The sequence below is a fragment of the Chryseobacterium sp. UYP7 genome, from assembly GCF_056279225.1.
In genome coordinates, this window is record NZ_JBWBQW010000002.1 from 1 (window position 1) to 115,343 (window position 115,343).

111 protein-coding genes and 1 other RNA gene (1 of these 112 running past the window's edge) are annotated in these 115,343 nt (G+C 36.2%); 55 read left to right on the forward strand and 57 right to left on the reverse strand.

The features are described 5' to 3' along the window. Positions 1 to 289 precede the first annotated feature (289 nt). Positions 290 to 1,162, reverse strand: coding sequence for a transposase (locus ACZ9HT_RS04195; RefSeq protein ID WP_476039205.1), 873 nt, complete (start codon positions 1,160 to 1,162; stop codon positions 290 to 292). Next, complete coding sequence (locus ACZ9HT_RS04200) at positions 1,114 to 1,434, reverse strand: transposase (RefSeq protein ID WP_476039206.1); 321 nt, start codon at positions 1,432 to 1,434, stop codon at positions 1,114 to 1,116. The genes ACZ9HT_RS04195 and ACZ9HT_RS04200 overlap by 49 nt, the downstream gene beginning before the upstream one ends. Positions 1,435 to 1,536: 102 nt before the next feature. On the opposite strand from ACZ9HT_RS04200, the gene ACZ9HT_RS04205 reads away from it, so the two are divergent. From ACZ9HT_RS04205 to ACZ9HT_RS04245, 9 genes are all read left to right on the forward strand, one after another. Beyond that, positions 1,537 to 2,559: a hypothetical protein gene (locus tag ACZ9HT_RS04205; protein WP_476039207.1), complete on the forward strand. Its 1,023-nt coding sequence runs from the start codon at positions 1,537 to 1,539 to the stop codon at positions 2,557 to 2,559. Positions 2,560 to 2,736: 177 nt separating this feature from the next. Beyond that, complete coding sequence (locus ACZ9HT_RS04210) at positions 2,737 to 2,943, forward strand: hypothetical protein (protein ID WP_476039208.1); 207 nt, start codon at positions 2,737 to 2,739, stop codon at positions 2,941 to 2,943. Positions 2,944 to 4,369: 1,426 nt separating this feature from the next. After that, positions 4,370 to 5,332 (forward strand): 23S rRNA (adenine(1618)-N(6))-methyltransferase RlmF, encoded by a 963-nt coding sequence (gene rlmF / locus ACZ9HT_RS04215; RefSeq protein ID WP_476039209.1) that lies wholly within the window; start codon positions 4,370 to 4,372, stop codon positions 5,330 to 5,332. A 67-nt stretch (positions 5,333 to 5,399) separates the two neighbouring features. Beyond that, positions 5,400 to 5,726, forward strand: coding sequence for a DUF6660 family protein (locus tag ACZ9HT_RS04220; protein WP_476039210.1), 327 nt, complete (start codon positions 5,400 to 5,402; stop codon positions 5,724 to 5,726). A gap of 143 nt (positions 5,727 to 5,869) precedes the next feature. Then, positions 5,870 to 10,234, forward strand: coding sequence for a CusA/CzcA family heavy metal efflux RND transporter (locus ACZ9HT_RS04225; protein ID WP_476039211.1), 4,365 nt, complete (start codon positions 5,870 to 5,872; stop codon positions 10,232 to 10,234). A gap of 5 nt (positions 10,235 to 10,239) precedes the next feature. Beyond that, positions 10,240 to 11,508: an efflux RND transporter periplasmic adaptor subunit gene (locus ACZ9HT_RS04230; protein WP_476039212.1), complete on the forward strand. Its 1,269-nt coding sequence runs from the start codon at positions 10,240 to 10,242 to the stop codon at positions 11,506 to 11,508. 21 nt (positions 11,509 to 11,529) lie between these two features. Beyond that, positions 11,530 to 13,548: a heavy metal translocating P-type ATPase gene (locus ACZ9HT_RS04235; protein WP_476039213.1), complete on the forward strand. Its 2,019-nt coding sequence runs from the start codon at positions 11,530 to 11,532 to the stop codon at positions 13,546 to 13,548. Positions 13,549 to 13,788: 240 nt separating this feature from the next. Further along, a complete protein-coding gene (locus tag ACZ9HT_RS04240; RefSeq protein ID WP_476039214.1) occupies positions 13,789 to 14,235 on the forward strand; it encodes a VOC family protein in 447 nt (148 codons plus the stop codon). A gap of 19 nt (positions 14,236 to 14,254) precedes the next feature. Further along, positions 14,255 to 15,256 (forward strand): NADP-dependent oxidoreductase, encoded by a 1,002-nt coding sequence (locus ACZ9HT_RS04245; protein WP_476039215.1) that lies wholly within the window; start codon positions 14,255 to 14,257, stop codon positions 15,254 to 15,256. 78 nt (positions 15,257 to 15,334) lie between these two features. Here the strand turns inward: ACZ9HT_RS04245 and ACZ9HT_RS04250 are convergent, their stop codons facing one another. The 9 genes from ACZ9HT_RS04250 to pdhA all read right to left on the reverse strand — a co-directional run bounded on the left by ACZ9HT_RS04250 (position 15,335) and on the right by pdhA (position 25,191). Further along, entirely contained in the window at positions 15,335 to 18,079 is a 2,745-nt protein-coding gene (locus ACZ9HT_RS04250; protein ID WP_476039216.1) for a sodium-translocating pyrophosphatase, read from the reverse strand. Between the two features lie 144 nt (positions 18,080 to 18,223). Beyond that, positions 18,224 to 18,835 carry an inorganic pyrophosphatase gene (locus ACZ9HT_RS04255; protein ID WP_476039217.1) on the reverse strand — a complete coding sequence of 204 codons (612 nt, stop codon included), beginning with the start codon at positions 18,833 to 18,835 and terminating at the stop codon, positions 18,224 to 18,226. Between the two features lie 8 nt (positions 18,836 to 18,843). After that, on the reverse strand, positions 18,844 to 19,353 hold the full coding sequence (locus ACZ9HT_RS04260) for a DUF7935 family protein (protein ID WP_476039218.1): 510 nt from the start codon (positions 19,351 to 19,353) through the stop codon (positions 18,844 to 18,846). 34 nt (positions 19,354 to 19,387) lie between these two features. Continuing rightward, positions 19,388 to 20,263 carry a hypothetical protein gene (locus ACZ9HT_RS04265; RefSeq protein ID WP_476039219.1) on the reverse strand — a complete coding sequence of 292 codons (876 nt, stop codon included), beginning with the start codon at positions 20,261 to 20,263 and terminating at the stop codon, positions 19,388 to 19,390. Beyond that, complete coding sequence (gene radC, locus ACZ9HT_RS04270) at positions 20,260 to 20,937, reverse strand: RadC family protein (protein ID WP_476039220.1); 678 nt, start codon at positions 20,935 to 20,937, stop codon at positions 20,260 to 20,262. The genes ACZ9HT_RS04265 and radC overlap by 4 nt, the downstream gene beginning before the upstream one ends. 15 nt (positions 20,938 to 20,952) lie before the next feature. Further along, entirely contained in the window at positions 20,953 to 21,510 is a 558-nt protein-coding gene (locus ACZ9HT_RS04275) for a murein L,D-transpeptidase catalytic domain-containing protein (protein WP_476039221.1), read from the reverse strand. Positions 21,511 to 21,524: 14 nt separating this feature from the next. Next, positions 21,525 to 22,193: an ABC transporter ATP-binding protein gene (locus ACZ9HT_RS04280; protein WP_476039222.1), complete on the reverse strand. Its 669-nt coding sequence runs from the start codon at positions 22,191 to 22,193 to the stop codon at positions 21,525 to 21,527. Positions 22,194 to 22,436: 243 nt separating this feature from the next. Beyond that, positions 22,437 to 24,113, reverse strand: a complete 1,677-nt coding sequence (locus ACZ9HT_RS04285) for a 2-oxo acid dehydrogenase subunit E2 (RefSeq protein WP_476039223.1) — start codon at positions 24,111 to 24,113, stop codon at positions 22,437 to 22,439. A 73-nt stretch (positions 24,114 to 24,186) separates the two neighbouring features. Then, complete coding sequence (gene pdhA / locus ACZ9HT_RS04290) at positions 24,187 to 25,191, reverse strand: pyruvate dehydrogenase (acetyl-transferring) E1 component subunit alpha (RefSeq protein WP_476039224.1); 1,005 nt, start codon at positions 25,189 to 25,191, stop codon at positions 24,187 to 24,189. Positions 25,192 to 25,354: 163 nt separating this feature from the next. Here pdhA and ACZ9HT_RS04295 point away from each other — a divergent pair, with 163 nt between their 5' ends. Beyond that, positions 25,355 to 25,957 (forward strand): phosphatase PAP2 family protein, encoded by a 603-nt coding sequence (locus ACZ9HT_RS04295; RefSeq protein WP_476039225.1) that lies wholly within the window; start codon positions 25,355 to 25,357, stop codon positions 25,955 to 25,957. A gap of 3 nt (positions 25,958 to 25,960) precedes the next feature. Then, positions 25,961 to 26,467, forward strand: coding sequence for a BlaI/MecI/CopY family transcriptional regulator (locus ACZ9HT_RS04300; protein WP_476039226.1), 507 nt, complete (start codon positions 25,961 to 25,963; stop codon positions 26,465 to 26,467). 653 nt (positions 26,468 to 27,120) lie between these two features. On the opposite strand, the gene ACZ9HT_RS04305 is transcribed toward ACZ9HT_RS04300, so the two are convergent. Beyond that, a complete protein-coding gene (locus tag ACZ9HT_RS04305; protein ID WP_476039227.1) occupies positions 27,121 to 27,504 on the reverse strand; it encodes an RNA recognition motif domain-containing protein in 384 nt (127 codons plus the stop codon). Between the two features lie 137 nt (positions 27,505 to 27,641). Continuing rightward, on the reverse strand, positions 27,642 to 28,505 hold the full coding sequence (locus ACZ9HT_RS04310) for an aldo/keto reductase (RefSeq protein ID WP_476039228.1): 864 nt from the start codon (positions 28,503 to 28,505) through the stop codon (positions 27,642 to 27,644). Positions 28,506 to 28,611: 106 nt separating this feature from the next. Here ACZ9HT_RS04310 and ACZ9HT_RS04315 point away from each other — a divergent pair, with 106 nt between their 5' ends. The 4 genes from ACZ9HT_RS04315 (at position 28,612) to ACZ9HT_RS04330 (ending at position 32,433) form a co-directional block, all read left to right on the forward strand. Next, positions 28,612 to 30,075, forward strand: coding sequence for a T9SS type A sorting domain-containing protein (locus ACZ9HT_RS04315; RefSeq protein ID WP_476039229.1), 1,464 nt, complete (start codon positions 28,612 to 28,614; stop codon positions 30,073 to 30,075). Positions 30,076 to 30,336: 261 nt separating this feature from the next. After that, a complete protein-coding gene (locus ACZ9HT_RS04320) occupies positions 30,337 to 31,203 on the forward strand; it encodes a sigma-70 family RNA polymerase sigma factor (RefSeq protein ID WP_039344711.1) in 867 nt (288 codons plus the stop codon). A gap of 64 nt (positions 31,204 to 31,267) precedes the next feature. Continuing rightward, complete coding sequence (locus tag ACZ9HT_RS04325) at positions 31,268 to 31,747, forward strand: hypothetical protein (RefSeq protein WP_476039230.1); 480 nt, start codon at positions 31,268 to 31,270, stop codon at positions 31,745 to 31,747. Between the two features lie 92 nt (positions 31,748 to 31,839). Next, the gene (locus tag ACZ9HT_RS04330) at positions 31,840 to 32,433 is read left to right on the forward strand and encodes a hypothetical protein (protein WP_476039231.1); all 594 of its coding nucleotides are present in this window, start codon (positions 31,840 to 31,842) and stop codon (positions 32,431 to 32,433) included. A 27-nt stretch (positions 32,434 to 32,460) separates the two neighbouring features. On the opposite strand, the gene ACZ9HT_RS04335 is transcribed toward ACZ9HT_RS04330, so the two are convergent. From ACZ9HT_RS04335 to ACZ9HT_RS04345, 3 genes are all read right to left on the reverse strand, one after another. Then, positions 32,461 to 33,048: a Crp/Fnr family transcriptional regulator gene (locus ACZ9HT_RS04335; protein WP_476039232.1), complete on the reverse strand. Its 588-nt coding sequence runs from the start codon at positions 33,046 to 33,048 to the stop codon at positions 32,461 to 32,463. A 10-nt stretch (positions 33,049 to 33,058) separates the two neighbouring features. After that, complete coding sequence (gene ytxJ, locus ACZ9HT_RS04340; protein ID WP_476039234.1) at positions 33,059 to 33,433, reverse strand: bacillithiol system redox-active protein YtxJ; 375 nt, start codon at positions 33,431 to 33,433, stop codon at positions 33,059 to 33,061. A 119-nt stretch (positions 33,434 to 33,552) separates the two neighbouring features. Next, on the reverse strand, positions 33,553 to 34,089 hold the full coding sequence (locus ACZ9HT_RS04345; protein WP_476039235.1) for a YfiT family bacillithiol transferase: 537 nt from the start codon (positions 34,087 to 34,089) through the stop codon (positions 33,553 to 33,555). 120 nt (positions 34,090 to 34,209) lie between these two features. On the opposite strand from ACZ9HT_RS04345, the gene pncA reads away from it, so the two are divergent. Both pncA and ACZ9HT_RS04355 read left to right on the forward strand, forming a co-directional pair. Next, complete coding sequence (gene pncA / locus ACZ9HT_RS04350; RefSeq protein WP_476039236.1) at positions 34,210 to 34,815, forward strand: bifunctional nicotinamidase/pyrazinamidase; 606 nt, start codon at positions 34,210 to 34,212, stop codon at positions 34,813 to 34,815. Positions 34,816 to 34,928: 113 nt separating this feature from the next. After that, a complete protein-coding gene (locus tag ACZ9HT_RS04355; protein ID WP_476039237.1) occupies positions 34,929 to 36,473 on the forward strand; it encodes a S41 family peptidase in 1,545 nt (514 codons plus the stop codon). A gap of 69 nt (positions 36,474 to 36,542) precedes the next feature. Here ACZ9HT_RS04355 and ACZ9HT_RS04360 read toward each other — a convergent pair whose 3' ends face one another. After that, positions 36,543 to 36,920 carry a GreA/GreB family elongation factor gene (locus ACZ9HT_RS04360; RefSeq protein WP_476039238.1) on the reverse strand — a complete coding sequence of 126 codons (378 nt, stop codon included), beginning with the start codon at positions 36,918 to 36,920 and terminating at the stop codon, positions 36,543 to 36,545. Between the two features lie 428 nt (positions 36,921 to 37,348). Continuing rightward, on the reverse strand, positions 37,349 to 37,735 hold the full coding sequence (locus ACZ9HT_RS04365; protein WP_476039239.1) for a DoxX family protein: 387 nt from the start codon (positions 37,733 to 37,735) through the stop codon (positions 37,349 to 37,351). A gap of 263 nt (positions 37,736 to 37,998) precedes the next feature. Between ACZ9HT_RS04365 and tpx the strand changes: the two genes are divergently transcribed. Continuing rightward, a complete protein-coding gene (gene tpx / locus ACZ9HT_RS04370; RefSeq protein WP_476039864.1) occupies positions 37,999 to 38,484 on the forward strand; it encodes a thiol peroxidase in 486 nt (161 codons plus the stop codon). 75 nt (positions 38,485 to 38,559) lie between these two features. Here tpx and ACZ9HT_RS04375 read toward each other — a convergent pair whose 3' ends face one another. The 6 genes from ACZ9HT_RS04375 to ACZ9HT_RS04400 form a co-directional block, all read right to left on the reverse strand. Further along, positions 38,560 to 38,868, reverse strand: a complete 309-nt coding sequence (locus tag ACZ9HT_RS04375; protein ID WP_476039240.1) for a type II toxin-antitoxin system RelE/ParE family toxin — start codon at positions 38,866 to 38,868, stop codon at positions 38,560 to 38,562. Continuing rightward, on the reverse strand, positions 38,861 to 39,193 hold the full coding sequence (locus tag ACZ9HT_RS04380) for a hypothetical protein (RefSeq protein ID WP_476039241.1): 333 nt from the start codon (positions 39,191 to 39,193) through the stop codon (positions 38,861 to 38,863). Before ACZ9HT_RS04380 ends, ACZ9HT_RS04375 begins: the two co-directional genes overlap by 8 nt. 115 nt (positions 39,194 to 39,308) lie before the next feature. Continuing rightward, complete coding sequence (locus ACZ9HT_RS04385) at positions 39,309 to 39,992, reverse strand: peptidoglycan DD-metalloendopeptidase family protein (protein WP_476039242.1); 684 nt, start codon at positions 39,990 to 39,992, stop codon at positions 39,309 to 39,311. 148 nt (positions 39,993 to 40,140) lie between these two features. Continuing rightward, positions 40,141 to 42,117: a urocanate hydratase gene (locus ACZ9HT_RS04390; RefSeq protein WP_476039243.1), complete on the reverse strand. Its 1,977-nt coding sequence runs from the start codon at positions 42,115 to 42,117 to the stop codon at positions 40,141 to 40,143. Positions 42,118 to 42,274: 157 nt separating this feature from the next. Beyond that, a complete protein-coding gene (locus ACZ9HT_RS04395) occupies positions 42,275 to 42,571 on the reverse strand; it encodes a hypothetical protein (protein WP_476039244.1) in 297 nt (98 codons plus the stop codon). A gap of 84 nt (positions 42,572 to 42,655) precedes the next feature. After that, the gene (locus tag ACZ9HT_RS04400) at positions 42,656 to 43,630 is read right to left on the reverse strand and encodes a 2-hydroxyacid dehydrogenase (protein ID WP_476039245.1); all 975 of its coding nucleotides are present in this window, start codon (positions 43,628 to 43,630) and stop codon (positions 42,656 to 42,658) included. A gap of 307 nt (positions 43,631 to 43,937) precedes the next feature. On the opposite strand from ACZ9HT_RS04400, the gene ACZ9HT_RS04405 reads away from it, so the two are divergent. Next, complete coding sequence (locus ACZ9HT_RS04405) at positions 43,938 to 44,348, forward strand: acyl-CoA thioesterase (protein WP_476039246.1); 411 nt, start codon at positions 43,938 to 43,940, stop codon at positions 44,346 to 44,348. A gap of 48 nt (positions 44,349 to 44,396) precedes the next feature. On the opposite strand, the gene ACZ9HT_RS04410 is transcribed toward ACZ9HT_RS04405, so the two are convergent. Further along, a complete protein-coding gene (locus ACZ9HT_RS04410) occupies positions 44,397 to 44,648 on the reverse strand; it encodes a hypothetical protein (RefSeq protein ID WP_476039247.1) in 252 nt (83 codons plus the stop codon). A gap of 223 nt (positions 44,649 to 44,871) precedes the next feature. Here ACZ9HT_RS04410 and ACZ9HT_RS04415 point away from each other — a divergent pair, with 223 nt between their 5' ends. The 3 genes from ACZ9HT_RS04415 (at position 44,872) to ACZ9HT_RS04425 (ending at position 49,570) form a co-directional block, all read left to right on the forward strand. After that, positions 44,872 to 47,343, forward strand: coding sequence for an FtsK/SpoIIIE family DNA translocase (locus tag ACZ9HT_RS04415; RefSeq protein WP_476039248.1), 2,472 nt, complete (start codon positions 44,872 to 44,874; stop codon positions 47,341 to 47,343). A gap of 61 nt (positions 47,344 to 47,404) precedes the next feature. Further along, the gene (lolA1, locus tag ACZ9HT_RS04420) at positions 47,405 to 48,052 is read left to right on the forward strand and encodes an outer membrane lipoprotein periplasmic chaperone LolA1 (RefSeq protein ID WP_476039249.1); all 648 of its coding nucleotides are present in this window, start codon (positions 47,405 to 47,407) and stop codon (positions 48,050 to 48,052) included. A gap of 69 nt (positions 48,053 to 48,121) precedes the next feature. Continuing rightward, complete coding sequence (locus tag ACZ9HT_RS04425; RefSeq protein WP_476039250.1) at positions 48,122 to 49,570, forward strand: LptF/LptG family permease; 1,449 nt, start codon at positions 48,122 to 48,124, stop codon at positions 49,568 to 49,570. A 160-nt stretch (positions 49,571 to 49,730) separates the two neighbouring features. Here the strand turns inward: ACZ9HT_RS04425 and ACZ9HT_RS04430 are convergent, their stop codons facing one another. From ACZ9HT_RS04430 to ACZ9HT_RS04445, 4 genes are all read right to left on the reverse strand, one after another. Beyond that, positions 49,731 to 50,300: a glutathione peroxidase gene (locus ACZ9HT_RS04430; protein WP_476039251.1), complete on the reverse strand. Its 570-nt coding sequence runs from the start codon at positions 50,298 to 50,300 to the stop codon at positions 49,731 to 49,733. 394 nt (positions 50,301 to 50,694) lie between these two features. After that, complete coding sequence (locus tag ACZ9HT_RS04435) at positions 50,695 to 51,357, reverse strand: histidine kinase (RefSeq protein WP_476039252.1); 663 nt, start codon at positions 51,355 to 51,357, stop codon at positions 50,695 to 50,697. Positions 51,358 to 51,426: 69 nt separating this feature from the next. Next, positions 51,427 to 52,164, reverse strand: coding sequence for a 3-deoxy-manno-octulosonate cytidylyltransferase (gene kdsB, locus ACZ9HT_RS04440; RefSeq protein WP_476039253.1), 738 nt, complete (start codon positions 52,162 to 52,164; stop codon positions 51,427 to 51,429). 69 nt (positions 52,165 to 52,233) lie between these two features. Further along, positions 52,234 to 53,487: a pyridoxal phosphate-dependent aminotransferase gene (locus tag ACZ9HT_RS04445; protein ID WP_476039254.1), complete on the reverse strand. Its 1,254-nt coding sequence runs from the start codon at positions 53,485 to 53,487 to the stop codon at positions 52,234 to 52,236. 294 nt (positions 53,488 to 53,781) lie between these two features. On the opposite strand from ACZ9HT_RS04445, the gene ACZ9HT_RS04450 reads away from it, so the two are divergent. Beyond that, on the forward strand, positions 53,782 to 54,651 hold the full coding sequence (locus ACZ9HT_RS04450) for a hypothetical protein (protein WP_476039255.1): 870 nt from the start codon (positions 53,782 to 53,784) through the stop codon (positions 54,649 to 54,651). Between the two features lie 69 nt (positions 54,652 to 54,720). Here ACZ9HT_RS04450 and ACZ9HT_RS04455 read toward each other — a convergent pair whose 3' ends face one another. The 5 genes from ACZ9HT_RS04455 to ACZ9HT_RS04475 all read right to left on the reverse strand — a co-directional run bounded on the left by ACZ9HT_RS04455 (position 54,721) and on the right by ACZ9HT_RS04475 (position 59,522). Beyond that, entirely contained in the window at positions 54,721 to 55,221 is a 501-nt protein-coding gene (locus ACZ9HT_RS04455; protein ID WP_476039256.1) for a hypothetical protein, read from the reverse strand. 117 nt (positions 55,222 to 55,338) lie between these two features. After that, on the reverse strand, positions 55,339 to 57,051 hold the full coding sequence (locus ACZ9HT_RS04460) for a phospho-sugar mutase (protein ID WP_476039257.1): 1,713 nt from the start codon (positions 57,049 to 57,051) through the stop codon (positions 55,339 to 55,341). Between the two features lie 87 nt (positions 57,052 to 57,138). Beyond that, positions 57,139 to 57,843, reverse strand: a complete 705-nt coding sequence (locus tag ACZ9HT_RS04465; protein ID WP_476039258.1) for a GIN domain-containing protein — start codon at positions 57,841 to 57,843, stop codon at positions 57,139 to 57,141. Between the two features lie 60 nt (positions 57,844 to 57,903). Next, complete coding sequence (locus ACZ9HT_RS04470; RefSeq protein ID WP_476039259.1) at positions 57,904 to 58,854, reverse strand: glycosyltransferase family 2 protein; 951 nt, start codon at positions 58,852 to 58,854, stop codon at positions 57,904 to 57,906. An 89-nt stretch (positions 58,855 to 58,943) separates the two neighbouring features. Beyond that, positions 58,944 to 59,522, reverse strand: coding sequence for a DUF4199 domain-containing protein (locus ACZ9HT_RS04475; protein WP_476039260.1), 579 nt, complete (start codon positions 59,520 to 59,522; stop codon positions 58,944 to 58,946). Between the two features lie 152 nt (positions 59,523 to 59,674). Between ACZ9HT_RS04475 and ffs the strand changes: the two genes are divergently transcribed. Next, an RNA gene (gene ffs / locus ACZ9HT_RS04480) (signal recognition particle sRNA small type) lies at positions 59,675 to 59,772 on the forward strand. A 1,009-nt stretch (positions 59,773 to 60,781) separates the two neighbouring features. Here the strand turns inward: ffs and ACZ9HT_RS04485 are convergent. The 5 genes from ACZ9HT_RS04485 to ACZ9HT_RS04505 all read right to left on the reverse strand — a co-directional run bounded on the left by ACZ9HT_RS04485 (position 60,782) and on the right by ACZ9HT_RS04505 (position 65,473). Next, entirely contained in the window at positions 60,782 to 61,468 is a 687-nt protein-coding gene (locus tag ACZ9HT_RS04485; protein WP_476039261.1) for a metal-dependent hydrolase, read from the reverse strand. Between the two features lie 16 nt (positions 61,469 to 61,484). After that, positions 61,485 to 62,414, reverse strand: coding sequence for a 1,4-dihydroxy-2-naphthoate octaprenyltransferase (gene menA / locus ACZ9HT_RS04490; protein WP_476039262.1), 930 nt, complete (start codon positions 62,412 to 62,414; stop codon positions 61,485 to 61,487). Positions 62,415 to 62,503: 89 nt separating this feature from the next. Further along, a complete protein-coding gene (locus tag ACZ9HT_RS04495; RefSeq protein ID WP_476039263.1) occupies positions 62,504 to 63,340 on the reverse strand; it encodes a 1,4-dihydroxy-2-naphthoyl-CoA synthase in 837 nt (278 codons plus the stop codon). Positions 63,341 to 63,627: 287 nt separating this feature from the next. Beyond that, positions 63,628 to 63,864 (reverse strand): putative signal transducing protein, encoded by a 237-nt coding sequence (locus ACZ9HT_RS04500; RefSeq protein WP_476039264.1) that lies wholly within the window; start codon positions 63,862 to 63,864, stop codon positions 63,628 to 63,630. A gap of 196 nt (positions 63,865 to 64,060) precedes the next feature. Further along, positions 64,061 to 65,473 carry an APC family permease gene (locus ACZ9HT_RS04505; RefSeq protein ID WP_476039265.1) on the reverse strand — a complete coding sequence of 471 codons (1,413 nt, stop codon included), beginning with the start codon at positions 65,471 to 65,473 and terminating at the stop codon, positions 64,061 to 64,063. Between the two features lie 206 nt (positions 65,474 to 65,679). Between ACZ9HT_RS04505 and ACZ9HT_RS04510 the strand changes: the two genes are divergently transcribed. Next, positions 65,680 to 66,183 carry a DUF4920 domain-containing protein gene (locus tag ACZ9HT_RS04510; RefSeq protein WP_476039266.1) on the forward strand — a complete coding sequence of 168 codons (504 nt, stop codon included), beginning with the start codon at positions 65,680 to 65,682 and terminating at the stop codon, positions 66,181 to 66,183. A 52-nt stretch (positions 66,184 to 66,235) separates the two neighbouring features. On the opposite strand, the gene ACZ9HT_RS04515 is transcribed toward ACZ9HT_RS04510, so the two are convergent. After that, a complete protein-coding gene (locus tag ACZ9HT_RS04515) occupies positions 66,236 to 67,342 on the reverse strand; it encodes a M14 family zinc carboxypeptidase (protein ID WP_476039267.1) in 1,107 nt (368 codons plus the stop codon). Between the two features lie 347 nt (positions 67,343 to 67,689). On the opposite strand from ACZ9HT_RS04515, the gene ACZ9HT_RS04520 reads away from it, so the two are divergent. The 3 genes from ACZ9HT_RS04520 (at position 67,690) to ACZ9HT_RS04530 (ending at position 70,921) form a co-directional block, all read left to right on the forward strand. After that, entirely contained in the window at positions 67,690 to 68,781 is a 1,092-nt protein-coding gene (locus tag ACZ9HT_RS04520; RefSeq protein ID WP_476039268.1) for a TerC/Alx family metal homeostasis membrane protein, read from the forward strand. 134 nt (positions 68,782 to 68,915) lie between these two features. Beyond that, positions 68,916 to 69,428 (forward strand): helix-turn-helix domain-containing protein, encoded by a 513-nt coding sequence (locus ACZ9HT_RS04525; protein ID WP_476039269.1) that lies wholly within the window; start codon positions 68,916 to 68,918, stop codon positions 69,426 to 69,428. Positions 69,429 to 69,565: 137 nt separating this feature from the next. Then, positions 69,566 to 70,921 (forward strand): AAA family ATPase, encoded by a 1,356-nt coding sequence (locus tag ACZ9HT_RS04530; protein WP_476039270.1) that lies wholly within the window; start codon positions 69,566 to 69,568, stop codon positions 70,919 to 70,921. Positions 70,922 to 70,936: 15 nt separating this feature from the next. Here ACZ9HT_RS04530 and ACZ9HT_RS04535 read toward each other — a convergent pair whose 3' ends face one another. Continuing rightward, a complete protein-coding gene (locus tag ACZ9HT_RS04535) occupies positions 70,937 to 71,143 on the reverse strand; it encodes a DUF6496 domain-containing protein (protein ID WP_476039271.1) in 207 nt (68 codons plus the stop codon). A 152-nt stretch (positions 71,144 to 71,295) separates the two neighbouring features. Between ACZ9HT_RS04535 and ACZ9HT_RS04540 the strand changes: the two genes are divergently transcribed. The 9 genes from ACZ9HT_RS04540 to ACZ9HT_RS04580 all read left to right on the forward strand — a co-directional run bounded on the left by ACZ9HT_RS04540 (position 71,296) and on the right by ACZ9HT_RS04580 (position 85,504). Beyond that, positions 71,296 to 73,422 (forward strand): S9 family peptidase, encoded by a 2,127-nt coding sequence (locus ACZ9HT_RS04540; RefSeq protein WP_476039272.1) that lies wholly within the window; start codon positions 71,296 to 71,298, stop codon positions 73,420 to 73,422. Between the two features lie 168 nt (positions 73,423 to 73,590). Continuing rightward, positions 73,591 to 75,255, forward strand: coding sequence for a peptide MFS transporter (locus ACZ9HT_RS04545; RefSeq protein ID WP_476039273.1), 1,665 nt, complete (start codon positions 73,591 to 73,593; stop codon positions 75,253 to 75,255). 130 nt (positions 75,256 to 75,385) lie between these two features. Next, complete coding sequence (locus ACZ9HT_RS04550) at positions 75,386 to 77,362, forward strand: peptide MFS transporter (protein WP_476039274.1); 1,977 nt, start codon at positions 75,386 to 75,388, stop codon at positions 77,360 to 77,362. Positions 77,363 to 77,423: 61 nt separating this feature from the next. Further along, on the forward strand, positions 77,424 to 78,425 hold the full coding sequence (locus tag ACZ9HT_RS04555; protein ID WP_476039275.1) for a PDDEXK nuclease domain-containing protein: 1,002 nt from the start codon (positions 77,424 to 77,426) through the stop codon (positions 78,423 to 78,425). A 13-nt stretch (positions 78,426 to 78,438) separates the two neighbouring features. Continuing rightward, on the forward strand, positions 78,439 to 79,950 hold the full coding sequence (locus ACZ9HT_RS04560) for a peptide MFS transporter (RefSeq protein ID WP_476039865.1): 1,512 nt from the start codon (positions 78,439 to 78,441) through the stop codon (positions 79,948 to 79,950). A 36-nt stretch (positions 79,951 to 79,986) separates the two neighbouring features. Beyond that, positions 79,987 to 80,520, forward strand: coding sequence for a thioredoxin family protein (locus ACZ9HT_RS04565; protein WP_476039276.1), 534 nt, complete (start codon positions 79,987 to 79,989; stop codon positions 80,518 to 80,520). Between the two features lie 112 nt (positions 80,521 to 80,632). Next, positions 80,633 to 82,723: an ATP-dependent DNA helicase RecG gene (recG, locus tag ACZ9HT_RS04570; RefSeq protein WP_476039277.1), complete on the forward strand. Its 2,091-nt coding sequence runs from the start codon at positions 80,633 to 80,635 to the stop codon at positions 82,721 to 82,723. A gap of 100 nt (positions 82,724 to 82,823) precedes the next feature. Continuing rightward, positions 82,824 to 85,265: a DUF5686 family protein gene (locus ACZ9HT_RS04575; protein ID WP_476039278.1), complete on the forward strand. Its 2,442-nt coding sequence runs from the start codon at positions 82,824 to 82,826 to the stop codon at positions 85,263 to 85,265. A gap of 2 nt (positions 85,266 to 85,267) precedes the next feature. Continuing rightward, positions 85,268 to 85,504, forward strand: coding sequence for a hypothetical protein (locus ACZ9HT_RS04580; RefSeq protein ID WP_476039279.1), 237 nt, complete (start codon positions 85,268 to 85,270; stop codon positions 85,502 to 85,504). A gap of 159 nt (positions 85,505 to 85,663) precedes the next feature. Here the strand turns inward: ACZ9HT_RS04580 and folP are convergent, their stop codons facing one another. Then, positions 85,664 to 86,521, reverse strand: coding sequence for a dihydropteroate synthase (gene folP, locus ACZ9HT_RS04585; RefSeq protein WP_476039280.1), 858 nt, complete (start codon positions 86,519 to 86,521; stop codon positions 85,664 to 85,666). 81 nt (positions 86,522 to 86,602) lie between these two features. On the opposite strand from folP, the gene ACZ9HT_RS04590 reads away from it, so the two are divergent. Genes ACZ9HT_RS04590 through ACZ9HT_RS04610 form a run of 5 tightly spaced genes read left to right on the forward strand, consistent with a single transcriptional unit; the run spans position 86,603 to position 90,109 of the window. Next, complete coding sequence (locus tag ACZ9HT_RS04590; protein WP_476039281.1) at positions 86,603 to 87,163, forward strand: DUF1599 domain-containing protein; 561 nt, start codon at positions 86,603 to 86,605, stop codon at positions 87,161 to 87,163. Positions 87,164 to 87,177: 14 nt separating this feature from the next. Next, positions 87,178 to 88,266, forward strand: coding sequence for a BT_3928 family protein (locus ACZ9HT_RS04595; RefSeq protein WP_476039282.1), 1,089 nt, complete (start codon positions 87,178 to 87,180; stop codon positions 88,264 to 88,266). A 20-nt stretch (positions 88,267 to 88,286) separates the two neighbouring features. Further along, positions 88,287 to 88,637, forward strand: a complete 351-nt coding sequence (locus ACZ9HT_RS04600; RefSeq protein WP_476039283.1) for a TerB family tellurite resistance protein — start codon at positions 88,287 to 88,289, stop codon at positions 88,635 to 88,637. 38 nt (positions 88,638 to 88,675) lie between these two features. Then, positions 88,676 to 89,437 (forward strand): triose-phosphate isomerase, encoded by a 762-nt coding sequence (gene tpiA, locus ACZ9HT_RS04605; RefSeq protein ID WP_476039284.1) that lies wholly within the window; start codon positions 88,676 to 88,678, stop codon positions 89,435 to 89,437. Between the two features lie 9 nt (positions 89,438 to 89,446). Continuing rightward, a complete protein-coding gene (locus ACZ9HT_RS04610; RefSeq protein ID WP_476039285.1) occupies positions 89,447 to 90,109 on the forward strand; it encodes a hypothetical protein in 663 nt (220 codons plus the stop codon). A 79-nt stretch (positions 90,110 to 90,188) separates the two neighbouring features. Here ACZ9HT_RS04610 and clpP read toward each other — a convergent pair whose 3' ends face one another. Beyond that, the gene (gene clpP / locus ACZ9HT_RS04615; protein ID WP_476039286.1) at positions 90,189 to 90,881 is read right to left on the reverse strand and encodes an ATP-dependent Clp endopeptidase proteolytic subunit ClpP; all 693 of its coding nucleotides are present in this window, start codon (positions 90,879 to 90,881) and stop codon (positions 90,189 to 90,191) included. A gap of 96 nt (positions 90,882 to 90,977) precedes the next feature. Continuing rightward, a complete protein-coding gene (dnaG, locus tag ACZ9HT_RS04620; RefSeq protein WP_476039287.1) occupies positions 90,978 to 92,903 on the reverse strand; it encodes a DNA primase in 1,926 nt (641 codons plus the stop codon). Between the two features lie 23 nt (positions 92,904 to 92,926). On the opposite strand from dnaG, the gene ACZ9HT_RS04625 reads away from it, so the two are divergent. The 8 genes from ACZ9HT_RS04625 to ACZ9HT_RS04660 all read left to right on the forward strand — a co-directional run bounded on the left by ACZ9HT_RS04625 (position 92,927) and on the right by ACZ9HT_RS04660 (position 98,755). After that, positions 92,927 to 93,112, forward strand: coding sequence for a hypothetical protein (locus tag ACZ9HT_RS04625; protein ID WP_476039288.1), 186 nt, complete (start codon positions 92,927 to 92,929; stop codon positions 93,110 to 93,112). 174 nt (positions 93,113 to 93,286) lie between these two features. After that, the gene (locus ACZ9HT_RS04630; protein WP_476039289.1) at positions 93,287 to 94,291 is read left to right on the forward strand and encodes an isoaspartyl peptidase/L-asparaginase family protein; all 1,005 of its coding nucleotides are present in this window, start codon (positions 93,287 to 93,289) and stop codon (positions 94,289 to 94,291) included. Between the two features lies 1 nt (position 94,292). Beyond that, positions 94,293 to 94,700: a tRNA (adenosine(37)-N6)-threonylcarbamoyltransferase complex ATPase subunit type 1 TsaE gene (gene tsaE, locus ACZ9HT_RS04635; protein ID WP_476039290.1), complete on the forward strand. Its 408-nt coding sequence runs from the start codon at positions 94,293 to 94,295 to the stop codon at positions 94,698 to 94,700. A 101-nt stretch (positions 94,701 to 94,801) separates the two neighbouring features. Continuing rightward, entirely contained in the window at positions 94,802 to 95,995 is a 1,194-nt protein-coding gene (locus tag ACZ9HT_RS04640) for an alanine dehydrogenase (protein ID WP_476039291.1), read from the forward strand. Next, positions 95,996 to 96,367 (forward strand): hypothetical protein, encoded by a 372-nt coding sequence (locus ACZ9HT_RS04645; protein ID WP_476039292.1) that lies wholly within the window; start codon positions 95,996 to 95,998, stop codon positions 96,365 to 96,367. Positions 96,368 to 96,409: 42 nt separating this feature from the next. Next, complete coding sequence (locus ACZ9HT_RS04650) at positions 96,410 to 97,258, forward strand: prephenate dehydrogenase (RefSeq protein ID WP_476039293.1); 849 nt, start codon at positions 96,410 to 96,412, stop codon at positions 97,256 to 97,258. 135 nt (positions 97,259 to 97,393) lie between these two features. Next, positions 97,394 to 98,059, forward strand: a complete 666-nt coding sequence (locus ACZ9HT_RS04655; protein WP_476039294.1) for a hypothetical protein — start codon at positions 97,394 to 97,396, stop codon at positions 98,057 to 98,059. Positions 98,060 to 98,077: 18 nt separating this feature from the next. Beyond that, positions 98,078 to 98,755, forward strand: coding sequence for a phage tail sheath family protein (locus ACZ9HT_RS04660; protein WP_476039295.1), 678 nt, complete (start codon positions 98,078 to 98,080; stop codon positions 98,753 to 98,755). Between the two features lie 19 nt (positions 98,756 to 98,774). On the opposite strand, the gene ACZ9HT_RS04665 is transcribed toward ACZ9HT_RS04660, so the two are convergent. The 3 genes from ACZ9HT_RS04665 to ACZ9HT_RS04675 form a co-directional block, all read right to left on the reverse strand. Further along, positions 98,775 to 99,053, reverse strand: a complete 279-nt coding sequence (locus tag ACZ9HT_RS04665) for a hypothetical protein (protein WP_476039296.1) — start codon at positions 99,051 to 99,053, stop codon at positions 98,775 to 98,777. 113 nt (positions 99,054 to 99,166) lie between these two features. Next, positions 99,167 to 99,619 carry an ABA4-like family protein gene (locus ACZ9HT_RS04670; RefSeq protein WP_476039297.1) on the reverse strand — a complete coding sequence of 151 codons (453 nt, stop codon included), beginning with the start codon at positions 99,617 to 99,619 and terminating at the stop codon, positions 99,167 to 99,169. A gap of 194 nt (positions 99,620 to 99,813) precedes the next feature. Beyond that, positions 99,814 to 101,232: an L-serine ammonia-lyase gene (locus ACZ9HT_RS04675; RefSeq protein WP_476039298.1), complete on the reverse strand. Its 1,419-nt coding sequence runs from the start codon at positions 101,230 to 101,232 to the stop codon at positions 99,814 to 99,816. 128 nt (positions 101,233 to 101,360) lie between these two features. Between ACZ9HT_RS04675 and ACZ9HT_RS04680 the strand changes: the two genes are divergently transcribed. Both ACZ9HT_RS04680 and ACZ9HT_RS04685 read left to right on the forward strand, forming a co-directional pair. Further along, entirely contained in the window at positions 101,361 to 102,896 is a 1,536-nt protein-coding gene (locus ACZ9HT_RS04680) for a GMC oxidoreductase (RefSeq protein ID WP_476039299.1), read from the forward strand. A gap of 10 nt (positions 102,897 to 102,906) precedes the next feature. After that, positions 102,907 to 103,650 carry an MIP/aquaporin family protein gene (locus ACZ9HT_RS04685; protein WP_476039300.1) on the forward strand — a complete coding sequence of 248 codons (744 nt, stop codon included), beginning with the start codon at positions 102,907 to 102,909 and terminating at the stop codon, positions 103,648 to 103,650. Positions 103,651 to 103,668: 18 nt separating this feature from the next. Here the strand turns inward: ACZ9HT_RS04685 and ACZ9HT_RS04690 are convergent, their stop codons facing one another. The 5 genes from ACZ9HT_RS04690 to ACZ9HT_RS04710 form a co-directional block, all read right to left on the reverse strand. Further along, positions 103,669 to 104,313: an alpha/beta hydrolase gene (locus ACZ9HT_RS04690; RefSeq protein WP_476039301.1), complete on the reverse strand. Its 645-nt coding sequence runs from the start codon at positions 104,311 to 104,313 to the stop codon at positions 103,669 to 103,671. Between the two features lie 122 nt (positions 104,314 to 104,435). Beyond that, a complete protein-coding gene (locus tag ACZ9HT_RS04695) occupies positions 104,436 to 105,002 on the reverse strand; it encodes a YceI family protein (protein ID WP_476039302.1) in 567 nt (188 codons plus the stop codon). Positions 105,003 to 105,265: 263 nt separating this feature from the next. Beyond that, the gene (locus ACZ9HT_RS04700) at positions 105,266 to 106,312 is read right to left on the reverse strand and encodes a glucokinase (RefSeq protein WP_476039303.1); all 1,047 of its coding nucleotides are present in this window, start codon (positions 106,310 to 106,312) and stop codon (positions 105,266 to 105,268) included. A gap of 110 nt (positions 106,313 to 106,422) precedes the next feature. Then, a complete protein-coding gene (locus ACZ9HT_RS04705) occupies positions 106,423 to 107,001 on the reverse strand; it encodes a hypothetical protein (RefSeq protein ID WP_476039304.1) in 579 nt (192 codons plus the stop codon). Positions 107,002 to 107,250: 249 nt separating this feature from the next. Continuing rightward, positions 107,251 to 107,538: a rhodanese-like domain-containing protein gene (locus tag ACZ9HT_RS04710; protein WP_476039305.1), complete on the reverse strand. Its 288-nt coding sequence runs from the start codon at positions 107,536 to 107,538 to the stop codon at positions 107,251 to 107,253. A 122-nt stretch (positions 107,539 to 107,660) separates the two neighbouring features. Here ACZ9HT_RS04710 and queG point away from each other — a divergent pair, with 122 nt between their 5' ends. The 3 genes from queG (at position 107,661) to ACZ9HT_RS04725 (ending at position 110,501) form a co-directional block, all read left to right on the forward strand. After that, the gene (gene queG, locus ACZ9HT_RS04715) at positions 107,661 to 108,593 is read left to right on the forward strand and encodes a tRNA epoxyqueuosine(34) reductase QueG (RefSeq protein ID WP_476039306.1); all 933 of its coding nucleotides are present in this window, start codon (positions 107,661 to 107,663) and stop codon (positions 108,591 to 108,593) included. Positions 108,594 to 108,615: 22 nt separating this feature from the next. Then, the gene (locus tag ACZ9HT_RS04720) at positions 108,616 to 109,293 is read left to right on the forward strand and encodes a TIGR02117 family protein (protein WP_476039307.1); all 678 of its coding nucleotides are present in this window, start codon (positions 108,616 to 108,618) and stop codon (positions 109,291 to 109,293) included. A gap of 116 nt (positions 109,294 to 109,409) precedes the next feature. Further along, a complete protein-coding gene (locus ACZ9HT_RS04725) occupies positions 109,410 to 110,501 on the forward strand; it encodes a transporter substrate-binding domain-containing protein (RefSeq protein WP_476039308.1) in 1,092 nt (363 codons plus the stop codon). A 121-nt stretch (positions 110,502 to 110,622) separates the two neighbouring features. Here the strand turns inward: ACZ9HT_RS04725 and ACZ9HT_RS04730 are convergent, their stop codons facing one another. From ACZ9HT_RS04730 to ACZ9HT_RS04750, 5 genes are all read right to left on the reverse strand, one after another. Then, positions 110,623 to 111,006 (reverse strand): DoxX family protein, encoded by a 384-nt coding sequence (locus tag ACZ9HT_RS04730; protein ID WP_476039309.1) that lies wholly within the window; start codon positions 111,004 to 111,006, stop codon positions 110,623 to 110,625. Between the two features lie 153 nt (positions 111,007 to 111,159). Beyond that, positions 111,160 to 112,122, reverse strand: a complete 963-nt coding sequence (locus tag ACZ9HT_RS04735) for a ketopantoate reductase family protein (protein ID WP_476039310.1) — start codon at positions 112,120 to 112,122, stop codon at positions 111,160 to 111,162. Positions 112,123 to 112,185: 63 nt separating this feature from the next. Continuing rightward, positions 112,186 to 112,767, reverse strand: a complete 582-nt coding sequence (locus ACZ9HT_RS04740) for a Crp/Fnr family transcriptional regulator (RefSeq protein ID WP_476039311.1) — start codon at positions 112,765 to 112,767, stop codon at positions 112,186 to 112,188. 707 nt (positions 112,768 to 113,474) lie between these two features. Continuing rightward, positions 113,475 to 114,248 (reverse strand): hypothetical protein, encoded by a 774-nt coding sequence (locus ACZ9HT_RS04745; protein WP_476039312.1) that lies wholly within the window; start codon positions 114,246 to 114,248, stop codon positions 113,475 to 113,477. Positions 114,249 to 114,445: 197 nt separating this feature from the next. Continuing rightward, positions 114,446 to 115,343: the 3' portion of a TonB-dependent receptor domain-containing protein gene (locus tag ACZ9HT_RS04750; RefSeq protein ID WP_476039313.1), read on the reverse strand. Its footprint extends 1,421 nt past the window's final position; the window shows 898 of its 2,319 coding nt (coding positions 1,422-2,319); the start codon falls outside the window, past its right edge; the stop codon is at positions 114,446 to 114,448.

Here is a 115,343-nt window from a genome sequence, read left to right on the forward strand (position 1 = left end):
TCCTGCGGTTATCGTAAACCTTTATCCTCTCTTTTGTTCTTTCTGATTAGTATATAAATATATTAAAAACAAACTTAAGGCGGTTTTGCAATAGTACGGGATTTTTCGCCAAGTTTAAAGATTTTAGATATTTCGAAGATTAATTTATAATAGAAAGATTTGGCATATTAAGCCCCACCATCGCCAAGCCGAAAAACGTCAGGCTGTGAAAAAACTCAGCTTTCCTATAATTTCTTAAGAAAACGAACCTTTCACGCCTCAATAAATGCGTTTTAAGACCAGCTATTTTTTAGGCGGCAATTGATAATCTATTTTTGAATAAGATTATAAAAGGCTTAAAATAAGTCGTTTTAAAAACAAAACAATCTTTCGCTTTGTAAGGTGATTTCCAGTTCTTCAATTTGGCAATTAAGTCCGGAACGCCCAGAATATTCATCGCGCGTTTGATGTTGTACACCAGCATAATTAAACTGTGTTCTCCATTTACTTTTTCTAATCCCGTTAAATTCGTGTGATTGTAACCCCACTGTCTTTTGATTGTTCCGAAAATATGCTCGTTGATCTCCTGCCGCTTTCGGTATAATTTCGCATTGGCTTGGTAGCGCTGATTGTTTTCTGCAACAGCATCGGCATACTGACTTCTGTCAATCTCCCGGCCTCCTGTTCTGCTCGTACAAAGTGATTTTACGGGACATTCTTTACAAGCTGGGGTTCGGTATTTTTTGAAGTCATAGCTGTCTCTATCGCGGGTTTTCTTGTGCCATCGTCCGGTGGTTTTTAAAACTTGGTTTGCCGGACAAGTGTAAGTGTCATCATCTGTATTGTAAATGAATTTTGAAACAAAATAATCTGGTTGAGTGCCATTTTCGTTGCTTTTTCCCTGATCTGGATGCGCAACAATGGTGATTATATTTTCCTCTTTGCAACGGGTGATTTCCCGACCGTTGTGATACCCTTTGTCAACTAAAGCAGTGAATGTTTCAACGCCCAAATTCCCCTTAGCTTCAATTGCAATTGCGCTCAAAGCATTACGATCATTACGATTAATGGTGTGTGTAGCCACAACTAAATTGTACCTGTCATCAACAGCGGCTTGAATATTATAACTCACTTCTACCACTTGTCCCTGAGGTAATTGGGTACAAGTCCAAATAAAAGCCATTGCAGTTCAATATTGCGCACACACTCTTTTTCGAGTTTCCGTGAACTTCGAAGTCCATTGAGATAACCATACAAATAGATTTTGAGAAATGTTTGCGTTTTGAAACTCGGTCGTCCTTCCGTTTTGAGGGTTTGAAGTTCAAAACCTAATGCTTTTAAATCGATATTCTCCACAAAAGCATCGATAAAACGAATTGGATTATCTTCAGAAATGGAATCTTCTAAACTCATGAAAACCATTTGATTGCGGGCTATTCCAGTGATGTGTTGCATTATTAAATATACGAATATACTCCCGTATTATTAAAATAATTTAGCTATTTTTGAAAGTAATAAGCGGAGGTTTTTTCACAGACTGACGCTGGCAGCCATATTATGAGAAAATTATTGTACATATTTATCATTTCAACAATATTAAGCTGCAACAATGACAAGCAATATTCTATTGAAATTTCTGACTTTAATTCGCCATTGCGAAAACATCTCAAAAGTCTTGCTTCAGAAAAGAAACTTCCTTCAGACGACACCGTTGCTATAAAATATATTAGAGATAATTGTAGTAAAAAAGAGTTAAATCAATTGCTCAATTGTGAAAATCCTATTTTACGTGTTATTGCATATAAAACAATTGTAAATAAAAACGAAAAGGATTACTTTAAAGTTCTTTTAAAACACCTTAATGACACCACAAAAGTTACGTGGTGGTATTACGAAGATGCGAGCGGTAGTTTTATGGTTTCAGATTTACTTATTAGAAAAGCAGAAGACAGTAGAAAACTTTCTAAAATACAGAAAAATATTTTGGTTGATAGTGTTTTAACCAAACACTCTTATTTAAATGTTTCAAATTGGATGATACAAGATGTTGAACCAAACGAAAGGTATTACTCATTGATAAAGGAAAGGTCTAAATTAAAAACAGATAGATGCGGTATTCAATTAGGAGCATGTTATGCGTTATCAAAATTTAAAAAACAAGAAGACCTAATCTTTCTAAAAAACATCTTTGATAAACTTGAAAATCCTTGCGAGGACTGGATTTTTAAATCTATCGAAGAAAATCCAAATGAAATATATTTTTCTACTTTGGAAAAATACTTCGACAAAACGATTAAAAAAAAGGAACAATCATCGTCAGAAGATTTAAAGTATTATTGTCGTGCAATTGCTAAATATAAAAATAAAAATAGTTTAAACCTTTTATTGAAAATATTAGACAAAAAAAATTATCCTGATACTTGGTATTTTAGATATAACGAAGAATTTGTATTCAAGGCTATCCACAAATATAAAAATCCAATTTATAACGATTTATATGCAAAATTAAAACCCAAAATGAGTAAATTCGTAATGGAATATTTAGACAAACCTGACTATGATGACAAGAAAACTTGGTAAAAATACGTCTGCTAACATCGTATTGGCAATAGTGCGGAGGAATCGCAAGTTTAATAATTTTAGATATTCCGAAGATTAGTTTATAAAAGAAAAAGTGCGCGATAAAGCCGCACCATCACCAATACGCAAAACGTTACCTACAAGTCTAAACAAAGGAGTTTCTAAAATTAAAGAGTGATGAAAATAATATTATTTATATTTTTATTGTTGACTTTTACAAAAATTACTGGACAAAATTTCAATGTTATTCTTCAAGTAAATGACAAAAACATAAATGGAGAAATTACAAGCATAAATTTAAGTAACAACAGTAAAGAAAGAGATGAAAAAATAGATGTTAACTATTATCCTGGAGATTTAATTACTCCTGAATATGAAAATTAAACTTTCAAAATCTCAACGAAAAATTTTATTTAAACTTTGATTATTACACGTACAAAAAAGGAATGCCTGAAATAAAAAGATTCAATATCGAACTAAGTAAAAAAAATCTTGAAAATCCCTATCTTATTATTAATATTTATGACTTCAGGAATCGGAAATATAAAAGATGGTTTCAATATTTAACAAAGGAAGATTATCTAGTACAATTAAGTTTTCTAAATTCGGGATTATGGGTGAGGCAAAGATAATAAGACCTGTAGGTAACACGTTATTTCTATTAGTGGGACGGAAGTTTCTATCATCAAGATTTTTACTAATTATTCAATTTATTATATTTACAAAGATGTATTTTAAAAATCTCCGCCTGCAGAAATGACCACCCGTTAGCAGAATTTGTGAAATTTACCGCAACTCCATGAAAAACTTACTAATTTAACCATCGTGAAAAAAATAATATTTAAGACTTGGTTAATTAATATTCTGATAGGTATAATTTTATACTTTATTTATAGGTTTTCATTTATGCAAACGAAGTCTACTGAGGGCAGTTTCTTCGAAAATTTGCTGGAAATTCTCTATCTGGTATTGAATTTGGCTTATTCGTTTGTCTATTTAATTGGAATGATTTTATATTCCTTACCAATTTTTTTAAATTTAATAGATCGGATTAGAACTAATTTTTATTATTCACTCCTTACATTTTTAGGAATACCATTAACTGTTGTGATTTATTTTCTCTTCGTTACGATAATTGGCAAATTTTATGAAGATCTTAATCCAATAACAACATTTCTTTCTTTCTCAACCATTTATTTATTAGCTTCAATAATACTATTTTTCAATTTCCGAAAAGTGGTTAAAAGAAACGAATCGAATAGATAAAAACCTAAGCTAATATCGATTTGGAAAAATGACCGTTTATTGCTAAATCAAAGACTTCATCTTTTATAAATTTTCTGACTGTTGTAAGCTTCACCCTTACTTTGCCCAGAACTTTACCAATCCGCAAAATGAATAGCTCACTTTGGAAAACTGAAGTTACAAATGAAGAAAATCTTAAGACTTATAGATTAATGACCCAGACCAGAACCATTGAATCTTTAATTTATTATTACCGATTCACTTACATCGAAAATCTACATGTCCAAATAATAATTTTAAACGGAACTCTTCAAAAAACGATATTAAATGTCTGCGGATTACAGTGTAAAGTAAAATGTATGTGCAAATAGTTCGATCTAACTTTTTAATTTTCTACAGAATTTAATAATTTGAGGATTCTTCGGGACTTATCATTTATATTTGCAAAAAGAAATTAGTTTTTGACGGGAAAGATTTTTATTTAAACTTTCAACGCAACTTCAATTTCAGAATTTTTTATTTTAAGAATAGTAATATTCAAAACTCAAACAAGAAACTACCGTAAATGTCAGCAGATCAAAATACTCCAGAAAAAATTAGACTTCATCTCCGAAATAAAAATCGGGAACGATATGATTTAGACGCGCTTAAAATTGCAGTTCCTGAATTAGCGGACCACATAACACCCAATAATCATGGCGCAGAATCAGTAGATTTTGCAAGTCCGGTAGCGGTAAAACTTCTTAATAAGGCGCTACTCCACCATTATTACGGAATTAAAAACTGGGATTTTCCGGAGGAAAATTTATGTCCACCGATTCCCGGAAGAGCTGATTATATTCATCACATCGCAGATTTAGTCACCCAAAGTAATTTTGGAACTACGCCAACCGGTGCGAAAATTATTGGTCTTGATATTGGCGTTGGTGCGAACTGTATTTATCCCATTATCGGCGTTACAGAATATGGCTGGAATTTTATAGGCTCCGATATTGATCCCAAATCGGTTGAATCTGCAACGAATATTGTAGCGACAAATGAGGCGCTTCAAGGTAAAATTGAAATCAAATTACAGGAAAATAGCGAATCTTTTTTTAAAGGTATTCTGGAAAGTGAGGAAAAAATTGACTTCTCCATCTGTAATCCACCTTTTCATTCCTCCACTGAGGAAGCTCAGAAAGGCAGCAGAAGAAAAGTTTTGAATCTTTCCGGCAAAAAAACTTTAAGACCGCCACTCAATTTTGCAGGAATCAGCAGTGAATTGGTTTACGAAGGTGGCGAGCACACTTTTATTCACAATATGATCAGGGAGAGTAAAGAATTTGCGACAAACTGCTACTGGTTCTCAACTTTGGTCTCTAAAAAATCCAATCTCAAAGGAATTTACAAATCTCTGGATGAAATGGAAGTTACTCAGATCAAAACAATTCCTATTGGAACCGGCAATAAATCGAGCAGAATTGTTGCCTGGTCTTTTCTTAACAAAGAGGAGCAAAAAGAGTGGCGAGAAACCCGGTGGAAAGAATAAAAATTTTATTTCAACTATTTTACCCAAATTAAACATTAAAAATAAATAATACCTAACTTGCGACCCCATGAGGATTTTAGCATTTCTATTTAGTATTTATCTCGTGGCACTATCTGTAGTGCCATGCAGCGATACTTTAACGGAATGGCAAAATGACCGGCAAAAAGTTTCGGTTTCAGAATCACATGATCACAAAGGCGACACTTCCGATTTCTGCAGTCCTTTTTGTACCTGTAACTGTTGCAGCACCACTGCTGATCTGAAGTATACGCTTCACACTTTTAAGGAGATGAAAGTTTCCATCGTTTCTAACATTAAATTTCCACTTCGGAATCTTACTATTATTTCCAGTTACTCCGGGAATATTTGGCACCCGCCACAAATTATTGCTTAATATTTTTTTCGCTAATGTATTATTTATACAGGCTTTTCGCGCTGCGTTAAATTCTGTATTTAAGTTTTTTGACATTAGCAATCCTTTTTGTGCCCACAAATTGGATTCAAAACGATACATATTAATCTTTAATTCCATTTATTTTGTTAGATCGTATTATAAAATTTAGTATAAAAAACAAGCTCGTTATTGGGATCATGACGCTCTTCCTCATTATCTGGGGAGTTTGGAGCGCCACTAAATTACCCATCGATGCTGTTCCCGATATCACCAATAATCAGGTGCAAATCATCACCGTTTGTCCAACTTTGGCGGGACAGGAAGTTGAACAACTGGTTACTTTTCCTATTGAGCAAAGCATTGCAAATCTTCCCGATTTAGAGGAAACCCGAAGTATTTCGAGGTTTGGACTATCTGTAATTACCGTTGTTTTCGCGGAAGATGTCGACATTTATTTTGCCAGGCAACTCGTCAACGAAAAATTAAAAGAAGCCGAAAGAAATATTCCGCAAGGAATTGGAACTCCCCAATTAGGTCCCGCTAGTACGGGTTTAGGTGAAGTTTATCAGTATATTTTGCATCCGAAAAAAGGCAGCGAAAGTAAATACAACGCTAAAGATCTGCGAACAATGCAGGACTGGATCGTTGCGCGACAACTTAATGGTACAAAAGGAATTGCAGAAGTCAACAGTTTTGGTGGAGAATTAAAACAGTATGAAGTTTCCGTAGATCCCAATCGCTTAAGATCAATGGGAGTCAGCATTACCGATATTTTCACCGCGCTCGAAAAAAATAATCAAAATACCGGCGGCGCTTACATCGATAAGAAACCCAATGCTTATTTTATCCGTGGAATTGGCTTGGTCACATCACTGGAAGATGTAGAAAACATCAGCGTTAAGAACTCAACAGGAAGTGTCCCTATTTTTATTAAAGATGTCGCCGATGTCCGCTTTGGCAGTGCAGTTCGTTACGGAGCCATGACTTACAATGGCGAAGTTGACGCCGTTGGTGGCGTTGTAATGATGTTGAAAGGAGAAAATAGTAATGAGGTTGTAAAACGCATCAAAGAAAAAATTCCTGTAATCCAAAAATCTTTGCCGAACGATGTGGTGATAGAATCGTTTCTGGACCGGACAGAACTGGTCGATCGCGCGATGAGCACGGTAGAAACCAATTTGATTGAAGGCGCATTGATCGTTATTTTTGTCCTTGTTTTATTCCTTGGGAATTTTCGGGCGGGATTAATTGTAGCTTCTGCAATTCCATTATCACTACTTTTCGCTTTAGGTTTGATGAATGTTTTCGGAGTTTCTGCCAACTTAATGAGTTTAGGAGCAATTGATTTTGGATTAATTGTGGATGGCGCCGTGATCATTGTTGAAGCGACGGTTCATCATTTGGGTTTACGTAAATCTCTCAACAAATTAACACAGCCCGAAATGGATCAGGAGGTTTTTCTTTCTGCCTCCAAAATTCGGAATAGTGCAGCATTTGGGGAAATTATCATCCTTATCGTTTACATTCCCATTTTAACTTTAGTCGGAGTAGAAGGAAAAATGTTTACGCCAATGGCAAAAACGGTTGGGTTTGCAATTTTAGGTGCTTTAATTTTGTCGCTCACTTATATTCCTATGATGTGTGCGTTATTTTTATCGAAGAAAGTTTCTCACAAAAAGACCTTCTCCGATAAAATGATGACTTTTTTACATAAAATTTATCAGCCGCTTTTAGAGAAAGCCATCAAAATTAAATACTGGCTCGTTGGCGGAACCGTAGCTTTATTTGCCATCAGTTTATTGCTCTTCAAAAATATGGGTGGCGAATTTATACCCCAGTTACAGGAAGGTGATTTTGCCTTTCACTGTATTTTACCACAAGGAAGTTCTTTGAGTCAAAGTATCGAAACATCATCTCAGGCATCAAGAATAATTAAAGGATTTGATGAGGTAAAAATGGTAGTTGGAAAAACCGGGGCTGCAGAAGTTCCGACCGATCCAATGCCGCCGGAAGCAAGTGATTTGATCATTGTTTTAAAACCTCAGAAAGAGTGGAAAACTAAAAAAAGTTACGAAGACCTCGCTAATGAAATATCTGAAGAATTGGAGGTTATTCCCGGAATCTTCTTTGAAAAAAACCAGCCCATCCAAATGCGTTTCAATGAATTGATGACCGGAATCCGGCAAGATGTCGCGGTGAAGATCTTTGGGGAAAATTTAGACAGTCTTTCTATTTATGCGAAGAAAGTCAGTCAGGTCATACAAACGGTAGATGGCGCGACGGAACCGCAAGTTGAACAAATTAACGGACTACCACAGATCAATGTGGAATACGACAGAAACCGCCTGGCGAATTACGGGATGAATGTAGAAGATGTAAATAACGTCGTAAGTACCGCTTTTGCAGGTAAAAGTGCCGGACAGGTTTTTGAGAACGAACGCCGTTTCGATCTCGTCGTAAGATTAGACAGTATTTACAGAACCGATATCGATGATGTGAGCAATCTGATGATCCCAACCAATACGGGAAATCAAATTCCTTTGTCACAAGTCGCTAAAATTGACTATAAATTGGGACCTGCGCAAATCAGTCGGGAAGCGAGTAAAAGACGAATTTATGTCGGTTTTAATGTTGAAAACAGAGATGTTCAAAGTGTTGTGAAAGAAATTCAGCAAAAATTAGATCAACAGATCAAATTACCAAGCGGCTATTATTTCACTTACGGCGGACAATTCGAAAATCTGGAGAAAGCTACCAAACGATTGTTGATCGCGGTTCCATTATCGCTTCTTTTAATTTTTTCTCTGCTTTACTTTACTTTCAATTCCATAAAACAGGCAAGTTTAATTTTCACGGCAATTCCGATGAGTGCGATCGGTGGAGTTTTCGCGTTGATTTTGCGCGATATGCCTTTCAGTATTAGTGCAGGAATTGGTTTTATTGCCCTTTTTGGGGTAGCAGTTCTAAATGGAATTGTACTCATTGGAACTTTTAATCAACTGGAAAAAGACGGCGTTACCGATATTTTCAAACGGGTTTTTGAAGGGACGAAAGAAAGATTACGACCCGTTTTAATGACGGCAACTGTTGCAAGTGTTGGATTTCTACCAATGGCATTATCTCATGGTGCAGGTGCAGAAGTTCAGAAACCTTTAGCGACAGTCGTGATTGGTGGATTAATTACGGCAACATTTCTAACTTTATTCGTACTTCCATTGTTGTACATCATCTTCAATTCAAAATTCAATTTCAGAAAAAAATTAAAAATGAAATCGGTAACAGCAATAATGATTCTGATGCTTTCTACATGGAGCTTCAGTCTAAATGCACAGGAAAAGAAAGTTCTCGGAATCGAGGAAGCTATAGAAATTGCGCTTCAAAATAACGGAAAGATCAAGGCGAAAAATTTAGAGTTAGAATCGAAAAAAAGTTTGATAAAAACGTCGGGTGAAATTCCGAAACTGAATTTTAGCACGCAGTTAGGACAGTACAGCAGTGAAAAATTTGATCAGTCTTTCCAGATCTCGCAGACGATTCCCTTCCCTACTTTGTTTGGCGCAAAAAAGGAACTAATAAATGCAGAAGTAAAAAGCAAAGAAATCAACATCGAGCTGTCTCAACTGGAAATTAAAAATCAGGTTCGAACGTATTTCTATCAAATCCAGTATTTGCAGCACAATCAAAGTCAGTTGGTTTATTTAGACAGTCTGTACAATGATTTTATCCGCGTTGCGAAACTGAGATTTAAAGTCGGCGACATTAAAAAAGTCGAGATCAGCACGGCAGAAGCGAAAAAAGGCGAGATCTATTTGTTGCTAAAACAGAACGACGTTTACCTCAAAAATGCGTATCAAAGTTTGCAGGCTTTAATGAATACTGAAGAATCTTTTAGCATTGAAGAAGAGAAAAATTATCAACCCATGCTGGTGAGTAATGTACTCGAAAGTTCTTCTATTGAGAATAATCCTTCTGTAAAAATTTTATATCAGGAAGCCTTAATCGCGGAACAAAATAAAAAGGTAGAAAAAGCCAGGAATTTGCCTGACCTTACGCTTGGATACACGAATCAGTCGCTTATCGGAAATTATGAAATTAATGGTCCGGAAAGATTTTATGGCGCGGAGAAACGGTTTCATTACGTTAATATCGGAGTTTCCATTCCGATCTTTACCGCAACGAAAGCAAAACTCAACGCTTATGATTTTACTAAAAAAGCTTTTGAAGCCACTGCAGAACAAGAAAAGCTGGAACTTAAAACAAAGTTTAAAAATGCCCTATCACAATATGAGCAAGATGTTCAGCAATATCAATATTATTTGGATCAAGCTTTACCGAATGCAAAAGACATTGTTTTCGCGGCACAACTCGGATATCGCGTGGGTGAAATAAGTTACGTGGAATATCTTTACGCTTTGCAAACGGCCACAGATATTCAGTTAAATTATCTGAAAAGTATTCAGCAGGTTAATCAGTCTGTCATCAATATCAACTCAATCATAAATCAATAATCAGTATGTTTATCAATATAAAAAAAGCAGTTGGATTTCTATTTTTCTCAATGTTCATGTGCTTTTCAAACAGTTGCACCAAAGAAGAAAATTCAAAAAAAGAATCCACAACCGAAAAATCAGGCGAGCACCAAGAGGAAGAACCTTCAAACATTGCAACACTGACTCAGGAGCAGATCGATAAAGTTGGCATCGAGTTCGGGAAATTAGAAGAGAAAGAATTAACCGCAACCATTAAAGCCAACGGAATGCTTACGGTGCCGAATAACAGCAAGGGAAACGCGACATCTTTATATGGCGGCGTTATAAAAACGCTTAACGTTCAAATTGGAAGTTTTGTAAGAAAAGGACAGGTGATTGCAACAATCGAAAATCCCCAATTTATTCAACTTCAGGAGGATTATTTGACTACAATCGGAAGAATTACTTTCGCCGAACAGGAAGAACGCCGCCAGAAAGAATTAAATGCTGGAAATGCGGGAGCTTTGAAAAATTTACAAAATGCAACGGCAGAACTAAGAAATCTTCGCACTCGAAAATCATCTTTGCAGCAGCAAATTCAATTAATGGGAATTAGCGCAGGTTCATTATCCAACGGAAAACTGAAATCAAGATTGGTCGTAACGAGTCCGCTGAACGGCGTGGTGAGCAATGTTTTCGCAAAATTAGGAAGTTATGTTGATGTTTCTTCTCCGGTCGCGGAGATCGTGGATAACGGTTCTTTACACTTAGATCTACAGGTTTTTGAAAAAGATCTGCCCAAATTGAAGGTCGGTCAGGTCATTCATTTTACCTTGACCAACAATCCCACTATGGAATATGACGCCAAAGTTTTCAGCATTGGTTCCTCCTTCGAAAATGACAGTAAAACGATCGCGATTCATTGCAAAGTCACTGGAAATAAAGCCGGATTGATCGACGGCATGAATATTACCGGAATCGTGAGCCTGAATGATGCAACGGCACCCGCGGTTCCGAATGAAGCCGTTGTAAATACAGAAGGAAAAGATTATATTTTCATCATCACGAATAAAAAGCCGGAAGTTCATTCTGAAGAAGAAGAAAAAACCGCTGCTGAAGAAGGCCCAACTCATCAAGAGGAAGCAAAAGGTGGTATTAATTTTGAAAGGATCCAGATCATCAAAGGCGTTAGTAATATGGGATATACCGCGCTCACTTTTATTGAGGAAATTCCTGAAAATTCCCAGATCGTAACAAAAGGTGCATTTTTCATTAATGCCAAATTATCCGGCGGTGGCGGTCACGAACATTAAAAAATACAAACTTACAGAACAATGGCACATCAACATATTTACGATAAGAACGGAAAACAAATTTGCTGCACCGAGGAAGAAAAGATCTACAAAGATGCAGGCGCAGAAAAATTATTAGACAATAAAAAGCCGCAGCAACACAGCGACGACGACGGTCATAACCACAGTCACGAAGAAGACGGTTCTTTTAAAATGTTCTTACCGATCATCATTTCTCTGGTTTTACTTTTGGCAGCCTTATTTTTCGATCATTATTTGAAACCGGATTTTTTTAAAGACTGGGTTAGAATTGTTTGGTACGGAGTCGCTTATATTCCTGTCGGGTTTCCTGTTTTAAAGGAAGCTTATAAAAGCATCATCCATGGAGAATTTTTTTCAGAATTCTTATTAATGGGCATCGCAACGGTTGGCGCTTTTGTTATTGGCGAATATCCGGAAGGTGTTGCAGTAATGCTATTTTACGCAGTGGGCGAGGTTTTTCAAACGATGGCAGTTTCCAGAGCTCAGGCGGATATTAAAAGTTTACTGGATCAAAGACCCGATGAGGTTACCATTTTAAAAGATAATAAACCAGAAATTGTAAAGGCCGAAACCGTAGAGATCGGTGCGATCATTCAATTAAAATCCGGGGAAAAATTAGGGTTAGACGGTGAATTGATTTCTGAAAGTGCTTCGTTTAACACGTCAGCTTTAACTGGTGAAAGTAAACCCGACACCAAGAAAAAAGGCGAAACCGTTTTGGCGGGAATGATCAATCTCAACACCGTTTCTCAGGTAAAAGTAACAACCGTTTTTACTGATAGCAAACTGAGTAAAATACTGGAATTGGTTCAAAACGCAACCTCTCAAAAAGCGCCAACAGAATTATTCATCCGGAAATTTGCCAAGATCTATACGCCAATTGTCGTTTTATTGGCGATTCTTATTACCGTTCTACCCTACTTTTTTGTAGCAAATTATGTGTTTTCTGACTGGTTATATCGCGCTTTGGTCTTTCTTGTAATTTCCTGTCCGTGCGCTTTGGTAATTAGTATTCCCTTAGGTTATTTCGGCGGAATCGGAGCGGCGAGTAAGAACGGAATTTTATTTAAAGGCAGTAACTTTTTAGATGTTATTTCCAAAATTCAAAATGTGGTGATGGATAAAACCGGTACCATGACCGAAGGTGTTTTTAAAGTTCAGGAAGTCGTTTTTGATCCCGATTTTGATCAGGCCAACATTTTAGAAATGGTGAACGCGTTAGAAAGTAAAAGTACACATCCCGTTGCCACTGCGATTCACGAATATGTGGGAGAAATTAATTCCGAAATAAAATTAGAAAATGTAGAAGAGATCGCCGGACATGGTTTGAAAGCGACAGTTTCCGGAAAAGAGCTTTTGGTCGGGAATTTTAAACTGATGGATAAGTGCAATATCAAATCCGATATTGATGTTAGTAAAATTGTTTACACCTTGATAGCGATTGCGTACGATCAAAAATTTGTGGGCTATTTAACCGTTGCAGACAGTATTAAGGAAGACGCAAAACTAACCATCGAAAAGTTGAAAGAATTAGGCGTTAAAGTTACGATGTTGAGCGGCGATAAAACAACGGTTGTAAAATTTGTGGCGAATGAACTGGGAATCGAAAATGCATTCGGCGATCTTTTGCCGGAAGATAAAGTAAAAAAATTACAGGAAATAAAAGCGAAAAACGAAACCGTCGCTTTTGTGGGCGATGGTGTAAACGACGCTCCAGTTGTGGCTTTAAGCGATGTCGGTTTTGCGATGGGCGGACTAGGAAGTGATGCGACTGTTGAAACTGCAGATGTTGTTATTCAGGATGACATGCCTAGTAAAATCCCGATGGCGATCAATATCGGGAAGCAAACCCGAAAAATTGTGTGGCAAAATATTTACCTCGCTTTTGCGGTTAAAGCAATTGTTCTGGTTTTAGGTGCAGGTGGAATTGCAACCATGTGGGAAGCCGTTTTCGCAGATGTTGGAGTTGCCTTACTGGCGATTTTAAATGCGGTTCGAATTCAAAGAATGAAATTTTAAACAGATTGGAGACCAATATTAATGCAAAACTTAACTTTTTAGATTTCTTAAGACTTAGTTGTACATTTGTCAAGTATATTGGTTTTTAGAATAAAAAAATATGAATATCGATTTTAAAAGGATAAGTAGCGTTATCCTTTTTTAGTTCATAAAGCATCCATTTTTTTAAACCTATCTTGAATGTCAACTTCTATAAACTCTGACGAAAAATTTCACTAATTAAAATAAAAATTAACGATCATGAGCGATTCAACAAACGATAACAACTCAGCAGATTTAAAAAGTAAGGCGGTTCCAAAGGTTACCGGAATCGGCGGAATCTTCTTTTTTTCTGATGATCCTAATTCCACCCGGGAATGGTACGCAAAAAATCTTGGATTTGATATCAATGAGTGGGGTTCTAGTTTTTATTCCCAGAATATTGATGATCCTGAAGAAACAAATTCAATGCAGTGGAGTCCTTTTAAAACGGGAAGCGATTATTTTGCACCCTCTAAAAAAGAGTTCATGATCAATTATCGGGTGCAGAATATTGAAGGTCTCATCGATCAATTGCGTGCCAATGGCGTGACTATTTTAGATGATCTGGATGTTTCTGAATATGGAAAATTCATTCATATTTTAGATGCGGAAGGAAATAAGATTGAACTTTGGGAAAACGTCGAAACATCTTCGGAAGATCTCTAAAACCCTCAAATTCAAAAGCATGAAAGCATTTTTCATTAACAAGTACGATAAAAAAACACCGCTGCAGTTTGGTGAACTACCGGAACCGGCTTTAAGAGAAAACGATGTTTTAATTGAAATGAAAGCCGCCAGTTTAAATCCAATTGATTTTAAGGTGAAGCACGGCGATATGAAAGTAATTCTGGATTATAAATTTCCTCTGATTTTAGGAAATGATGGTGCCGGAATAGTGGCAAAGATCGGAGCCAAAGTCAAAAATTTTAAAGTTGGTGATGCCGTTTATTTTCGTCCGGATAAAAAAAGTGGTATTGGAACTTTAGCGGAATATTTTGCTTTAAATGAAAATGATGTTGCGCTAAAACCGAGCAACCTTACGATGGAAGAAGCAGCTTCTATACCTTTAGTTGGACTTACTTCCTGGCAAATTTTCGAGAGAGCCGGATTAAAGAAAGATCAAAAAGTATTTATTCAGGCGGGTTCCGGTGGAATTGGAACATTTGCCATTCAACTTGCCAAACATTTGGGAGCAACAGTGGCAACAACGGCGAGCCCCAAAAGTTTTCAAATGCTGAAAGATCTTGGTGCCGATATTCTGATCGATTACAAAACTCAGAAATTCGAAGAAATCCTGCAGGATTACGATCTGGTTTTAAATACGCAGGACGAAGAAACCTTAATACGATCAATGAAGATCTTGAAAAAAGGCGGAAAAATTATTTCAATTTCTGCACCACCCGATCCGAAATTTGCAGAAGAAAATAATCTTAACTGGATCATGAAATTGGGGGTTCGATTTATGAGTGCAAAAGTTCGTCGACATGCCAAAAAATATGGAGTTGACTATTCTTTTCTGTTAATGCATTCGAGCAAAACTCAATTGGAGGAAATCACAAAATTGATCGAAGCAGGAACCATCAAACCTGTTATCGACAAAATTTATCCGTTTGAGGAAACCAATGAGGCATTCGAACATATTGAAAGTGGCCATGCAAAAGGCAAAGTGGTGATCAAAATCAAATAGACATCAGTTAATAATATACTTTTGAGCACAAAAAAATCCCAACTTTTCAGCTGGGATTTTCTTTATTTTGAAATGGTGCTAGAAATTTAAAACCCGCACATCGATTCTTCTGTTTTGAGCTTTACACTCATCTGTATCATTATTTTCGCAAACTGGAAAAGCAGATCCGTAACCTTCAGCTTCAATGCGATCACCGGAAATTCCCATTTCCAATAATTTCAGTTTCGCTGTTTGTGCACGTAAATTTGATAGTTTCAAATTGGTCTCCTCGGTTCCGGTATTGTCTGTATAACCTCCTAATTTCACTTTAAGATTTGGATAATTATTCATGATCTCGGCTAAATTATTCAGCTGTGTTTCTGATCCCGCTTTTAAATCGCTGCTTCCACTTTGGAAAAATAAATTTTCAATCGTGTACCATTTGTCGTTATTTAAAATCGTTTTATCCTGTAGCTGAATGCCGTTGTATAAAGCATATAACTGACTGTTCTCGCCCATTGGAATGGATTTGTTAGCTAATTTTACTTCCTGAATATTTCCGGTATCATAAACAAAATCTCCATCAGCATTCATAGTCCCTATAATTTCCTGAGCAGCCATTGGTGTTCCGGCGTTCATTCCTGGCGCTAAAACGGGGGCAGTTCCTGCAGTAATTGCGGCCATTCTGTTTAAAGACTCTATTTTTTCTCTTCTGTTCTCTTGAATTTGATCTTTGTGCATCACCGCCAAAGTTGGGGCAATAACCAAAGAAACGATCGACATTAATTTAATCAAAATATTCATCGATGGTCCAGAGGTATCTTTAAATGGATCACCTACGGTATCACCAGTAACAGAAGCTTTGTGCGGCTCCGAACCTTTGTAATAAGTTTGTCCATTGATGTCTACACCTTGTTCAAAAGATTTTTTAGCGTTATCCCAGGCGCCACCTGCATTGTTTTGGAACATTCCCATTAAAACTCCACAAACGGTTGCTCCTGCTAAAAATCCACCTAAAACTTCTGGCCCAAAAATAAAGCCCATTAATAAAGGAGAAACAATTGCAATGGCGCCGGGAAGCATCATTTTTTTAATGGAAGCATCTGTTGAGATCGCTACACATTTGTCGTACTCCGGTGTGGCCTTACCTTCTAAAATTCCGGGAATTTCGCGGAACTGGCGACGAACTTCTTCTACCATTGCCATTGCTGCAGTTCCCACTGCTTTGATCGCTAATGATGAGAAGATAAATGGAATCATTCCACCCACAAATAAACCTGCTAAAACGTCAGCACGGTAAATATCAATACCGTCGATTCCTGCAATTCCAACAAATGCTGCAAATAATGCAAGAGCCGTTAAAGCTGCAGATGCGATGGCGAAACCTTTTCCTGTTGCTGCAGTGGTATTTCCTACCGCATCTAAAATATCTGTTTTTTCCCGAACTTCTTTTGGTAATTCGCTCATTTCTGCAATTCCACCTGCATTATCTGCAATTGGTCCAAATGCATCAATCGCTAACTGCATTGCTGTTGTAGCCATCATTCCCGCTGCAGCAATTGCTACACCATAAAGTCCAGCACAAAGAAATGAACCGTAAATACCACCGGCTAAAACCAGAATTGGTAAAAAAGTAGATTCCATTCCTACGGCAAGTCCGCCAATAATATTGGTTGCGTGACCTGTAGAAGATTGTTTCACAATACTTTTAACCGGTCCTTTACCCATTGCAGTGTAATATTCTGTAATGATGCTCATTAAAGTTCCTACGATCAACCCGACAATGATTGCTCCGAAAACTCCCATCTTGGTGAATTCGTGTCCTCTTAAAGTCATGGTTTCCGGCATTAAATAATTTACCAGAAAGTAGGAAGAAATAGCGGTTAAAATAATGCTTCCCCAGTTTCCTAAGTTTAAAGCATTTTGGATTGGTGCGGTGTCTAATTCTACCGCTTCACCAACTTTCACGAATAATGTTCCGATCATGGAATAAATAATTCCTGTTCCGGCGATCAACATTGGTAAAAGGATGGGTGCAAAACCTCCGAAAAGATCATTCGAAATCGTTTCGTTACCCAAAACCATGGTCGCTAAAACGGTGGCGACGTAAGAACCAAATAAATCGGCGCCCATTCCGGCAACATCTCCAACGTTATCTCCAACATTATCTGCGATCGTTGCAGGATTTCTTGGATCATCTTCCGGAATACCGGCTTCTACTTTTCCAACTAAATCAGCACCAACATCGGCAGCTTTCGTATAGATTCCTCCACCAACTCTGGCAAAAAGAGCAATAGATTCGGCACCTAAAGAAAATCCGGTAAGGATTTCAATCGCTTTTTCCATTTCATGAGAATTGGCAACAGCATCCGGCGCAAAAATTTGTTTAATAACCAAGTATAATGAACCTAATCCTAAAACGGCCAAACCAGCAACACCCATTCCCATAACGGAACCTCCGGTGAAAGAAACTTTCAAGGCTTTTGAAAGAGAAGTTTTTGCAGCTTCGGCAGTTCTAACATTTGATTTGGTTGCGATCTTCATCCCTATAAAACCTGCCGAAGCAGAAAGAATAGCACCTAAAATAAATGATAATCCCAGACTCCAGTGAGAATTGGAACTTGAAGCACCCATTAAACCAAGTAAAACGGCAACGATAATAACGAAATAGCCCATCACTTTGTATTCCGCTTTCAAAAATGCCATGGCTCCATCAGAAATGTAACCGGCGATCTCCTGCATACGTGCGCTCCCCGCATTCTGCTTTGTGACCCAGGAACTCTGAATAAAGGTGTAGATCAGGGCAATAATACCAAAAATTGGTACTAAATAAAATAAATTCATAGTTTATTATTTAATGTTAATGTTTTGTTAATTAAAACGAGAACCGAAAGTACAAATTTATTTTAAACTTCACGAATATTTTTGGTAAAAATAAAAAGGACAGATTTGAAAATCTGTCCTTTAACTTGGTGAAAATAAGAGGACTTACCCTCCGAATTTATTTGCATAATCCTGCTCAGAAGCCTGGATCACTTTTTTGGCATGTGCTGAACCGTAAACCTCCTGAATACGACATTTTGCCGGTTCATCTGGTAAATTTTTATAGGTTAAAAAGTAATGCATTAATCTTTTAACTTCTGCCTGTGGTAGATCTTCGATATCGCGGAAATGTCCGAAAGCGTGATCCCCTTTCATTACTGCTACAATTTTATCATCAGCTTCTCCTGCGTCGATCATTTTGAAACCTCCAATTGGGATCGCCTCCAGTAACATTCCACCGGAGTGGATGTTGTGAGAGCTTAGAACACAAATATCAAGTGGATCAAGATCGCCCATTGTAACATCGGTTGCACCACTTTCGATGGCTAACTTCAAAACTTCATCATGGCAGTAAGTTCTTGGAATAAAACCGTACAATGCCGGAATAATATTAGAAAACTGCTGCGGACGGTCAACTTTTAAATAACCACTCTCTTTGTCCACTTCATATTTAATAGTATCGCTTGGTACGATCTCTACAAAAACATTTACAATATCTGGCGCTTCGCTGCCTACAGAAATTCCATGCCAGGGATGCGCTTTAAAATTTGGTATCATTTATTTATTTAATTTACAATTAAGTTTTCTTTTCTTAAATCTTCGATGGTCTGCGAAATAAAATCAGCGTCGTTCATATAATTCATCAGAAAAACCGTCTTAAAATCATCTAAAGTAGAATTATCATTTAAGTTTTCGTAGGTTTTATGAAGGATATGCAGCGTATTATTTTTACAGTTGACCACGTTCTTCCACAAATTCTTCGTTAAATAAAGTTGTTGGGAAGCGTTATAGTCAAATTCTTCGTTAATGGTTTTTTCGACGAGAAAAACGTATTCGTGCGGTGCTAAACTCCGGTCAAATTTCGTCACCAGATTTGATGGTTTCATCCGTTCCAGAAATAAAGTGATTCGTTCGTACGCATGTACGCGCTGTTCCGAATTTCCTTTTATCGTTAACAACCGTATTTCCTGATTTTTGAGTTTGATGTAAGTATAAACGAACTGTCTCATAAAAATGAGGAAGGGCAACGCAATCAAAAGCGCAAAAGCATACGGGAAATAAGGTGAATCGATCATAACAAATTGAGGATGCAAAAATACTAATTATTTGCTACTTCTTAAAGAAGTTTCTCATCAATTCTTTTTTAGAATATTCCAGGATGGGATATTCTTGAAGTTCTGAGCCAAAACTCTTAAAAAAGACTTCAATTCCACGTAGATTTCCGCCCATAAAATCGAATGATCGCTCCTGAATACTCTCCTGAAGAATGCGGTCTATTAAGAACGACGCGCCATTATCTAATTTATAATCATCATTATTGATGAGTCCGAGTAAAGAATAACGGTCTTGTTTATCGATAATAATGGCCAGATTGGTAAGAGCATCTTCTTTAATAGAGGCGAAGATCTTCAATTGCTTATTATCTTCGAGGAATTTAATATAAGTGAAGAATTTATCCAGATCCTTTTCTTTTTCTAAACCTCGGAAGTTAGCTCTGATAAATGATAATACCTCTTCCCTTTTAACTTCTTTGAAACTTAAATACTGCGCCGTTTTTACAGTCGATTTCCGGCCTTTGAAATAATTCTTCCGTAAAGATGGGTATTCCTGCTTACTAATAAAATAATTCTTTTTCATTATAAGCGCAGGAAGAAAAGCGTTTTGAAAATTAAAAGAATAAGAGAACACGTTATAATTTTTTTGAAGATAATCTAGAAACTGCACTTCGATCTGCTCATTTTTCGTCTTTCCGAAAACGCCCAGTTGCTGACAAAAAAGCGGCATGAGCACGATCTTGAAGCCTAATTTTTTCTTAATAGGTAAAGGCATTACGAAATCATAATCATCATCAACAAGAAGTTCCCAGGTTTCACAAAGCGTATCCAAAATCTCTCTGTCGGCGTAAATATTTCTCTGCAAAGAACTGTCGATGCATTTCTGATACTTAGAAAAATCTATTTCTTTGTATTGAAGTCTTCTAATCATAATAAATTTTCGTCGGAGAAACTCAAATAAGAATTTTGAGCAATAATTAAATGATCCAGCAACTGAATGTTCAGAATCTTACCGCCTTCACCAATTTGTTTCGTGATTTTAAGATCTTCCTGACTGGGTTTCAAATTACCGGAAGGATGATTGTGGGCAATCACAATTCCTGTCGCAAAGTGCTCGATAGCAGTTTTGAATAAAATTCTTACGTCAACAACAGATTGGTTTATTCCGCCGGATGAAAGTTTCGATTTTCCCAGAATACGGTTGCTTTGGTTTAGAAATATAGCCCAGAATTCCTCGGTCTGCAGATCTCCTAAATGAGGTTGCAAAACTTTATAAATATCGGAGCTTTGATTGATCTGAATTTTTTCGGGTACTTCCTGTGCCGCTCTTCTTCTGCCAATTTCGAGCGCCGTTGCAATAGATATCGCTTTGGCTTCTCCGACACCTTTAAATTTCAACAGATCCGAAATTTGTAGAAGGGATAAATTATGCCAGTTATTTCCGACAGAATCTAAGATCTTTCGGCCTAATTCCACGGCGGAATCTTCGCGGTTACCGCTGCCCATTATAATTGCCAATAACTCGGCATCAGAAAGTGCATTTTTACCTTTGAGTAAAAACTTTTCCCGCGGTCGGTCATCTTCGGCAAGAAATTTAATAGACATTCTGCAATTTACATTTTAATAATAGGCGTACAAAATTATAGGTCGTTTAGAGGCATCGATATATCGTGCAGCAGTGTTGAAAAAATCTTTAGAAAGCATCGGGCAGCCTAAACTCAGACAAGCAGGCGTCGAACTTTCATCATTTTTGATACAGGGAAAAGGATGCATGACAATTGCGCGTTTAAGGGCATTACTGTTTGTTTTGTCGAGTCCTTTTAAGCGGTAAGATTTACCAAACTTTCCAACGTAGGAATTGCCAATCTCATATTTTCCTAGAGAACTTTGATAAGAATTTTCGATATTGCTAAATTTCAAACTGGCAGAACTAGCGATTTCGGAGCCGGAACCATGAGAGACGATCGCCTTTTCTACAATTTTTTCATTTTTTAAATCATAAATGAAAAATCTAAATTTACCGGAAGGGATTCTGAAATCTATAAATATCGCCAGATTTTGATTGTAGTTTTTTCCTTTGATAAAATTTCTTACATCAGCTATTTTCGCAGTATTTATCGTTTGTGCCGATGCCGCACAAAGAAAAAGAAAACATCCTAAAAGAAATAACTTTTTCAAATTTCTGTTTAGATTTAGTAAATGATCTGTCCATCTTTCATCACGAGTTTACGATCTGTAGTATCGGCAAGATGCGTGTTGTGAGTAACGATGACAAAGGTCTGATTATATTTTGATCTTAAATCAAAAAACAGCTGATGAAGATCGTCGGCATTTTTTGAATCCAAGTTTCCTGTCGGCTCATCGGCAAAAATAATTTTCGGCGAATTGATGAGTGCTCTTGCAACCGCAGTCCGCTGTGCTTCTCCACCCGACATTTCGTTAGGTTTATGGTGAAGGCGATGGGCAATATTGAGATCCTCGAAAAGAGAATAAGCTTTTTCTAAAGATTCTTTTTCGTTTTTACCGGAAATTCTTGTTGGCAAAAGCACATTTTCTAAAGCCGAAAATTCGGGCAAAAGCTGATGATATTGAAATACAAAACCAATATTTTGATTGCGAAATTTAGATAGTTGACGGTCACTCATATTGATGAAAGACTGTCCTGCCAATTCAATTTCAGTTTTAAAATCTTTCGGTTTAGACGGCGTATCCAAGGTGCCAAGAATTTGTAAAAGCGTTGATTTTCCGGCGCCGGATTCACCAACAATAGAAATCACTTCACCTTGTTGAATGTGAATATCAACTCCTTTTAAAACTTCTAAATTCCCGTAAGATTTATGAATATTGCTTGCTTTAATCATGGATTCAAAAATAAGGAAAATGATTGTAATCTGCGCGTTATTTCCCGGCTTTTTGCGCAAGGGCGAAGTGCATTGTTGGAGCTCGTTTCTAAATTAGGCGAAGGCTTTGCCGCCGCCTAATTTAGAAACAGCGACTGCACGCAGACCGACCCAGGAAATGGCCAAAGAATTGGCAATGGTTGCGCCCTAATAAAAAATCCTTCCAAAATAAATTGAAAGGATCGTATAACTATAATTTAAAACCTAGAGTAACAACGATAAGGGTTGCTCCAAATAAGTTCTTAAAGTCTGTAAAAATTGTGCCCCAGTCGCGCCATCTACTACTCTGTGATCGCATGCGAGAGAAAGTTTCATGGTATTCCCGACAACAATTTGTCCGTCTTTTACAATGGGTTTTTCAATGATCGCACCTACTGACAAAATCGCAGAATTGGGCTGGTTAATAATGGAAGTAAAGGTTTCTATACCGAACATTCCTAAATTAGAAACGGAAAATGTTGAACCTTCCATTTCATTGGCTTTTAAACCTTTGGACTTTGCTCTTCCGGCCATATCTTTTACGCCTGCAGAAATTTGATTGTAGTTCATTTGATCTGCATTTTTCAATACAGGAACAACTAAACCGTCTGGAATTGCCACTGCAACGCCAACGTTAATATTTCCGTGGTGAATGATTTTATCTGCTTGCCAACTTGAATTAACCTGCGGATGTTTTCTTAAAGCCATCGCAGTCGCTTTGATGATCATGTCGTTGAATGAAATTTTGGTATCAGGCAAAGCGTTGATTTCTTTACGAGCTTCAATCGCTTTATCCATGTTGATCTCGACGATCAGATAATAATGAGGCGCTGTAAATTTACTTTCAGCAAGTCTTTTGGCGATGATATTCCGCACCTGAGAATTTGGAGTTTCTGAATCCTGGCCCTGAACGAAATTCATGGTCGGCTGAGCCGGGGCTTCAGCAGACACTGTAGGTTGTTGCGGAGTATTTGCAGCAACTTCTTTCGAACTTGGCGTAAATCCTTCGATATCTTTTTTTACAATTCTACCATTTTCTCCACTACCTTTTAAAGCATTAAGATCGATACCCTTGTCTTCTGCCATTTTTTTAGCTAAAGGAGAGATCGCAATTCTTTCGGAATTTCCTGTAGAAACCGGTTTTGGATTTTCGGATTCTTCAGTTTTTGGTGCTTCCTTAGTTTCTTCAGATTTTTTTGAGGAATCATCTGCTTTGGGAGTGTCAGCTTTTTTTCCACCACCAGAAACAATTCCGGAAACATCGGTTCCTGCCGGACCTATAATTGCTAAAACTGCATCAACGGGACTTGTGCCACCTTCTTCAGTTCCTACATACAGTAATGTTCCGTTGAATTCGGATTCGAAATCCTGAACGGCTTTATCGGTCTCAATTTCAGCGAGAATATCGCCTTCTTTAACAGTATCGCCAATCTTTTTGTGCCATTTCGCAACTTTACCTTCGCTCATCGTATCTGAAAGTCGGGGCATTGTGATCACTTCAACTCCTTCTATAATTTCTGCAGATGCCTTATTATCATCAGGTTTAGAAGTTTCATCGGTAGAAACTTTTTCCTCAGTTTTATTTTCTTCTGTCGGTTTTTGGTCAGCAGTATCTGATTTTTTATCCTCAGAATCACCACCTTTCAAAGCAGAAATATCTTCGCCTTCCTTTCCAATAATGGCTAAAATAGAATCGACCGGTGAAGAACCTCCTTCTTCCGTTCCAACATAAAGAAGCATTCCATTGAATTCGGATTCGAAATCCTGCACCGCTTTATCGGTTTCAATTTCTGCTAAAATATCGCCTTCTTTTACCTGGTCGCCTACTTTTTTGTGCCACTTAGCCACTTTTCCGTCCGTCATCGTATCAGAAAGTCGGGGCATGGTTATTACTTCTGCCATAATTATAATTTGTTAAATTTCCTCACCTTAAATCCCTCTCCGTAGGAAAGGGACTTTGAGCAAAGTTTATTATTTAGTTATTTTCTAATTTATTTAAGAACGGATAATCCTCCTGAGCGTAAACATATTCGTACACTTTATCTTCGGTCGGGTATGGAGATTGCTCCATAAATTCAACACATTCATCTACAAATTCGCGGGATTTTTCTTCGATTGCCGTTAATTCTTCTTCCGTTGCCCACTTATTATCTAAAATTCTGTGTTTCACGATTTCGATCGGATCATCTTTTTTACGTTCTGCAACTTCGTCTTTGCTTCTGTAAGGTTCCGCGTCAGACATCGAATGTCCTCTGTATCTGTACGTTCTTGCTTCAATAAATGTTGGTCCGTCTCCTCTTCTAGCTCTTTCGATTGCTTCATAAGCAGCTTCTGCAACTTTTACTGGATCCATTGCATCTACTGGAAGACAAGGCATTTCGTAACCTAAACCTAATTTGTAAATATCTTCGTGGTTTGCAGTTCTTCCTACAGAAGTTCCCATCGCGTAACCATTATTTTCAACCACAAAAACCACTGGCAATTTCCAGTTCATGGCCATATTGAAAGTTTCGTGAAGCGAACCCTGGCGAGCTGCTCCGTCTCCGAAGAAACAAATATTTACACCACCTGTTTCAAAATATTTGTCTGCAAAAGCAATTCCTGCTCCCAAAGGGATTTGGCCCCCAACGATCCCGTGACCGCCGTAAAATCTTTTTTCTTTACTGAAAATGTGCATAGAACCACCCATTCCGCCCGATGTTCCCGTGGCTTTACCACAAAGTTCTGCCATTATTCTTTTCGGATCAACGCCCATCGCCATTGGATGAATGTGACATCGGTAAGCGGTGATCATGCTGTCTTTAGTTAAATCCATCGCATGGGCAAAACCAGCCGGAATTGCTTCCTGCCCATTATATAAGTGTAAAAATCCTCTGATTTTTTGTTTAAGATAAAGAGAACGGCATTTGTCTTCAAACCTTCTCCACATTGTCATTTCTTCGTACCAGTTAAGGTAAACCTCTTTCGAAAATTCTTTCATGTGCTCGCTTTTGCTTTATTTTGGAACATAAAACTTTAGGGTTTTATGTATGTTAGAAATATTTAGCAAAAATAACAAAAAACTTTGTCTTTATTGGTAGCATATAAAACAAAATTGGGTTCTGTTCAATTAAAATACTACTTTTGAAATTACAATCTTACCTATGACCAAAACTCCTTCGCCGGTGGTGACCAGAATTTCGAAAATCATTTCAAACTTTTTCAATCCACTTACGTCGCTTTTTATCTATTTTATTTACGCAGCCCTTCAGCACTCTACTTTTCAGGAAACCGCCTATCTTTTTTTGCCCTTATTTCTTATTGTTGTAATTCCTATTTCCACCTGGATTTTTTGGAATGTTAAAAAAGGAAATTATGCAGATATGGATGTTTCTAACCGAAATCAGCGTAAAGGTCTCTATTTTTTTACAGCAGGTGCGCTTTTAGTTTACCTTTTTTACGATTATTTTCTTAATAAAAATATCGATTTAGCTATTGCGTGTCTATTGATTTTACTTTTAGTACTGCAGCTGAGTAATTATTTTATTAAAAGTTCTATGCATACTGCTTTCAATATTTTCGTGGCGGCATTATTTTTTGCGATCGATCCCGTTTTGGGTATAATATGGTTTGGAATCTCGGTTGTTGTTGGAATTACAAGAATTATTTTAAAAAGACATACGCCGAAAGAAGTATTTACGGGAGCATTAATCGCCCTTTTAGTTTCTTTTATTTACCTTTATGCCAACATCAAAATTCATCATTAAAAAATGAAAATAAACTATCTTACTCCTTCCGAAGAGCTTCTTATGAATATTTTGTGGAAACTTGATTCCGCTTATATGAAAGAGGTCATTGAAAATTATCCAGCACCAAAACCGCATCAAAATACCATTTCTACATTTATTAAAATTCTGGTTGAAAAAGATTTTTTAACCACCGAAAAGGAAGGTCGTATTTTTAAATATACCGTTGCTGTTCCTTTCGATGATTATAGAAATTTTCAACTTAAAAACTTCCTGAAAAATTATTTTGATGATTCCGCCACGGAATTACTGAAAACCCTAATGGAAGAGAACTTGCTTCAAACTTCAGATATCGAGAAGATTTTCGAAATTGAAACCGCTTTGAATCCTGTAATTTCACCTGAAAAAAAGGATAATGAAATTAGTGATTATATAGTAGAGATCACCTCTGAAAAAAAATCCGGAAAAAAAGACAAAAAGAAAAAGAAAAAAAAGAAGGACGAAAAGAGGATGCTCAAAAAGTTCAAATAACATTGTGAAATATTAAGTGAATTTTTGGGAACATGAAATGGTTTGGCTGACATTCTTTGCTTCAGCATCTCTAATCATTGCTAAATCTCCTATCAATGAATTTACAGCAGAAATGATTTTCATTTTTAAAATCTGGAGCGGTTGGCTATTTTAGAGTTCTTTAACGCATTTTGGAAAGAAAAAAGTTTGAATTCCAAAAGTAGGATAAGTACTGTTTATCAAATTACTCTGTTGTATTTTTTCTTCAGAGATTTTAATCGGTATTTTGATCTCGCAGTTTTCCCTTTCAATACAAATATAAGATTCAGTTTCCGGCTTAAAAAAAAATGGAACGAATTTAAACAGAGCTAGCTTGTAATTTTCAAGTAAGAAAAAATTCCGACAGTTTGTTCTTATCACCAATTATAAGGAAATCAGGTGAAAGAAATTCTAATTTCAAAGCAAAACTAACTTCATAAATACTTTGAAATTATAACGGAAAAAATTCAAGAAGCTGTAATCCAGAATCAATGTTTGATATTGTATTGATTTGAATTTAATAAAAACTAAATGGAATTCCAGTTACTTCATTAAATCTATTTTCAATTGTTTCTTAAAAAAAGACACAAAAAAAGCGACCTTAAAAAAGTCGCTAGAATTATTTCATTGGGATCTTACCAGTTAGAACCGCCACTACGACTTCCGCCGCCGTAACCGCTACCGCTTCCACCACCGCTTCCGCCGCGACTTCCACCACCGTAACCACCACCTCCGCCTCCGCTTCGGTTGTTGTCAAAACTTCTTCTTGGTTTGTCTTCTCTTGGTTTAGCTTCAGAAATGTTAAGTTCTTTACCGTCCAATTCTTTTCCGTTTAGAGCTTCGATAGCGTTCTTGCCATCTTCGTCGCTCATTTCTACAAAACCGAAACCTCTAGATCTACCAGTTTCTCTGTCTGTAATAATTTTGGCAGACGATACGTCACCAAATTCTGAAAATAAATCTTGCAACGATTGTTCTTGTGTTGCGTAATTGATGTTTGAAACAAAAATGTTCATCATAAAAAAAATTAAAAAATTAATACTTGATTGTAAATTATAAATGAAACTCAACTAAGGATGAACATAGATTGACTTCGGATATAAAAACGGTTGCAAGATACAATATATTATTAATAACTCCAATATTTTTTTAAACTTTATTTAACTTCCTTTCCTGCTTTCGCTTCAAGCAGCTTAAACCAATCTTCCCGATCCAGATTTATTTTTAAAGCACCCTTAAGTTCAACTATCGTTTCTGCTCTCGAAGTACCAATAACAGGGAGGATTTTTGCAGGGTGTTTTAAAATAAAAGCCAACAGAATCTGATTTTCTTCCGCATTATATTTTTCGCAAAGAATAGTGAGAATTTTTTTTATTCTCGAATTTTCTTCAGATTGTGTTGAAAAATAATTTCCCATGACAGACCAGGCCATCGGTTGAAGGTTTTTTAACATCATTTGATCTAAAGTTCCGTTGTAAAAAGCATCGGTGTGATTCAAAGAAATCTCGACTTGATTCGTAATAATTGGGAACGAATTATTAATAAGATCAAATTGAGACGGCGAAAAATTTGAAACGCCGAAATGTCGGACTTTATGATGCCTTCTTAAAATCTCAAAACTCTCTGCAATTACGTGGGGATCCATCAACGGCGATGGTCGATGAAGCAATAGTAGATCAAGATAATCAGTCTTTAAATTTTTTAAACTTCGATCAACAGAATCCAAAATATGTCCCTTTGAATAATTATAGGATTTCACCGAAAAATTTCTGTTTTCACACGGCATTTCAATTCCGCATTTAGAAATAAACTGCACTTCTTCCCTATTAATATTCATATCGTAAAAAGCATCTCCAAATAATTTCTCGGTGGTATAATCGCCGTAAAGATCTGCGTGATCGAAGGTTGTGAGATCTTCTGCGAAGGAAGTTTCGATTAATTTCTGCACTTCTTTAATGGAATGATTGGCGCCCCAAATCCCCCATCTCATTGTTCCTATTATAATTGGCGAAAATTTCATCGATTTAAATTTTGATCAAAAGTAAAAAATTACCTTACAACTTTTAACATTTGAAACTTATATTTTCAACATAATATATTTAACTTTGATAAAAATTTAAACTATTATGAAGAAACTTTCCATTCTGTTTTTATCCCTCTTTTCGATACTTCTCTTCTCACAATTTGTAAGTCCCGGAACCGGAGTTTCCTATAATCTCGCTTCACTTTCTACAGCAGCACCAACGGTCTTAGTGAATAATGGAACGGATTATAAAATGACAGCCAATGTCACGATTTCGGTGGGCGATACTTTGGTGATGACTGAAAATACAACATTGAAAATCGATGCCGGTATTCAATTAACGATCGCCGGCGTTTATGATACGACGGCAAGCAATTTCCTGATCACAGCAAGCACACCAACATCTGTTTTTAAAGGAATAAGATTTGAAGAAGGTTCCAGCGCCACTTTTAAAAATACCATTTTAGAATATGGGGGTGGAATTCAGGTTCTAACAGCTACTTTTTTAATGGATAACTGTACCGTTAGATATTTTAAATCTGGTTTGGTATCCGGAGCTTCTGTTAATTTTTCCCGTGGAAATCCTGTGGTGAAAAACTCTACTTTTTTAGACAATGATCTACCAGCGGTGGCGTCGGGAGCGAATCAGTCGGTAGCGCTGGAGTTCACCAATAATTATCTTTCAGGAAATACAAAAGGAAATTCGAACCGACCGCAAATTAATATGGGTCCAAGCGGAAGTGGAATAACGAAAGTTTTAAATAATACGGTACTGGGGAACAGAGCTTTAACGAAGGTTGGCGGGATTTCTGTTTCCTCGCTTTTAGGTATTCAAAATAATGTGCTGATCGACGGAAATACGGTGACTGATAACCGTTACGGAATTACCTGTGCAGGAAATGCATCTTCCGGGACGATCTCTAATAATATTTTAACGAATAACAATTCTGAAAATGTACCGAACAATGGCGGAAGCGGAATTTCTTTGAATGGAAACGGAACTGTTGGTTCAGGATTTAAAATTGAAAAAAATCAAATCCGTGGAAATCTTTGGGGTGTGACAATGATCGGAACCGCAAGCGCTGATTTTGGCGGAGGTAGTTTAGGAAGTGTTGGAGAAAACATTTTTAAAGACAATGGAAATGGTGGAAATCTTTACGCTCTTTTCAATAACACGCCAAATCCTTTGAGTGCAACGAATAATTGCTGGAGAGAAGGGGAACTTTCTGACGATGCAATGGTTGAAGCAGTAATTTCCCATCAAGTTGATGACAATACGCTTGGATTAGTCAATTTCCGTCCCTATTTATGTGCGAATCCTTTGGCGACAAATACTTCGGTTCTCTCAAATAATAAGATCTATCCGAATCCGAATAACGGAACTTTCTCTTTCGTAGCTGAAAAGTCTGGAAACATAAATATAACTGATGTTTCTGGAAGAATAATTTTCTCTGGAAATGTAGTTAAAGGAAATAACACCATTTCGGTAAAAGCAGCTTCCGGTATTTACTTTTTAGTATATCAATCGGAAGGTAAAAAAGAATCTACTAAATTAATTATTAAATAATTGAATGTCTTATAATTAATTTGAACTCATTCTGTGCCACTACAGAATGAGTTTTTTTTTGTGAAATGATCTTTCGATGAGATGTAGAATCGCGACCCGGCTTGAGTGAATCCCGATGTAAAATCGGGAGGGAACGGAAGATCTCGTCCTTAAAAGACGAGACTCAAATAAATATTCTGCAAAATTTACTAAACTTTTGTAACCTTTTCATAATTCATATCGTATAATATAATGCAGTCCTAAAGTGGATTGTTTTACTACATGAGACAATTAAAAATTACAAAGCAGGTTACCAACAGGGAAACCGCATCGCTGGATAAATATTTACAGGAAATCGGAAAGGTGGATTTGATTACCGCCGACGAAGAAGTTGAACTGGCTCAAAAAATCCGCGCCGGAGACCGGGTTGCTTTGGAAAAATTGATTAAAGCCAACTTGCGTTTCGTGGTTTCTGTTTCTAAACAATACCAGAATCAAGGTCTTTCTTTGCCCGATTTAATTAATGAAGGAAATCTTGGTTTGATGAAAGCCGCGAAAAGATATGATGAAACCAGAGGTTTTAAATTTATCTCGTATGCAGTTTGGTGGATTCGTCAGTCGATTCTACAGGCGTTGGCAGAACAGTCGAGAATTGTGAGATTGCCATTGAATAAAATTGGATCGATCAATAAAATTAACAAAGCATACGCGCATTTGGAGCAGGAAAACGAAAGACCTCCGTCCCCAGAAGAGCTGGCGGAAGTTTTGGATATGAGCGAAGACGATATCAAGGAATCAATGAAAAACTCAGGAAGACACTTGTCGATGGATGCGCCGTTGGTTGAAGGTGAAGATTCAAATTTGTACGACGTTTTGCGTTCAGGTGAATCTCCAAGTCCGGATAAGGATTTGATGTTGGAATCTCTTCAGATTGAGATCGAAAGAGCATTGCAAACTCTGACTCCGCGTGAGGCTGATTTGGTTCGTTTGTATTTCGGTTTGAACGGAAAACATCCAATGACTTTAGAAGAAATCGGTGAAACTTTTGACCTGACAAGAGAAAGAGTTCGTCAGATCAAAGAAAAAGCGATCAAAAGATTGAAACATAATACCAGAAGTAAGATCTTAAAATCCTATTTGGGTAAATAATATTTTTCGGAAATTATTTAATAAATTAGAGCAGGTTTTTTTAAAGCCTGCTTTTTTTTGTGTAATGATGAAAATTATTAAAACCTTCAAGTTCGTTTCTAATTTAGAATATGTTCATTCAGTTTTGGAGGAGCAGAAAATAGCTCATTTTATCGATTTGGAAAATCTGACAATTTCTTCAGATGTATATGAAGAAGCACAAATCTTGAAAATTATTGATGATTTAAATTTAGATGAAAAGGAAGTTGAAGTCGATGAGAATTTTCAAAAAGATTTTGATGATTGGCATAAGAACAGTTTAAATCCCGGACATTTTATGGGCGGAAGAATTCCTTTTTTCTTCTGGAATAAGAAAAATTATCCTTTTCTATTTTTTACAATATTTTTCACGCCGATTGTTATGCTTATTTACATGACTTACTTTATAGATGGAGCCTGGAGTTTTGACTTTGATTTTGTAGGGATCTTCACATTCCTGTTTTTAATCTTCGTTGCGGTTTCTATGGTCGTTCAATGGCTCAATTATAGAAAAAACCAAAGATGAAACTTTTAGAAAAATAAGTTTAAGAAACTTCAAACGTGTACTTTTTTTACACCGATCATCTATTTAAATTCACAAATTTATAAATCTTACTCATGCAAAACCTTGTAATTGCTTCTACCCTATTTTTGATTATTTCTTGCAGAGATAAAAGTCAAAATTTAGTTTCTGTTTCGGAACAAAATAAAAATGTGATTTCAAATGTAGAATCAAAATCTTCTTCGAGATACAGTGAAGGAAGTTCTTTGATTGATGCGATTTATTTTGAAATGATAAAGGATGAAGAGCAACTAAAAATTCTTGAGGCGGACATTAGTACCATTCAAAAAAAGTCGGAGGAATTAATAAAACAGAAGCAAGAAATTCTCGATAAACCAACCCAATATTATGACGAGGCGGAAATGAATATCAAGTCAATCTCAGATTCAATATTAAAAAAGGAAATGCAGAATTTTATAAAGAAAAGTTTAGAAAATTTCAAAAAAAATAAAGAAGAATTACGATTGGTTGTTTCGGAAATTCAACGCAATAATCGTAAAATCACCGAATATTATAATGCTTTTAAAATTAAGAAAACTTTACCAGAAATAGAAAAATACCAAAAGCAAAATCCTTTGAATTTAGAGAATTTAAATAAATTGATTTCGGAACAAAAGCAATTACTTGTGAAATTAAAAAGTCTCAAATAAAAAGAACTCAAAACGAGTTCTTTTCTTTTAGGTAATTTCAAAATTTTTCCGCACCAGTTCTTTTCGCACCCTGCTTAAACTCTCAGGCGTAATTCCCAGATAGGATGCAACCATCCATTGCGGAACACGCAATAAAATATCGGGATACATTTTAATAAAATTCATATATCGTTCTTCTGCCGTATCTCCCAAAAGCGCATTTACCCGATTTTGTAGATTCCGAATATGTTTTTGAAGCAATAAGTCATTTCTGTCTGCAGTTTGAGGATAGATCTCAATAAGCCGGCTCATGAAACCATTTTTGATTAAAACGACCTCTGTATCTTCTACCGCTTCAATATAATATTTAGATTTTTCGTTGAAGAAAAGGGAACTTCGATCAGAAATTAACCACTTTTCGGGCGCAAATTGAATGATATGTTCTTTGCCATTTTTATCAATAGAATACATTCTGAGCAAACCTTTTTCCACAAAATAAGTTTCATTGCAAACCTCTCCTTCCTGCAGAAGAAACTGATTTTTTTCCACTTTTTTCGAGAGATAAAAATTGCTGCATTTCGAAACAGCATCTTTTGGAATTTCTAAAATTTCCGATAAATAATCTTCAATATCCATCTCCACAGAATTAGATTAAAGAAACGGAAATGCTTTGGTGTGAAGCATTATTTATTGCTTTTCCATTTTCAAGAACAATTAATTGCGGACTTTGATGCGTAACATCAAACTGATCGGCAATTTTATTTGAAATATTTCGGTGGGCAAGCAAATCCAAGAAATAATAAGAAACGTCTTTATCAGAATCAGCAACTTCTTTCTCGAAATTTTTTAAAACGGTTTTACTAATGAAACAGCTTGTAGAATGTTTAAAAATAGCTACTTTTTTTGATGAGGATTCGTCTACAGCATCCTGTAAATCTGCTTCTGACGCAATGTTTTTCCAAAAGGTGGTTACTGATTTTTCTTCTTCAGAACCGCCAAAAATTTTATTCAAAAAACTCATATTTTATTTATTTAGGGTTAAGCCGTGATTCGACTTTACAAATTCCAACTTTTAATTTACTCCATCAAAAATACCACTTTCTTTAGAAATGATTTCCTACACTGGTTTAGAAAATTTTCTTACCAGCCTTTTTCTTTTTTCAACTTTTCGATATGGGAAAAATGATGGTCGCAATGCCAGGAATAAAAGGCAACACTTTCCCGTAAAGAAATATTCCTGTTTTGTTCGGGATGATGAAAAGTACTCTTCAATTCTCTGTTGGTAAGGCATTTCAGCTCGTAAACCCATCTTTTGTGCAATCCTTTCAGAATCTGCAGCGCAGGTTTAATATCCATGCTAAAACTATCCTGTAATTCTGCCCACTGCGCTTCGTCATAACATTTAACCGTAGGATTATCTTCTGTTAAAGCCAGTTTAAAACGGATAAAACTATTCATGTGACTGTCGGAAAGATGATTGATCAACTGTCTGACCTTCCAGCCGCCACTTCTGTATTGCGTATCCAACTGATCGTCTGTCCAGTTTTCTACTAAATGTTTCAGCCGGCTCGGAAAATCTTTGATGATTTTGATATGACGGTCCAGGTCCTCGTCTGAAATTTTTTCCGGTTGCTGAAATTGCCCGATGGGATATTTTTTGAGGTCTAAATTGTCCATTTTCTTTTAGTGGTTTGACTTTTTGGCTGATAGATTTGATTGGCTGAAATTTTGCGTTTTCAGTTATGTAAATTTACCAAAAATAAGTTGAATTCGATGTCTGTCGAAAAATTTTAAAATATGAAAAAAGCCCTTATAATTGTTGATGTTCAAAATGATTTTTGCGAAGGTGGCGCGCTTGCCGTGCCTGGTGCAAACGATGTTATTCCCTATATTAATCTTCTTATGGAGGAAAATGAATATGACCAGATCGTTCTGACTCAGGATTGGCATCCCGCAAATCACAAGAGTTTTGCTTCTTCGAATGGTAAAAAAGTGGGCGATACCATTATCCTTAACGCGATCCCACAATTTATGTGGCCGGATCATTGTGTTCAGGGGACTTTTGGCGCAGAATTTCATAAAGATCTAAATCAGGAAAAAGTCACCCATATTATTCAGAAAGGGAAAAATGTGGATTTCGATAGTTACAGTGGGTTTCAGGATAATAATCATTTCGTAAAAACAGGTTTAGATGATTTTTTGAAGTATCATGATATTCAACTTGTTGAAATTGCCGGTTTAGCTCTCGATTATTGTGTGAAATTTACATGTTTAGACGCAGCACAACTAGGTTACGTAACATGTTTGCATTTTAATGGAACGCGCGCCGTTAACGTAAAATCTGAGAACGGAAAAGATGCGATTTATGAAATGCTTCAAAACACCGTGACTGTTTTAGGATAAAATTTACAATACTTTAAAATATACCGCTCTACAATTTATTTTGTAGAGCCTTTTTGTTTGCTCCAGCAAGAATTATCTCGCTTAAAAGATTTATTTTTATCAAAATTTTTGATTTGAAGAATCTTACGTTAATCCTACTTTTCACTTTCCTGACCTCCTGTGTTTCCGTTAAAAAACACAATCAAAAGCTCGAAATTCCCATCAGCGCTGAAAAACTAAGAAGTGATGTCGATTTTGCGAATGAAAAACTGCAGCAACTTCATCCTAATTTGTACTGGTATATTTCTAAAGAGAAACTGGATAATAAATTCGACAGTTTAAAAACAACCATCAATCATTCCTTAAAACCGAACGAATTTTATCAGAAACTGGCTCCCATTATTTCTGAGGTAAGAGAAGGACATTTGCGCTTGGTTCCGGTAAGTAAAAAATTATCTAAAAAAGAAATTAAAAATCTTAAAAAGCAGAAAGGATTATTAAGCCGTTACAATTTTATTTTGGATGGTGACCGGATTTTTGTAAAAGACAATGCAGACAAAATTCCCGATATGAATGTGGGAACCGAAATTCTTACCATTAAAGATATTGAGGTTGAATATCTCCTGGAAAAATACAGACCGTTTGTAAATAGTGATGGATACAACGAAACTTTTCAGAAATATATTCTGGCATTAAGATGGCCGGCGTATTTCACCGCAGAATTTGGAATTTTAGACAGTGTAAAGGTTAAAACAAAGTATCAAAATGAAGTAAAAACGTTCTATTTGCAACGCGAAAAAATTACGAAAGAAGAAAAGAAAGAAACAGAAGCTAAAAATAAAAAGCTCACCAAAAGTGAAATAGGGAAAACGAAGGACTATAATCTTGTGACGAAAACATTTAATCGTGATATGCAGTTCCCTACCAAAGACAGTACTATTGCTTATATGAAAATCAAAACATTTTCCGGGACTTATTCCAAAAAATTCTATAAGGAAAGTTTCGCAATTTTAAAAAAATCACCCGCTAAATATTTGATACTCGATGTTCGGGATAATTTAGGCGGTTCCCTTTCAGAAATTAACAATCTTTACTCCTATTTAGTTCCACAGAAATTTAAATTCATTAATGATATTAAAGTAACATCGCGTTCTTCGATGTATCACGCGAGTTACTTATCGGCGGTTCCACTTCTTTTAAAACCTTTTGCCATTATCGGTTATCCATTTTACTTAGCAGGAACTGCGCTTTCTGTAAAAAAAGTCGATGATGAATTCTACTTGAAGAACAAAGGAATTTTTAGTCTTAAAAAGGCGAAGGAAAATAATTTTAAGGGTAAAGTTTATGTATTGATCAATGGAAGTAGTTTTTCCGCCTCCTCTATTATTTCATCAAAATTAAAAGGAGATCGAAGAGCCTTTTTGGTAGGCGAAGAAACGGGTGGAGCAAATGATGGAACGGTTGCAGGAAGATATGCAATTGAAAAATTACCGAATTCAAAGTTATATTTACCAATTGGTTTAATGTTGATTCAGCCCAATATCGAATTCACCAATACTCAAAAAGGCGTAACGCCGAACCAGGAAATTCTGTTAACAACTCAGGAGGTTTTACAAAAGAAAGACATTCAACTGGAGTGGATCATGAATGAGATTAAAAGTGCTCAAATTCAAAAATAAACTCAGGCTTTAAATAAAAAAAACTCTCGATTAGAGAGTTTTTTTCGTGTCAAGAGTGAACTTGAAAAATTAATTCTGATGTACAACACTTAGAATTTCAATTTTTTTATCGCCGTCTTTAAAAGGCCATTCGATGATATCTCCAACTTTATTTCCGACGATAGATAAAGCAATATCAGATAAAATGGAGTATTTTCCCCTCTTTACTTTTTCTAAGGCAGCAGGTACAAACTGATAATTTTTCTCCTGATTATTCGAAAAATCCTTAAGCCTTACGAGACTGTTAACCGTTACAACATCAGCCGGAAGTTCTTTTCGCAATACTTGTTTCGCGCCTTTCAGTTGTGCCAATAAAATTTCTTCCTCTTGTGCGGTTGTTTGTTTTCTTCTTAAATGATCTTTTATTAAATCATAAACTCCCGTTGTTAATACGATACTATCTGACATATTTTTATTTTTTCTAAATATTCCTTTTGAGCAACTTTCATACAGACTCAGGCATTAAAACCAATCCAGACATAGGAACTATATTTTATGCAAAAAGTAGAATCAAAAAAGAAATTGGTAATTATTGTTATTTAATACGGTGTAAAACGCCCTGTCCCAAGTCTCGACAGGGATATTAAATAAACTCTTTAGAACTTTTCAAAAAAATATCATCGTGAAGATATGACAACAACAAAGAAAGTCCCAGCGGGAATTTTTTCTTTGAAATTAAGGAAATTGTTGTCATTTTTTATTATTGAAAGGCAAACTTACGCCTTATATATGACAAAAGCAAAGTTGTTCCTTAAACCTCTTTTTGCTGCGCACCCACTCTGACATTAGTACAAAAGCTGATCAATGCAGATAGATTTATAACTTCTAATTGTTCACTATTTTTCTGTTGATTTCAACGCCCAGGCAATTAAAAGTGGCTGCATAAATAATCTCGCCAACCTTCTTTTATCTGTATTTAAGCCAAAACTGCTTTTTTCATTTTTATACTGAGCGATGTTTCCCGGAAAAACGGCGGTAAAAAATCCCGCAGCAATTTTTCCTACGAGTGATTCATATTTTTTCGGAGTTGCTATAATGGCTGTGCCCAAAGCGATTTCTGCAATTCCAGAATATAAAACGGTATCATCTTTATCTAGAGGAATCCAGTCTGGAACCTGTGCTTGAAATTCTTTCCGGACAAAACTAAGATGTCCTATTCCGGCCGTAACTAGCATAGCGCCTAACCCAAATTTTGCAATGGTTTTTATGGTATCTTTTTTCATAATAATTGATTTTGAAAATTAGATTCAAGAATGATTCCAAAATCTTTTATTCAAACTAATTCCTTTTTCCAGTTCATTTATCCCAGCATGCTGAATAAAAAAGAATATTTTTGTTTAAAATTACAAATATGTTTTCAAAATTAGTTTTTAGCAGTGTATTTCTTTTTGCGGTATTTTCCTGCAATCAGAAATCCAAAACAAATATTGCCGCAAATACCTCAACCGATTCTACCAAGATCACCAAATCAGAAAGTACTGTTTTAATGGGCGGCAAGCCCATTAAAACGTATGCTAAATTGCCGGAAGTAGATAAGCAGGCGCCAGAATTTACTTTAACGGACGTAGATATGAAAGATCAAAAACTCGATTCGTACAAAGGAAAATTTGTGATCCTGAATATTTTCCCAAGCGTTGATACAGGAGTTTGTTCAGCATCTGTAAGACATTTTAACGAAGATGCCGCAAACCTTCCCAATACAGTAGTTCTTTGTATTTCTAAAGATCTGCCATTCGCGCAGAAAAGATTTTGTGGTGCCGAAGGGATTAAAAATGTAGTGATGCTCTCGGATTACCGTTCCGATTTTGGTAAAACTTATGGCGTAGAAATCACCGATTCTCCTATGAAAGGACTTTTAAGCCGAGCGGTTGTAGTGATCGATCCTCAGGGAAAGATTGTTTATGAAGAACAAGTTTCCGATATTTCGCACGAGCCTAATTATGAGGCGGCGATGAAGGCGGTGAAAATTTAAAATCAGATCCTATTTAAATAGAAAAACCTGCATAAATGCAGGTTTTTTTATGAAAAAATTTCAGTTTATTAGAAGTTAATCGTCCTCTAAAATATCTTTATAATTCTCTTCGGGATCTTGAAAGTTCTGGAGGATTCGGACGATCGTTATTAAATCAGCACTTTTTTCATAAATAAGAGTGTTGTGCTTTGTTAATAAAAGTTTTCTAAATCTTGTATTTTCGTATCGCTCAAAAATCACATTTCCACTTTCTAAAATTTCGATTTTATTGATTAGTTTTTGATAAAAATCATCAGCGACTTTTTCAGACCATTTTCTGAGCAGATAGTTCTCAATTTCAATTAGATCTAATTTTGCCTCAGAAGAAATTTTAACTTCAGGCATCTTTGCGAGATTTTAAATTTTCTCTTCTTTCATTTACAAAATTATAGAAGTCAGTTGTCTTTCCATTTTTTATTTCATCTTCGGCCTGTCTCAAAGATTCCAGAATTTCTTCTTTTGTTTCACTTTTCCAGATTTTGGTTTCTACCGTCTTAGAAATTAGGAGAAGTTCTTCGGGTGTAAATCTTTTCTCTTTCAATTTTTTAAAGAAAGTTGGTTTTTTTATTCCCGACTTCTCAATGATATAGGACATTTTGAAGGGCGAATTTTTTAAAATCTCATCAATGTTATTTGAAATTTCGATATATCTTTCGATGTCTGCTGTCATGATATTTAATTTTAGTTTCTAAATTGTAGATTTAAAATTGATTAATCTGAGATTTAAAGTATCAATTTATGAGACAAATTTACTAAATTTTAGCTATTCAAAATAATTTAAGGATTTAATCTATTCTGATTTTCAACAATAAATTTGGGTCCGGACAATTTTCCTTGAAAAAATCTAATTCCCTCGAGCTACAAACTCCAGGATAATCACCCTTTTTATCTCCTATATTTTTGATGATCTGGAAATGCAGATGTGGCGCATAATCGCCGTTGATAGGCGGTTTTCCTAACTCTGCAATTTTCTCACCTTTTTTTACAACTTGACCTTCGACTTTCTCGTCTAAACTTTCTAGGCTTAAATGTCCGTATAAAGTATAGAAAGTAAGATCTTCAACAGTGTGTTCCAAAATGATGGTTGGACCGTAATCACCGATGGCAGCGTTATTCTGAAAACTATGAATTTTACCGTCTAAAGCGCTCAGTACGGAAGTTCCTGCTTTGATCCAAAGATCTAATCCAATATGAATATTTCGTTCCTCTGTATTTGTATTATTAAAATTTTCACTTCGTTTGTAAAGATTGCGGTGTTCCAGATATCCTCCAAATGCGACTTTAGCATTATTTTTTGAAAGATGATCTTCAACAAATTCTTCAAACTTTTTGGCATCTGTAAGATCCAGTTTTAAATTATCTGTATGAGAAGCCGAAAGATCGAATGCGACGTAGTTTTTGTAATCGATGGTTGAATCAATTACGTGAATATCTTGTTGAATTTGCAGTATTTCTTCTAATGATTTCATTTATTTTAATTTATAAATTTTTCTTGAGTTTTAAAACGTTTTATTTCGCACCATCGTCGCAGCCCAACCTGAGTGGAGCTCTTTTTGTAAGGAGGTACGACGAGCAAAAAAGCGGGAACGGAGGGTGGAAAAAGCTGCCCAAAAAAAATTAAAACAAACTTTCATCCACTATATTCGGCAAGGTAACTTTTAAATTCGGCTCTATTTCCATCGCCCGTTTTATAGCGAAAATCGCACCTTCATTTCTTGCCCAACTTCTGCGGGAAATTCCGTTGTTGACATCCCAAAAAAGCATGGATTTCAATCGTCGGTCCGCATCTGCACTTCCATCGAGCAACATTCCGAAACCGCCATTGATCACTTCGCCCCAACCAACTCCGCCGCCATTGTGGATGGAAACCCAGGTTGCGCCCCGAAAACTGTCACCAATTACATTTTGAATCGCCATATCGGCCGTAAATTTGGATCCATCGTATATATTTGAAGTTTCGCGATATGGAGAATCGGTCCCGGAAACATCGTGATGATCGCGGCCTAAAACAACCGCGCCAATTTCTCCATTATTAATGGCATTATTAAAGGCTTCGGCAATCTTCATTCTTCCTTCTGCATCTGCGTATAAAATTCTGGCTTGTGAGCCTACTACGAGATTATTGTCTTGAGCGCCTTTGATCCAGGTGATATTATCCTGCATTTGCTGTTGAATTTCGGGTGGAGAATTTTTCATAATTTCCTCCAAAACTTGACTGGCAATTTTATCTGTTTTTTCTAAATCTTCCTTTTTTCCACTTGCGCAAACCCAGCGAAAAGGTCCGAAACCGAAATCAAAACACATCGGACCCATAATATCCTGCACATAACTCGGGTAACGGAAATCGATTCCGTTTTCTGCGATAACATCGGCGCCTGCTCTACCCGCTTCCAGTAAAAACGCGTTTCCGTAGTCGAAAAAATAGGTGCCTTTTGCAGTATGTTTATTAATTGCGGCCGCATGTCTTCTTAAAGTTTCCTGAACTTTCTTTTTGAAGAGATCCGGATTTTCTGCCATCATTTGATTCGATTCTTCAAACGATAAACCCATCGGATAATAACCGCCGGCATAAGGATTGTGCAGCGAAGTTTGATCTGAACCGATGTCGATTTTCAGATTTTCTTCGTCAAATTTTTCCCAGACTTCCACAATATTGCCCAAAAATGCAATCGAAATAGTTTCTTTGTTTTCTTTCGCTTTTTTAATACGGGAAACGAGTTCATCCAGATCTACTATAATTTCGTCGATCCATTGCTGATCGTGACGGATCTTCGTAATTTTCGGATTGACTTCTGCGCAAACCGTTATACAGCCTGCAATATTGCCAGCTTTAGGTTGGGCTCCAGACATTCCGCCTAATCCAGAGGTTACAAACAAGCCACCTTTTGGTTCTTTTTTAATTTTTCTAAAAGCATTCAGAACCGTGATTGTTGTTCCGTGCACAATTCCCTGCGGACCGATGTACATATAACTTCCGGCAGTCATTTGCCCATACTGCGAAACTCCTAAAGCGTTAAATTTCTCCCAATCGTCGGGTTTAGAATAGTTCGGGATCACCATACCGTTGGTCACCACTACTCTTGGCGCTTCTTTATGACTTGGGAAAAGTCCCATCGGATGACCGGAATACATCGTTAACGTTTGTTCATCGGTCATTTCCGACAAATATTTCATCGTTAAAAGATACTGAGCCCAGTTTTGAAATACCGCCCCATTTCCACCATAAGTAATAAGTTCGTGTGGATGTTGAGCAACCGCGTAATCCAAATTATTCTGAATCATCAACATGATCGCTTTTGCCTGTTCGGATTTCCCCGGATATTCTGAAATTGACCGTGCTTTCATCTCGTAATCCGGTCGGAAACGATATATATAAATCCTGCCATAGTTTCGGAGCTCTTCTTTAAATTCCGGCAATAATTCTGCATGAAATTTCGGTGCAAAATAACGCAGGGCATTCTTCAGCGCAAGTTTTGTTTCGTCCTTAGAAAGAATATCTTTCCGTTTCGGCGCATGATTTATTTGAGGATCATATAATTTTTTCTGTGGTAGTTGATTTGGAATTCCCCCCTGAATTTGTTCTTGAAAAGTCATATTTAAGTTTTAAAAACTTCAATTTTTGTTGAATTGAATTGTGATGCTTTAAAGATATTCAAATTAGAAATTACAAACGAATCAAAAACGAAAAAATTCCCCACAAAAGCAGGGAATTAAATAAAATGTTATAATAATAAAATTTTTCTAAGGTGTGTTAATTAACAAGATCTTCATTTATTTCCTCATGATTATCATTGTTATCTGATTGACTGTAATAATTATTTTCCTCATCTTCCGATCCAATATTTTCCATATCATCATCTTGTGAAGAACCCGGAACGTCAAGATCTGAACCTAAAATATTACTTTGTGCGTTGTGCTTGTCATCGATAGGATTACCGTCTCCGTCTATTGCGATTGCTTCTTCCTGATTGAAAATATCATTTTCAGGGCTGTAATTCATTTCTCTTAACTGTTCGTTTTGTTCGCTTTTGTTATTTTCTGGTGTCATAATATTGATTTTTGTAATAAAGTTAAAGACAAAAATGATTCCAAGCTCTGCTGATAAATCATTTAAATTAATCTTTTATCTGTATTAATTTTTATACACTTCAGGATTTGCGCAGTGCGGCATGTTTTCACCTTTAAAAAAAGCAACGATATTTTCGGCTGCTAATTTCGCCATCCCATTTCTGGCCTCAACCGTTGCGGAACCAATGTGTGGTAAAACGCAAAAATTTGAGAGTTTCAATAATAAATTTTCTTTCTGCATCGGTTCGGAATTGGTAACATCTAAACCCGCTCCCCAAATTTTTTTCGTTTTTAATGCTTGAAATAAATCATTTTGATTTTGAAAACCACCTCTTGCGGTATTGATAAAAATTGAGTTAGGTTTCATTTTTTCGAAAATATCTTTATTAAAGATTTCAGATTGTTCTTTTGTATAATTCGCATGTATGCTGAGCACGTCGGAGTTTTTTATAAGATCCTCAAATGAAACGTATTTTGCAGCCAATTTTTTTTCGGCTTCTGCGTTATGGCTTCTGTTGTGATAAATGACATTCATTTCAAAGGCGTTCTTGCATTTTTCGGCCATTTTAAGACCGATCCTTCCTAAACCGTAAACTCCCAAAGTTTTTCCGTACAATTCCTGTCCCAATTCTTCGAGTGCATCAAAATCCTTCCACTTTCCAGATTTTACTTTTTCAATATAAAAACTTGCTCTTCTGGACACCATTTGCATAAGAAGAAAAGCAATATCAGAAGTGGCTTTACTCAAAACGTCGGGCGTATTTCCCACGGGAATGTTTCTCGCGTTGGCTTCCTTAATATCCACACTGTCGAAACCTACAGAAAACAGCGCTATTGCTTTGATATTCGGACAATTATCAAAAAACTCTTTATCAAATTGATGTTTACCAACATTTAACAGAACATCAGCTTTTTTACAATTCGCCAACCATTCCTCGGCACTTTCATTTTCTTTTTCGGGCAAAATAATTTCTATATTTTCCTTTTTTAAGATCTCCATTCCAATCTTAGGAATTCTGTTGCTGATGAATACTTTCATTATTTACATGTTAATTGCATGAGGCAAATTTGAAATAGTTGCGGCATCGAATTCAATTTCCGTTCCGAATAGCAAGATTTCTTTTTAGTCAAAATCAAACTGAATTTTATTTTTAAAATTCTGAGTTAAGGCAGAAAACATCTATATTTACGGCCGAAAGGGTGAATCGTGTGTAAATCACGAACTGTCGCGCAACCGTAATTCATTTTAATGAAAAGTCGGATCCCCAAAAACTTTCGCGATTTGAAGTAGAGATCCAATTACGATTTCTGTTCATTTCTATTTTTAATATTAAAAGAAAAAAACAATGAACTATCAGGAAAAAATCAAAAATTCTGAAACCCACGTTTTCAAAGTCGTCTTCCCCAATGTTACCAATCATCACAACACCATGTTTGGCGGAACAGTGATGGAAATGATGGATGAAGTTGCGTTTATGACGGCCACAAGATTTGCCAGGAAATCTTTCGTAACCGTAAGCTGCGACCGCATCGATTTTAAAAAACCAATTCCGGCAGACACTCTAGTTGAACTGATCGGTAAAGTAAAATATGTAGGAAATTCCAGTTTGAAAGTTAATGTAGAGGTCTTTGTGGAAGAGATGTATGCCGAAAATAGAGAGAGAGCGGTATTTGGCGATTTCACTCTCGTCGCCATTGACGCAGAAAAAAAGCCAGTCCCTATTTTCGAAAATGAAATAAAGCCTGAATTGATGTAAAATAACGAAATCCACTGTTTAGTAAATTTTTTATTATTCTGAGGGTGATTAAATATCATCCTCCATAAGTTGATTTTTATTATTTTTCCAGGCGTCATCGTAGGCTTTTTTCTGATTTTTCCAGGCATCTGGAGGAACTGCATTTTCAGCAACTTTTATAATATTGCCGTCTTCATCATGTAAAACTCCAACTTCTGGATGTGGAATATTATCTTTTCTATTTTCTGAGCTTTGAACGTTTTGATCTGAAGTGCTTTCGTTGCTTAAATCGTTTCGTTTGTTTTCGGTATTATTTTCCATGATTTATATTTTATTTATTGAAACTATACATTCAATTATTATTCCTAAAGTAAAGCGAAGACGGTGAATGTTTTCTACTTTATAAATATTTTGGATAACAGCTAAACTCGCCCTTTTGCATTACTAAAATTATAAATAGTTTTTAAAAATAAAAGCATAAAAGTTCTCCATTATTGCTGAAAAATTCTTAAATTTTATTATTAAATTTGCCCTCATCGATATTATGGAAAAAAACACAAAAAAGACTCCGTCTCAGACGGCTGAGCAAAGCAAAATACTTTCAAAACCACGCATATTTTTTGGAGTTCTCTTTATAGTCACTGCTATCATTCTTACCTTTTCTTTCATTTCTTATCTCTCTAACTGGAAAGCTGATCAAAGCCAGGCCGGAACAATGCTGGATAAAACCGTACAATCATCCAATATTTTTGGAAAAATTGGAGACTGGTTAGGAAATCTGTTTATTTTCGAAAGTATTGGTGTCGCGGCTTTTGCTGTTGCATTTCTCTCTCTTGTTTTAGGTATGATGATCCTAAAAAAGAACTATTTCAAACCCTGGAAAACCATTGGACATTCGCTGTTCTTTATTTGCTGGCTGCCAATTTTCATGGGCGCCGTTACAAAAGGGCAAGGCGTTTTAAGTGGAGTTTATGGATTTCAGATCATGGATTTTTTAAATTCTATTATCGGAACGGTTGGTTTATGGCTGATTCTTTTGGTAAGCATTGGATTGTATTTTATGCTTGAATTCAACTTAAATCCGAACAATGTAAAAACAAAACTCAATACCCTTAACGATCAGACTTTAGGACGGGTGAAAGCGATGATGCCCAACTCCTCCGAAAATTTTGAGGCTGATGAAGAATTGGAGATCGAAGAAAATCTGCAAACTTCAGAAACGGTTTCCGTTAAAGGAAATACACCTGTTCAACTTACTCCAGATCCAGAAATTAAAAATGATATCGAACCTATTGTTACGCCGAACAAAACTTCTTTTGATGATGTTCCGAATGTTACCGTGACGGAAAGCACAGGAAGTTCTATCAATTTAAGCACAGATTCAGGAAACACCACAGATAAGACGGTTAAGACAGATGATATCGATTTTAAAATTGAAGTGCCGAAAACCGTTGATATTATCGATGAGTCAGATAAAAAATCGCAGGAATTAGTCGAAAAGCACGGCCTTTATGACCATAAATTGGAACTGGCAAAATTTCAGATGCCGACAATCGATTTGCTGCATGATTATGGAAACGAAGAAATTGCCATCAACCGCCAGGAATTAGAAGAAAATAAGAATAAGATCGTTGGCTTACTCAAAAATTTCAATGTTGGAATTGCAGAAATTAAAGCGACCGTTGGTCCAACAGTAACTTTATATGAAATTGTTCCGGAAGCTGGAATTCGTGTTGCTTCGATCAAAAAATTGCAGGATGATATCGCACTGAATCTTTCCGCATTAGGAATCAGAATTATTGCGCCAATGCCTGGTAAAGGAACAATTGGTATTGAAGTTCCGAGAAAAAATCCTGCAATGGTTTCTATGCGAAGTGTTATTTCTTCTCAGAAATTCCAGAACACCGATATGGATTTGCCTGTAGTTTTCGGGAAGACTATTTCTAACGAAATCTTCATGGCTGATTTAACGAAAATGCCTCACCTTTTAATGGCGGGAGCAACCGGGCAGGGAAAATCTGTTGGTATCAACGCGATCTTAACTTCCCTACTCTACAAAAAACATCCAAGCGAACTGAAGTTTGTGATGGTTGATCCTAAAAAGGTGGAACTTTCCCTTTATTCAAAAATAGAAAGACATTATCTGGCAAAACTTCCGGATGGTGATGATGCCATTATTACCGATACGCACAAAGTGATCAATACTTTAAATTCTCTTTGCGTGGAAATGGATCAGCGATATGACCTTCTTAAAAATGCTTTTTGTAAAAATATAAAGGAGTACAATAAAAAATTCACAGAGCGGAAATTAAATCCTGAGAACGGACACCGTTATCTGCCTTACATCGTTTTGGTGGTAGACGAATTTGCCGACCTGATCATGACTGCGGGTAAGGAAGTAGAAATCCCAATTGCCAGATTAGCGCAGTTGGCAAGAGCAGTTGGAATTCACTTGATCGTGGCTACACAAAGACCTTCTGTAAATGTAATTACGGGGATGATCAAAGCGAATTTCCCGGCGAGAGCGGCGTTCCGTGTAATTTCAAGTGTCGATTCCAGAACGATTCTGGATTCTCCAGGTGCGGATCAGTTGATTGGAAAAGGCGATATGCTTTATTTTAACGGAAATGAAATTATGCGTTTGCAATGTGCTTTTGTAGATACTCCGGAAGTTGAAAAAATAGCAGAATTCATAGGTGAACAGAAAGGGTATGCGAGTGCATTTATGTTGCCGGAATATTCTACCGAGGAAACGACTTCTACGGTTGGAGCTTTTGATCCAAATGAAAAGGATGTTCTTTTTGAAGATGCTGCAAGAATTATTGTTTCTACTCAGCAAGGTTCAACTTCAATGCTTCAACGACAGTTGAAATTAGGTTACAACAGAGCTGGTAGAATTATGGATCAACTGGAGGCGAGCGGAATTGTAGGCGGCTTTAATGGCGCTAAAGCACGGGAAGTGCAGATCTCTGATTTAAATTCTTTGGAACAGTTTTTGGAAGGTTTGCGGAAATAAGGTTAAACATTAAACAGAAGTTTAACTTTAGAGCAAAATCACCATCTAAAAATAAAGAAGAATGCAAAATATAATAAAGAAATTGACTTTAGGAGTTTTTACACTCGCAACTGTCGCAAGTTTTTCTGCACAAAAAATTGATGCGAAAGCAAAAACGATTTTAGATGCCGTATCTAATCAATACAAATCTAAAAATAACGTTTATTTCAAATTTATTTATGGAACCGGCAGCGGAAAAAAAGTAACCAGAACAGAACCTGGAATCTTCTATTCTGCGAAAGATAAATACAAATTGAAAATCATGGGCACAGAACAGATTTTCGACGGAAATAAAATTTATAACATTTCAGCGGAAGATCAGGAAGTTACTGTTGCAAAGCCAACTGGCAGCGAACAAATGTTTTCACCGCTTACTTATATTGAAGAATATAAAAAAGGTTATAACGTAAAATACATGGGACAGTTAACTGTAAATGGCGTAAAATCCGATTATATAAAACTGACTCCAACCACCAAAACCGGCATTAAAGAAGTTAATCTTTTTATAAACAATGCGAAGAAACAAATCGTAAAGCTGGAACAGTTTTCTACAGATAATTCAGTTTCTGTAATTGCAGTAAGTGATTATAAAGAAAATCAGACTTTAAACAACTCCATGTTTACTTTTGATAAAGACCAATATAAAAATTACATTGTTACGGAATTGTAACTAAATTTAAAAATTCAAATAAAGTCACAAAGGAAAATTCTTTTGTGACTTTTTTGGTAAATTTGAGCCATGATAAAAAAAATCGACGGTTACGTCATTAAAACTTTTTTCGGTCCGTTTATTTTTATTTTCAGTGTGTTGTTTTTTATTTTTGTAGTTAACATTATCTGGATCAGATTGGCGCAGTTTACGGGAAAAGGTTTAAGTTATGGCGAAATCCTGAAGCTTCTCTCCTATCTTTCTGCGATCGTTGTACAGTTAGTTTTACCTTTAACCATATTGCTTTCGGCGATCATGACGTTCGGCGATTTAGGCGAACGATATGAACTTGCTGCGATGAAAGCTGCCGGAATTTCGTTGACACGCATCATGTTGCCTTTATTTGTAGTATCCTTTGTATTCTCGCTCTTTCTCTTTTTCTTCTCCAACAACGTCATACCCGATTTCCAGCGGAAGGCAAAGAATATGCTCTATAATATTGCAGCTACGAAACCTGCCCTGAATTTCACGCCCGGACAGTTTATTCAGCAAATTCCGGGATACAGCGTTAAGTTTGATAAAATTCTGGGCGAGAATGGAGAAAATTTAGAAGGCGTTTTTATTCATAAAATGGCAAACTCTTATGAAAATCAGCAATCCATTGTAGCAAAAAAAGGAAAATTTGTACCTGCAGATAACAGGAATTATTTAAAATTAGTTCTTTTCGACGGTCATATTTTCGAAGACAATATTGGCAATCTGGATCAGCGCCTGAAACAACCCGATCAGGCGATTAAATTCGATACCATGGTTTCGCATTTCAATATTTCAGAAATCATTAATAAAGCTTTGGAAGCAGAGAAAATAACAGATGATTATTCATTTCAAAATTTCATACAGCTCAGTACTACCATTCAAAATGCGAAGAAGGAGAATGGCAATATTCTAAATAATATTAATTCCGAGCTTGTTAACCAGACCAACAGTTTTGTAAGTTATATTGGCAAAACAAAAGCAAAAACGCCGCTAAGTCCGACTCCAAAATTAGATACTTTAAAGAAAGAAAAAAAAGAGCAACTTCTCTATTCCGCTTACAATAAAATTGAAAGCATAAAACAGCTTAGTCAAAGCAAGGCAGAACAAATACAGGGTCTTCACGCCTATTACTCCCGTGTCATAATCTATCAGCAAAGGATCTTCGCTTATTCAGTAACATGTTTAATTTTCTTTTTAATCGGTTCTAGTTTAGGTTCTATTATCAGAAAAGGAGGATTAGGTTTACCCGTCGTGATTGCGATCGTCGTTTTCATTATTTTCTATGTCGTAAATCTGTCTGTAGAAAATATGGCATGGTCTGGGAAAATAGATCCATATTTAGCGGCCTGGCTTCCGAATCTTATTCTCTTCCCTTTTGGTGTTTGGCTTACATATAAAGCGTTAACAGATTCTCAGGTGTTTGATATCGAAAAGTACAAAGCTTTATTTAAACCGATCATTGCTAAATTTTCAAAACGTAAGGAACACGCGAGATATCAATAATTTAATTCAAAGTACAAATTAATCTTTAGGATCAAGAAGAAATTTTTAAGAAAACGTTTCATAATAAAAAAGCAAAATGAATGATCATTTTGCTTTTTAGTTTGAGGGAAGGAAATAACTTTTATAATATTTCCGGAATGAAGTAATTATTTGTAGAGAATTACTTTAAATATTTAGTGATCGAATCGCTTGTAGGCTTCGTTGTGCTTATAAAACTATCGATCAATTTGCCATTTTCATCTACTAAAAATTTCGTAAAATTCCACATGATCGTCGTGTTTTTTACGCCGTTCATATCTTTCTCTGTCAAGTATTTAAAAATTGGCGCAGTGTCATCTCCTTTTACAGAAACCTTGGCAGCCATTGGAAATGTAACGCCGAAGTTTTTCTCGCAAAAAGCACCGATTTCAGCATTTGTTCCCGGTTCCTGACCACCGAAATTATTTGCAGGAAATCCTACAACAACCAACTTATCTTTGTACTGTTCTGCTACTTTCTCCAGATCTTTGTACTGCGGTGTAAATCCACATTCAGAAGCGGTATTTACGATCAGGATCTTCTTTCCTTTATAATCCGCAAAATTAATTTCCTTACCGTCCAGGCTTTCTACTTTAAAATCGTAAATGGTTTTCATTACTTTGTTTTTATCTTTTGAAATTTCCTTTTTTTGATTGGTACAGCTTTGCAGAAAAACTCCGGCTGACAATAGAATGATGAATATTTTTTTCATTGTGTACGTTTAAAGACTTATCGTCTGTTCTAGTAAATTTATTGTTATAAAAAATTCTCAAAATAAATTATTCTGAAAATATGCTTTAATTCATAGCTGTAGCCGGAATCTTGTAAATTCGTTATTCTCCGCGAACTCCAGTAAAAATTATTAATAAGTTTGTTTTTCAGCCCAGCTTTCTTACAATTATTTATGGGTCCTGAATCCTGAATGGAAGCGCTGTATAAATAATGAACGGAAACTTTTGTCTGAAAAAAAAATTTCTGCGAATAAATTGTTCAGGGAAGTAAGACAACTGCTAAATTAAGAATAAGATCATGATGACCATCTGCTTAATTTGGACAACAGCATCAAACATTAAACCACCGTGAACGTTTTCGATCGTATTTATCTATTAAAACTTAAAGGTATTCGCAGGGAAAACTTTATTCGTCTCAATTTTATTGATGAGCATTACGTAATCACTGTCTCTTTTTTGAGAAGAAGATTCAATTCGGAAAGGCATTTGTAAGTTCCCTACCTTTCTATAATCCTTGTAAACAAGGGTTTCGTCACTTTTAATTTCCTTAACGACCATGTAAGTTTTGGTATCGAAATAGTACATTGATTTATTTACGTTCTTCGTTAATTCAACTTTGTGACAATAAATTTCACCTACTTTTTCTTTACCCATATATTGCGCATCAAAACCTTTATTCTCCCAGTCGATAAAATCGTTGTCGAAACTTTCGGCGATATAATTGGGATATTCCTGAATTTTATTAGCGGCGTAATTCATAGCGAAACCTTTTTTTCCATCATAACCTTCAATTGCAGTTTCCTTATTGTTCATTGTGATAACAGTTTTCGTCAGGTTTGGACGCTGCTGATAAATTTTTATAGGATATTCATCATTCACGCCTAAACTTACGTTTCCTTGCAGAAGTACGGAATTTAAGAGCTTCCAGTTAGTTAACCCACCCGATAATTCTATGTTTTTTTCGATAATTTCTTTTGCAGTTTGTGCATTTACGATGCAACCAAGTATCATTAAAAATCCTACTAATATCTTTTTCATTAAATCGCTCTATTTATTTTTCAAATATAAACTTTTATTTCTTCTTAAAACCCACAATTCATCGCATCTCTACAACTTTTGATCTTTTAAAATCTGTCTGGCTTTTTCCAGATCTTCGGGAACATCAATACCAATTCCTACAAAATCTGTCTCTATTAATTTGATTTTCATACCATATTCTAAATAACGGATACACTCTATTTTTTCTGCGATTTCTAAAGATCTCATTTCGAGTTTTGCGAAATTTAACAGCGCACTTTTTCTAAATGCATAAACGCCAATATGTTTAAAATATTCTGCTTCAACAGTCGTTTCTCTCGGATACGGAATCACAGAACGGCTGAAATAGAGCGCAAAACCCTGATAATCTGTGATGACTTTCACGTTATTCGGATTCTCAACATCCTCTTTATCATGCAATTTGATCTTTAAGGATGCCAAAGATATTTCTTTAGCTACATCGTCGTGAAAAACAGAAATTAACTGTTTCAAAGGTTCTGTTTTCAAAAAAGGTTCATCGCCCTGAACATTAATAACAATATCACAATCGATGGTTGAAACGGCTTCCGCAATTCGGTCGCTTCCTGTTTCGTGTGCTCCGGTCATCACGGCTTTTCCTCCGGACTTCTGAATCTCTTCAAAAATAATTTCAGAATCTGTGGCGACAAAGACTTCCTCAAATAAACCCGTTTCTACGACATTTTGGTAGGTGGTCGCGATCACCGTTTTTTCTCCCAAAATCTGCATAAGTTTTCCCGGGAATCTGCTGGCTTGATAACGGGCGGGAATAACGGCGATAATCTTCATGAGATAATTGAATTGGAATAATTTAAAATGAAAGGCGATCTTTGAAAAATTAAATTAATCATTCAAAATTTATTTTAACTGAGACAACGCTTTTTCAAGTCTTGGCAACATTGTTTGTATTTCGTTAAGTGATAATCCACCTGCCGAGGCTCTAAACCAAGGCATTTTCGGAGAATTTCCAAAAGCAGAAAAAGGAACAAGCGCAACTCCGGCTTCATTGATCAGATAAAACACAAGATCAGATGAATTGCTAATTTGAACACCATCCGGTTTTGTTTTACCGATGTAGTTTAATTCAATTGTTAGATACAAAGCGCCCATTGGTTGAATGCTTTCGACTGCAAAACCCCGGGATTTCATATCTTGAATTCCCTGATGAAGTGTTTCCAGACTTTCGGAAATCTTGCCTTTAAAATCATCAACAAAAGCATCAACATTTTCGGGTTCTCCTAAAAATATTGACACTGCTTCCTGTTCGGGCTTCGGCGCCCAGGCTCCAACATGCGTTAAAAGCGCTTTCATTTTATCGATAATTTCAGACGGACCAAAACTCCAGCCCACGCGAACTCCGGTTGCAGCAAAACATTTAGAACTTCCATCGATAAAAATGGTATATTTCTTAAGTTCCGGAAATAAGGATACGGGATTAAAATGTTCTTTATCAAAAGTCAACATTGCATAAATCTGATCGTACATCAAATAAAGCGGTTTCTCATTTTCGCCTCTTTTTTTATTTTCTTCTAAGACCAGTTCGCAAATATCGGAAAGCTGTTCTTTCGTAAACATCGTGCCAGTAGGATTTAGCGGCGAACAAAGCGCCAATAAAACGGCACCTTTCAAATGAGGTTTTAAATCATCGGCAGTTGGTAAAAAATTATTTTCCTGCGAAGTTTCTACTTCAATTTTATCAGCATTTGTTAAATACGCGTAATGATTATTATTCCAGGACGGAATTGGATAAACTACCTTGTCGCCTTCATCTACAATCGTTCTAAATGTAGAATAAATTAAAGGTCTGGAGCCGCCGGCAACTAAGATCTCATTTTCGGAATAATCAAGATCCCACCGGTTTTTAATGTCTTTTGAGATTGATTTTCTTAAAGATAAAAGACCGTTTGCAGGTGGATAATTGGTTAAATTATTTTGATAAGCTTTGTTTATTTCTTCTTTTAAACGCGAAGGAATCGGATAAATATTAGAATTTAAATCTCCAATTGTCAAGTTGGCGATTTCGGCACCTTGTGCTTTTAAATCATTTACCTGATTTCCGATCTTAATAATTTCGGAACCAATTAAATTTTCGGCAAGTTTTGATACTTTCATAGTCGGGTTTTTATAGGTCGTAAAAAAAAGATTAAATATTTGTTCTAGGCCTTCTCAAATGTACAAATTTTTATAATTTTAAAAAGCGAAAATACAAATTGGAAGAGGAAAAAAGGCATTTCTAATCTTAAAAAAAGTTAAATTATTTCTTGGTTTTAAAAAGTGATCTTTTTCGATTTAATAAAAAAATGTATTCAACCTTCAAAGAACTGCGGTTTTTTATTTCATTAATGAAGAAGAATTTGACATTAACTGTTGAAATCAAAAAAAAATCATTATCTTGAAATCGCTAATATGGCACTCATTAATAATTCAAATATGATTGAAAACCAGAATCCTGAAGAAGTCTCTTCTATTCCTCCACCGAAAAAAAAATCTAAAAAAGGACTTACGATCGGACTCATTGTCGGCATAATAGCACTAATTATTATCGGAGTGTTTTTAAAGAATAAATTTTTTCCCACCAATACAGAAAGCGACGTAGATAATGGATATCCGCAAGTGGAAGCCTTATTTTCTGCTCCGGCTTACGACGAAATTCCTCAGGATTATAAAGTATATATCTATAATTATTTGTCTACCAACGGGTATTTAGACGGAACGTACTTTATGACGAAAATTCCAGACAGGGCTAAACGGGTTTTTGCGTTTGGCGATTATACGGGTGACGAGAAAGAAAACAGCGATCTGGCGATTATACTGGAGAAAAACGATTTTAAAGGGTCAAAACTGATTATTTTCAATAATAAAGGTGAACTTCTTTTTGTGGAAGATTATGATTATGATTTACCTGTAATTAATTCCTTCGACAGCGGTGCTAAAATTTTCTTAAATGAAAATAAACTAATCCCTGCGCCAGTGGGCGGTTTGATCGTGCAGAAAGAATCCAATAAATATGTAGTTCTTTATGATAAGAAATCAAAGAAGTTTAGTTCCTATTATCAATATACCGATGAAGATAATCAGGTATCAGATGAAGAATATGATGAGGGCAGTGAATATACCGAGTCGGAAGGCGAGCTTGAAGAAACTATTCCTGCAGTTGACATCCAAAAGCCAAAAACTGAAGTCATTGAAAAGAAATCTCCAGCTGTTGAAACTGAAACCGAAAAAACTACGGTTCCTGTTATGAAAGATCAAGTGAAGGACGAAGCAACATTTTAAAATTCTTAATCAATTTATAAGGCGAAAGTTTCACAACAGGTGAAACTTTTTTCTTTTTGCAGACAAAATTTAAAAGTCTAAACCGCTCTCCTCGTCCACTTTTAGTAAACTTTTTTCCTGAAGAAAGAACAAGCTTTCTTTTCTCGTTTTAACAAGGCCTTTAATTCTGGTCCTCTTTTGTGTTTTCAAATTGGTAACTAAAATCCCGGTATCCATCGATTCTTCTTCCGAAAAATAAGTAGAGTAGATCAAATACTGAAACCCATTTTGAGTAAAGCTTAAATTCGCAATTTCCTGGCCGGCATTCGCTTTACCACCACCGCGCATATAATAATTATAGGAAAACATATTCCAGCTTTCAGCGTTTTTTTCGGTAGGAAACGCTAATTCGACCTTGTCTTTGCCGCCAAATCGATATTGAATGTAATTGTTGTTTTTATCTTTTACCAGAACCATCTTCTTCTGTTCTTTAGTTTCAAAAGAATATAGGATCACCTCATTGGGCAATAAATACTGCGAAAATAAATGGAGCGGCAAAAGAAAGAGAGATAGTAAAATGATGTATTTCATGTAGCCAATTTTTAGTTGATGAATGCTGGATTTATTTCAAGTAATTAAAAAAACAGATCAAAAAAAGACAGACAATTAAAATTATCTGCCTTTTCTATATTAATTAAAATCTCATTATTAAAGTTTCAAATCAGCTTTGATTCGCTGGATCTTATCTTCTGCGTCACTTAGTTTGGACTCAAATTCTGCCTCAGAAGTAATTGAATCTTTCACAGAAACGTAAAATTTAATTTTCGGCTCCGTTCCGGATGGGCGAATACAAACCTTCGTTCCATCTTCGGTGTAGTAAATTAAAACGTTTGATTTCGGAATTTCATCCATCACCGTTTTTTGATGATCTGCTAAGTTTAAAAGGGTTTGTTCTTGAAAATCTTTCACTTCGGTTACTTTGGAACCCGCCAATTCTTTCACCGGATTATCTCTAAAATCGCTCATCATTTGAGTAATCTCTTCTGCACCTGTTCTACCCTTTCTTACGACATTAACCAAGCCTTCGTAATACATTCCGACATCTTTATAGATTTCGATCAGGTATTGGTACATTGTTTTTCCTTCTGCTTTGCACACTGCAGCAATTTCGCAGGCAAGCAAAATGGAGCCACAAGAATCTTTATCGCGAACGAAATCTCCTGTCATAAAACCAAAGCTTTCTTCGCCACCACAAATAAATTTTTCTTTGCCTTCGAAATCCCGGATCATTTTACCGATCCATTTAAAACCGGTCAAGCCAACTTTGCAGTCAACCCCGAATTTTTGAGCGATATCATAAAAAATATCAGAAGTCACGATCGTAGAACCTATAAATTCTTTGCCCGTAATTCTGCCTGCTTTTTTCCACTGATCTAAAATATAGTAGGTTAAGATCGTGTTGCATTGATTTCCATTTAAAAGTTGAAGTTCGCCCTCTAAATTTCGTATAGCAATTCCCAGACGATCACCGTCTGGATCTGTTCCAATCACGATATCACCATTGGTAATCCTGGCAAGATCAAGTGCCATTTCCAAAGCTGCAGGTTCTTCTGGATTCGGAGAATCAACGGTCGGGAAATTTCCGCTGGGAATCATTTGTTCCGTCACCAGATCAATTTTCTGGAAACCTGCTTTTCTTAAAGCTTGCGGAACCGTTGCATAGGTCGTTCCGTGAATAGAAGTAAAAACGATATTTAGATTATCCCGTCCAATATTTTGGTAAAGAGAATTTTTCATACAGGCGTCGATATAAACTTCGTCTTGCTCAACACCGATCCATTCAATTAGATCATCGTTCCCGTCAAATTTTATTTCGTCGAATTTTATTGAATGAACTTCGTTAATAATCGCACTGTCTTGAGGCGGAACAATCTGCGCACCATCGTCCCAATAAACCTTATAACCGTTATATTCAGGCGGATTATGAGAAGCAGTCAATACGATTCCGGCGTTGCATTTTTTATCACGAACGGTAAATGAAAGTTCGGGAGTTGGACGATGATCTTTAAAAAGTAAAACCTTAATTCCATTGGCAGTTAAAACATCAGCACACATTTTACCGAATTCCCGGGAATTATGTCGAACATCATAAGCAATGGCTACTTTTATCTCTTCGCCTGTAAATTGGGTATGAAGATAATTTGCCAGACCCTGAGTTGCTTGTCCGAGCGTATATTTATTGAGGCGGTTTGTTCCAACGCCCATAATTCCGCGCATTCCACCAGTTCCAAACTCCAAGTCTTTATAAAAGGAATCTTCCAGTTCATCAGAATTGGTATCGATCCAGTTTTGGACGGTATTTTTTGTTTCTTCGTCGAAAGAATCGGTGAGCCAGAGTTTTGCTTTTTCTAAAGTTGTCATGTTTTATTTTTTTGCAGAGGACGACCTCCATTTATTGTATTGTGATTCGCTAGCGGAATTTATCTCTTATTTTGAACAGCTCTACTTTTATTCATTGAGCTTTCTATTTTCCACGGTGCTTGTTTTTTCAATATCAAACGCGCGGATCGGATCATTGTAATATACAAATTGAGAGGTGTTTTTTACACTTCCTTTTAAAGAATCTTTCACATTTACTTCCGCATAATTTTCATTTTTAGACTCAATTTTTAAATTGGTTATTGCCCAGTAAGGCGCAATTAAACTCGCAGTATCGGATATTTTTATGGTGGCATCTTTTGTAGTACCCATAAAGTTAGCGCGGCTTTTACCGCTCATTTCTACTTCTGCCCGTCGGGAATTTACCGATCCTATAAATTTAGCACTTTTTTTCAAATTCAGTTTAAAATTGTCGGTCTTGATCTCACTTGAAATATTCATTTCTACAGAATCAGAGATCGAAAGTTTTTCTAAATTATATTTTGAATAGATTGTGATATTGTAGAAATCCACCCCTTTCGTTTCTCGCTTTTCAGTGATGTCTAATGTTTTATCCTTCACGGAAATCTTTAAATTATCCGCAACGTTTTTGTACGTTTCAACATTTATAAAACTGCTGTCACTTTTTATGTAAAAAGCCCGGAATTTCCCATGAAGATTAACACTGGTAAAATCTTCAACCTTTAGATCTTTGCTGTCGATTTTTCCTTTTGGCGTCACTTTACCACAAGAAAATAAAAGGATTAAAGGAAAAAGATATAATAGTTTTTTCATTATTGAATTTTACTAATATTTTTGAAGTTTAGTTCTAAAAGTTTAAGGTAACAAGTTTGATTAAATTACTTCTTCAATATGATAGTTTTCGTGCTGTCGGTTTGTTCGAATGATCATCTCGCTTAAAAAGCCAGCGATAAAAAGCAGCGTTCCTAAAATCATCATGGTTAAAGCGATAAAAAACCAGGCATTATCTGTTAATAAATGTCCATAAATTCCACGGGAAACATCAATTAATTTTGAAAGTCCAAGCCAAAATGTGGAAAGAAATCCGACAATGAACATCACCGTTCCAACCGCACCAAAAAAATGCATCGGTCTTCCACCAAAACGGCTTACAAACCAAAGCGTAATTAAATCCAGAAATCCGCGGACAAATCTTTCAGTGCCAAATTTTGAAGTTCCATACGGTCGCGCCTGATGCTTCACTTCCTTTTCCGTAATTTTTCGGAAACCAGCATTCGCAGCAAGAACCGGAATATAACGGTGCATATCTCCATAAACATCGATGGATTTTACAACTTGCTTTTTGTAGGCTTTTAAACCACAGTTAAAATCGTGTAATTCTACTCCCGACACCTTTCTTGCCGCAGCGTTGAAGAGTTTCGAAGGTACATTCTTAGTCATTACATTATCGAAACGCTTCTTTTTCCAGCCTGACACGATATCGTAATTTTCAAGTTTTATCATGTTGTAGAGTTCCGGAATTTCTTCTGGAAAATCCTGAAGATCAGCATCCATAGTAACAATTACATCACCGTTCGCTCTTTCGAAAGCAGCGTGTAATGCCTGAGATTTACCATAATTTCTGGAAAATTTGATTCCATGAATTTGCGGAAATTGAACTTTTAAATTTTCAATAATACTCCAGGACAGATCGGTGCTTCCGTCGTCGATAAACCAAATTTCGTAAGAGAGATTTGCGGTTTTACATACAGAATCGATTCTGGTAAAAAGTTCGTCTAGAGATTCTTCTTCATTTAAGAGAGGAATTATGATGGATAAATTCATTAATTATTTAAAATTTGAAATTAGTTTCCTCAAAATTAGATTTTTATTTTGGGATTTGTGGGTTGTAAAATCGCTTCCTTTGTACTATATTAATTTTCAATATTACTCCGGAAAAAACTTGCAAAAAAGACCGATAAAATAACATAAAAGGCCATGATCGCGCCGAAATAGTATGTAAACTGCCGAAAGGAGAACATATCTTTACCCTCGATCATTTCAGGCGAAAAGCTTTGTAAGCGGTTGTTATAATTGGTGTCGAGTTCCTTCTTTTCTGCTTCATCTTTCATTCCTATTTTGGCTTTCTCGTACTCATTATTCAATTCGGTTTTCTGTCTTTCGATGTATTGATAATTTAGAAGGTCTTTCGCATCGCTGTCGACAAAATTCAAAAATAGAAAAATAGTGGTTATTGAAAGAATTCCACCCACGAACATTGGTTTAAAGGACCGTCCGAAAACTTCGGTGAATCCCATTTCAATTCCCTGTTTTTTTACCGAATGGATTAAAAAATAACCCCCAGCCACATACACTACAGGAAGAACAAAAGCATTGATCAGCAACGAATTGCTAAAATATTCGGTGTTCATTCCGAAAAAGTACATTCCAAAAAAAATTAACATTGTTACGCCATACAGCACCAATCCTACTCCATAAACATTTTTAATCATATCTGAATTTTTATCAATTTTTAAATTTTTATTCACTTTCAAAACCTTTGTTTATCAGGTTTTTAAGCTTTTATTTTTTTCTATTTTCACTCTTTTGCTAAAAAATAAGCAGTTCTAATTTTGAAATTTCAATTAAACCCTTATCTTTGCAACGGCAAGTCCTAAACAACCAGCTCCTGAGAACCCTCCAGGGTGGGAACGCAGCAAAGGTAATTGGTTGTAGCGGTGTGATTTAGGTAGCTTGCCATTTTTTGTGCCTTGTTGTCTCCTTATATTTTATCTTAGCAAAACCTATCATTGCAGGAATTAAAATTATGATAAATATTAAATAACCAATATTTACATTTACTATCTCAACCTCCAGCATCCTTCCAAATAATCTAAACAAAACCATCGTTAGAACGAATACTCCGCTTACCAATACAAAAAAAAGTATTGGCTTTATTTCTTTTACGATCATCGCCAAAATGTACGACAGAGGCAGAAATAGAAAAACAAGAAATGGCTGTATTAAACGGTAAGAATTTTTTTCAATATTTTTACTCAGTTCTCTTTGCAAGTAATATTCTTCTTCCTTAATGGTGAACTCCAAATTTGAGTTGATAACCATTTCATCATAATTAGAAATTTCTGACCTACTTCCAACTGGCTTATTCAGACCATGATTTTTTAAATGTAAATTTTCATATTGATGTTCGGCTGTTTTTATTGGCAGCAAATTCAGTAAAGAATCTGCAGATTTTAAGATCGTTACCTTTTCTATCTGCAAACTGTCAATAAATTTATTTAATCTAGGAAATGTAAAGGAAGTTGGATCATTCATTAAAAAGTTTTCTTTTTCTTTATTAAAAAAAAGACTGGAGACAATTCCAGTATTTGAATTACTAGATGCAATTTTATAAGTATTTACAAAAACAAATATTTCTAATCGTGGATAAATAAAATTATTAAAAATGAGCATTGCAAAAAACAAAATTACAGCCATCCCTATTTTTTTGCGAAGAAATCTAACATTTCTATTATTTTTCAAAAATGAAAAGGAATTTGCAAAGAAAAATGCAAATAATAAAGAAATTGAGATCGGAAATAAAAATCCTATCAAAAGATTTTGTACCGCCAGTTGAGGGATGTTTCCAATCCATCTGCCAGGTCTAATATATTTAGCAAATGAATATACAAATACACAAAAATTAAAGAGCATTGAAAATCCAAACCCTAAAGCAAAATTTTTAAAATATGTTTTTTCCAATTTCATATCTTCAAATGGTAAAATCTATGACTTGTCCAAGTTCAGGTAAAATCAATTCTACATTTCTATCTTTAAATCGTGTTTTCGCTTCTTCATGATCAATCACAATTGGCGGAAAAGTATCGAAATGACAGCCGATCACTTTCTTGGTTTTCAATAATTCCGACGCAGCAAAACTTGCCTTTCTTGAACACATCGTATAATGCGAACCAATGGGAAGAATCGCCAAATCAATGTTTCCATATAATTTCGGAAATAATTCCATATCAGCCATTACTCCGGTGTCGCCTGCTAAATAGATATTTTTTCCTTCGAATCTGAAAATATAGCCAGCAGGTTCGCCACCATAACTTCCATCTGGAAAAGAGCTCGTGTGAGAAGCCGCAACCATCGATATTTTCATATCTAAAAATTTTGCAGAACCACCGAAATTGATATCAATCGAATTTGGATGGCCGAAGTAACCACAAATTTCTGGTTGCCCAATAATTTGTGCTTCCGGATGATGTTCCAAAACTTCTTTCACATCAGCAATGTGATCGCCGTGCGCATGAGTGATCAAAATGTAATCAATTTTTTGAGCAGAGATATCGAAGCCCGATTGTGCTTTACCGAAATTATAAAAAGGATCGCTCAGGATATTTTTTTCTTTATAGTTGAACAAAAAACAGTTTTGTCCGAGGTATGTAATTTTCATTTTGTTCTTTTTATATTTAAAAATAATTCAGTCCTGCTGCAACTAAAACCGCCATTGCCAAAGTCATAATACCGACTTGCTTAAGAAACGGATCCAGTTCTGTTGGCTCTTTAACTTCCATTATTTTTCGTCGAAGGGCCATCATTGGAAACATTAGAATAAAAAAGATAAAAGCGTAATATTTTCCTTCGGTATGCAGTCCGTTTTTCATCATGAAAACCAGCATCAAAAGCAAAGGAAGCTGCAGTAAAACAATTTCATAAACCATGGCTTTTTTAAAACCTAATCTTAAAGCTAAGGTCTTTTTGCCGCTCAAACCATCGCTCTCAATATCGCGCATGTTGTTCAGGTTCAAAACTGCGGCACTCAGCATTCCAACTGCAGTTGCGGGCAGAAGCATATCCCAGTTAAACGTTTTTGTAAACAAAAAATAACTGCCACAAACGGAGACTAAGCCGAAGAAGATAAAGACGAATATATCGCCAAGTCCCATGTAACCGTAGGGTTTTTTACCAACGGTATAACCTACTGCCGCTAAAATACAGGCAATTCCCAATCCTACAAAAACATAAAATTCTTGCATCAGGTTTTCTTTGAAAAAGGCAAAATATAACAAGGCGATCGTTGCGACCAAAGACAAAATAGAAAATAAAATCACGGCATTCCGCATTTGATTCGCAGTAATTCGTCCGGAAGCTACTGCTCTTTGTTCTGCGACATTCACTCTTAATTTGTCTGTTCCTTTAATACCGTCGCCGTAATCATTTGCGAAGTTGGATAAAATCTGATAGAGTAAAGTTACTAAAATCGCCAACCCAAATATCTTCCAGTCCCAGGTTCCGCCGATTTGTGAAATTCTCCATTTTGCAATGAAAGAACCCAAAATTATTCCGCTCATCGAAAGCGGTAAAGTGCGCAATCGTGCGGCTTTTATCCAATCTGTCATAAATTATGAGTAATGATTAATAAGTAATTGGTAATGGGTAATGAGTAATGAGTAATAAATTACTTATTGCCTATTGCTAATTGCTTGTGTTAAGATATCCAGTTATTTTCGCCGAAGTCGGGTTTTCTTTTTTCTAAAAAGGCATTTCTGCCTTCTTTTGCTTCTTCGGTCATGTAGGCGAGACGGGTTGCTTCACCAGCAAAAACTTGCTGACCAACCATGCCGTCGTCTGTTAAGTTCATAGCGAATTTGAGCATTCTGATAGACAAAGGAGATTTTCCTAAAATTTCCTGAGCCCATTCATAAGCAGTTTCTTCCAGTTTTTCGTGTGGAATTACGGCATTGACCATTCCCATTTCGGCTGCTTCTTTTGCATTATAATTTCTGCCTAAAAAGAAAATTTCGCGCGCTTTTTTCTGTCCGACCATTTTTGCCAAGTATGCAGAACCGTAACCACCATCGAAACTCGTAACATCGGCATCGGTTTGCTTGAAAATCGCGTGCTCTTCACTCGCCAAAGTCAGATCACAAACCACGTGCAAAGAATGTCCGCCACCTACAGCCCAACCATTCACCACCGCAATTACAACTTTCGGCATAAATCGGATGAGTCGCTGAACTTCTAAAATATTCAAGCGGTGTCTTCCATCTTCACCAACATAACCCTGTTCACCACGCGCTTTCTGATCACCGCCGCTGCAAAATGCATGACCGCCATCTTTCGGACTCGGACCTTCGCCCGTAAGCAGAACTACGCCAACCGAAGAATCTTCGGAAACGTGATAAAAAGCGTCGTATAATTCTGAGGTGGTTTTCGGACGAAATGCGTTGCGAACTTCGGGCCTGTTGAAGGCGATCCGGGCGACCGCGCCACATTTTTGATAGGTAATATCGTCGTATTCTTTTACAGTTTTCCAGTCGATCATTTTCTCTAAAAATTTTGCGTAAAGATATGCAAAATTAAAAGTGAAGTCAAAAGGAAAAGGACTTCTATTTCGGAAAGTTCTGCAGTTTTAGGGAGCGCGAAGATCTGGTCTTTTTCGAAGATTGCTACCCGCTTTCCGCTCTATCTTTTTTTCGTCGTTCCTCCTTAAAAAAGGATGCCGCTGCAATCGTGGCTAGAATGAAGATTTATTTTTTCTCCCAAAAAAGGCAGTTGAGCTTTGAGTGTTTGAGTAATTGAGTTTGTGAGTTTGTGAGTTACCATTTTTTTTTAAAGTAGAGTTCCATCTTCTGAAAGTTCGTCGTTTTCTTGCAGGACCTTCTCGGCATTCTCGAAATCTCTTTCGCTCACCATTAAATAATAGTTTTGAGACATTGGAAAAACGGCGATATTGTTTACGAACTCGTTTTTAATAAAGCTCGGAATTTCCCGGGAAGCGAGTTTTGTTTTAGCGACTTCGATCTCGTAAAGATAAGAGGACTGGAATATGGCGACTAATTCTGACATAATTTTTTTGTTTATAACCTACTCTCCTTCCTATCAAATAGAACGCCACAAAAAGTTTTGATCAGAAGACCTGCCCGAACTTCTAGCCTCGGTTGAACGTTCTGTTTGAGCTCTCCCGATGCATTTGATCGGGAAGCGAGTAGTGAAAACGGGTGATCATTTGGAGCAAAGCAAAAACCTTAATGCTCCTTACCAATTAATCAACTTTTTTATTCCGGTTAATGAACCAATACACGGGTAATCCAATTAAAATTAAGAGGAAGCCGGGCCAAGTATATTGCGGTTTGAACCAGATAAGCAAGCCACAAAATGCAGTTCCGATCAACAAATACAAGATAGGCGTAACCGGATAGAGCCAGGTTTTATAAGGTCTTTCGAGGTCTGGCTGTTTAATTCTTAAATAAATCACGCCGAAAACTGTGATCATATAAAATAATACGATGACGAATGAGATCATGTCGAGCAAATCGCCGTATTGTCCGCTGAGTGCGAGAACACAAGCCCAAGTTCCCTGCATCCACAAAGATTTTCCGGGCACCCCGTTTTGATTATTTTCGATGGCGGATTTAAAGAAGAGGCCATCTTTTGCCATGGTTTGAAAAACTCTGGATCCGGCTAAAACCAATCCATTGATGCAGCCAAACGTGGATATCATTACTAAAACTGCCATTATAATGGTTCCAATATTCCCAAACATTACTTCGGAAGTGGCAACTGCAGGTCGGTTTTGATCGGCAAAGGCTATTCCGTCCCGATCCAAAGCATTTAAATAAACTAAATTCACAAGCATGTATAAAACCATTACTACAATAGTTCCCAAAACCATGGATTTTACGACGTTCTTCTTTGGATTTTCTATTTCTCCGGAAACGAAAGTTACATTTTCCCAAGCGACAGAACTAAAAACGGAACCAACCATTGCTGCGGCAATTCCGCCTAAGAGCGTTATGCTACCAATGGATTTCCAGCCACTCGGGACGAGATTGTTTCCGACTTCTGTGCCAAAATCCTGAAATGCATTCCAACCGAAACTCATATTCTCCGTCCACTGTGAATTTTTTATGAGGATGAATCCGAAAATAATAATTCCGAGCAGGGCTAAAATTTTTGAAGTTGTAAAAAGATCCTGTAAAATTTTTCCGTTTTTAAGGCCTTTCGTATTGATGAACGTAAGAAGCATAATGACCACAATTGCCAAAATCTGAATCCAGGTGATTTTAAAATTTCCACTCTGAAAAAGCGGTGCGGAATCATTTAGTGCCGGAACAAGATACGCCGTAAATTTCCCGAAAGCCATGGCGACAGCAGCGATCGTTCCGGTTTGAATAACGGTGAATAAACCCCAACCGTAAAGAAAGCCCGTCATTTTTCCGAAAATTTCGGTAATGTAGGTATATTGTCCACCCGCTTTTGGAAACATGGAAGAAAGTTCGCCGTAGGAAATTGCTGCAGCAACCGTCATGATTCCGGTAATGACCCAAACCGCCATCAACCAGTAACCGGAGCCTAAATTTCGCATCATATCTGAACTTACGATAAATATTCCGCTACCGATCATCGAGCCCATTACGAGCATTGTGGCATCCCAGAGTTTGAGTTTTTTATTCATAAAGTTTTATTTCAGTCCTGATTTTAGTTTAAAGAATGGTTAAAAGTAATGTTTTTACCTATTTCTGTTTTGAAAAACGTAAATATATAAATTTTCTGTAATGATTATTAATTTTCTGTAGCACTTCTATTGTATTTAGGTTTAAAGTTTACGCTTTTAAAAACTGCACATCAAAATATTTCTTATTTTTGTGAAAATTATAAATAATGAAAAAACTAGTTGCTTTATTAACGATAGCATTTTCTACCCTGGTTTTTGCCCAGGAAAAAGAAATGAAAATGGGACCACCAGCCGGAATTGCATCGGTGGGAGATTTATATGGAACTCAAGTTTCTGCCAAAGCAGAAAAATCAGCTCTAACTACTGCACAGCTTGACAAAAAGTTATCGAAATCAAAAAAGGTAGAAAACGTGGCCGTGAAGGGAAAAGTTACCGACGTTTGCGATAAAAAAGGATGCTGGTTGACCGTACAAACCGACAACCATGAGAAATTTTTCGTGAAAATGAAAGATTACGGATTCTTCGTTCCAACTGCCTTAATAGGAAAAAATGTGGTACTGGAAGGAAATGCTGAGACCAAAGTTACTTCGGTTGACGAACAGAAACATTACGCAGAAGATGCAAAAAAATCTCAGTCTGAGATTGATGCGATCACCAAACTTCAGGAAGAAATCAGATTTATAGCGACTGGAATTAAAGTCGTGAATTAATCGATAAAGTTTTACTCCATAAAAAAGCGAAGTTTTCGAACTTCGCTTTTTTTTATTCTATTTTGAAATCGACTTCCGCATCAAGCTTCGGAAATTTCTTTTCGGAAATAAACATTTTTCCGGTACAGTCAATTTCTTTCCAGCCTTTCTTTTTACCGACATCGCCCACTTCGACTACGATTGGGATAAAGATAATTTCATCTTCGCCTTCTAAAATTTCTTCTTTGTATTGCACTGCAATATCGAGAATACATTCAAAATCTGTATTGAGTTTTACATTTTTGTAGATCACATCGTAATGGGTTTCTTTATTTTCCGGGATCTTTTTATAAGTTTCCCAGTTTTCTGTGGATCCATTTAATTCTGATATCGCTTTCAAACCTTCGTATAAAGCAATCGTATAATATTTCCTGGTTCCTTCTCTTTTATAATCATTTGGAAAATGTCCGCCTTCGTATAGAATGGTTGGAATTCCCATTTTTGTAAAATTATCTCCCGTTGAAGTTGGATAAAATTCATCGGAATATCTCGCAATTTGATCTGGAATTTCTGTCTTTAAACTTTCATAAATTTTCGATATCACCGCCATTGCTTTCTTACGCGTTTCTGTGATTTGTCTGGTATGGTCTTGCGCGGGCGCTAAAAAGGAAAGCGTTGCGGGATTCTTACCATCGGTTGTAAAAATCGTTCGTTGTTCGTGAAGGTTCAAAGCATAATTATAATTCCCTTTCTCCGCGATTCCTTTCAGAATAGGAAACTCTTTGCTGGACAGTTTGAGGAAATCTCTGTTCATATCAATATCCAGAGCATTTCTTCTGGTCCATTTCTCCGATCCGTCCGGATTCAACATAAAAATAAAATCCAACGTAATTTTTGAAAATAACTCTTCTCTTAAATCAGATCGATCTTTCAATATTTCCATCAAATCAAGCATCGCATGCGTTGCGTTCGATTCGTTGCCATGCATTTGCGACCATGCTAAAACTTTGATTTTGCCATTTCCGACTTTCAATTTAAAAATAGGTTTCTCTAAAAACGATTTTCCAACCTCCACAATGTGATCGCTGAAATTCGTCTGTAGGTAAATAAATAATTTTCCGGGGGAAATATAACGGTTTGGGAAATCAGGGTTTTTTCGGTAAACGAAAGATTCGAACATATTTTAAAATTTTACATTTTTCAAATTTAATTTTTTTTCAGCGAATTTTAAAATTAACTTTTGTAAATTAATTAAACAAGTCGAAATGTCAGTTTGTCTGTTGATAAAATTGTGGATTGCACTAATCTTACTTAAAAAACACAACTTACTATAAGTCAGTTTACAATTTAACTTACCTCAATCAAAATTTGAATTGTACTTTAAGTTAAAATTAGGTATGAAATAGCCATTTGAGGGGAAAAAAGATAAACAATTTTTGTTTTTGTAATTGTTAATAAAACTATTTTATTACAAATGTAAATTAGTAGAGATTTGATATTTCCGTATATTTGCGAACAATTAAAAATATGACAAGCGAAACAATTTTTCTACTGGGATTTCTCCTGTTTATCCTTATTATTCTTGCTCTGGATTTAGGCCTTTTAAACAAAAAATCTGCGAATGTCTCAATGAAACAAGCGGGATTAATGAGCTTTTTTGTGGTTGTGCTTTCCATGTGTTTCTATTTCCTGCTTATTACATATGGTCACCTACTCCATGGCATCAACAGTATGGAGAAACTACAACAGGTCATTACTTCTCACCATCATCCTGTAAAAATTATTCCTAATGATCTGGAAAACAGCATTCAGCTTTACAATCAAAATCTGGGACTCGAATATCTGACTGGTTATGTTGTTGAGTATGCACTTTCGGTCGATAACATCTTCGTCATCCTTTTGGTGTTTACCGCCTTCGGTGTTGCTAAGAAAAATTATCATCGGGTTCTGTTTTGGGGAATCTTAGGCGCGATCGTAATGCGCTTTATTTTTATCTTTGTGGGAGCAGCCTTAATTGAGAAGTTCGACTGGATCATGTATGTTTTTGGTGCTTTCCTGGTGTTTACCGGAATTAAAATGTTTCTGGACAAGGATAACGACGAGGAGATCGATACCCAAAATCATCCAATAGTAAGATTCGCCAATCGCTTTTTTAAAGTTCACGACCGTTTCGTTGGTAATAAATTTTTTGTGACGATCAATGGCGTTAAGAAACTCACACCACTGTTTCTCGTTCTACTGATCATTGAGGCGACCGATCTTATATTTGCTGTAGACAGTATTCCCGCGATCTTTTCGGTGACTAAAGATCCCTACATTGTTTTCTTTTCTAATATTTTTGCGATCATTGGTCTGCGCTCCATGTTCTTTATCCTGTCTGGAATTATAGATAAGTTCCGCTTCCTTAAAATTGGATTGGCAGCTCTCTTAACCTTTATTGGATTAAAGATGCTATTCCATCATTTTCTTGAAGATTGGGGATTTTCAACGACCCATTCGCTCTTCGTAATTGTGGGAATTCTTGGTTTCAGTATTTTCTTCTCGCTCATATTCCCGGAACGGAAAAAGGTTCGTACTCTTAAATTCGATCCTGAAAGTGATGATCATGCGAGATATTAATTAGACCTGTAAATACTTTAAACAATTATAAACCAATGTGATAAGCATTGGTTTTACTTTTGTAAAGACGATAAAACTCCTTTAGTTTACATTTGTATTATATAATTGTAAAATATAGTTTTACATTTGTAATTATGAATTTAAACGAAAGAATTTCAAAAATCATCGCTTATTCAGAACTTTCTGCCTCGGAGTTTGCCGATGAGATCGATGTGCAGCGTTCCAATATTTCTCATATCGCTTCCGGGAGAAATAAACCTTCTCTTGATTTCTTGATCAAGATAAAAGAACGTTTTCCCGAACTGCAGTGGGATTGGCTCATTAATGGTCTTGGAGAAATGGTTAAAAAAGAGGAAGCAGAATTGGTGATTGAAAAACCAAAGACGACTTCCCTGCCCGATTTATTCTCCTTAATTGATGACCAAAATTTTGGAATTACTGAAAGTGAAGATAAAATTTTAAGTGATGTTCCGCGAGAGTTCGAAATTTCTGCGCAGTTGCCAGAAAAAGAGAAAATAAGCGATTCTCAACGATTAGCAATTCCCGAGGTTAAAATAGAAGCACAAACCGCTGTAAATCAAGAAAGTAAAATAAAAAGAATCGTTTGGTTTTATGAAAATGGAAAATTCGAAAGTTTTGAGCCATAAACAAGAAATAAAACTTTAATATCTCTCTTTTTTTCTTTTATTACGGAGAGGTTAAATTTTAAGTCGGCTTCCGTTTCCTCTCCGGTTCCATTTCCTAATTATTTTTGTAATTTTGATTTTAAGCAAAATACTATTATATGAAACTGACCGAACTTGCAAAAGACCTTAAGATCTCTACAGAAAGTTTTATGAAATTTATTCAGGATTTCGATTTAGAACTTTCAGAATGTGTTTCAACTAATTTAGAGGTAAAGCTCGACTTCGAAAAATTTGCAAGAGAAAATATTGCTTTCCTAAAAAAGTATGAACAGGATTTAGACGAAAAGAAATCTGTTGAAGATATCGCAGAAAACATCAATCAGCCTGCCGCTAAAGTTGCAGAAATTATCAAAAAAGAAAAACCCAAAGTATTTGATAACGGTCTTTACAGATCATCAGTTTCAAGCTACGGAATTGATAATCGTTTGGGTGGAAATTACCAGTTCGTCTACAATTATTTTGGCAAAAAATCCAGTTTAACACAGCGAGATTTTATTGGATACAGAGATTTATTCTTCTACATCTCGAAAACTTTAGAGCCTTTTATTAATCAATCTCCGCTTACGGATTGGGGAATCCATAAAGCAGCCGGTATTATTTTATACGGTCCACCGGGAAGTGGTAAAATTTTCTGGACCAATAAAATTGCTGAAATTATTAATTATCAGTTTAAAGAAGTTAAGAAATATTACTACGGAACTTCTTTCGTTGATGGCAATAAGACAAGTTTTAATGATTTTCTAATGCAAATAATGAAAGAAGAAAAAACTCTTCTTTTTATGGAGGATTTCGACACCATTATGGATAACCGAACTGAACAGCATTCCGTTTCGTCCTGCGATGAAGAAACGAAGGCAATTATTCTTCACTACGTTGGCCATTTTGAAGACGAAGAATTACTGATGATCGGCTCTGCAAATACTATTGTAGATATCGACAAAGAAATTTTAGCACCGGGAAGATTTGATGTGATGATCCCCGTTTTTCCGCCGAACCTGCAGGAACGGTCTGAAATGATCCTGCATTTTATGACAGAAAATCTCTCGGAAGAATCTTTATTAATGAAGATCTTGATTAAAAATAACGCTACAAAACTTCCTTTTTGGAAAGAAGTTTCATCGAAAATGCAAGTCTTTTCAAATACAATGGTGAAGGATTTCACTCAAAGTTTAAAGAAACGGATCCGTAACTCCTATTTAAAAGATCATTCCGAGAATATTAAAATAGAAAAAACTCTTATTGATGCTTCATTGAGAGCAGCTTCGGCAAAACTCACAGGAGAATATTTGGATCAGGTTTCGCAATTTATCATGGATGTTTCTATAAATAATTACGATGATTTTCCGAAAAGAATCAATGCGTTGAAAAACGAATTAGAACATTATAAAATTGTTGAAGCTCCGCGACAGTCGATCGGTTTTACACATCAGGAAGAGGCAGAAGAAAAAAAATAATCTGCTTACGACAGATTATTTAATACTTTTTGTAGAAATTATTTTTTCGGTTTTTTCGGAACTTAATTGATCTTCTTTGGCTTCCGAGATTCCAATTGCGACTGCCTGTTTCCTGTCCGTTACTTTTTCTCCAGATGAAGATTTAAGTTTTCCTTCTTTAAATTCGTGCATTACTTCCCCAATTTTCTCTTCCGCCTTTTTAGAATACTTTTTTTCTGCCATTATATTTCCTTTAAGATTAAACTTTAACTTTTTTAAAATCAGTAACTTGTCCAATAAACACCATCAATCTTTTTGCCATATAGATCGCGAAAGACAAGTTTAACAGTAGTTTAATAAAATTACTACCTTTGAATTCTTATCAAAATTATACAATGAAAAAGCTTTTTTTATCAGTTTCAATCCTCGTTTCTGTGTCTTATTTCGCGCAGGAAATTACCTTAGATAAAATTTATTCCGGCTACTATCGCGGCAAAGGAATTTCCGGAATCGCTTCCCTGAAAAATGGCGAAAATTATGCGGTCATCGAGAAAGACGGAATTGCAAAATACTCTTACAAAACCTCTAAAAAAGATGGAAATATCGTCGACGGAAATTACATGTCTTACATATTTAATGATGACGAATCAAAAATATTGTTACTAAAAGACAGCGAACCTATTTACAGACATTCTTTTTTAGGAAAATTTGATGTGAAAGATTTGAAATCCGGTAAAGTTCTGAATTTAAATAACGGTAATTTCGTACAGGAACCAACCTTTTCGCCAAATGGAAACAAAGTCGCGTTCATTTCTGAGAATAATTTGTTTTACCAGGAGTTATCTTCCGGAAAAATTACGCAGATCACTACCGATGGAAAGAAAAATTCGATTTTAAATGGTCTTGCTGACTGGGTTTATGAAGAGGAATTTGGTCATGCAAAACAATATGAATGGACGAAAAATTCTGATGCGATCGTTTTTGTAAAATCCGATGAAACCAAAGTTCCGGAAATGTATATTCCTATTTATGGGAAACAACTCTACCCATCTGAAATGCGTTATAAATATCCAAAAGCTGGTGCAAATAACTCAGTGGTTTCGGCACATTTATATCGTTTAGATTCTAACAAAACGATGGCTTTAAATTTATCCAGCTTCAAAAATTATTATATTCCGAATGTTTTTAAAACTGCAAAAGCCGACGAAATAATTCTCGTGACTTCAGAAAGAATTCAAAATTCATCTGATGTTTTAAAAGTGAATACAAAAACCGGAGTGATCAATAAATTATTTACAGAAAGTGATGCCAGATGGATCGATACCGATAATGTTATCTTAGAATTTTTAGATGACAATTCCTTTATTTGGGGCGCAGAAAGAGATGGAAACCGTCATCTTTATTGGTATGATCAAAACGGAAAACTCAAAAAACAAATTACGAAAGGAAATTGGGAAGTAACTGATTATTACGGATTTAATCCTAAAACAAAAGAAATTTACGTTCAAACAACCGAAAAAGGAAGCATTAATAAAGTCGTTTCCAAAATAAATATTGATACTGGAAAATCGGTTTTACTTTCTAATGATGCGGGAGCTAACAGCGCCAATTTTAGTGGAAATTATAATTATTTTATAGAGACTTCTTCTTCTGCCGCAAAGCCTTACTCCTACACCTTGAAGGATAACAGCGGAAAAACATTGAAAGAACTTCAAAATAACGATGAGCTTTTATCAAAATTGAAAGCAGATAATTTTGTTGAAAAAGAATTTTTTACAGTTCCAAATGAAGCGGGCGATCAAATGAACGCCTGGATCATGAAGCCGAAAGATTTCGATAAAAATAAAAAATACCCGCTGTTTATGTATCAATATTCCGGTCCGGGTTCACAGCAGGTTTCCAATTCCTGGGATGGCGGAAACGCGATTTGGTTTGAAAGTTTAGTTCAAAAAGGATATATCGTTGCTTGTGTCGACGGTCGTGGAACGGGTTACAAAGGAACTGATTTTAAGAAAGTTACTTACCTAAACTTAGGAAAATACGAAATTGAAGATCAAATTGCCGCAGCAAAATGGTTCGGTAATCAAACTTACATTGACAAGTCCAGAATTGGCATTTTCGGTTGGAGTTTTGGCGGTTATATGGCGAGTTTAGCTTTGACAAAAGGTGCAGATGTTTTCAAAACCGGAATCGCTGTCGCGCCCGTTACGAACTGGAGATATTACGATTCAGTATACACCGAACGATTCATGAGAACACCACAGGAAAATCCAAAAGGCTATGATGATAATTCACCGACAAGTTATGCGCAATTATTGAAAGGAAAATTTCTTTTAATTCACGGAACAGCCGATGATAACGTACATTTCCAAAATTCAATGGAGTTTTCTGAAGCTTTAATTCAAAACAAAAAACAGTTTGAGTTTATGGCTTATCCAGATAAAAACCACGGAATTTATGGCGGTCAAACTAGACCACAACTCTATCAGAAAATGACAGATTTTATTCTGAATAACCTCTAAAATATTTTTCAATGCTGAAAACTAGGCCACTTCTTAACGGAGTGGTTTTTTTTATAAATGGCTTAGAAATATGTGTGGATTTTTAGTATTATTGATCTTTAATGGCAAATAGACCGAATGATTTTGCCATTCAATTAAAAATCCTATTTTTGAGAAATTTAAAAATCTATGGAAAAGTCGACCAGTAAACATCCGAAAGGATTGCCCTACCTATTTTTTACGGAAATGTGGGAGCGCTTCGGATATTACCTGATCTTGGGAATTTTCGTCCTTTATCTCATTGAACCTCAAGGAATGGGCGGTGGTTTGGGAATTACAGACAAAAACGCCGACGATATTTTCGGAACTTATATCGCCTTAACTTACCTGACTCCTTTTATCGGTGGGTTTTTAGCGGATCGCGTTTTGGGATACATTAAATCTATTTATTTAGGTGGAATTTTAATGGCAGCGGGATATATTGGGATGGGAATTTTTAAAGATCTGACCTGGTTTTACAGTTCCCTGGGTTTAATTATTATCGGGAATGGATTTTTTAAACCTACCATTTCTACGCTTCTTGGGAACCTTTATTCAGAAGAACCTTACAAAGCCAATAAAGATTCGGGATATAATATTTTCTACATGGGAATTAATATCGGAGCGTTTATTTGTAATATTATTGCTGCGTTTATGCGGAATAAATTCGGTTGGGGTGAAGCGTTTATCACGGCTGGAGTTGGAATGTTGGTCGGCTTGGTCATTTTCACCATCGGTTTAAAACATTATCGACATGCTGCGATCATGAAGCCCAGTGAAGAAGGTGATACTAAACTTTCGGAAATCTTATTAAAGGTTTTTGTTCCAGCTTTAGTTGCAGGTGCGATAGGTTGGTTTATTCCGGGCAATTTAATTGGAAGTGATTCCACAGACGCCTTTATTTTCGCTACGATTCCAGTGATTTATTTCTATGTTTCCCTTTACTTTAAAGCAAAACCAGAGGAAAAACCTTCGATCGGCGCGTTGCTATCTATCTTTTTGATCTCAATGTTTTTTTGGGCAGTTTTCAAACAAAATGGAACAGCATTAACAAGATGGGCGAATTATTACACCGATAGAAGCGTTCCGGCAACTTTAGAAAAACCTTTGGAATCCATTTATATGGTGGAAGGTCTGGAATATAAAAACAAAGAAGTTCCGATTTACGATGACCAGTACCGTGCACAAAAAGATGCTGATAAAAAAACGGTGAAAATTCAGGGCAAAGATGTTTACTTTAAAAATCTTACGCCAGAACGGCGCGCAACTTTAGAATCAGGAAAAGAAGACCGCCTCTTTCTTTACAATACCGAACTTTTCCAGTCCATTAATCCATTCTGGGTAATTGCTTTGACCCCAATAATTGTAGGAGTATGGATGTTTTTGAGGCGAAAAGGAAAAGAACCTTCTACCCCTTCAAAAATTGTTTTAGGACTTTTCATTTCTGCAATTTCCTGTTTGGTAATGGTTTTGGCAGTACAGGCCGGACAAAATGGAGCCATAAAAGTTTCTCCGTGGTGGCTTTTTGCGAGTTACGGAGTTATTACGATCGGTGAATTGTGTTTATCGCCAATGGGACTTTCCTTCGTTTCTAAATTATCACCGGCACGAATTACTGCATTAATGATGGGTGGATTTTTCCTCGCAAATTCTGTAGGGAATAAACTTTCCGGGATTTTAGCGAGTACTTGGTATGATTACGAAAACAAAACGAATTACTTCCTCGTCAATTTTGCTCTTTTAATATTTGCTACTTTACTTGGACTTTCTATGCTGAAACGATTGAACAGAATTATGAAGGAGAAAGGCCATTAATTTAAAAAGCAACGAAACTTGTAAATCGCAGAAAATTTCTGCGATTTTTTTTGTAATTGATTCTAAAAGTCTTGGCAAAAACTCAAAAAAAACTATATTTGCTAATCTTAACAAAAATTAACACTAAAATATGGATAACACTGAAGCATTAAATGCACCGGAAGAATTTTTAGAAGGACAAGCGAAAGGTAAACACCCGAAAGGATTGTGGGTTCTTTTTGGCACAGAAATGTGGGAGCGTTTTAACTTCTACGGAATGCGCGCGTTGCTCACCCTTTTCATGGTGAACGCCCTTTTAATGAAAGAAGGAGATGTAACCATTATTTATGGTGGATTCTTAGCGTTATGTTATTTGACACCAATGTTGGGTGGATTTATCGCCGACCGGTTTTTAGGAAACAGATATTGTATCATCATTGGAGGAGCTTTAATGGCAGTAGGTCAATTCCTGATGTTTATGAGTGCTTCTTCGTTTGAATCGAACTTAGGTTCCGCACAAATGTTGATGTGGGCTGCTTTGGGAGTTATTATTTTCGGAAATGGATTTTTCAAACCGAATATTTCTTCCATGGTTGGAAGTCTTTATCCGAAACAGGAAAAATCAAAATTGGATTCCGCATTTACCATTTTCTACATGGGTATTAATATGGGAGCGTTTTTAGGTCAGTTCATCTGTCCGTTCTTAGGAGATGTAAAAGATGCCGATGGAATCAGAGACGTTCACGCTTTTAAATGGGGATTCTTAGCCGCTTCTATCGCAATGGTGATCGGAACTGTTACGTTTATCGCACTTAAAAACAAATATGTAGTGACTCCTGAAGGACGACCAATTGGTGGTTTACCAAGTGAAAGTACTGCAGATGATTTTGAAGAGGGCGAAACTCAAACCGCGAATTTTACTGGAAAATCAATCGGTATTGCAGTCGCTATTTTTGTGCTGACTTTCTTTGGATTTCAGTATTTATTCGTAAATCACATTGGATTTGGTTCGGTAGGAATGGGAGAATTTGTAAAAGCGATCATTTATCCTTTCATTTATTCAATGGGACTTGCATTGGCATTTTTAATTATGTCTGCTACAGAAAATAAAATTGAGAGAGATAGAATCTGGGTAATTTATATTGTATCCTTTTTCATTATTTTCTTCTGGGCTGCCTTTGAACAGGCAGGTTCATCTTTAACATTTATTGCAGATAACCAAACCGACAGAAATATTTTTGGCTGGAATATGCCACCCTCAATGGTTCAAATTTTTAACGGTTTATTTATTGTGATCCTGGCTGTTCCTTTCAGTATGCTTTGGGACAAGTTAAGAGCCAATAAAAAAGAACCGGTTTCACCTCTTAAACAAGCAATTGGTCTTGGTTTGATTGCTTTAAGTTACTTGATCATCGCCTACAACGTAAAAGATTTAGGAAACACCGGTCTTCTTGCAGTGAAATGGCTGATTTTACTTTATCTAATTCAGACAATGGGAGAACTTTGTCTCTCTCCAATTGGATTATCTTTGGTTGGAAAATTAGCACCAAAAAGATTTGCTTCTCTATTATTCGGAGTATTTTTCATCGCAAACGCTGCAGGATACGCTTTATCAGGAACCTTGGGATCAATCTTACCGGCAACAGGTGATAAATTTGTCTCCGCGCAGGAACAGAATATCGATTTACAGAAAGTCCTGGACAAAACCTATAAACCAACCGCTAAGGAACTATTTTTATTAGCGCAGTCGAACTTAGCAGATACTAATTTTGGTGCTGATGAAAATCTTAAAAAGGATGTGAGTGGTTTATTCGCTGAAAATAACAAAATCATTTCGGCTCAAAGAGGTGAATTTGATACCAGATTAAAAGAACTTCAGAAGTCAGATGCAAACGCAAAACTAGAATTTAAGATGGATTTAGCGCAGTTAAAATTCCCGTCTGAAACGCAGTTAGCAAAAATTGAGAACGATAATGTGATCAAGGCTGAATATAAATCTTTTGCCGGATTCGAAATTCGTAATTTATTTGAATTTTTCATGGTGTTTGTAATTCTTTGTGGAATTGCTGGAGCTATTTTAGCATTAATTTCACCGATCTTGAAAAAAATGATGCACGGCGTAAATTAATTTCGTTGAAATATAATTAAACTAAACCACCGATTTATTCGGTGGTTTTTTCTATTTTAGTATGATGGAATTGCAGGAAGATCTCTTATTTCAATCCGTAAAACAAATTATTAGCAAGGCGCGCGAGAAAGTTTTTCGTGCAGCCAACTCTACTTTACTACTAAGTTATTGGCAAATAGGAAAACTCATTGTAGAAGAGGAACAAAATGGAGAAGAACGTGCTGTTTACGGAAAATACACTTTAAAAAGACTCTCGCAGAAATTAAGTTTAGAATTCGGAAAAGGTTTTGATGAAAGTAATTTGAGAAATATGCGTTCTTTTTATCAAGCTTTTCCAGTATGTGACGCACTGCGTCACGAATTAACTTGGACCCATTACAGATTACTCCTCAAAATAGATTCGGTAAAAAAAGTAAATTATTATATTGATGAATCTATTCAAAATAATTGGAGTTCCAGAGATTTAAAGAGACTAATCAACTCATTAGCTTTCGAAAGAGTTTTAGAACATAAAAAATCTTCTGAAGAAAACATTCACAGCATTTTAAAAGATCCCTATATTTTTGAATTCTTAGGTTTAAAAACGGATGAGAAAGTTTCAGAACGAGAAATAGAAACCGCAATAATTGATCATATTCAAAAGTTCCTGCTAGAATTTGGGAAAGGATTTGCTTTTGTGGCAAGACAGCAACATATTTCTACTGACAATTCAGATTTTTACATTGACTTGGTATTTTACAATTATATCTTAAAATGTTTCGTCATCATTGATCTTAAAACAGGCGAGCTTTCACATCAAAATATTGGTCAAATTGATATGTATGTCAGAATGTATGATGATTTAAAACGTAGTGAAGGTGATAATCCTACTATCGGAATTTTATTATGTTCAGAAAAAGACGAAACCATCGTAAAATATTCTGTTGTTAATGATAAAAACAGTCTTTTTGCAAGTAAATATTTATTATACCTACCGAAAGAAGATGAATTAAAGGAACTCATTGATCAGGACAAAATCCGTTTTGAACTGAATGAAGAAGATAAAAACTCTAACCAAAATTAATTACTACAAAAATATGAACCTAACGCTCGATCAAATACAGGATTTTAAAGGAAAATATCCCAAACAAATATGGTCCCTTTTCTTCTCAGAGATGTGGGAACGCTTTTGTTTCTACGGAATGCGTGGGATGCTCGTCTTCTTCATGATCTCGCAGTTAAATCTGGATGAAAAAGATGCTAACCTTCAGTACGGCGCAACGCAGGCGTTTGTTTACGCATTTACTTTTGTTGGAGGATTATTTGCGGATAAGATCTTAGGTTTTCGAAAGTCCCTTTTTTGGGGTGGATATTTGATGATTATTGGTAGTTTAATTTTAGCAGCGGATCCACATCAATTTTTCTTCTTAGGAATTTCTTTCACCGTGGTCGGAACAGGATTTTTTAAACCGAACATTTCCACAATGGTCGGTAAACTCTACAAAAATGGAGACAACCGTACAGACGCCGGTTTCTCTCTCTTTTACGCCGGAATAAATCTGGGAGCTTTGCTCGGCGGCTATCTCTGTATCGCCATCGGAAAAGGAGAATTACTGGCTCACCTAATACCGGAAGGATTACACTGGAATGTTGCTTTCGGCTTAGCAGCCGTGGTGATGGTAATCAGCTTAGTTAACTTTGTATTTACGCAGAGGACGCTTGGACCGATCGGACTTCAACCTCAGAAAGTTCTGGCAAATGGGGAATTGGTCGACATGGAAAAATGGAAGGAATATGGAGTTTATGTACTTTCCTTAATTTTCATTCCAATGATCATGATAATGGTGGCGAAAACACAGTACACCGATTACTTCATGTACACCGTTGGACCGTTAACATTGCTTTATTTATTCTACGAAATGTCTAAGGTTGACAAAGCGGAAAGAAGTAAACTTTTTGCAGCACTTATATTTATTATTTTCTCCATTGTTTTTTGGGGTATTTACGAGCAAAGTGGCGGCTCCCTGAGTATTTTTGCAGCGCATAATTTAAATCAGGATTTATTAGGCTTAGATCCCAATGGCGTGAACAATTCTGGAGGTGCATTTTTTATCCTCTTAGTTGCCGTTCCGATTGGTTTACTCTGGATCTGGTTGAGCAAAAAGAAATTAGAACCTAATACTGTAATAAAATTTGGTCTAGGATTTCTATTTCTAGGTTTAGGATTCTATGCAATCTACGCCACGAAATTTTTCGCAAATGCAGCAGGCGTCACTTCCCTAAGTTTATTTACGATCGCCCTTTTTATCATTACGCTCGGAGAAATGTGTCTCTCGCCGATCGGACTTTCAATTATGACGAAACTTTCTACCCAAAAACTGCAGGGAATGATGATGGGGATGTGGTTTCTAGCCTCTGCTTACGGACAATATGTAGCGGGATTAATTGGTGCAAACATGGCGACAGCGCGCGAAGGAGCTTCTAATATGGAAAAATTAGAGGCATATACTTCAGGCTATAAAGATCTGGGATTATATGCCGTAATTGCAGGTATTTTATTAATTTTGATTTCCCCATTAGTCAAGAAATTGATGCGGGAAGTCCGATAAGATCAACAAGGCTCAATTTTTGCAATTACCGAAATCATGAAAAAATTTCCTCTCCTTTTATTATTATTGATATTTTCTTTTTCTTTCGCGCAAGTGAACTGGATGACTTTGGAGCAAGCTGTTGAAGCCCAAAAAAGCAATCCAAAAAAGATCGTTATCGATTTTTACGCCGATTGGTGCGCTCCGTGTAAAGTCATGGACAAAACCACTTACAGCAATCCCACCATTGCAAAACATTTAAATGAAGATTACTATCCTGTGAAATTTAATGCAGAAGGTCAGGAAAGCGTAACGCTTTTCGGCAGAACATTTACCAATACTGGATTTGTAGAGGGGAAAAAGAAAAATTCTCTGCACGACTTCACTAAATTCATGAATGTTAATGCCGTTCCAAGTATTGTTTTTCTCGATGAAAAAGCGATGCCAATCACGATTTTAAATGGTGCACTTACTGCGAAGGAGCTCGAACCATACATTCCATTTATTGCGAATGATGACTATAAAAAAATTGACTCCCGAGATAAATGGGAGAATTATCAGAAAAAATTTAAATCCAGCATCAAAGATTAAGTGAGACTGGATTAGGAAAAGAAGATCTGTGAAAATATTTTGCAGGTCTTTTTTATTTTAACGAAATTCGCTTCTTTACAAAAACCCGCATCTAACGATGTAATTTCCAAATTTGACTCTAGAAACTTCCATAGAATTTTTAAAAGGAATAGGTCCTGAACGTGCAAAATTCATCAAAAATGTTTTGGGGATTTCGACCGTTGAAGATTTCCTCACCTTCTACCCCTTAAGGTATATTGATAAAAGTAAAATTCATAAAATTGGAGATTTAGCGGAAGGATCCGAAGCCGAAATTCAATTAAAAGGAAGAGTTACAGACATTCAGGAAATTAGTTACGGACAGGGACAAAAACGAATGACCGCAAAATTTCGGGACGAATCAGGGACGTTAGAACTGGTGTGGTTTCGCTATTCGAAATGGATGAAAGACCAAATTCCCCTCAATCAGGAGCTGTTTATTTTTGGGAAGATCAACTTCTTCAATGGCACTTTTTCAATGCCACATCCTGAAATTGAAGTCGATGAAAAGAAAGCACTTTCCGGAACACTTTCCCCAATTTATCCAGGAAGCGAAAAACTCGCAAAAAGAGGACTCAATAATAAATTCTTTCAGAACGTTCTTGGAGATATCAGTAAGAATTTACCGAATTTAATTGAAGAAAATTTACCGGAAGCTTTACGATCGAAACTAAAGATCATCGGTAGAATGCACGCCTATTATCACATTCACTTTCCAAAAGATCTGGACCATTTTGAGCATGCGAACCGAAGACTAAAGTTTGAAGAAGCCTTTTTCTTTCAGTTGGGTTATGGATTAAAAAAGCAACATCATAAAGCTTCTGTTGTCGGAAATCCTTTTCCAAAAATCGGTGAAAATTTTAATAATTTTTACAATGAGATTTTGCCTTTTAATTTAACCAACGCACAGAAAAGAGTTTTAAAAGAAATTCGAACCGACATGAAAAAGCCCATTCAAATGAATCGACTTTTACAGGGCGACGTAGGTTCCGGAAAAACAATGGTAGCGCTTCTTGCAATGTTGATCGCTCTGGACAACAGTTTCCAGAGTTGCATCATGGCACCAACTGAAATTTTGGCCCAACAGCATTTTGCTGGAATTTCAGAATTATTAGCCGAAACAAATGTAAAAGTTAAATTACTTACAGGTTCTACAAAAACGGCAGCGAGAAGAATTATTCATGAAGAATTACTCAGCGGTGAACTTTCGATCTTAGTTGGAACGCACGCAGTTTTGGAAGATATTGTAAAGTTTAAAAATTTAGGTTTAGCGATCATCGATGAACAACACCGGTTTGGCGTGGCACAACGTGCAAGATTATGGGCGAAAAATAAAATTCCGCCCCATATTTTGGTCATGACGGCAACTCCGATTCCCAGGACTTTAGCCATGAGTTTTTACAGCGATCTCGATGTTTCTGTCATCGATGAAATGCCCGTTGGAAGAAAACCGATCATTACCGCACATCGACGGGAAAAAGACCGGCTATATGTTTTCCGTTTCGCAAGAGAAGAAATCGAGAAGGGCAGACAGATCTACTTTGTTTATCCATTGATCGAGGAATCTGAAACTTTAGATTATAAAAATTTGCTCGAAAATTTCGATCATATTGTAGAATTCTTTGAAGGTAAAACAGTAACCATGCTACACGGCCGAATGAAACCTGCAGAAAAAGAAGCCGCGATGAACTTCTTTGCTTCAGGAAAATCTGAAATAATGGTCGCGACCACCGTTATTGAAGTAGGCGTTAATGTTCCGAACGCCTCTGTAATGATCATCGAAAGTGCAGAACGGTTTGGTTTATCCCAGCTGCATCAACTTCGTGGCAGAGTTGGTCGTGGTGGCGAACAGAGTTATTGCATCTTAATGACTTCGGATCAATTGACGAAAGAAAGCCGCACCAGAATAAAAACGATGACGGAAACCAATGATGGTTTTAAAATCTCCGAAGTCGATATGCAACTTCGTGGTCCCGGAGATATTTTAGGAACCCAACAAAGTGGCGTTGTCGATTTTAAGAAGTTGGATCTGCTCTCAGACGGGAAGATTATTAAAGCCGCAAAAGCTGCCGTTGAATTATTGTTAAAGAATGATGCACATTTAGAACATCCAGAAAATTTAGATCTTAGAAATTATTACTCCAAACAGTACAAAGGGAAGAATAAATGGGGAAGAATTTCTTAGATTTTATTTACTTTTAACGTTACTTTCAGGGTAATTACAAACATTCAAAAGATGGATTTTTTATAGAAATATTATTTTAATTTTGAATACATTTGCTTTAATGAAAAAATTATTTATTCTTGTATTTTCCTGCCTTTTTCTAACCGTTTTTGCGCAGTCTAAAATTACAGTTTTTAGCGCCGGAAACCGCGCTCCCATTCCAAATGCTACTATAACGTGTAATAATAAATTCTTAGGTAAAACAAATGCTCAGGGAATTTTAGAATTTCGCAGCAGTTGCAAAAAAGTAAATATTAAAGCGCCTGGCTATTTTGATGATGAATCGGTAGTCGATAAAGTGATGGAAATTACCTTATCTAAAAATGATCCCAAAACTCAGTCCATTCAAGGTGTAGTGATCGACGATAAGAGTGATCCTTTGGCTTTAGAGATCCTGCGGAAAGTCAATGAAAATTATAAAAATAACTCGCCGCAAAGTTTAGATTCTTACTCTTTTAAATCATACCAAAAAATCTCTTTAGATATTGATGAAGACAGTATTAAACATTATGATCAGTTTATTAATCACCGCATCGATTCTCTAAAAACAGTTCCAGTTAAGGTGCAGTCCAAAAGCGATAAGAAAGATTCTATCGAAAGTGAAAATGTACAGAAATTGATGGTTACAAGCAAACTTTTCCTTTGGGAAAGAGCATCTGAGTACTTATTTTCTCAACAATACGAGGAGAAGATCAATATTCTGGACAATCGTGTTTCGGGGTTAAAACAACCTATTTACGAAATGATGTCGCTGCGTTCTAACAGGAATAAAATTCCGCGCGAGATCAGAGAAGAAAACCGAACCCTTTATCGTTTCTTTTTAACGGACTCTATCGATATTGAAGGCCGAAAAAACTACGTCATCCGCTTTCGTCAGGTCGATTACAAACAAGGTACAAGCAAACGAAAATTCAATGGATATCTTTACGTTGATACCGAAACGTACGGTTTGAAAAAGATTGAAAGTAACAGCAAGAAAAAAAGCGAGGGAACCATCACAAGTATCTGGAAACCCATCGATAATAAATGGTTTTTGACGAAAGAAAATCTTAAATTCAAAATGGGTTCTACCATTTTTGATACCGAAAGCACGAAAGGAAAAACGAAAGAAGAAAAGAAAGAAAATCAACAGAAGTACGGCAATTATGTTTTCATCACTGCTGATTACTTTGATTTTAAAACTCCGATAGACGTTAATAGAAAAGAATTTTCCGGTTATACGATGGATGTAAAAAATTCCGATGGAAGTTTGTTAGACCAATACCGCACAGACTCTTTAACGGCACGGGAAAAAATGACTTACGAAAAAATTGACAGCGTTGGTAGAAAATATAAATTAGATCAAAAAATTAGCGCTTTAACGGGATTGGTCAAAGGTAAGATCCGAGTTGGAATTGTTGATTTCGATGCTTCGAAGATCATTGCATATAACCAATATGAGGGAATCCGATTGGGAGTTGCGGCGAAACTTAATGAACGATTTAACAAATATATTTCGCCAGATGCCTATTTCGCTTACGGTTTAAAAGATGACACCTGGAAATACGGCGCTGGAATTGATTTTAAAACAACTTTGGAAAAAAATTCATTCTTCCGCGCAGAATATTATAATGACGTGGTCGCAGCCGGACGTTTTAATGAAAATCTCTGGAACTTTAAAATGAAAATTATGAACTCCGGGATCGATCTGCAAAATGATCGTTTTTACCATTACGACGGATTCAAACTGTCTTACGAAAATGATTTGACCAATGCTTTAACTGTAAACGTTTCTGCGAAAAAAGACAACGAAGAAATTTTATTTGATTACAATTACAGAAATCTTGGCAGTCAGTTCGAAAATTTTGCGACGCAAATCACCCTGAAATACTCGCCGAATTCCAAGAATATCATGACGCCTTCCGGGAAATATACTTATGAACAAAACTATCCGGAATTTTTTGTGAATTACGAACAGGGATTGGAAACGTTGGGTGGAGATTTCAGTTACAGCCGATTCGATGTTTTGGCGCAACACGTGTTCAAAACAAAAATCGGAGTTACAGGAATTCGTGCTTATGGCGGTCTGGTGACAGGTGATGTTCCTATTCAACATAATTTTGCGATGAATGGTTTAGGTAGTGGTAAAGCGGATAGCTTTAACTTTAATCTGACTTCTTTCCTCGGTTTTGCAACCATGGAAGGTGGGAAATATTACAACGATAAATTTGCAGGATTTTATTTAACACATAGAATTCCGTGGTATTTTAAAACTTTCGGAAAGAATATTTCCAGCTTTGATTTCGTTTATCGCGGCGTTATCGGCGATATGAAAAATCCGGGATATCATGATTTTCAGTTCCAAAAACTGGATCATTATTATCAGGAAGTTGGCTTAGAAAGCAATAACTTTTTAGGTTCACCCTTCAACCTTGGATTCTTTTACAGAGTTGGACATTACGCAACAGACACTTTCAAACAAAACTTCGCGATTCAATTGAAGCTGAACTTTTTAGGATTTTAAAAATGGAGATCATACAGATAAAAGCCTCGGCGTTTTTCGAATTGCTGAAGATGAAAGACACTTCGATGTGGGAGATTTTTGCGCAGATGATTGCTGAAAAAGAAAAGGAAATCATCTTTTTGGATGACGAGGAAAAAGTATTGTTTACCTATATTCTACCGAATAATGTAGAGCGTTTAAACGAAGACCGGGAAAAATTCGCTAAAGAATATTCTGATAAACTATCCAGTTTCAACTAATAATTTTAGTTGAAGAATTTGGAAGATTCTAAAAGACTTCGCCAAATTCAATAGGATTTCGACAGGCTCAGTCTGACATTTGACAGTTCAAATCAGAAGGATATGCCGTGTCACGCTGAGCCTGTCGAAGCGTTTCAAAAGTAGAAAAGATAGTAATTTTTAATTATTCAAAAAACCATCAATCGTTTTCTTTGCTTCTGCAACATCGTGAACCCGCAAAATTTTCGCGCCTTTTTCTAAAACTTTCAAATGAAGTTTCTGTGTTTCTTCGTTAATATTTTCAGGCTTTTTGCCTAAAGGTTTGTAGATAAAAGATTTCCGGGAAATTCCGATCAGCAAAGAATATTTGCCAAAACCGATGAACTCCGCTTCATTCAAAAGTTGATGTTGCTGCTCCACTGTTTTTCCAAATCCGAAACCTGGATCCAGAATTACATCTTTCACGCCTAAATTTTGCAATTCCTTAATTTTTCTGGAAAAATATTGATTCTGTTTCAAAATAATATCATCCTCAATTAATTTTTCATGCATCGATTCGTAAGTTGCGTTGTTGTGCATTAAAATATACGGAAGTCCAGTCTTGGCAACAGTTTCAAACATTTTAGCGTCGAAATTTCCTCCTGAAATATCGTTTACGATATCGATTCCTTCCTCAAAACCGAATTTTACAACTTCCGAATAAAAAGTGTCCAGAGAAATAAAAGCTTCCGGAAATTGATTTTTAATTGTAGAGATCAAACAGCCGATTCTGGAAATTTCTGTTTCAGCTGGTAAAAACTCTGCCTTTGGACGTGTTGATTGGGCTCCAATATCGATGATCGTCGCACCGTCTTTCAACATTTTTTCTACTTGATTCAGTGCAGATTTTTCTTCAAAAAATCTTCCGCCATCAGAAAAGGAATCCGGCGTTAAATTAAGTATTCCCATAATGTTTGGAGAAGACAAATTCAAAAGATTTCCATTGCAATTTATAGAGTGAAAATCGGCGTTCGCGGAATTGAAATTAGCAGTATTCATCTGACAAAAATACATTTTCTGGGCATTTTCAACCTATAACTATCACCCAAAATTCTTATCTTTGAAAAGTTTAGAAATTTTATGCAGAAAACAGCACAACAGTTTGAAGATATAATCAAGGATTGCCGGGATTTATTCAGTAAAAAACTTCAGGATTACGGAGCCTCTTTTCGGGTGCTGAGAACGCCGTCTTTAACAGACCAAATCCTGATTAAGGTAAAGAGTTTGAGAACGTTTCAGATCACCAAAACTTCAAAAGTAGGTGAATCAGAAGAGGAAAATTTTATGGCGATCGTGAACTACTCCATCATTGGTCTCATTCAGTTGGAAAAGGGTTTTGCAGATGATTTTAAACAGGATCAAAACGAAATGCTTCAACTTTACGATCACTTTGCAAATGAGGCAAAAGAGTTGATGATGAAGAAAAATCACGATTATGGTGAAGCCTGGCGCGATATGAGAGTTTCGTCCATCACCGATCTAATTTATCAGAAAGTATTAAGAACCAAGCAGATCGAAGATAATTCCGGCGCAACTTTGGTTTCGGAAGGAATCGATGCTAATTATTTTGATATGCTGAATTACGCCGTTTTTTGTCTCATTAAATTTTCCGAAGAGAAAGAAGTCTTTAAACCTAACTAATTTAAGCACCAACTATGTTTAAAAAAATACTCCGAATTGTAATTGCCCTCATTTTTATTGCTTCAGGATTTGTGAAAGCAGTTGATGCAGTTGGATTTTCCTTTAAACTGGAGGAATATTTTTCGCCTGCCGTTTTTAATATTCCATTTTTAGAAAAACATGCTTTGGTTATCGCGATCGCGGTAGTTATTTTTGAACTTGTGCTCGGATTTTTATTACTGATAAAAAGCCGCCTGAAAATCACACTCTCCCTTTTAATAGCGTTATGTGTTTTCTTTGCTTTTCTGACTTTCTATTCCGCTTATTTTAATGTCGTTACCGATTGCGGTTGCTTTGGCGATGCACTGAAGTTATTGCCGTGGCAAAGTTTCTGGAAGGATATTATTCTTTTGATTGGATTGCTCATTTTGTGGGTTTTGTACCGAAATGATTTTAATGAGCTGGAAGCAAAGACAAACTTTAAGAAATACCTTTCTGCATTTGCTTTTATGACCATGGTTTTTGTCATTAACTGGGGAATTACGCATGAGCCTGTGATTGATTTCCGTGACTATAGAATTGGAACTGATCTAAATGCTGAAAAAGCTAAGATTGAAAAAGATCCCTCAGAATTTAAAACCTTCTACTCTTTAAAAAATGACAAGACTGGTGAAGTTTTAAATGTGAATCAGGATGATTACGTAAATGATAAAAAATATTGGGCCGAAGGTTCGCCCTGGAAAATTGAAGAGGGAAAAACGACCTCGAAAATTGTAAAACAAGGGTACGAATCAGAGATTTCAAAATTCAAACCTGAAAGTACAGACGGAATGGATCTAACGGAAGAAATTCTGAAAGCGCCGAAAGCCATTCTGATTTTTTCTTATCAGCCCGAAAATGTATCTGCAAAACTTTTAGCAAAAACAGAGGCGAAAGTAAAAGAAAATAAAGAGTCCTTAATTTTAGGAATTTCTACCAATCCTAATACTTTCAAAACGATAAATAATGCAATGATGGACGGCACTGCGATTAAAACCATCGCAAGAAGTAATCCTTTTGTCTTAACTTTGCAAAACGGAAAAATCGTAGATAAACGCTCTGCAGAAGATTACTTAAATTATTAAAAATAAAACAAAATATAGATATGCAAAAATCGAATAAATCAATTGCTGGTTATCATCTTTTAATGATCCTTTCTTCTGTAGATGGGGAATTCGCGCCAGAAGAAGGTTTAAAACTGCAGGAATATTTGGCAGACGAATTTCCGTTCAAAATAAATTTAGATGATGAATTAGACGTGATCGCAACTTTACAACCAGAAAAGTGGAGAGATCATTTTGAGTTTCACGCAAATTGTTTCCTCGATGATTCTACGGAGGAAGAAAGAAAAGATTTTACAAAATTCGCTAAATCTTTGATTAAAGCCGATGATCAGGTGAGCGAACAAGAACACGATTATTATAAATCTTTGAAACATACATGGAAACTGGATTAATTTTCAGCATTCTAAATCTTAAATAACTATCTAAAATTATGAGAAAAAATATCGTTGCCGGAAACTGGAAAATGAACAAAAATGTGATTGAAGCACAGGACTTAATGTTTCAGTTATTAGAATATAAAAGAAATCACACGCCAAATTGCGAAATCTGGATCGCACCACCGTCTTTATATTTGATGATGGCAAAAGATCTTTACGAACAAAACGAAATCGGGGTGTTTGCACAAGATATGAGTGAATACGCAAGTGGCGCTTACACGGGCGAAACTTCTGCTGATATGTTAGAATCGATCCACGCAACCGGTGCCATCATAGGACATTCGGAGCGCAGACAATATCACGGAGAGACCGATTCCCACTGCAATAGAAAAGTAAAATTAGCTTTAGACAATGGATTAATTCCTATTTATTGCAACGGCGAAACTTTAGAGCAAAGAAAAGCCGGACAACATTTAGAAGTCGTTAAAAATCAAACTGAAGTTGCGCTTTTTACCCTTTCTGCAGATGAAATTAAAAAAGTGGTCATCGCTTACGAACCCGTTTGGGCCATTGGAACTGGCGAAACAGCTTCTCCGGAGCAGGCACAGGAAATTCATGCCCACATCAGAAAATCCATAGCAGATAAATATGGAAAAGAGATCGCCGACGAAATTTCGATTCTATATGGTGGTTCTGTAAAACCAGATAATGCGAAAGAAATATTTTATCAACCTGATATCGACGGTGGTTTGATCGGAGGTGCAGCTTTAAAAATGTCTGATTTTGCGCAAATCATCGAAGGTTTTAATGCATAGATCGTACAAATGAGAAAACAATATTTAAAAAAAATTACTTTAGCTTTTATACTTCTTTTTAGCATTAATTCATTTCTTACTGCACAATTAAAAACACTAAGCAACGGAAGTCAAATTGATGAAAAATTAGTCGGAGTCTGGACGGGTTCAGAAATCGACAAGCAAATAAAAGGAGTTTCTAAAGAATGGGAAATGACCAGAAATGAAGATGGAACTTTTGTTCTGGATTTCACTTTCACGCAAGATGGAGAAACTCACAACACTCAGGAAACTGGAAAGTGGTGGATCGAGAATGGTCAGTTTTACGAGTATCATAACGGATCTGACCAGACAGATGTTTATGATTACAAACCGATGGGTAGAACTAAGGTTAAATTTAAATCAAAGAGCATGAGTATGGATATGAATACTGATTCTTATGAATTTACTGATACGCGTAAGATCATATCTTCCGCTAAAAGTGATGGCCTAACCATGAACAATGCGATAAAAGTTAAAAATGTTGCTGATGAATACAAATATGTAAAGGAAGTTTGTGTGGATTGCCAACTTGTCAATCAGGCAATAACAGAAAGGGCAAATAAATATTACGATGTTATTAACCTTACAAAATCAGACGGAACTCCCGTTCGTTATTATTTTGATGTGACCTCATTTTATGGAAAATGGTAATTCGTTTTTTGTCAATGAATAAAAAAAATGCGCGGAAATTAATTTCCGCGCATTTTTATATTCTAGAGGTTTTAAGAAATTATTTTTCTTTAGTCTCCGTTTTTCTTTGTAGAACTTCATCTACCATTCCATAATCTTTGGCTTCTGAAGAAGTCATCCAGTAATCTCTGTCGGAAGCTTTTTCAACCCACTCGTATGTTTGACCGGAATGTTCTGAAATGATATCGTATAATTCTTTTTTCAGTTTCAACATTTCTCTCAAGTTGATTTCCATGTCGGAAGCTACACCTTGTGCACCACCTGAAGGCTGATGAATCATCACTCTTGAGTGTTTCAATGCAGAACGTTTTCCCTTTTCACCTGCAACCAAAAGAACAGCACCCATGGAGGCTGCAATTCCTGTACAGATCGTCGCAACATCCGGTTTAATGATCTGCATGGTATCGTAAATTCCTAAACCTGCATAAACACTTCCACCTGGGGAATTTATGTAGATCTGAATATCTTTCGATGCATCAGAACTTTCTAAGAAAAGCAACTGAGCCGTTACGATATTTGCTACCTGATCATCAATTCCTGTTCCCAGGAAAATAATACGATCCATCATTAAACGGGAAAAAACATCCATTTGAGCTACGTTCAAACGTCTTTCCTCCATAATATATGGCGTTAGATTGGTTGGTCCGTACATTCCCATATATTGATCCGTCGCCAATCCGCTATTTCCTAAATGCTTAACAGAGAAATCTCTGAAATCTTTTTTTATATCCATTTTATTTTTTTTGTTATAATCTATTTGTCTACTTATTCAAATGTGCTTCTCAAATTTACACAAACTATATTCCACAACCAAAAATTAGACATTCTGTCATAAAACCCGAAACAGTTTCTCGTCCAGGTCTTTTCTTAGCTGATTTAGATTGATGATTTTTTTATACGTTTCATCATTATTTTCAGTTTCAGATAGCTCGCTTTTCATTCCGTTGATGATCTTCATAACATAAGCCCTTTTATGCCGGTAAATTACGTCCTGCACGACCTTTGGAACAACATCTTCTTCTGTACTGAAAAAGATCTGATGTTTACCCCAATCACTGTTTTCATAAGGATTCAATAATGCATCGGCGATTCTTCCGGAAATTTCTTCATCCAGCAAAGTCATAAAAAAATCCCCGGACCGCAATTCGTTGTTCGAGATTCCCTGTTTAATTTCCTCCACAATTTTCTTATTAATTGCGGACTGAATTTCGTAATCATCTTCCTGCAAGTGACCAATTATTTCTTCGATCACCGTGATCTGATATTCTTTTTGCTCCTCGTCCGCTCTGTCTAAAACACGATCGCCGTATTTCAACATCAATTCAACCAGTTTCTCTTCTAAAACCAAAAGTGGATCAACGGTTTGGGAGAATTCGGTCACTTTCTCCAGCTTTGGTTGCACCTGAATTTCCTGCCTTTGGTGGGGAGAAACATGTTGTTTTTGAAGTTGTTTCTGAACATTCAGCTCATTAAAAAGCGACTGTTCCGAAAGTCCAAATTTGTTGGAGACTTCCTTTAAATAAACTTCCTGTTTCAGCGCATTTTGAACGAAAGCCACCGATTTTACAATATCGCGGATCGATTCTGCTTTTTTTATCGGATCACTTCCGGCTTCTTTAAGCAGGATCTCTGCTTTAAAATCGATAAAATCTTTGGCTTCATTTTTTATGAAGTTTTCAACATAATCCTGCGGATGTTTTCGAGAAAAAGAATCCGGATCATCACCATCCGGAAAAAGTAAAACCCGAATATTCATGGCCTCAGAAAGTAACATATCAATACTTCGGAAACTCGCCTTAATTCCGGCGGCATCACCATCAAAAAGAATGGTTACATTTTCAGTAAGGCGTTTAATAAGTTTAATTTGCTCCACTGTTAAAGCCGTTCCCGAACTCGAAACTACATGTTCAATTCCACTTTGGTGAAGCGCAATCACATCCATATAACCTTCAACAAGCAGACAGAGATTATTTTTAGATATCGCTTGTTTCCCCTGATTTAAACCATAAAGAACTTGCGATTTATGATAAATTTCCGTTTCCGGAGAATTGAGATATTTCGCAGTTTTTACATTATTTCTTAGAATTCTGGCACCAAATCCTAAAACCCTTCCAGAAAAACTATGAATAGGAAACACCACCCTTTCCCGAAAACGGTCAATTCCATTTGGCGCATTTTCCGGAAAAATAGAAAGTCCCGATTTTTCCAGAATCTCCCTGGAATATCCTTTATCTAAAGCAAACTGGGTAAACGCATTTTTCAGTTCCGGCGCATAACCCAGCTGAAATTTTCTGATGATCTCATCGCGCAGTTCTCTTTCCTTAAAATAAGAATAGGCGATCGATTTGCCTTCCTCCGTTTCGAACATCTGATCCTGAAAAAAATCATTTGCAATTTCATGAATTTTATAAAGGAGTTCCTTGTCGGTCTGGGACTGCTTCTCCTGCTCCGTTAATTCGCGCAGATCTTCTTCGATCTCAATACCATATTTCTTCGCAGCATGCCGAAGCGCTTCCGGATAAGTAAAACTTTCAATTTCCATTAAAAAAGAAATCGCTGTTCCGCCTTTTCCGCTGGAGAAATCTTTCCAGATCTGCTTACTTGGCGACACCACAAAACTCGGAGATTTTTCGTCATGAAAAGGACTTAATCCCTTAAAATTAGAGCCGGCTCTCTTAAGTTGTACGTATTCGCCAATGATCTCTTCCACCCGAATTGTGGAAAATATGTTGTCAATGGTCTGCTTAGAAATCATTCCGCAAAAATAAGAAAAAGGTTTTGTTTACGGGTAAGTATTTGGGCGTAACCCTTGCCAGCGCTTATAAAAATTCTTACCAATTTCCCGCACCTTGGGTCGGGCTCTCCATTGCAAGTCCTCATTACGTCTCGTCTTTAAAGCCGAGACTTCATTCCGGGCTTTCCATTGCGATCCCTTACGCGAAGGAAGAGCCAAGTAAAAAGTAGAAAGAGCCAAGTAAAGTCAATTTTAGATTTTAGATTTTAGATTTTCAAATGCACATAACAATTTTCTTTATTTCAAAAATTTTCATCTTAAAGAAAATTAAAAAAAGATTTTCGGCGCTCGCTTCGCTCGCGCCTCCAAAAAAATTCGATAAATTTGACAAACATTTCCTCCACATGAAAAAAATATTCTTGGCTTCCATCATTACATTCTCTTGCATGCTCGCGGCGCAAAAAAAATACGTCCTCGTTATTCACGGCGGTGCCGGAACTATTTTGAAATCCAGCATGACAACTGAAAAAGAAAATGCCTACAAAGAAAAACTCACCGAAGCATTGAAAGCCGGATATGCAGAAATTCAAAAAGGAAATTCTTCTCTTGATGCAGTTGCAGCTACCATTATTGTTATGGAAAACTCTCCGCTTTTCAACGCCGGAAAAGGTGCCGTTTTTACGAACGAAGGCAAAAATGAAATGGATGCCGCAATTATGATCGGTAATGATAAATCGGCTGGCGCAATTGCAGGCGTTCACACCATCAAAAATCCAATTAAAGCTGCCATTGCCGTGATGCAAAAATCAGAACACGTTATGCTGAGTGGCGAAGGTGCAGAAGAATTTGCGAAAGAACAGGGATTAGAAATTGTTGATCCTTCCTACTTCTGGACCAAAGACCGGTGGGAAAGTCTTGAAAAAATGAAAGCGAAAGAAAAATCAAAACCCTCCAAAAATACCTCACAGAATATCTTGCCCGATTCCTACGAGATCGATAAAAAATTCGGCACTGTCGGCGCGGTGGCTTTAGATAAAAAAGGAATTATTACTGCGGGAACTTCTACAGGCGGAATGACCAATAAAAAATGGAATAGAATAGGCGACGCTCCAATTATAGGCGCTGGAACATACGCCAATTCTCAGGTCGGGATCTCCGGCACAGGCTGGGGAGAATTCTTCATCCGCGCCACTGCCGCAAGAACCCTTGCCGCAAAAATGGAATATCAAAATAAAGACATTAAAACTGCCGCACAGGAAACCATCGATGAAATTGAAAAAATGGGTGGCGACGGTGGCCTGATTGCGCTGGACAAAGACGGAAACATAGCAATGCCTTTTAATACCGCCGGAATGTACCGCGGCGCCATCACCGAAAATGGCGAGATCCTCATCGAAATTTACAAGTAAAATGGAATTTAAAATTACCAAAATTGAAGAATGGCAAACCATCATCGATGAAATTTTGCCTCAGCTTCAACACAATATATTATTACTCAAAGGAAATCTCGGCGCCGGAAAAACTACTTTTACACAGTTTCTATTAAAAAATCTGGGCAGTAATGACGAAGTTTCTTCCCCAACTTACGCCATCGTGAACGAATATAATTCATCGAAAGGAACAATTTTTCATTTCGATTTATACCGCATGAAAAACATCAACGAAGTTTACGACATCGGCATCGAAGAATATCTGGACAACAGCTATTTATGCATAATCGAATGGCCCGAGATCTACGAAGAAGAATTGGCAGATCTTGCTCATCACGAATTAAAAATTGAAAATACCGGCGAGGAACGCGTGATCAATTTCAGGTAATTTAAACTATTTAGTAATGAAATGATTGTATCTTTGTGCCTTCATTTTACCGGATATTAAACAACTTATATCTCTGCAAAAGCAGGAAATTATTTTAAATAATGAGCAGTACAAATATTTTTACACCTTTTTCTGAACAGGATCTAATGCCTCAGGAAGAAAAACTGGAAGTAATTAAAAAAGGAAAACAATTCAGCATTGGAGTTCCGAAAGAAACTTGTCTAAACGAACGCAGAACTTGCTTAACACCAGACGCAGTACAGGTTTTAGTCAACCACGGACATCACGTTATTGTAGAAACCGGCGCCGGAGAAGGTTCTTTTTACACCGATCTGCAATATTCAGATGCAGGCGCAAAAATAACTCAAAGTCCAAACGAGGCTTTTGAACAGGATCTTGTTCTTAAAATAAATCCGCCAACCATAGATGAAATTGCGTTTTTAAAACCGAGTTCTTATTTGGTTTCTGCCCTTCAGATCAATTTACGCGACAAAGAATATTTCGAAAAACTTTCTGAAAAAAAGGTGAATGCCATTGCTTTTGAATTTATCGTTGATGAGTACAAGCAACTTTCCCTTGTAAGATTGATCGGAGAAATTGCCGGAAATATTTCTGTGCTTTATGCGGCAGAACTTCTCGCGCTTTCCAACGGTTTAATGTTGGGTGGAATTACAGGTGTTCGTCCGACCGAAGTTGTAATTTTAGGAGCCGGAATTGTAGGGGAATTCGCTACAAAAGCCGCCATAGGATTAGGGGCCAGCGTAAAAGTTTTCGATAATTCACTGTCTAAACTTCGCCGACTTCACATGATGGTCGACGGCAGAGTTCCAACTTCCATCATTGATCCGAAAGAATTAGGTAAAAGTTTAAGAAGAGCCGATGTTGTTATTGGTGCACTTTCTAAAATAAGCTTAACGCCAATTGTTACGGAAGAAATGGTGGCGCAGATGAAAAAAGGAAGCGTCATTATCGACGTTACCATTGATAACGGTAAAGTAATCGAGACATCCGAACTTACCGATATGGAAAATCCGTACGTCATTAAACACGGCGTGATTCATTGTGGTTTACCGAATTTGACCTCGAAAATGCCGCGAACCACGACAAAAGCGATCTCTAACTTCTTTCTAAGCTATCTTCTGAATTATGATGAAGAAGGTGGTTTCGACAATATGCTTGTTCGGAAAAATGAAATGAAGCAAACGCTTTACATGTACAAAGGGCGCCATACTAAAAAACTGATATGTGACCGTTTTGGTCTTACTTACCACGATATCAATCTTTTAATTTTTTAAATGAGGAAGATAAAATTTTTTGTCATCGGGCTTGTTCCCGGTCTATTACTCGTATTTTTTATTCTGAACAAAAAAGGCGCAAGCTGCAGCGGATATCTCCCGAACTCCCGTGTTATCGCGGAAACGCTTTCTAAAAAAATGATTTACTCTCCAGCTTTTTCCACAGAAATGGCAGAAAATAAGATCGAAGAAAAATTCCTGAAAGACAGCATTATTACAAAAGGTGAAATCGATTTTGATAAAAGTCAGGCTCAGAAAAAGCCCTGTCCGGAATATGTCTTAATTTATCCAAAGAAAAATCCGAGATATGAAGTTCGGTTTGAAAAATGCAAAGATGACGCGACTTTCAGTTCTTTAAAAAAGTTGAGATAATTGTTTTCCTAATAATTCTCCCAAATTTATATATTATTGTAGATGAAAATTACTTTGATCGGTGTCGGCTTAATCGGCGGCTCTATGGCGCTTAAATTAAAAGCAAAAGACTTTGCTTCTTATGTTTATGGTGTTGATCAAAACGCGGAACATTTACAGGAAGCAAAAGAACTCGGCATCATCGATGAAATTGCAACACTCGAATATGCGATCTCGCAGTCGGATCTAATTATTATTGCAATTCCTGTTGATTCTACGCGGAAAATATTGTCGCAAATTTTAGATCTGGTCGATGAGACTAAAACCGTTATGGATGCTGGTTCTACGAAAGAGGGAATTGTAAAATCGGTAGAAAATCATCCGCAAAGAAATCGATTTGTAGCATTTCACCCCATGTGGGGAACTGAAAATTCCGGTCCAAAATCTGCAATTTCTGATAGTTTTTCGGGAAAAGCAGGTGTTATTTGTGATCGTGAAAATTCTTCCGATGATGCTTTGAAAACGATAGAGAACGTTGCGGAGCATCTCGACATGCATTTAATTTACATGAAAGCAGCGGATCACGATGTTCACACCGCTTATATTTCCCATATTTCTCACATCACTTCTTACGCTCTTGCGAATACTGTTTTAGAGAAAGAAAGAGAAGAAGATACCATTTTTCAATTGGCGAGTTCAGGGTTTTCGAGCACTGTTCGTCTGGCGAAATCCCACCCGGAAATGTGGGTTCCGATCTTTAAACAAAACAAAGAAAATGTTTTGGATGTTCTGAATGAGCATATTTCTCAACTCCGAAAATTTAAATCGGCGTTGGAAAAAGACAATGATGAATTGCTGGGAGAACTCATTAGAAACGCGAATAAAATAAGAGGTATTTTAGGGGAGAAGTAAAAAACTTTTGAGGGATGTTTGGTGTTAAATGCTGGATGTTTGATGCTGGATGATTTATCCTTTTTTAATTATGCTTGATTCCTCAACATCAAAAGGTTAGTTGAAAATAAGTAATTTTACTTAAAACTAATCGCCATGGCAAAATATAAAACTCCGGGAGTTTACGCTGAGGACATTTCGAACGCTCTTCCCATCAAAAAAATTCCTGTTACAGCTGTTTTTATTGGTTATACCGAAAAACATGAAAATCTTAAAGAAGAAAATCTCTGTCGCATTCCTACAAAAGTTCATTCTGAACAGGAATATGAAACTTATTTCGGATTTGCTCAGGAAGAAGAGCATCTTGAAATTACCGATGAATCAACATCTGTTTTAGAAAAAATCTCAGTCGGTTTTAATGGGTCACCATCGCTGCATAACCTCCACTACTCCATTCAGTCATTTTTCGATCAGGGCGAATCCGGTTGTCAAATTATTTCTGTAGGAACTTATAAAAATATTGGTGAGCCTTTGGATGTGGAGGATTTTCTGCTCGGTTTAGAAGTTTTAAATAACAACCCGGGAACTATTTTGGTCGCTGTTCCGGAAAACCAAAATCTAACCGACGGTGATTTGTACTTCCTGCAAAAAAATCTGCTCGAATACTGCAAACGAAATTTAGGATTCTGTGTTTTAGATCTGCCGAGAACTTCTGCTGAAAATTATATAAAAACAATCGAAAACTATAGAAATCGTCTTCAATCAGATTCGCTTTCTTATGGTTCGGTTTTTTTTCCAAATCTGGTCACGTCTAATGCTTAATTTTACGAAGATGCAGCGGTGAAAATTAAAAAAGATTCCCGCGAATTTTATTTAGATTCAATAAAGGAAACAAACTTTTCTCTCTATACAAAATATCAGAATATTTTAAAGCAATTTTATATGTCGTTGCCACCAAGTTCGGCAGTACTTGGTGCTTTTTTACAAAACGATCAAACAAGAGGGATTTGGAAAGCGCCGGCAAACATTGCTTTAAAAAATATAATAAGACCCGGAATCATCATCACAAAGGAGGATCAGGATTTTTTAAATGTTGATCCCGTTGCGGGCAAATCAATTAATGCTATTCGGAATTTTTTTGGAAAAGGAACTTTAATTTGGGGAGGCCGTACTTTGAGCGGAAATGATTCTGAGTGGCGTTACATATCAACAAGAAGGTTCGTTAACACTATTCAAAAGGATATTCAGGAATATTTGAACCAATGTGATACGAAAGGAAATTTTGCCGAAATATGCAGGAACATCTCCATGATGATTGAAAGTTATTTAAATACCTATTTTCAGGACGGTGCTTTCCCGGGAACGACCATTAATGATTCTTACTTTGTTCGTTGTGGTCTTGGAGAAACAATGTCCGAAAGCGATATATTGGCGGGAATTTTAAAGTTAGAGGTCGGTTTAGCGGCAGTTCGTCCGGAAGAATTTATTATCGTGAGATTTTCGTGGGAGGTAGCTTAAAAATGATGATTGACAAAAATTATTCTTCTATTATCTTAATAAACTTCTCCAAATATTTTTCTTCAAAATCATAAATTCCTCTAATATGTTTGCTATCTATTTCCCAAAATCGAGTATTTGTTTTATTAGCTGATTCGAACAATTTTTGTCCTAACTCATAGGGAACTTGCTCATCTAATTTACTGTGTATAATTACAGTTGGAATGGTTAATTGTGTTATTTCATTTTCAGCAGCGAAGTCAATAAAAACATGAGTTCGAAAGGAAGGATTGTAGGGAAATGATTTGTTCAAGATCATATGAGATTAGTTTTTGACTGCATCTTTTGGCAAAATAATTTTAAGATTGTATAGTGCATTAAAATTAATGCAGTTCTGATTTCATGTAGAACTTTTAAAAAATCACAAGAAAATCAATCGACTTCTCCTGTAGATTTATAAAATTTAAGATAAATAAATTTTACAATTTGATAGAGTACAAAACCCATTGGTCCCAACATAAAAGTGAACAGCAAGCATGGCACGATCAGCAAATGGGGGATTTTTAATTTTTGCGCGTCTTTCAATATCCAGGTTCCGACAAAAAGATCGAAGGCAAGATAGTGATACCAAAGCGCGCTACTTACCCAGGCATCACTGCTGTGTAGCATTTTCATAATTCCAGCGAGAGAGGTAAAATCCATAAAGTCGATCTGGTCAAAATTGGAAATAATGAGCACTGTATAAACCAAGCTGAGCAGAATTACCACTATAAAATTAGTGAGGATGAACTGTGTAAATTTCCACTTTGGGGTAATGATCATTAGCAACCATACCGCTAAAACGAGATTGTTTAAAACGGAGAAAATAGTATCAGGATTTATCATAATTATTTTTTTTTTACCAGTAGAATTCTTGTGATTTATATTTTTCAATTTAGATATAATCTCCATTCCAGCCCGGATCAAAACGGCATCCTTTTTATTTTTTTTCGGAAAAAATGAAAAGATATAGTGGAGAGCCGGAACTCATTTTCGGAATCGCAAAAATCTTGTTGCTCCTGAAAATGATGAGAACAAATCTAGCATTCGGCCACATTTACAGCGATCGCTAAACCTCCCTCCGAAGTTTCTTTGAAACGGTCGCTCATACTTTGGGCAGTTTCCCACATGGTTTGAATGACGTGGTCTAAAGAAACTTTCGCCTTCGTAGGATCCGATTCTATGGCGATATTTGCTGCGGTAATCGCCTTGATCGCACCCATGGAATTTCTTTCGATACATGGAATCTGAACCAATCCCGCAATAGGGTCACAAGTTAATCCTAAATGATGTTCCATAGCGATTTCTGCGGCCATTAAAACCTGTCCGGGAGTTCCGCCCATAATTTCTGTTAAACCCGCTGCAGCCATGGCAGACGAGACTCCGATTTCTGCCTGACAACCGCCCATTGCAGCGGAAATGGTTGCATTTTTTTTGAATAAGGTTCCAATCTCACCTGCAACTAAAATAAATCTTACAATATCTTCATCAGATTGATGTTCTGTAAAAGCCTGAGCATACATTAAAACTGCCGGAATCACACCGCTCGCGCCATTGGTAGGCGCCGTAATAATACGACCGAAACTTGCATTTTCTTCGTTCACCGCTAAAGCGAAACAGGAAACCCATTTGTTGATTGTGGTAAAAGTTTCTTCGGCTTCAACGACGAGTTTGAACCATTCGTCGATATTTTTGTAAACTTTGTCTCCTAATAATTTGGTATTCCAGGTTGCAGCACGGCGGGTCACATTTAAACCGCCGGGCAAAATCCCTTCTTTATTTACGCCTTTGTAGATGCATTCTTTGATCTGCTTCCAAATGTAAAGGGCTTCATTTTCTGTTTCTTCTTTTGTTCGCCAGGATTCTTCGTTCAGAAAAATCAGATCTGAAACTTTTTCCAAACCTAATTTTTCGATATTTTTCATCACGTCTTTTCCGCTGTGACACGGATATAGTGTTCTTACGCAATTATTTTCGTAGGAATTTTCTTCCTGTGTGCCGATGAAACCGCCGCCTAACGAATAATAATCCTGCGTTAATTCGTCACCATTTTCGAAAACAGCTTTAAAGATCATTCCGTTCGGATGAAAATCTAAAGATCTTTGCTTGTTTAAAATCAAATGATGACCGTAAATAAAGGGAATCACTTTTTCTCCATCCAGATTTAATTGGTTGGAAGATTTAATGGTTTCGATCTTCTGATTAATTTTGGTCGTGTCGATGGTCTTAAAATTTTCTCCGGAAAGTCCCAACATTCCGGCAACATCGGTTCCGTGACCAATTCCTGTTTTGGCGAGTGATCCAAAAAACTCTACAAAAACTTCTTTAACCTCCGCAATTGAGTGATCGGTTCTTATTTTCCTTAAAAAACTTTCGGCCGCATTCCAGGGTCCCATTGTATGAGAACTCGAGGGTCCGATGCCAACTTTTATAATTTCGAAAACGCTGATTGATTCCATGATTGAAATTGAGTTCTTATTTTAAACTCCTAAATTGATTAAAGGCAAAGATAATTTTAATTAAACTTTAACGCTGCAAATTCTTACAAAAAACGTTTTAATCCCTAATTTTGATTCAAATAAGAAACATGCAATCCAATTACGACTATATTATTATCGGGACCGGAGCTGGCGGCGGAACTATCGCAAGCGTTTTAGCAGAAAGCGGGAAATCTATTTTAATTCTGGAACGGGGCGGATTTCTACCCCAGGAAAAAGAAAACTGGGATTCTAATGCGGTATTTAACGAAGAACGATATCATACGAAAGAAGTCTGGAAAGATAAAGAAGGAAATGATTTGCATCCCGGAACCGGGTACTGGGTTGGTGGAAATACGAAAGTTTATGGTGCCGCACTTTTTCGATTGCGTGAAAGAGATTTTGATGAATTGCAGCATTGCGCCGGAATTTCGCCAGCCTGGCCTTTGAAATATGCTGATTTTGAAGAATATTACGGAAAAGCAGAAAAGCTTTATGATGTTCATGGAAAAACCGGTGAAGATCCGACCGAGCCTTTTCGCTCAGAAATTCTTCCTTTTGAAGGTGTTGCCGATGAACCGCGAATTGCTGATGTGAGGACCGCTTTGAAAAATTATGGACTGCAGCCTTTTGATATTCCACTCGGAATTAAACTGAATGAAAAAAATCACGTCGAAAGTATTTGCATTAAATGTAACACCTGCGACGGTTTCCCGTGTTTATTGCATGCGAAAGCTGATGCCGATATTAACTGTATCCGCCCGATCATGCACGATAACAATATTACTTTGATCACAGATGCAATGGTTGAGAAACTGATCACCAATGAAGCTGGAACTCAAATAACATCCGTTGAAACCATTATTAATGGAAAAAAAGTCAGTTTTGCCGCACCCACAATTATTGTTTCCTGCGGCGCGATTAATTCTGCGGTTTTATTTTTGAAATCTGCAAACGAAAAACATCCAAATGGATTAGCGAATAAAAGCGATCAGGTGGGACGAAATTTCATGAAACACCAAAGTGCCGCAATGCTCGCAATTTCTTTAACAGAAAATCCAACGAAGTTTCAAAAAACGATTGCTTTAACCGATTTTTATTTCGGCGATGAAAATTTTAAATTTCCGATGGGAAGTATTCAGCTCATGGGAAAAAGTAACCGTTATATGTTGACGGATGACGCTCCGTTTTTTACGCCGGTGAAAGTGCTGTCGGAAATGGCTGAACATTCTGTAGACTGGTGGTTCACGGGTGAAGATCTGCCGGATCAGGAAAACAGAGTTTTGTGGAAAGACGGAAAAGTCCATCTGAATTACACGATTGAGAACGAAGAAGGTTTCGACCGTTTGATCAAAAAATTCTCTAAAATATTAACTGAATTGGAAGATGATATTAAATTTCTGCCGGAAAATATTAACATCAGTAAAAAAATTCCTTTGGGTGGTGTTGCGCATCAATGCGGAACTTTAAGATTTGGAACCGATCCGGAAACTTCGGTTTTAGATACGAATTGCAAAACTCATGAAATCGACAATCTATATGTTGTTGATGGATCCTTTTTCCCAAGTTCGGGTGCGGTAAATCCGTCGCTGACGATCATTGCCAACGCGATCCGGGTTGGGGAACATTTGAAATCGTTAATTTAAATTTTAAAAATTGTTTGAGGTTTTAAAGAAAAACTACGGCCATTTTTTGATGGAAGGTTTCGGGCTTTTCATCTTCATGGTTTCTGCATGTTTTTTTGGCGGAATTTTGGAGCATCAAAGTTCAACCTTCAACATTGGAATTCCGGATTCAAAAATTCGTTTGTTGATCATGGCAACTGCGATGGGAACTACGGCGCTGGTTATTTTTCTGTCGCCTTTAACTTCACCTTCGGGAGCATTTATCAATCCATCAGTAACCATTATGAGGTGGAGATTGGGTCAATTGAGTCTTGAAAAGATGATCTGGTATTCGGTTTTTCAAACGATTGGTGGATTAGTGGCAGTCTATCTGATGAAATTTTTGCTGGGAATTATTTTGACAGAACCGCCCGTAAATTATGTAGTCACCGTTCCGGGAAAAAATATCTCGGATTTTCAGGCAGCTTTAATGGAAACAACTACGGCTTTTGTGATGATCGCGATGGTTCTTTTTGTTTCAGATACTAAATTTTCTAAATCGGTTCCTTATCTTTCTGCCTTACTGGTGGGAGTTTACGTTTATGTTGCAGGTCCTGTTTCAGGTTTCGGTATGAATCCGGCGCGAACAATTGCGAGCGCGATCCCAGCCAACATTTATACTTCTTTCTGGATCTATATGTTGTGTCCAACCATCGGAATGCTGATTGCGGGAGAACTTTATGTCTTAATAAAATATCAAAAACCTGTGGTTGATTATCATTTAGATGGAAAATAATTCCATGAAAAAGGAAACCTATTTTTCAAAAATTTCCTTTAATATTCGGGAAACTTCTTTCGGTTTCGTAGCCGGAAAAAGATGTGTTCCGCCTTCAATAATATAATCTGGTTTTGAAAATTTTGGTGGAAAAACAATGTCCTTGCTTCCTAAGATCTGAATGACTTTTGGATTTACATTTCCTTTCCAGGCAGAGATTTTTTCCATGCACCACTTCAAATAATACTGATCCGTCACTTTTACATACTGCATCAACTTTGGATTATGTGGATCTATCAATTTTCGTGCGACCGAATACATGATGATCGAGTTTAAGTTGAACATTCTTTCCGGTAGAAATCTAGGAATTTTGGTCAATTCTCCTAATTTGATGAATCGCGATTTTTCTTTGTCCGACTTGATACTTCCCAAAATGACAATTTTTTCGGCAGGTTTAATTTTGTCGATTTCCTGAACAATGATTCCTCCAAAAGAATATCCAAGCAAAGAAAAGGGTTCTAAAACATCAATTTTAGAAGCCATTCTTTTCACATAATCGTCGAAGGGTTCGTTTTTGAATGGAATTAACCAGTCTATAAATACAATCTCAAATTTTTCTGGAAATTGTATTCTTTCCAGCACTTTAAAATCGGCACCAAGTCCGCTAATGATGTATAATTTCATTTTACTATTTTCAAAGATGAAAAGTTTTCTGATTAAAATGTAACAATCAAGTAAAAGCTTCCACTTGGTAAAAATAAAAAAAGAGCAGTAGAAACTGCTCTTTTGTATCATCTTTTTCAGAATTATTTTGCGGTCACCTTCACCAACATATCAATATCGTTCTTTACCAAAACGTCTTGCATTGTGGACTGATAAGCAACATCAAACTTTTGTCTGTCGAACGAAAATTTATTCGAAACTAAACTTACCACTCCTTTGCTATAAGCGATTTTCGCGGGGAATGAAACTGGATTTGTTTTTCCTTTCAACGTTAAATTTCCGTTGACGATATAATTGTAGATCTTGTCGTTGTTCTTTTTCAAAGAAGTAATCGTGTAAGATGCAGTCGGATGTTTTTCTACCTCAAAGAAATCACCAGTTTTCAAATGGTTGTTCAATTTCGTTTGATACTCGCCTGTTAGATCAGTGGAAGTTAGGGAAGTCATGTCCAATACAAAAGTTCCACCAACAACCTGGTTATTTTTGATCACGATGTTTCCGGATTTCAAATTTACTGTTCCGTTGTGCGACGATGCTTCGGTTTTTGCAATTTTATATCCCCACCAGTTTACTTCGGATCCAACCACTTTTTTGGATTGACCAAATGCGAAATTTCCTGCTAATAAAGCAATCAATGCTACTTTCTTCATTTTTTATATTTAAAATTCAGCAGCAAAAGTAGCCTTATAAAGTTGATAAGCTATTGATTTAGGATAAGAAATTCAAATTACAACAATATTTGTCCTCATTTTGACATCATTGCTTTTGAATACATCTTCGAAATGTTATAATTCGAACCAATTTTTTTTCTGTACAACCTTACTTCACCTGAAATGTTTATAGTAAAATTAGGGTCTCAATAAAAACAAAAAACTTCAGCATTTGCCGAAGTTTAATGATATATTTTGTGAAGTTATTCTTCGTAAAAGGCGGCGTAAAAAGCGGCTCCGTTGATGATCGTTTTTTCATCTTTCACCAAATAAATGGGAATATCTTTCAACAGCACATCCATCTTATCGCTGATGATGAAATTTTTGTAGAATTTGTCGTTGTTTAGAAATTTCTGCAACATTATAAGGATTTCTCCTGTTAAAAATAATCCACCGGTCGCTTTCAGTTTTAAAACCAAACTGTTGGCTTCTCTCGCAAGGAAAATAATAAAAGTGTCGATCGTCATGTTGCAAATTCGGTCTCTATTTTCTAAAGCTCCATTAATGATCGCCTGTGTAAAGTTATCGTTAGCGATTTCCTCTGTTAACCAATCCGGTTGTTTCTGATGTTTAACATCTCTTAAAAACCGGTAGATATTAAACAATCCTGAGTTGGAAAGTACAGACTCCCAACTTACAATTCCGTAAATCTTCTGAAGAAAATGATAAAATTCCACTTCATCGGCTGTTCTTGGAGAAAACTCACAATGTCCACCTTCTGTAGCAAACGGACGCAGATAATCGCCGTCGAAAAACAAGCCAGCTTCTCCTAATCCGGCTCCGGGCGCTAAAAGAGCAACGTTCCCAGGGGTAAAACTCTCCGATTCATGAAGCGGAAGATAAGTTTCGTCATCGCTCCCTAAACCGTATGCAGAAGCTTCTAAGTCATTGATCAGATAAACTTTGTCGATTCGGGTATCTCTTCTGATTTCCTGAGCATCAACTTTCCAGGGTAATCGCGGCGGTGCACTTTGCCCTCCGATCACAGGACCCGGAACAGCTACGCCAATTTTAGAAATATTAGTGAGGGAATGATCTGCAATGAACTGATTTATAATATCGGAAAAGGAACTGAAATCTGAGGTTTTGTAAGTATTTTCGGTTTTGGAAATCACTTTTTTATTTTCGGTCACGAAAAAAGCCACAAACGTTTTTTCCCGACGAATATCGGCAGAAATCAAAGAAATGGTATCGTTACGATCTGCATTAATTGCAGGTAAAAAAAGTTTGAATTTGTTTCTAGCCTCCATGTTTTTAATGTTATCAACCAAAGATAATAATTGTTTTTAAAAAACCTTTGCAAAAAATAAAAAACCTTCTCAAAATAAATTGAGAAGGTTGATATGATAAGGTCTGTAACTTACTTACCTAAAGGAATGTTATAACCAATTCCGGCACCAATTGCACCAGCATTGTATTTTTGATCACCAATTTGTCCTTTGTCACCAGTAAATGTTTTCTGATATTGCAAAGCAAAATTCCAGTCTTTATTGTGATAACCTATTTCTGGTTTAATGTAAAAACCACCGTCTGGTCTATCTGGAGAACCAACATTTGCAGCAACTTTATCATCACCAACGATAATTCCGTAACCTAAATCAGTTCCTAAATAAAACCCTGTTTGTTTCGGATAAATTCTGATCAATGCAGCAATTGGCACTACTCCAAAATCATTATTGTCAACATTAATACCGTTTACCGAGTTTTCTCTACCAAAAAAATGGCTGTAACCCGTTGCGATACCTAAACCGAATCCCGGAGTAATTAAGTTCTGATAAGAAATATCTGCACCTACATTACCGCCTGCATTTTCAGCTGGAACTGCGAAACCGCCGTTTACTCCAACTTTGATCATGTTTCTCATATCAGCATTCTGTGCGCTAACCAAACCTACTGTCATTAATCCTAAAGCTAGGACTGATTTCTTAATTGAATTCATAATTTCTAAATTTTAATTTTACAAGTGGGTTACTTGTCAAAATCGTGCCAAATGTAGTAAATAAATAATTTTCAGATTTGTAAATATACATAAAAAACTAAAAATCAAATACATAAGTATTGTATAAAGTTAAACACGCATTTATATTCTGAATTTTATTTGAGAGGAATTATTGTCCAGTATTTAAAATATGACCAAAAAAAAAAGAGCCAAATCGTATGATCTGGCTTCTCAATATTTATAAAGTTTTTATAAATTTTCTATTAACGATTTCAGGTCGTTGTAACCGCCACCGTTATAAACGTCGGTCATTCCTTCAGATTTAAAATATTCCACTGCTTTTCCGCTTCTGTTTCCGCTTCTGCAGAAGAATATTTTGTCTCCGGCAAGATTAACAACTTCCTGTTTGCGGTCTTCTAATTCCCCTAACGGAATATTTTGCGCTTCTTCAATATTGCCATCCATTTCCAGTTCCATTTCTTCGCGAACATCTATTAAATGGTAGTTTCCTGCTTTCAATACTTCTTCTATTGACATACTTTTTATTTTTTAAGGTTTATTAAAGGATATGAAACTAAAGAAAAAGGTGCCTTTCCACAAGACGACTCTTTTTCGATAGAAGCAAATTTATGAAATAATGTTAGTTTTGCATAATTAAAATGATTGCAACTTCAGAAAAATATGCACTTCTAATTAAAGCCAAGGCTAAAAAGTTTGGCTTTCAAAGTTGTGGCATTTCCAAAGCAGGATTTTTAGAAGAAGATGCACCAAAATTGGAGCGATGGCTTCAAAATGAATTTCAGGGAAAAATGTCTTATATGGAGAATCATTTTGATAAAAGACTTAATCCAACTCTATTGGTAGAAGGTTCAAAATCTGTTATTTCCCTGTCTTACAATTATTTTCCGGAGGAGAAGATTTCTACTTTAGATAATTTTAAAATTTCAAAATACGCGTACGGCGAAGATTATCATTTTGTTATTAAAGAAATTTTGCAGGAAATGGTGGCAGAACTCAAAGAAGAAATTGGGGATTTCCAGTGCAGGATCTTCACCGATTCAGCACCAATTTTAGAAAGAAGCTGGGCAAGAAAGTCCGGGATTGGATGGGTTGGTAAAAATGCAAACCTCATCACCAAACAAAGTGGTTCTTTTTATTTTCTGGCGGAAATTATTTGCGATCTGGAACTTCAGGAAGATTTTGCGACGACGGATCATTGCGGAACCTGCACGAAATGCATTGATGCCTGTCCGACAAATGCCATCGTGTCCGATAAAGTGATCGATGGCAGTAAATGTATTTCGTATGCAACCATCGAACTTAAAGATGAGATTCCCGAAAATTTCAAAAATAATATGCAGGACTGGATGTTCGGCTGCGATATCTGTCAGGATGTTTGTCCCTGGAATCGGTTTGCACTTCCTCATCAGCAGGAAAAATTTAAACCAAATCCTTTTCTGAAAAATTATAAAAAAGAAGACTGGACGGAATTAACCCAAGATCTCTTTTCAGAGATTTTCCGGAAATCGCCGGTAAAACGAACAAAATTTGCGGGCTTAGAAAGGAATCTCGATTTTCTTAAAAGAGACTGATAATTTTTATTACTTTTGAAAAATGAAGAAATTTATTCTTGTTGTTTTAAAAACGATTTGGGCAATCATTGGAATTATCGCGGTTTATCTGATCTGCGTATTTTTAATTCCTTACATCGAAGTTCCCGCAAAACCTGTAAACGAACCAAAAAACATTACTGCTTATATCCTGACGAATGGTGTTCACACTGATTTGGTAATGCCGGTTAAAAGCGAAGAAATAGACTGGAGTCAAACTGTTCCGTTTGAAAACACCCTTTCAAAGAAAACAGATTACCAATATTTTTCTGTAGGCTGGGGCGACAAAGGTTTCTATCTGGATACGCCGACGTGGGCAGATCTAAAAGTTTCTACTGCAGTAAAAGCTGCTTTCTGGATTAGTGAATCTGCACTGCACTGCACCTATTATAATACAATGACGGAAGGCAAAGACTGCAAAAAAATAATGCTGACTCATGATCAATATCTTGCTTTGATCGATTTTATACAAACTAAGTTTGACCGCGACCAAAACGGCAAGCCTATACTCATTAAAACAGATGCAGTGTACGGCGATAATGACGCTTTTTACGACGCAAAAGGAAGTTACAGCTTCTTAAACACTTGTAATACATGGTCAAATAATGCATTAATTGTCGCGGGTCAAAAGGCTGCAATCTGGACAGCAAGCGACTTCGGAATTTTTCAACATTATAAATAAAAATGTGCTGATTTTTAGTAAACCAGAACGTATGATCTAAAAAATATTGCCTGAAAATTTGGAGAGGCTTTTCTTTTTTATTATTTTAACGCCTCTACTTACCTTTAAAAATATTTATGAAGCGTTCTATTCTACTAATAATCTTATCATTGGTCTTGCTGTATCCATCTTCTGCAGATGGCCAGCTCACTCAATCAAAAAACGACACTTTAAAAGTTGGTATTGCCGGAACTGCGCCTTTCACTTTTATGGAAGCAGGAAATCCCGCACCTCAGGGAATTTCGCCCACAATTTGGAATGACATTGCAGGTGAACTCAACTGGAAATATAATTACAAACCTTACAACACGGTAAATTTAGCTTTAGATGCTTTAAAGAAAGGCGAAGTTGATCTGGTCGTCGGTCCGGTAACCATCAATTCTCAGCGATTAGACAATTTCAAGTTTTCCCAGCCTTTTTATCAGTCGAGTCTGGCGATCGCCTACAAAAAAGGGGAATTTAGTTTCTGGAATGTTATTAAACTTTTGTTCAGCTTTAAATTATTGATCGCAATTGGGATTTTCCTTATTATTCTTACGATCGTGGGAACTTTCCTCTGGCTTGCAGAACGGAAGGAATCACCGGAACAGTTTCCGGCAGAAGCTGCGAAAGGAATCGGGACCGGAATGTGGTTAGCCATTGTAACCATGAGTACAACAGGTTATGGAGATAAAGCGCCTATCACTTTAATGGGTCGAATTATTGCGGGAACCTGGATGATCGTTTCTATTATATCTGCAACATCAATGGTTGCCGGAATTGCAAGCGTGCTTACGTTTACTAATTTTCAATCGGTCGATATTCAAAATATTGAACAGCTCAACGGGAAGAAAGTAGCTACAATATCAGGTTCACCTGCAGTCGATTTTTTAAAGGAATATAAAGTAGAAATTAAATCTGTAGAAAATCTGGATCAAGCGGTGAAACTGCTCAACAGTAAAAAGGTTGATGCCATTGTTTATGACCGTCCGCAATTGATGTTTTACAGTCAGAACCACGAAGAAGACGACCTTCGAATTGCGAATGCTGAGTATTACAAACAAGGTTATGGTTTTGTTTTTCCGAAAGAAAGTACGCTGACATACGAAATCAATCGCACGTTACTGGAATTGGCAGAACAGGGAGAAACTTCGCAGATCATCGAAAAATATCTGGGCAAGGAAAATTAGTCTATCAGTTGTAGAATTTCCGACTACTCTACTTAAAAAATAGAAAGTTTCCTGAAAAACTACTACTTGAAAAATTTTTCATGGAAATCACTAACCTCATCGAAAATGAAAAATTTCCACTTTAAGTTATAATATATGGGCCGCCATTAGTAGAAATGATTACCAGAGCTGCGATGAGGAAAAGCAAATCATAGTGCCATCCGTATCCTTTATCTTCATAAAAACCAGTTTTCCAGACGAAGATTTTTTTCTGAATTGCACCGAGCATCGTGATAAAAATAATTAGAGCGCCAATCTGCGGAAAAACACCGAAGGTGATTGAAATGGCTGCAATGATCTCAACGATTCCCAAAATGCGGGTTAAAGCCGGCGAAAGCCCAACACTTTTGCCTCTTTCCACGGGATTCATGATGTGACTTTTACCGCTCGAAAAAAATACAACGGCAACTATTATTCTTAGCAGTACCAGCGAAATCGGGATTAATGAGGTTAAATCTAAAATCATAATATCAATAGTTTAAGATTAATAATTTTAAAGTTACATTTTTTTATAACTCAAACGCTCTCACTCTCATTGAATTCCGAAACAGAACTTTCGTCAAGTGACTATATGTAAAAAGATTACTTTTTCATCTGTATTCGCCCGATAACTGAAAAACTAGAAGGTTGTGCTATTATCAATATTGTGTAAAGTCTTTATTTCTTGATAGATCAATTGGGTATTAAATGTACTAACATTCATTTCTTTTCCATATCTAATTACTGCACCTGCAAACAATTCTAATTCATTATTCTCTTTTCCTGAATTTACGTCAAGTTGCAAAGAGGTTGGCGTTTGTGGAGGAAAGGTATTTGCTTTTTCAAATGTTTTAATAATGATATCGTCTGGTAAATCAATTCCTTTTCTATCAGCGATTGATTTTATTTCTTCCATTATTTTTGTAGCTTCTTCTTTTTGAGATTCAGTTGAGCAAACGGCTCCTATTGAAGAATTATATTTTGCAGTAACTAACCCAAAACTTGCAATAAAAATAAATTTTGTCCAGATATCTATTAAAGGATTTTCTTTAAATTCAAAACTTATTTTACTTTTTTCTATTAATTTGATGATCCAATCAATATTTTCGGAAGTGTGCTTTGGATCTCTACCAAAAATCACCTTCCCCGGCTTGCCTTTATGCTCCACGATTCCCTTTTCTTTGATATGCGAAGCTACATAAACACAGGAAGGAAGAATGATATTTTCAGGTATGATCGCACGAATTCTGTCATAAATATCCGCGCCATTCATCATCGGAAACAATACGGTTTCTCTTGTAATCACCTTGACTAATTGATGACAAACTTTTTCCAAATCATATTCTTTTACACAAATAAAAACTAAATCAGGTTTTTGAATATCCGAAATATTCTCATAGATCGAATCAGGATTAGTACTGGCATTAATATGTTCTTCAGAAGTCAGAGTGAGCCCTTTTTCTTTGACTATTTTATAAGTATCGCCTCTTGCGACAAACGAAATATGATGTTGCTGATCGATCTCATTCACCTGGTTAATTTTGAAGCCGAAATAACCGCCAACACCACCTAAACCAATGATAATAATATTCTTTTTATGCACGTTTTATTTTTTCACAAATATAAAAGTTCGCAAATGAATTAGAACTTGATAAATGACAAGAAATTACATTCTGCTAACTTCTTTTCTAATTCTGCTCAGTGTACTGTCTGTTATACCTAAATAGGAAGCAATAATCTTTAGCGGAACATTTTGAAAAATATGAGGCTGTTGTTTTAAAAGATTTAAATATCTTGTTTCTCCTTTTTTACTTACCATCTCGATCAGTCTATCATTAAGTTTAGAATGATTTATGACAAATAAAAGTCTGCTAAATTCTCTAAATTCAGGAATATTATGAAAATTTGCCTGTACATTTTCTAAACCTGTCTCCCAAAATAAACAGTCCGTTAAGGTTTGGTAGATCTCTTTTGCAGGTTGCTTTGTAAAAAAAGATAAAAAGTCATTGACAAAACAAGGTGCTGAATAAATGTTTGTAGTTACTTCTTCCTCATCCTCATTCAATATATAGGAACGCATGTAGCCCTTTTCTAAAAAATACGTTTTTGTACTGATCTGATCTTTGTTGATTAAAACAGTGTTTTTGTTCAACGTAAAGTCACAAAATGTTTCTGTGATTTTTTCTACGATTTCATTTTCGATAGGGAATAATGAATGGAAGTAATTATTTAAAGTCAGTTTACTCATAATTTGTTTCAGTTAATAGCTGTGTTTTACTATGTCTTAAAGTGGGAATTGATGTACCGATTTTCACTATTAGGATAAACATGATTGATGGAATATCACTCTACAGAAAATTCAGGCAAGACATAGAAAATATTGCTGTAGCAATTTCAGTTCTCTTTATTAATAAGACTTAAAGTCAGATTTATTAGGAATATAATGACTAACAGAATGAAAAATATTCCAAATAAATTTTCACTTTGTGGATTTAATAGCAAAATCGAGGTTAAAATAAGTGCTGCGTGGGCAATTGATAAGTTTAGATTCGTCTTTTTTTTGAATAAAGCTAATAAGCCATAACAGAAGAAATAGGAAACTAATATAAGTTGAAAAGATATTATAGAATTGTGATTTAAATTTCTGTACCAGCCCCAATTTATTGTTCTGTTTTGTCCCGTTGCAGCAAAAAAAAGCGTGTAAAAAATTAATAAAATCAAACACACTAAAAACATTTTAGTTTTAAATAATGTTTTTAAGAATTTCATGTAATCAGGTTTTTTTTAAATGATATAGAGCGTTGATTTGTGCATCGGTTCTCTTCTTGGCGAGGTGGCGAATAAGGAAGTCGAAACGTTCTACAATCACTGAACTATAAAGGAAGCACAAATCATCGATTTAACACTAAACCCAGCATATTGCCAAACAGATTTTGTGCGATTGTACTTTCTTTTCTACCATTCACTGTCTATTTTTTTATAGGCTTCGATAATGATGGTATCAGGCGAAGAGCTTTCAAATTTATATTTTACTTTAGTCAACTTAAATATTTTTTCTCTACTTGGCATTTCTTCTTTCATCGTATTAGTGATGACTTCTTTTAATTCGCCTTTTTGCAGATCATAATCAAGTTCGTGCCAACTTCCAGCTCCAACGTTGTAAGTTTCAATATGTGTTAAAAGTAAATCGGTACCAAAATATTTGAAATTGCTGAAAAGATTTCCACTTGGTCCGCCAAACCCAAAAGAATGTATTTTCAGTATTCCGTTTTCAATAATAACTTCTTCTGAACTATACAATTGATATTCATTTTCCGCATACTCTATTGGCATCGCAAGATTTGAAAGCTTGTCTAAACGATACGATTTGTCTTTGTTTTGCAATAAAATAAGCATCGGTCTTTCGTCAGTCTTTACTTCTTTGTTTACCAGTACTACTGCAATATCGGTTAAACCATCTTTATTCAAATCTCCTTTTGCTTCATATTGTATTTCGTAAATATTCAATGTTGGTAGAAAATCGATTGCTGTGTTTCCAGTTTTTGGATAAGTAAGATCTAATTCATTCGAATTATTTTCACTTTCATCAATTTTTTCTTTGCCTTCGATAGAAGAGTCAATTTTTATATTGCCGATTATAACCTTTTCTTTTGGCCTTGCGTTTTCGTCTTTATTTCCGCAAGAATTAAAGGTAAAAGAAAGGATTAAAATAGATATTATTTTTTTCATTATTATATTAACATTCCATTAATCACTCGGTTTGTAGTAAATCGCATAACGTTTTGCTTATTGGCGATGGTGCGGCAAAAACGCGAAAACTTTCTTGTTATAAATTAAACTTCGGAACATCTAAAATTGTTAGACGTGCGATTTCTCCGCACTATTGCCAATACAATGTTACCTGCATCCGCTTTTCAATTTTTGCATTAAATCCTATCCACAGTTTCATTAATTTGCTTCTCTTTGTATTCTGAATTTAAAACCTTTCCGAAATTATATTTTATTCCGACAGAAAAAGTCGGAGTATTTCCATAAAAACTGCCTTTCGTTTTGATTTTGTCATAACTTAATTTATTAACAAATGTATTTTGATTGAAAATATCATTATAACGCAAAGTGAAGTCAAAATTTGAAACTGATTTAGTTAAGCCTAAATTTATTAATACCATTTCGTTGTACTCGTAAATTCCTTGTGTTCTCTTGGTAATCCAAGTGCCATCTAAAAGAAAATTAAAACCTTTTCCAAGTTTTATCGTATTATTTGTATAGAGATAAAGATACGGCGTGGATTGATTTATAACTGCAAGACGGTCTTCTGTTTTTGAATAATTGATGGATAAACTATTCTGGGAAGATAAGATTTTATATTCAAATGGAACATCCAATCCTAAACTTGCCCCACTTTCTTTGTCAAAATTTTTGGTAGTAAACTTTGATATATTTTCGTTTTCATTATAAAAGAGTCCGAAGCCTATCGGGTTTTTGCTTTCATACACAGAAGCATTTATGGCCCATTTTTTTAAGTTGATGCTTGCTGAAAGTTCGTTGGTGTAAGAGGGCACAAGATCTGGATTTCCTTGGTATTCTACATAAGGACTGCTGTATAATCCACCCGAAGCCAAATCATTGTAACTTGGTCGTGAAATACTCCGTTTAAAGTTTACCGTGTAGATATAATTCTCATTTTGCTTGAAAGATAATTCTGCGCTTGGGAACCAATCCACATACTGTCTATCAATATTCGTCTCAGCCAAAATTTGGTTGAAACCATTTGCGGAAGTTGTTTCTAAACGAATACCGCCTTTGAAACTTATCTTTTCTTTT

Excerpts from the sequence above, each read along its gene's own strand:
- pncA (WP_476039236.1), top strand. The coding sequence starts at position 34,210 with ATGAAAAAAGCCCTTATAATTGTTGATGTTCAAAATGATTTTTGCGAA.
- ACZ9HT_RS04415 (WP_476039248.1), top strand. The coding sequence starts at position 44,872 with ATGGAAAAAAACACAAAAAAGACTCCGTCTCAGACGGCTGAGCAAAGC.
- ACZ9HT_RS04600 (WP_476039283.1), top strand. The coding sequence starts at position 88,287 with ATGCAAAAATCGAATAAATCAATTGCTGGTTATCATCTTTTAATGATC.
- ACZ9HT_RS04265 (WP_476039219.1), bottom strand. The coding sequence starts at position 20,263 with ATGATTAGAAGACTTCAATACAAAGAAATAGATTTTTCTAAGTATCAG.
- ACZ9HT_RS04315 (WP_476039229.1), top strand. The coding sequence starts at position 28,612 with ATGAAGAAACTTTCCATTCTGTTTTTATCCCTCTTTTCGATACTTCTC.
- ACZ9HT_RS04435 (WP_476039252.1), bottom strand. The coding sequence starts at position 51,357 with ATGAAAAAGATATTAGTAGGATTTTTAATGATACTTGGTTGCATCGTA.
- ACZ9HT_RS04575 (WP_476039278.1), top strand. The coding sequence starts at position 82,824 with ATGAAAAAATTATTTATTCTTGTATTTTCCTGCCTTTTTCTAACCGTT.
- pdhA (WP_476039224.1), bottom strand. The coding sequence starts at position 25,191 with ATGAAAGAATTTTCGAAAGAGGTTTACCTTAACTGGTACGAAGAAATG.
- ACZ9HT_RS04375 (WP_476039240.1), bottom strand. The coding sequence starts at position 38,868 with ATGCCTGAAGTTAAAATTTCTTCTGAGGCAAAATTAGATCTAATTGAA.
- ACZ9HT_RS04230 (WP_476039212.1), top strand. The coding sequence starts at position 10,240 with ATGTTTATCAATATAAAAAAAGCAGTTGGATTTCTATTTTTCTCAATG.
- ACZ9HT_RS04285 (WP_476039223.1), bottom strand. The coding sequence starts at position 24,113 with ATGGCAGAAGTAATAACCATGCCCCGACTTTCTGATACGATGACGGAC.
- ACZ9HT_RS04565 (WP_476039276.1), top strand. The coding sequence starts at position 79,987 with ATGAAAAAATTTCCTCTCCTTTTATTATTATTGATATTTTCTTTTTCT.
- ytxJ (WP_476039234.1), bottom strand. The coding sequence starts at position 33,433 with ATGAGTTTTTTGAATAAAATTTTTGGCGGTTCTGAAGAAGAAAAATCA.
- ACZ9HT_RS04425 (WP_476039250.1), top strand. The coding sequence starts at position 48,122 with ATGATAAAAAAAATCGACGGTTACGTCATTAAAACTTTTTTCGGTCCG.
- ACZ9HT_RS04470 (WP_476039259.1), bottom strand. The coding sequence starts at position 58,854 with ATGAATTTATCCATCATAATTCCTCTCTTAAATGAAGAAGAATCTCTA.
- ACZ9HT_RS04730 (WP_476039309.1), bottom strand. The coding sequence starts at position 111,006 with ATGATTTTAGATTTAACCTCATTAATCCCGATTTCGCTGGTACTGCTA.
- ACZ9HT_RS04335 (WP_476039232.1), bottom strand. The coding sequence starts at position 33,048 with ATGGATATTGAAGATTATTTATCGGAAATTTTAGAAATTCCAAAAGAT.
- ACZ9HT_RS04210 (WP_476039208.1), top strand. The coding sequence starts at position 2,737 with ATGAAAATAATATTATTTATATTTTTATTGTTGACTTTTACAAAAATT.
- ACZ9HT_RS04650 (WP_476039293.1), top strand. The coding sequence starts at position 96,410 with ATGAAAATTACTTTGATCGGTGTCGGCTTAATCGGCGGCTCTATGGCG.
- ACZ9HT_RS04690 (WP_476039301.1), bottom strand. The coding sequence starts at position 104,313 with ATGAAATTATACATCATTAGCGGACTTGGTGCCGATTTTAAAGTGCTG.
- ACZ9HT_RS04430 (WP_476039251.1), bottom strand. The coding sequence starts at position 50,300 with ATGAAAAAAATATTCATCATTCTATTGTCAGCCGGAGTTTTTCTGCAA.
- ACZ9HT_RS04640 (WP_476039291.1), top strand. The coding sequence starts at position 94,802 with ATGAGCAGTACAAATATTTTTACACCTTTTTCTGAACAGGATCTAATG.
- ACZ9HT_RS04560 (WP_476039865.1), top strand. The coding sequence starts at position 78,439 with ATGAACCTAACGCTCGATCAAATACAGGATTTTAAAGGAAAATATCCC.
- ACZ9HT_RS04450 (WP_476039255.1), top strand. The coding sequence starts at position 53,782 with ATGGCACTCATTAATAATTCAAATATGATTGAAAACCAGAATCCTGAA.
- ACZ9HT_RS04400 (WP_476039245.1), bottom strand. The coding sequence starts at position 43,630 with ATGAAAGTATTCATCAGCAACAGAATTCCTAAGATTGGAATGGAGATC.
- ACZ9HT_RS04595 (WP_476039282.1), top strand. The coding sequence starts at position 87,178 with ATGTTTAAAAAAATACTCCGAATTGTAATTGCCCTCATTTTTATTGCT.
- radC (WP_476039220.1), bottom strand. The coding sequence starts at position 20,937 with ATGTCTATTAAATTTCTTGCCGAAGATGACCGACCGCGGGAAAAGTTT.
- dnaG (WP_476039287.1), bottom strand. The coding sequence starts at position 92,903 with ATGATTTCTAAGCAGACCATTGACAACATATTTTCCACAATTCGGGTG.
- ACZ9HT_RS04260 (WP_476039218.1), bottom strand. The coding sequence starts at position 19,353 with ATGATCGATTCACCTTATTTCCCGTATGCTTTTGCGCTTTTGATTGCG.
- ACZ9HT_RS04305 (WP_476039227.1), bottom strand. The coding sequence starts at position 27,504 with ATGATGAACATTTTTGTTTCAAACATCAATTACGCAACACAAGAACAA.
- ACZ9HT_RS04515 (WP_476039267.1), bottom strand. The coding sequence starts at position 67,342 with ATGTTCGAATCTTTCGTTTACCGAAAAAACCCTGATTTCCCAAACCGT.
- ACZ9HT_RS04530 (WP_476039270.1), top strand. The coding sequence starts at position 69,566 with ATGAAACTGACCGAACTTGCAAAAGACCTTAAGATCTCTACAGAAAGT.
- ACZ9HT_RS04200 (WP_476039206.1), bottom strand. The coding sequence starts at position 1,434 with ATGCAACACATCACTGGAATAGCCCGCAATCAAATGGTTTTCATGAGT.
- ACZ9HT_RS04745 (WP_476039312.1), bottom strand. The coding sequence starts at position 114,248 with ATGAAAAAAATAATATCTATTTTAATCCTTTCTTTTACCTTTAATTCT.
- ACZ9HT_RS04300 (WP_476039226.1), top strand. The coding sequence starts at position 25,961 with ATGAAAATAAACTATCTTACTCCTTCCGAAGAGCTTCTTATGAATATT.
- ACZ9HT_RS04520 (WP_476039268.1), top strand. The coding sequence starts at position 67,690 with ATGACAAGCGAAACAATTTTTCTACTGGGATTTCTCCTGTTTATCCTT.
- ACZ9HT_RS04510 (WP_476039266.1), top strand. The coding sequence starts at position 65,680 with ATGAAAAAACTAGTTGCTTTATTAACGATAGCATTTTCTACCCTGGTT.
- ACZ9HT_RS04390 (WP_476039243.1), bottom strand. The coding sequence starts at position 42,117 with ATGACTTTTCAAGAACAAATTCAGGGGGGAATTCCAAATCAACTACCA.
- ACZ9HT_RS04655 (WP_476039294.1), top strand. The coding sequence starts at position 97,394 with ATGGCAAAATATAAAACTCCGGGAGTTTACGCTGAGGACATTTCGAAC.
- queG (WP_476039306.1), top strand. The coding sequence starts at position 107,661 with ATGATTGCAACTTCAGAAAAATATGCACTTCTAATTAAAGCCAAGGCT.
- folP (WP_476039280.1), bottom strand. The coding sequence starts at position 86,521 with ATGAATACTGCTAATTTCAATTCCGCGAACGCCGATTTTCACTCTATA.
- ACZ9HT_RS04555 (WP_476039275.1), top strand. The coding sequence starts at position 77,424 with ATGATGGAATTGCAGGAAGATCTCTTATTTCAATCCGTAAAACAAATT.
- ACZ9HT_RS04360 (WP_476039238.1), bottom strand. The coding sequence starts at position 36,920 with ATGTCAGATAGTATCGTATTAACAACGGGAGTTTATGATTTAATAAAA.
- ACZ9HT_RS04495 (WP_476039263.1), bottom strand. The coding sequence starts at position 63,340 with ATGATCGACTGGAAAACTGTAAAAGAATACGACGATATTACCTATCAA.
- ACZ9HT_RS04630 (WP_476039289.1), top strand. The coding sequence starts at position 93,287 with ATGAAAAAAATATTCTTGGCTTCCATCATTACATTCTCTTGCATGCTC.
- tpiA (WP_476039284.1), top strand. The coding sequence starts at position 88,676 with ATGAGAAAAAATATCGTTGCCGGAAACTGGAAAATGAACAAAAATGTG.
- ACZ9HT_RS04220 (WP_476039210.1), top strand. The coding sequence starts at position 5,400 with ATGAGGATTTTAGCATTTCTATTTAGTATTTATCTCGTGGCACTATCT.
- ACZ9HT_RS04410 (WP_476039247.1), bottom strand. The coding sequence starts at position 44,648 with ATGGAAAATAATACCGAAAACAAACGAAACGATTTAAGCAACGAAAGC.
- ACZ9HT_RS04385 (WP_476039242.1), bottom strand. The coding sequence starts at position 39,992 with ATGAAATCATTAGAAGAAATACTGCAAATTCAACAAGATATTCACGTA.
- ACZ9HT_RS04405 (WP_476039246.1), top strand. The coding sequence starts at position 43,938 with ATGAACTATCAGGAAAAAATCAAAAATTCTGAAACCCACGTTTTCAAA.
- ACZ9HT_RS04380 (WP_476039241.1), bottom strand. The coding sequence starts at position 39,193 with ATGACAGCAGACATCGAAAGATATATCGAAATTTCAAATAACATTGAT.
- ACZ9HT_RS04740 (WP_476039311.1), bottom strand. The coding sequence starts at position 112,767 with ATGAGTAAACTGACTTTAAATAATTACTTCCATTCATTATTCCCTATC.
- ACZ9HT_RS04545 (WP_476039273.1), top strand. The coding sequence starts at position 73,591 with ATGGAAAAGTCGACCAGTAAACATCCGAAAGGATTGCCCTACCTATTT.
- ACZ9HT_RS04720 (WP_476039307.1), top strand. The coding sequence starts at position 108,616 with ATGAAGAAATTTATTCTTGTTGTTTTAAAAACGATTTGGGCAATCATT.
- clpP (WP_476039286.1), bottom strand. The coding sequence starts at position 90,881 with ATGGATATAAAAAAAGATTTCAGAGATTTCTCTGTTAAGCATTTAGGA.
- ACZ9HT_RS04500 (WP_476039264.1), bottom strand. The coding sequence starts at position 63,864 with ATGTCAGAATTAGTCGCCATATTCCAGTCCTCTTATCTTTACGAGATC.
- ACZ9HT_RS04465 (WP_476039258.1), bottom strand. The coding sequence starts at position 57,843 with ATGAAAAAACTATTATATCTTTTTCCTTTAATCCTTTTATTTTCTTGT.
- ACZ9HT_RS04250 (WP_476039216.1), bottom strand. The coding sequence starts at position 18,079 with ATGAATTTATTTTATTTAGTACCAATTTTTGGTATTATTGCCCTGATC.
- ACZ9HT_RS04590 (WP_476039281.1), top strand. The coding sequence starts at position 86,603 with ATGCAGAAAACAGCACAACAGTTTGAAGATATAATCAAGGATTGCCGG.
- ACZ9HT_RS04295 (WP_476039225.1), top strand. The coding sequence starts at position 25,355 with ATGACCAAAACTCCTTCGCCGGTGGTGACCAGAATTTCGAAAATCATT.
- ACZ9HT_RS04240 (WP_476039214.1), top strand. The coding sequence starts at position 13,789 with ATGAGCGATTCAACAAACGATAACAACTCAGCAGATTTAAAAAGTAAG.
- ACZ9HT_RS04705 (WP_476039304.1), bottom strand. The coding sequence starts at position 107,001 with ATGAATTCAATTAAGAAATCAGTCCTAGCTTTAGGATTAATGACAGTA.
- ACZ9HT_RS04245 (WP_476039215.1), top strand. The coding sequence starts at position 14,255 with ATGAAAGCATTTTTCATTAACAAGTACGATAAAAAAACACCGCTGCAG.
- ACZ9HT_RS04485 (WP_476039261.1), bottom strand. The coding sequence starts at position 61,468 with ATGAAAATTACATACCTCGGACAAAACTGTTTTTTGTTCAACTATAAA.
- ACZ9HT_RS04535 (WP_476039271.1), bottom strand. The coding sequence starts at position 71,143 with ATGGCAGAAAAAAAGTATTCTAAAAAGGCGGAAGAGAAAATTGGGGAA.
- ACZ9HT_RS04395 (WP_476039244.1), bottom strand. The coding sequence starts at position 42,571 with ATGACACCAGAAAATAACAAAAGCGAACAAAACGAACAGTTAAGAGAA.
- ACZ9HT_RS04475 (WP_476039260.1), bottom strand. The coding sequence starts at position 59,522 with ATGATTAAAAATGTTTATGGAGTAGGATTGGTGCTGTATGGCGTAACA.
- kdsB (WP_476039253.1), bottom strand. The coding sequence starts at position 52,164 with ATGAAGATTATCGCCGTTATTCCCGCCCGTTATCAAGCCAGCAGATTC.
- rlmF (WP_476039209.1), top strand. The coding sequence starts at position 4,370 with ATGTCAGCAGATCAAAATACTCCAGAAAAAATTAGACTTCATCTCCGA.
- ACZ9HT_RS04725 (WP_476039308.1), top strand. The coding sequence starts at position 109,410 with ATGAAGCGTTCTATTCTACTAATAATCTTATCATTGGTCTTGCTGTAT.
- ACZ9HT_RS04330 (WP_476039231.1), top strand. The coding sequence starts at position 31,840 with ATGCAAAACCTTGTAATTGCTTCTACCCTATTTTTGATTATTTCTTGC.
- ACZ9HT_RS04255 (WP_476039217.1), bottom strand. The coding sequence starts at position 18,835 with ATGATACCAAATTTTAAAGCGCATCCCTGGCATGGAATTTCTGTAGGC.
- lolA1 (WP_476039249.1), top strand. The coding sequence starts at position 47,405 with ATGCAAAATATAATAAAGAAATTGACTTTAGGAGTTTTTACACTCGCA.
- ACZ9HT_RS04700 (WP_476039303.1), bottom strand. The coding sequence starts at position 106,312 with ATGGAGGCTAGAAACAAATTCAAACTTTTTTTACCTGCAATTAATGCA.
- ACZ9HT_RS04310 (WP_476039228.1), bottom strand. The coding sequence starts at position 28,505 with ATGAAATTTTCGCCAATTATAATAGGAACAATGAGATGGGGGATTTGG.
- ACZ9HT_RS04235 (WP_476039213.1), top strand. The coding sequence starts at position 11,530 with ATGGCACATCAACATATTTACGATAAGAACGGAAAACAAATTTGCTGC.
- ACZ9HT_RS04710 (WP_476039305.1), bottom strand. The coding sequence starts at position 107,538 with ATGTCAATAGAAGAAGTATTGAAAGCAGGAAACTACCATTTAATAGAT.
- ACZ9HT_RS04610 (WP_476039285.1), top strand. The coding sequence starts at position 89,447 with ATGAGAAAACAATATTTAAAAAAAATTACTTTAGCTTTTATACTTCTT.
- ACZ9HT_RS04345 (WP_476039235.1), bottom strand. The coding sequence starts at position 34,089 with ATGGACAATTTAGACCTCAAAAAATATCCCATCGGGCAATTTCAGCAA.
- ACZ9HT_RS04365 (WP_476039239.1), bottom strand. The coding sequence starts at position 37,735 with ATGAAAAAAGATACCATAAAAACCATTGCAAAATTTGGGTTAGGCGCT.
- ACZ9HT_RS04525 (WP_476039269.1), top strand. The coding sequence starts at position 68,916 with ATGAATTTAAACGAAAGAATTTCAAAAATCATCGCTTATTCAGAACTT.
- tpx (WP_476039864.1), top strand. The coding sequence starts at position 37,999 with ATGGGCGGCAAGCCCATTAAAACGTATGCTAAATTGCCGGAAGTAGAT.
- menA (WP_476039262.1), bottom strand. The coding sequence starts at position 62,414 with ATGACAGATTGGATAAAAGCCGCACGATTGCGCACTTTACCGCTTTCG.
- ACZ9HT_RS04665 (WP_476039296.1), bottom strand. The coding sequence starts at position 99,053 with ATGATCTTGAACAAATCATTTCCCTACAATCCTTCCTTTCGAACTCAT.
- ACZ9HT_RS04540 (WP_476039272.1), top strand. The coding sequence starts at position 71,296 with ATGAAAAAGCTTTTTTTATCAGTTTCAATCCTCGTTTCTGTGTCTTAT.
- ACZ9HT_RS04325 (WP_476039230.1), top strand. The coding sequence starts at position 31,268 with ATGATGAAAATTATTAAAACCTTCAAGTTCGTTTCTAATTTAGAATAT.
- ACZ9HT_RS04505 (WP_476039265.1), bottom strand. The coding sequence starts at position 65,473 with ATGAATAAAAAACTCAAACTCTGGGATGCCACAATGCTCGTAATGGGC.
- ACZ9HT_RS04280 (WP_476039222.1), bottom strand. The coding sequence starts at position 22,193 with ATGATTAAAGCAAGCAATATTCATAAATCTTACGGGAATTTAGAAGTT.
- ACZ9HT_RS04645 (WP_476039292.1), top strand. The coding sequence starts at position 95,996 with ATGAGGAAGATAAAATTTTTTGTCATCGGGCTTGTTCCCGGTCTATTA.
- ACZ9HT_RS04670 (WP_476039297.1), bottom strand. The coding sequence starts at position 99,619 with ATGATAAATCCTGATACTATTTTCTCCGTTTTAAACAATCTCGTTTTA.
- ACZ9HT_RS04205 (WP_476039207.1), top strand. The coding sequence starts at position 1,537 with ATGAGAAAATTATTGTACATATTTATCATTTCAACAATATTAAGCTGC.
- ACZ9HT_RS04550 (WP_476039274.1), top strand. The coding sequence starts at position 75,386 with ATGGATAACACTGAAGCATTAAATGCACCGGAAGAATTTTTAGAAGGA.
- ACZ9HT_RS04195 (WP_476039205.1), bottom strand. The coding sequence starts at position 1,162 with ATGGCTTTTATTTGGACTTGTACCCAATTACCTCAGGGACAAGTGGTA.
- ACZ9HT_RS04460 (WP_476039257.1), bottom strand. The coding sequence starts at position 57,051 with ATGACAACTTTAGAAAAAGCAAAACTCTGGCTCACCGATTCTTTCGAC.
- ACZ9HT_RS04580 (WP_476039279.1), top strand. The coding sequence starts at position 85,268 with ATGGAGATCATACAGATAAAAGCCTCGGCGTTTTTCGAATTGCTGAAG.
- ACZ9HT_RS04320 (WP_039344711.1), top strand. The coding sequence starts at position 30,337 with ATGAGACAATTAAAAATTACAAAGCAGGTTACCAACAGGGAAACCGCA.
- ACZ9HT_RS04445 (WP_476039254.1), bottom strand. The coding sequence starts at position 53,487 with ATGAAAGTATCAAAACTTGCCGAAAATTTAATTGGTTCCGAAATTATT.
- ACZ9HT_RS04455 (WP_476039256.1), bottom strand. The coding sequence starts at position 55,221 with ATGAAATACATCATTTTACTATCTCTCTTTCTTTTGCCGCTCCATTTA.
- ACZ9HT_RS04680 (WP_476039299.1), top strand. The coding sequence starts at position 101,361 with ATGCAATCCAATTACGACTATATTATTATCGGGACCGGAGCTGGCGGC.
- tsaE (WP_476039290.1), top strand. The coding sequence starts at position 94,293 with ATGGAATTTAAAATTACCAAAATTGAAGAATGGCAAACCATCATCGAT.
- ACZ9HT_RS04695 (WP_476039302.1), bottom strand. The coding sequence starts at position 105,002 with ATGAAGAAAGTAGCATTGATTGCTTTATTAGCAGGAAATTTCGCATTT.
- ACZ9HT_RS04675 (WP_476039298.1), bottom strand. The coding sequence starts at position 101,232 with ATGGAATCAATCAGCGTTTTCGAAATTATAAAAGTTGGCATCGGACCC.